This window comes from Synechococcus sp. MIT S9452 (genome assembly GCF_047304245.1).
Taxonomy (GTDB): Bacteria; Cyanobacteriota; Cyanobacteriia; order PCC-6307; family Cyanobiaceae; genus RCC307.
The window spans coordinates 1,257,206-1,368,347 of the sequence record NZ_CP138956.1 but is presented as its reverse complement, the minus strand read 5'-3'; the positions used below and the strand labels follow the sequence as shown (position 1 = coordinate 1,368,347).

The following is a 111,142-nucleotide window of genomic DNA, read 5'->3' as shown; positions in this document are numbered from 1 at the left end:
GGTTGGATCACCGGAGGTCACCAGTGATCTCTCTGAGAACGTCATCCTCACCAGCCTCGATGACCTCCACAACTGGGCGCGGCTCAGCAGCCTCTGGCCTCTGCTTTATGGCACGGCTTGCTGCTTCATTGAATTTGCGGCGCTGATCGGTTCCCGTTTTGATTTCGACCGTTTTGGCTTGGTTCCCAGGTCCAGTCCGCGGCAAGCGGATCTTTTGATCGTGGCTGGCACGGTCACCATGAAGATGGCCCCTGCTCTGGTCAGGCTGTATGAGCAGATGCCTGAACCCAAATACGTCATCGCCATGGGGGCCTGCACCATCACGGGCGGCATGTTCAGCGCCGATTCCACGACGGCCGTTCGTGGGGTCGACAAGCTCATCCCGGTTGATCTCTATTTGCCTGGCTGCCCGCCGCGTCCAGAGGCGATTTTTGACGCCGTGATCAAGTTGCGTAAAAAGGTTGGTGATGAGGCCATCGCCGAGCGGGGCAAGCTCCAGCAGACCCATCGCTACAGCACGGTTGAACACCGCATGACTGCCGTCGATCCGATTGTGGATGGCCGTTATCTGCGCGCCGAAACCCAACAAAAGGCATTGGCTGCAGCTGAAGCCGTCTCACCTCTGAATCTGGCTCCTGCAGAGCAACCCGAAACAACCCCCGCTAAATCATGAGCGAGACCCCCCCCTCAGCCAAGCAGGATCTACCGGAAGCACCCCAGGCTGGTCCTCTCTCCCAATGGCTCACGAGCCAAGGTTTTGATCACCAAGTTCTTGACAACGACCACCTGGGGATTGAGCGCCTGGGGGTTGAGCCCTTGGCATTGCCCCTGGTGGCTACAGCCTTGAAGTCCAAGGGTTTTGATTACCTGCAGGTTCAAGGCGGTTTTGACCAAGGCCCTGGAGAACCGCTGGTGAGCTTCTATCACCTGATTCAGGTGGGTGGCAGTGATGGCGCCTCGACGGCTGAAGTTCGCCTTGAGGTGAGTCTTGCCCGTGATGGAGATCTCACGGTTCCATCTCTCTACCCACTGTTTCGAGGGGCCGATTGGCAGGAGCGCGAAACCTTTGACCTCTTTGGAATTAACTACAGCGGTCATCCCCATCCCAAGCGGCTGCTGATGCCAGAAGACTGGGTTGGCTATCCGTTGAGGAAGGATTACGTCCAGCCTGATTTTTACGAGCTTCAGGACGCTTATTAACTAATCGTTCTGGCGTTTTGCCTTGGCTCGGTAGAAGCGCATCACGGCTAGGGCCAGGCTGCGCGAGTCATGGCGCAGGGTGCCTTTGAAATCGCGCCCTTGACTGCGTTGTTGAGGGCCTTGCATCGAGGCCAGCATCACCCGATACCCCTGCTCGTGTAGGCCATCGAGGTCACAGTCCACGGGTTCAGCACCTTTAGATCGGTAGTAATCCAATTCAGGTCCGGCGGGTAATGCGTCTTGGGCCAAGACCGAATCGAATAGCCGCTGCTGTATGCCAATGCTGGCCAGCTGCGATTCGATGGCGCGCAGGTGACCATTGACATCAAGGCCATCGGTTTCACCGGGCTGGGTCATCAAATTGCAGATGTACAGCCGTGGTGCATGGGAGCGGCCAATCGCTTCCACCAGTTCCGGCACTAGCAAGTTGGGCAGGAGCGATGTGTAAAGGCTGCCAGGGCCAAGCACGATCAGATCCGCGTTGGCAATTGCTTCTAAGGCTCTTGGCAGGGCGGCTGGCCGCGGCGGGGTGCAACCTAAGCGCACGATTGGACTTTGCGCTTCACCGATGTTCGATTCGCCTTCCAACCGCTCGCCGTTTTCTAATTCGGCCCAGAGACGCACATCAGCGCTGGTGGCTGGCACCACCTGGCCTTGGACCGCCAAAACTTTGCTGCTGGCGGTAATGGCTGTTTCTAGATTTCCGGTAATGGCCGTCAGGGCCGAGAGAAATAGGTTCCCGAAGCTGTGGCCTTCGAGTCCTCCTCCTGCGGTGAAGCGGTATTGAAACAGTCTTGTGAGTAAGGGCTCCTCTCTCGCAAGGGCTGCGAGGCAGTTGCGAATGTCGCCAGGTGGCTGCACACCCAGCTCCCGCCGCAACACACCACTGCTTCCGCCGTCATCAGCGACCGTGACGATGGCAGTGAGGTTGCCGCTGTAGCGCTTGAGGCCGCTTAGCAGCGTTGAAAGGCCGGTCCCGCCACCGATGGCAACGATGTTGGGTCCGCGATTCAACCGTCGTTGCGCCAGTAGGGCATCAACAAGAGCCGTGTCTTTTTGAGGGGCAAGTGCGCGTTGAATCGAGCCAAAACTCCGGCTTTGGCCCAGCAAGACCAAGCCAATCCCAACCAGCAAAACGAGCGGGCCGGTGAACTCTCGGCCAGCGCCTGCCAACACCCGAAGCAGGTCGTCAATCGTGGTGAGGGTCCAATAGATCGGCTTGAGATCAGCCCAAATGGCAGCTCCCAGAAGGGCTAAGACAAAGCCAAGGGCTGAGGTTAGAACCCAGCGTTTGACAACAAGACCTGGCTGCAACCACTGCACCGCTCTTCGGGAGCGATCAACGAGCTCACCGCGGCGGGATCCAGTTTGATCTCCAGCACGCTGACGCATGGCGCTGGCCGAGGCAGCATCAAAACGGCACTGTAAAGAGATGGACCAGGTCTGTCCCCCTGTCGTTCAAATGCGTGGCCTGAGTTTGCTGCGCGGCAATCGCCCGATCCTCGATGGGATTGATCTGCGTCTTGAAGCTGGTCAAAGCCTGGCGGTGGTGGGCCCATCGGGTGCGGGCAAAACCACCATCCTGCGCTTGCTGGCTGGGTTGGAAATGCCCAGTGCTGGTGAGCTGCATTTGTTTGGCCGCCGCCAGGACTACCTGCGCCTGGATCAAGAGTTGCCTCCTGATGTGCGTTTGGTTTCGCAAAACCCTGCGCTGTTGGGTTCGTTATCCGTGCTGCACAACGTTGGCTTTCTGCTGTATCGCAGCGGTCTGCTGAGTGAAGCTGAGATCAAAGAGCGGGTGGCCCGCTGTTTGGAAGCGGTTGGTTTGGCCGGTACAGAGGATTTGATGCCTGCAGAGCTTTCCGGCGGTATGCAGAAGCGGGTGAGCTTTGCCAGGGCGATGATCGATGATCCGGCTGGTTCAGCGAATCCTCTGTTGCTGTTCGACGAGCCCACGGCTGGACTTGATCCGGTGGCCTCAACTCGTATTGAGGATTTGATGGTGACGACGACACGCCTGAGTCGAGGCACGTCCGTTGTCGTGAGCCATGTCCTGAGCACGATTGAGCGTTCGGCCGAGCAGGTGGTGTTGCTGTATGACGGCAAATTGCGCTGGCAGGGGTCGGTGGAGGCTTTCCGCTGCTCGGATAATCCTTATGTCGTTCAGTTCAGAACGGCTAGCCTGACTGGACCGATGCAGCCCCAGGAGCTGTAACCAGCTGATGCGCCGCAGTGTTCGCGAGGCCACCATCGGGTTTTCTTTGCTGGCTGCGTTGGTCGGTGGATTAGGCCTTTGGTTTTGGCTCACAGGAGTTGTCTTCGGGCAGAAGACCTATTCGATTCGTTTGCGTTTCCAAGATGCTGCTGGCTTGGCGCCTCAAAGCGTCGTTACCTATCAAGGCGTTCCTGTTGGCTCAGTTCATTCGGTAACCCCTGAGGCGGGTTGGGTTGCGGTGGAAGCCAAGATCAACGACCGCAGCTTGAAGCTCTATCGCCCTATCACGGCTCAAATCCGTAGTGGTTCGCTCTTGGGCGGTGACCCTCAAGTTGCCTTAGACACCCAAGCCACGATCCCTGCCTCAGATACCTCCGGCGGACCCACCAGTAGCACCTGCAACCCAACGCGCATCGTTTGTGAAGGCGGATTGATCAAAGGAGAAGCTACCCCCAGCCTCACCACGGTCATGGGCCTGATGGAGAAGCTGCTGACTCAAGCCGAGCAAGACAAACTGATTAGCAAAGGGGCTACGACCTTCACTGCTTTAACGACTCTTGCAGAGAGTGCAGAAGGTCTTGTTGGTGAGCTCCAAGACGCTGTTGAAAATGCTGGTCCTGTCATTGACAACTTGAATTCAGCCACGGCTCACGCCAGCAATGTGTTGGGTGCTCTGGACAACCCCACGTCGCTCAATGAGTTGAAAAAAACAGTCAGCAACGCGGAGCAGCTCACACGCCGCATCGATGTGATTAGTGCTGATATCCAGCAGCTCACCTCAGACCCCAATGTCATCAACGGCTTCCGCAGCGTCAGCATTGGTTTGGGCAAGTTTTTTGATGAGCTCTATCCATCGATCAAGCCTGAAACCACTGAGGATTGATCATCGGTTCAGTGCTTCGAGGGCAATAGACGCAATTGCTTGGTCGCTGGCTTTCGGCAGCTGCACGTAGCGGCCAGCTGCTGCGGCAGCGAGTTCTTTGCCCATGCCGCTGCCGATGAACTTGCGTTCAGTGTCGATCACCAGCAACTGCAAGCCCAATTGCGCGTAGCGGCTGGCCACCTCCTTGAGCTCTTGTTTGAGATCAACAGGGGGCTCCCCTTCAATCTCGGGTTGGCCCAATGAGCGGCCGAGCGGCACATTGCCGCGGCCGTCGGTGATGGCGACCACCACCACTTGCGATAGCTCGCCGGTTTGCAGCGCGTTGTTCCCCACCCGCGCCGCCTGGGCCAGGCCATGGGCCAGGGGGCTGCCGCCGCCGCAGGCCATGGTTTCCAAACGCCGTTTGGCAGCTGTGATCGAACGCGTGGGAGGCAACAGCACTTCGGCTTGCTCGCCGCGGAAGGGAATCAAGGCCACTTCATCGCGGTTTTCATAGGCCTCAGTGAGCAGCCGCAGAACAGCTCCCTTGGCGCTCTGCATGCGGTTCAGCGCCATCGAGCCGCTGGCATCCACCAGGAAGATCACCAGGGCGCCTGCTTTGCGTTGCAACTGCTTCGCGCGCAGATCGCCGTCTTGAACAATCACCTTCCGGTGGGGTTCGCGCGCGCGGCGAGCCTTTTGGTAGGGAGCGGCTGCGCGGAGGGTGGCGTCGACGGCAATACGGCGAACGGGTCCGCGGGGAAGCACCGGCCGCACATACCGGCCGCGGTTTTCGCTCAACACAATGCCGCGCGAGCCGCTGCTGGCTGCACGGTTTTTGGCGCTTTGGAACTGCAGCAGCTCCGGATCGATTGCGGTGGCTTCCGCATCGAGCATGAACTCCTCCGGCACGCTCGGGGGCGTGTCGTCTTCCGGCTCATCAGGTTCGGGAGGATCGGGCTCTTCGTCTTCTTGGTTGTCCTCACTCTCTGGAGGGTCCGGTTGCTCTTCGTTGTCGCCCGGTGGCGGCGGTGGTGGTGGCGGCGGTTGTTGCTGATCATCTGGAGGAGGCATCAACTTGGCCCGTGGTGCGATCACCAGCCGCACCGCCAGTTGCAGGTCTTCGGCCTCCACTTGATCGCGGCCTTGCAAGGCGGCATGGGCTCGGGCCACGCGCAGCGCATAGAGCTCAGCGCGATGACCTTCCACGCCACCGCGCAGCGCCTCATTCACCAAGTAGGCGATTTGCTCACGGCTGATTTGCACATCGGGGAGCCATTGGCGCGCCAGCAGCAGCTGCGTGGCGAGGGCATCGGTTTCTTCTTGGAATTGGGCCCGGAACGCCTCAGCGTTTTCGCCGTAGGCAATCGCGGCTTCCGCAATGCTGACCCGCGAGGCACTATCGATGCTCTGATCAGCCGATAGGGCAATCGCGAAGCGATCCAGCAGATGATCGCGAACAGCGCCTTCTTCTGGGTTGTAGGTGGCAATCAGCAGCGGCCTGCAGGGGTGGGCCACGCTCAGTCCTTCGCGCTCCACCTGGTTGGTGCCCGAGCCCACGGCTGCCAACACCAGGTTCAAGGCATTGGCATCCAGCAGGTTGAGCTCATCGATGTAGAGCACCCCTCGGTGGGCTTCTGCCAGGAGCCCGGGTTGAAACACGGTTCGCCCTTCTGAGAGCGAGCGGGTGACATCGACTGCGCCCACCAGCCGGTCTTCGGTAACCCCCAGTGGAATCTGCACAAACGGTGCAGGGATCACCTTGCTGGGGTTGGTCCCATCCGGTTCTTCGTTCCAGCTGCCTTCAAGAATTTCAATCGCTGGCAGCAGGGCGTGCAGGCCCCGGGCCAGCACGGATTTGCCTGTGCCTCGTCCACCAGCAATCACCACACCTCCCAGGCCGGGGTCAATGGCCGCCAATAGAAGCGCCAGCTTCAGCGTTGGGTGGCCGGTGACGGCAGCGAGGGGAAAAACAGGAAGCATGGCGGCCAATATTGCAGCTCAAGCGGGTTCGATCGGGGCCAGGCGTGGATCCAGGATCTTGGATCCCATGCCGATGAACTTCACGGCGATGGAGATTTTCTCGCCGCTGCCAAAGGTGTGGGTTACCTCTCCTTCCCCAAAATTGGCGTGGATCACTTTCTCTCCCACACTCCAGCTGCGGGCGGCACTCACCCGCTTTTTGGGTTCAGCCTCAGGCCGGTCCACGCGCGTGAGCCGCTCGAGCCGCTGTTCCCTGCGCAGGGCGGCACCACCACTGCGGGGGATATCGCCTTGCACCAACGCTTCGGGCAGTTCAGCCAAAAAGATCGATGGCACTGCTGGTTCGCGCATGCCGCCCCAGAGACGCCGTTCGCTGGCATGGGAGAGGAACAAACGCTCCTTGGCCCTGGTGATGCCCACGTAGCAAAGCCGCCGCTCCTCCTCCAGTGAGGCGGGATCATCCAGGGAGCGGTAGCTGGGGAAGAGTCCTTGCTCCAATCCCACCAGGCACACCACGGGGAACTCCAGCCCTTTGCTGCTGTGCAGGGTCATCAAGGTGACGCGATCAGCCGCGGTGTCTTTGCTGTCGGCATCGCTGGCTAAGGCCGCAGAAGCCAGGAACCCCTCGAGGTCGCCCTCTTCGTTTTCTTCTTGGTACTGCAGGGCCGCATTCACCAACTCCTGCAGGTTGCGCCGGCGCTCTTCGGCTTCATCAGTGGCTTCAGTGATCAGTTCCCTGAGGTAGCCGCTCTTTTCGAGCACCTGCTGGATCAGTTCTGATGGCGGAGCGACTTGGGCCTGTTCCCTGAGGCCGTTGATGAGTTCGCAGAACTGCAGCAGGCCTTTGGCTGAGCGCCCGCCCAGAGAGCGCACAGCCTCGGCATCGCTCACCACATCCCAAAGCGGAATGGCCAGTTGGTTGGCGGCGTCGTTGAGCCGTTGGATGGTTGTCTTGCCGATGCCGCGCCGCGGCACATTGATCACCCGCAGCAGGCTGACGCTGTCAGCAGGGTTGATCAGCAGCCGCAGGTAGGCGAGTACATCTTTGATTTCGCGCCGGTCGTAGAAGCGCAGGCCCCCCACCACCACATAGGGAATCCGCCAGCGCACCAGGGATTCCTCGATGGCCCTGGATTGGGCATTGGTGCGATAGAGCACCGCCATGTCTCCCCAGCTCAGCTCCGGGTGGGCGGCATCGAGCATGCGCATCCGGTGCACCACGGCTTCGGCTTCAGCGATCTCGTCATCGCAGCGGGTGAGTGAGATCAGCTCACCTTCGCCGCGGGTGGGGCGCAACACCTTGTCGATCCGCTCGCTGTTGTTGGCGATCAGGGCGTTAGCGGCCTCAAGGATCGTGGCGGTGGAGCGGTAGTTCTCCTCCAGCTTCACCATCGTGCGTGTGGCGTCATCGGCGGCTTGATCGCCGAAGTCCTGCTGGAAGCCCATCAGGATCGTGAAATCAGCCGCGCGGAAGCTGTAGATGCTCTGGTCGGCATCACCGACCACAAAGACCGAGCGGCCGCTCCACTCGTTGTAGAGCTTGGGGTCTTGGCCGCCTGTCACCAGCAGCTTGATGAGGTCGTATTGGGTGCGGTTGGTGTCTTGGTATTCATCCACCAGCACGTGGCGGAAGCGCCGGTGCCAGTAGCTGCGGACCTGCTCGTTCTGCTGGAGCAGCTGCACCGGCAGCAGCAGCAGGTCATCGAAATCAAGGGCGTTGTTGGCGGCTAGGGCTTTGCGGTAGCGCCGGTAGACATCGGCGGTGAGCTTGCCCCGCTGGCCTTCGGAATTGGCTTCGAGTTGATCAGGCAGCCACCCCTGGTTTTTGGCGTTGCTGATCGCCCAGCGAATCTTTTTGGGTTCAACCCGTTTGGGGTCGAGTTGCAGCTCCTGGGTCACGATCTCTTTGACCAGGCTCTGGGCATCAGCCTCGTCGTAGATCGAGAACTGCTTGGTCCAGCAGAGGCCCTCGGGATCTTTGAACTTGTCGATGTCGAAGCGCAGCAAGCGCGAGAACAGGGCGTGGAAGGTGCCGATCCACAACTCCTTGATCACTTCGCGTTCAATGCGAGAGCGCAGTTGCCGCTGCTCCACCGCCGGCAGGGTGCCCCACGGCTGGCCGAATTGGCTCTGAGCCAGCTTTTGGGCCAACAGTAGTTGCAGCCGCTCTTTCATCTCCCGCGCGGCCTTGTTGGTGAAGGTCACCGCCAGGATCTGGGCCGGATCAGCCCCGTGCTCGCCAATCAGGTGAGCGATGCGGTGCGTGAGTGCGCGCGTCTTGCCGCTGCCGGCGCCAGCCACCACCAGCAGAGGTCCTTCGTGGTGATCCACCGCCCGGCGTTGGGCGTCATTGAGGCCGGCGAGGAAGCTCATGCAGCGAGACTATCGATCTCTCGCAGCTGCCAGTGATGCCGTTGTGCCGCAAAACCAGTGCGGTGGCGTTGGGCAGCAACCTGGGTGATTCGCTGGCGCTGCTCTCGGCCGCTGCCCAGGCCTTGCAGCAGTTGGCCATGCCAGGTTCGTTTCGCTGCTCACCGCTGTTTCGCACCGCTCCGGTGGGCGGGCCAGCCGATCAGCCCGACTTCATCAATGCTGTGGTGCTGCTGGATTGGCAGGACAGCCCTGAACAATTGCTGGAGCAGTTGCAGCAACTGGAGAGCGCCGCAGGACGGCAGCGCTTGATCGCCAATGGCCCTCGCTCCTTGGATCTCGATTTGCTCTGGTGCGGCCATGAGCAACGCAGCAGTGCCTTCCTCGAGCTGCCCCACCCCCGCTTGGCCCAGCGGCGTTTTGTGTTGCAGCCCCTGGCGGCGCTGGATCCAACCTTGGTGCCGCCAGGCCAGGCCCTCAGTGTGGCCGCCTTGTTGGCACAGGTTGAGCAACGGGGCGAGGAGCCGCCGCCAGAGCAGCTTCGATCCCCCCACAACTGGCCTGCTTAAGCCGGCAGACTGAACTCCGAATTTGGAGCCGCTGTGTCTCCTTTGCCTGCGCCAGAGCCCTCTGAGCTGCTCGACACCGTGGCCACCCTGGCGGTGCGAAAGCTGCGCATGGAGATCCAGCACCTGCGCTTACCCACCGGTGTGGAAGGTAACTACGGCTGCATACGCCACCCAGGGGCGTCGTTGGCTGTGCCGGTGTTGGCCGATGGACGCGTGGTGGTGTTGCGCCAATACCGCTTTGCCGTGCAGCGTCGCATCCTCGAATTTCCAGCGGGCACATTGGAGCCCAATGAACAGCCCCAGCCAGCGATGGAGCGGGAGCTGCAGGAAGAAGCTGGCTACAGCGCCAGCCAGTGGGATTCCCTGGGCTTGTTGCTGCCGTGCCCTGGGTATTCCGATGAGGTGATCCACCTGTTCTTGGCCCGTCAGCTCACACCCGTTCCAGCGCCGGTGGCTGGTGATGACGATGAAGATATTGAGGTGGTGCTGATGCAGCCCAAGGAGCTCGATGCGGCGCTTGCCAGTGGCGATGAAGCGCTTGATGGCAAATCGGTCACGGCTTGGTACCGGGCCAAACAGCTTCTGGGGTTGGGTTGATGGCCCCCTGGCTGTTCTGGCATCGCCGTGATCTCCGCCTGGCCGACAACCTCGGCCTTGCTGCGGTTAGCGCCATTACGCCTGAGGTGATTGGCGTTTTTGTGCTGGATCCAGTCGAGCTGGAGCACCCGACCATGGCGCCCGCGCGCCGGTGGTTTTTGCTCGAAAGCCTGCGCGAGCTGCAGCAGCGCTGGCAGCAGGCCGGCAGCCAACTGCTGCTGCTAGAGGGCAACGCGATTGAGCTGTTGCCCCGCTTGGCCCAGCAACTCCAAGCGGCTGGTGTGGCTTGGAACCGGGATGTGGAGCCCTTGGTGCGCCAGCGCGATCGAGAGCTGGCCACGGTGCTGAAAGCCATCGGTGTGCGCGTTGCCGCTGATTGGGATCAGTTGCTGGTGCCGCCGGAGCAGCTCAAGACCGGCGGTGGTGATCCCTACCGGGTGTATGGCCCCTATTGGCGCAGTTGGGAGAAGCAGCTCAAAGCCAAGCCTGTGCCGGCGCCATCTGGGCTGAAGGATTTGCCTCAGATGGATCTCAGCGGCTTGCCTGTGCTGGATCAGGTGCCTGTTGAGGCTTGGGAAGGGGCTGATCTGTGCCCATGCCGCCCTGGTGAATCAGCAGCACTTGAGCAGCTGGAGCAGTTTTCGGCCCGCGCCATGGAGCATTACGGCGAAGGTCGCAATTTGCCGGGAGATGAGGGCACTTCGACTCTCAGTGCTGCTCTGCGGGCCGGCAGCCTCAGCCCGCGCACCGCTTGGGCCGCCAGTTTGGAAGTGCTGTCGCATTGCCGCAGTGATGAGCAGCGTCAGTCGGTGACGGTGTGGCAGCAGGAATTGGCTTGGCGCGAGTTTTACCAGCAGGCTCTGTTCCATTTCCCGGAATTGGCTGATGGCCCTTACCGGCCCCAATGGCGCCAGTTCCCCTGGGAAGACGACCCCTTGCGGCTGAAGGCTTGGCAAGACGGGCTCACCGGTGTGCCGATCGTGGATGCCGCGATGCGGCAGTTGGTGCAAACCGGCTTCATGCACAACCGTTGCCGCATGATCGTGGCCTCATTCCTGGTTAAAGACTTGATTTGTGACTGGCGTCACGGAGAGGCCTTTTTTATGGCCCATGAAGTGGATGGCGATCTGGCGGCCAACAATGGTGGCTGGCAGTGGAGCGCCAGCAGTGGCATGGACCCCAAGCCGCTGCGGATTTTCAATCCCTTCACCCAGGCCAGCAAATTTGATCCAGATGCCAACTACATCCGCCGCTGGTTGCCGGAGCTGGCTCACATCAACACCAAAGATCTGATCACGGGCGATATCGGTGCACTGGAGCGACGCGGCTACCCCGAGCCGATCGTGAACCACAAGCAACAGCAGGCGCGTTTTAAGGCGTTGTATGCGGCACTGCCCCGTTAATTAGCCCTCGGGCAATGTGCAGCAGTTAAAGCCGTCTTTGCAGATCTTGCCGTTGGAGAGCGCCCAATTCACCAGGGCAACTCGATTGCGTGAACCGGTCTTGGTGAAGATGTTGCTGACGTGGTTATCCACCGTGCGTTTGCTGATCGACAGACGCAAAGCAATCTCTTGGTTGGTGAGCTCTGCGGCCACCAATTCAATGATCTCAAGCTCGCGCTCCGAGAGATGGATCTTGGCTTGGTAGCTTCCGCTGTTCCTCGGGCCCGGAAGCACCATCTCGCAGCCGCCCTTAATCCTTTCGCCAGTGTAGGCAGCCTGGGAAGATGAGCCCCATGCGGAACCTGTCAGCTTCATCCCTCGCAAAGGCTTTGGCCTCCGGCCAGCCGGTGATCACCGCTGAAATCACCCCTCCTGTGGGTGGAGATCCCAGTCATGCACTGGAGATGGCCGAGGGTCTGCGCGGCCAGGTCCAGGCCTTCAACGTCACCGATGGCAGCCGCGCCGTGATGGGTATGAGCAGCTTGGCGCTCTGCCGTTTGCTGCTGGAGCGCGGCCTTGAGCCGATTCTTCAGCTCGGCTGCCGGGACCGCAATCGCATTGCTTTGCAGGCTGATCTGCTGGGAGCCCATGCCTTGGGCATCCGTAACGTGCTGTGCCTCACTGGTGATCCGGTGAAAGCGGGCAACCAGCCCGAGGCCAGGGCCGTGTTTGATTTGGAGTCGGTGCGCTTGCTGCGTCAGGTGCAGCAGCTCAATGGTGGGATCGGCCCTGGCGGCAAGCCCTTGGCTGATGGGGCGCCGGCTTTGTTCCCTGGTGCGGCAGCTGACCCGCAATCGGCGAGTTGGAGCGGACTGAAAAGCCGCACGCGCCGTAAAGCCGAAGCGGGGGCTCGCTTTGTGCAGACGCAGATGGTGATGGATGCCGCCGCGCTGCAGCGCTTTTGCAGCGAGATCGCTGCTCCTTTGAATGTACCTGTTTTGGCTGGAGTGTTCCTGCTCAAATCAGCCAAGAACGCCGCCTTCATCAATCGCGTTGTGCCAGGTGCTCAGATTCCGCAGCAGCTGATTGATCGACTCGCTGCCGCTGAGAATCCCCGTTTGGAGGGCATCCGCATTGCTGCCGAGCAGGTGCAGACCTACAGCGCCATCGCTGCCGGCGTGCATCTGATGGCGGTGAAAGCCGAAGAGAGCTTGCCCCAGGTGCTGGAGCTAGCTGGCCTCCCCAAGGTTGTTGCCCAGGTCTGAACCCAAGAGCTCGGCCAAGGCTTTTTGCTCGGGTGATGGCTCCACCAGATCCAACCGGCGCGCATCGGTGATCAGCCAGTCGAGGGAGGCTTCCTGTACATCGAGGTGATCGCCGGTCTTGTCGACGCAATAGCGGCCAAACACCAACTTCTCTGCCAGCGTCACCCCCGCGCCGATGCGGGAGTAGTCAAAGATGATCGAGTTATCGATCGTTGCGCCTGCGCAGATGTGGCAGCTCGGGCCAATCATGGCCGGGCCAACGATGGTGGCTCCATCTTCGATTTTGGTCATCCCGCCCACGTAGACGGGGCCCTCCACGTTGATCTTGTCCCAGTTGGCGGCCACATTCAGGCCGGTGTAAATGCCTGGGCGCACTTGCTTGCCGGGAATCGAAACCTGGCGAATATCGCCCTGCAGCACTGATCGAATCGCGTGCCAGTAGTCAGGCACTTTGCCGATATCCACCCACTCGAAATCCATCGGGAGGGCATAGAAGGGAAGACCTTCATCCACCAGCTTGGGGAACAGTTGGGAGCCGATGTCGTAAGAGACACCGTCGGGGATGTGTTCAAAAATCTCCGGTTCAAACAGATAGATACCGGTGTTGATCTCATCGCTGAGCGCCTCTTCCACGCCCGGCTTTTCTTGGAAGGCTTTGACCCGGCCCTCGTCGTCGGTCACCACCACGCCATAGCTGCTGACCTTCTCTTTGGGCACCCGTTTGGTGATAATCGTTGCTAGCGCTCCGCTCTGGCGGTGCTTGCGAACGGCTTCGCTGAGGTTGAGGTCGATCAGTGCATCGCCGCAGAGCACGACGAAGGTGTCATCAAAGAACTTCTGGAAGTTCTGAATCTTCTTGAGTCCACCCGCTGATCCGAGGGCATCACCAATCAGCTCACCATCTTCAATGCGGCCTTCAAAGCTGTAGGCGATCTCAACACCAAAGCGCTGGCCGTCTCGGAAGTAGTTCTCAATCTCTTCAGCGAGGTGGGAAACATTCACCATCACCTCGGTGAAGCCGTGCTGGCGCAGCAGCTCCAGCAGAAACTCCATCACTGGCTTCTGCAGGATGGGAATCATTGGTTTGGGAATCGTGTGGGTGATCGGCTGCACCCGGGTTCCCTTACCTGCCGCCAGGATCATGGCCTTCATGGCGGTTCCCCACTCAACCGGGGCAGCGTATCAAGGGTTTTTTAAGCCGCTTTCAATTCGCTAGCCGGCAGAGGAGCTGACCCAGCTGGAACAAAGTGCAGTACGCCTTGGCGCTGCTGATCCTCATCGCTGGGCCGCACCCGCAATTGCAGGGGGCCAAATAGATCACGCTCGTCTTGCTGCAGATCCACGCGCCCCTGACTGCAGAGAAACAGAAGCGCCCAGAACACCCCAACCCGGTCTTGATCGAGATCCTCTGGAGCCACGGCGGCCCAGGCGGCCACCAAACCATCGAACTGCTGCCATTCCCAGCCCACATCCCAGCTGCTGAGGAATTGGCTCAGGGCTGCAGTGGTTTCAGGCAACTTCTCGCGGTGCGCCAGAGAGGCCACTTGGGCAATGGCTTCGCGGTCGCTGTAGCGCTTGCGCCGCTGCTTGGGTTGGCGGCCGCCCTCCTGCTCCAGCCGTTCGCCAATGTCTTCCAGTTGGCGGATCAATTCCCCCAAGGTGACGGGACGCTGCAGTGGCGGCGGGGCCACGGTGCGGCGTTGCAGCAATTTTTCCGGCCGGGAGGGCAGGGCGCGCAGGGCTGGCCAGTCGCCATCGTCTTCAGCGAGCTGCTCCAGCAGCAGGTCGACGTGATCGTCGTCGACTTCCGCGGCCTGGAAGGTGCTGGCTTCTAAGTGCTCTGCTTTGAGCGACACCAGCACAGAGGCCGCCAAAAAGGCCTCACTGCTTTCGGCCAGGTCTTGCTCGTAGCTGCCGCCAGCCGAGGCGATCAGGCGAGGCAGTTCCAGTTTTTGGCGCAATTGATCGAGAAAGCCGTCAACGACGGCGATCACATCCACATCCCAGGGTTCGATCTCGCCTCGCTCAGCGGCGTCTTGGAGCAGCCGAATGGCTAAGCGTGTCCCACTGTCCCCGGCCTGGATCACAAGCTTTGCGGGCATGCAGTGGGCTGAAGTTAACGGGGTTAACTAGCTTCAGCTACCCCTGAGCTGCTTTCGCCAGAAGCGGGCAGCAGGCTGAGTTGGGCATCCATGGCGGCGCGGTAACGCTCCACGTCTTGCTGCAGTTCTTGGATTTGCACCTGTTGGGCCTGGCTCTGTTCGCCCGCAGTGATGTTGCGGGTGACCCCAGTCCAAACGGCAAACACCCAGGCGGCGGTGGCGCCTACGCCACCCACAATCAGTAGCAGCACCGCCAGAGGCATGGTGGTGCTCATCCCAGGCAAAAAGCGCACGGTCGTGGCCGCGGTGTTCTCCAGGGTGAACATCACCATCGCCAGGCCGAACACGAAGATCAGCACAAAATTGATCTGGGGCATGGTTCTGACAAGAGCTGACCGAACGGGGCGGAGATTAAATCGATCCGCCCATGTTCAGCTCAACTTCGGAGCAGAACGCAATGGCAAGTAAGGAGCCGTCAGCGCCTTCATCGATGACTCATCCCGGGCCACCACCTGCTCGATCGTGGCCCGGTAGCTGTCGGTGACCAGCTTCGGGTAGAGGCCAATGCCAATGATCGGCACCAGCAGGCAGGAAATGATGTAGATCTCGCGGGGCTCGGCGTCCACCAAATTGGCGTCGGAGAGCTCGGGTTTCTCCTGGCCAAAGAAGATCTCCCTGAGCATCGAAAGTAGATAGATCGGCGTGAGGATCACACCGATCGCCGCGGCCCCATCAATCACGATGCGGAAGGCCAGGCTGTAGGCATCGTCGGTGGCAAAGCCTACGAACACCATCAGCTCCGAGACAAAGCCGCTCATGCCCGGCAGCGCCAGTGATGCCAGCGAGCAGGCGGTCCACATGGCAAACATCTTGCGCATGCGCTGGCCAACTCCCCCCATCTCATCGAGCTGCAGGGTGTGGGTGCGGTCGTAGGTGGCCCCCACCAGGAAAAACAAGCTGGCGCCGATCAAGCCGTGGCTGATCATCTGCAACATGGCGCCACTGGCGGCCAAGGGCGAGAAGCTGCCGATGCCGATCAGCACAAAGCCCATGTGGCTGATGGAGCTGTAGGCGATCTTGCGTTTGAGGTTGCGCTGCGCAAACGAGGTCAGCGCTGCATAAATAATGTTCACCACCCCAAGCACCACCAGCAGTGGCGCGAACTGCACGTGGGCGTCGGGGAACATCGACGCGTTGAAGCGGAACAAGGCGTAGCCGCCCATCTTCAGCAAGATCCCCGCCAGCAGCATGTGCACCGGCGCGGTGGCTTCCCCGTGGGCATCGGGGAGCCAGGTGTGCAGCGGCACGATCGGCAATTTCACCCCAAAGGCAATCAGCAAGCCCGCATAACAAAGGGCTTGGAAGCCAGCTCCGAGATGTTTGGCGGCTAGATCTGAGTACTCAAAGCTGACAGGCCCGCCGCCGCTGAAGGCCATGGCCAGGGCTACCAGCAGGATGAAAAGGGAGCTGCCAGCGGTGTAGAGGATGAATTTGGTGGCGGCGTATTGGCGTTTTTTGCCGCCCCAAATCGCTAATAAGAGGTAAACGGGGATCAGTTCGAGTTCCCAGGCCAGGAAGAACAGCAGCATGTCCTGGACTGCGAAGACAGCGATCTGGCCGCCGTCCATGGCCAGCAGAAGGAAATAAAACAGCCGCGGTTTAAAGGTCACCGGCCATGCCGCCAGGCAGGCCAACGTGGTGATGAAGCTGGTGAGCAGGATCAACGGCATCGAGAGCCCGTCGGCCCCCACCGACCAGCCCAAGCCCAGGTCCGGCACCCAGGGGATGACCTGACGCAATTGCAGCCCGGCGATATCTGGGTCGTAACCGTTGAGGTAGGCGCCAACCGTGATCAGAAAGGTGGTCAGCGAGACGCCAAGGGCGTACCAGCGGACACCTCTGCCGTTTCCAGGATCTGGAATCAGTGGGATGGCCAGGGAGGCGGCGATCGGCAGCAGGATGGCCGTCGTCAGCCAGGGAAAGGAATCCAGTTCCTTTGCGGCATCTGGTTGGAGTGTAGAAATTTCAGCCGTTGCTGCCAGCAGTGCGTTCCCTTCGACACACAGTTCAAGCGAAAGGAACGGCTTCCTTCTGATCGAGCCAAAGTCCGGCGCTGATCACAGCCACTGCCCCGACCAGGACCCCGCCTAGTCCGATCGTCAGCTGTAAGAGAGCCAAAACGGCGGTGGCGCCCGCGTACAGCCCAGCAACGTTTTGATGGGGCCAGCCGGCTTGATGCAGCCGCTGAAACAGATGCAGCCGGTGCGCTTGAAAGATTCGTTGACCAGCGGCTGCCCTGCGAAGCACGCAAAGGCAGGCATCGGCCAGCAGTGGAGTTGCAAGCAGGAGCATTGCTAGCGCTTGGGGCCAACTGGTCGCTTGAAGCACCATCCCAGCGAAGACGGCACCAACAAAGGTGCTGCCCACATCACCCATGAACACCTTGGCTGGAGCCCAGTTCCAGATCAGGAATCCCGCGAGCGCGCCCACCAGTGGCCAAAGACCACTGGCCCCATCAAGAGCCACTGCCGCCAGGCTGATGGCCATGCAGCCGGCAACGAGCCCATCCAGTCCATCGGTGAAATTCACAAAGTTGATGACTGCCGTCACCGCAATCACCACTAGCGGCCCACACAGCCAAGGCCACAGCGGTGTTGGCAGAGCTGTCGGCAGCAGCAGGGCGATGGCTGTGAGGATCTGGATGCCGTAACGCAGCAGTGCTGGCAGGTTGAGTCGATCATCCAGCAAGCCCACCACGGCTAATGGCGCACAAATCCAGGGGATCCACAGCGCCGGCGACGGCCCTCCAAGCAGCAAAAAGCTGTTGAACAGCAGTGTGACCAGCACAAAAGCGACACCCCCGCCACGGGGTGTTGGTTTGGTGTGAGCGCTGCGTTCATTGGGTTGATCCAGTAGCCGCTGTTGTAGTTGAGGGATCAAGGCCCGCAGCAGCAGCCAACTGGCCGCACACGCGGTTAGAGCAACCAAGAGAGACAGCGCTGGGTTGCTCATCGCTTAGGCATCGAGAGTGTCTGGCCCGTGCCCGTGGTAATCGACGACAGGGAACAAAGCAGCCGGTTGCTGCAGCAAGGAGCCCGCTGGTGTGAAACCAGCAAGGTCAGCGCCAATCCTCAAAATGGCTTCGTAGCGTTTGAGTGAAAACAGTGCGATTGGCGCGGCCAAGAAAAAGAAGAGCTGATTTGGAATTGTGAAAAGCCTGCACCGCCGCTTGACTGCCTCCCTGGAGCCGGATGATTGCAGTCTTTTCAGCAACGCGAAGTAGCTGAGCGTCTCATCGCCACCTACTTCCAGCAACTTCGGCGCAGCCAATGCGTTGGTTTGGATATCAGTTGCCATCTTCAGGGCGATTGCTGCGAGTTGGGCGGCATGAATAGGCTGTCTTTTGCCACTTTCTTTTGGGAAAAAAATAAATGGATACGTGGCTATGGCCTTCGACAAGCGGCTGATGTTGGAGTCTTGATAGGGGCCAACGTGGCCATAAATCATTGTTGGTCTGACGATGCTTGAGTGGATGGAATTTCGTTGGCACAGAGTTTGAATGCGCTCTTCTGATGACCTCAGCTTCTGGACGAGTTCTTTGTCGTAAGCATTGAATGCATAACGTTTGGTGCTCGCTGAGCTCGATGAGCAGGCGATCACTCCTTTGATTTTGTGGAGGACTTTGGGTCTCTTCTGCTCGAGATATTCAAGGCAGCCTGCGAGCAACCAGATTGGCCCGAAGCTGACCCAGATGCTGTCCTCTTCTGGCGAGTCAAGCTTGAAGGAGTCCGGGTTTCGGAAATCCCAAGGTGTCAGTTCAGGGTTCTTGCGTGAATAGGCTTTGATTGGTTGCAGGACTTTGCTGCAGGAGGCCTGCCTCCGAAAGGCTTCTCCTGTTGGTGTTGAAGCGCCAAAAAGGTGAATGATCGTCATCGTTTCCAAGCGCTAGCTAGTCGCCGGATGTAGCGGCTGATGAAAGGAATCCACCAGAGGCTTCCAAAGGTTTGTTGGTAGCTGGTTTTAACTTGATTGAATCGTGATTTTGTGTGTTGACCGCTCACTCCACCGTCAGACATGTGAATCAGTTCAAGATCGATGCATCGAATATTCAGTGCTTTTTGGTTGCTAAGGTGTAAGAAATAGTCAAGATCTGCAGCCAATGGATAGCGCTCGTCATAGTGATTCAATTTTCTCTGAACACATGGGCTAAAGAGTGTTCCTTGGTGAGGGGGTGTTTGCCCAAGAAAAAGTTTCCTTCTGAAGCTTGCTGCGTTGAGGTTAACGCAACACCTTTTCGCTGAAAAAGCTGTGCGACGCGATAGCTGCCCTTGGGCATTGGCATACCTGCCTTTGGCGATGACAAGGTCCGTCGATCTGGCTTGGCTTTGGGCCGGGATTGCTTCTGCCAGTCTCTGTAGGACTGTCGAGCTTGCAGCCCAGTCATCGGAGCCCCAGAACAGAATCCATTCCTCAGGCCTGGCCTCCTCGAAGCCTTGATTCATGGCTCCAAAGATTTTTTGGTGCTTCGGTTTCTGCTCACTCCATTCAAATCGAGTATCAGCTTGGCAGCAATTGCTCAGCCACTGGCGATGCTCTTTGGATGAGGGGCCATCAATAAAAAGGCAGCGCCAATCCTGAAATGTTTGAGATTGGAGTGATTGAGTGAATTTCGGTAAGAGTTTGTATGAATTGAGCGTTGGAACAACAACCAGAAATTTGATAGTCATCCTCTTGAAGTCTTTCTTGGTCGCAAGCCGAGGATGATGAATCCCTGCATCACCCCAAGGCGCCGAAGATCACTACCAGGCCGATTACCCCGCCAAACACGATCAGGGCATAGAACTGCGCTCGGCCGGTTTCGAAGTATTTGAGGCCTTCGCCGCTCCCCAAGGTCACCAGGCCCGTGAGGTTGACCACCCCGTCCACCACCTTGGAATCCACCTGCAGCACTTGACGCGCCAGCTTGCGGCTGCCCTGCACGAACAGCTTTTCGTTCAAGGCATCGAGGTACCACTTGTTGGCCAGAAAGGCGTTGATGGCTGGGAAACGTCCGGCCACGGCCGTGCCGAGATCCACCTTGCGCAAGGCGTAGGCCGCGGTGGCCAGGCCAATGCCGGCAATTGAAATCGCCACCGAAGCGCCAGCGAGGGGCAGGAATTCCTTCCAACTGAAGTGTTCGGCCAACTCCAGCGCTTCCGCTGGATTGAGCAAGCCGGCAAAACGGTTGTTCCAGGGGGTACCCAGCAGACCGATCAGAACTGAAGGCACCGCCAGAACCATCAAGGGCACCGTCATCGGCCAGGCCGATTCATGGGGGCTGCTGGCGTGGCCATGGACCGTTTCATCGCCTTTGCCGGCCGCGGCGAGCAGCTGCTGCTGCACAGCACTGTCGGTGCCCCGGAACTCGCCTTCAAAGGTGAGGAAGTAGAGCCGGAACATATAGAAGGCAGTCATTCCCGCGGTGAGGAAGCCCACAGCCCAGAGCAGCGGGAAGCTGCCAAAGGCTTGGCCCAAGATTTCGTCTTTGCTCCAAAAACCAGCCAGTGGCGGGATGCCGCTGATGGCCACACAACCAATGAAGAAGGTGCTGGCGGTGATGGGCATCTTTTTGCGCAGCCCGCCCATCAGGCGCATGTCTTGGGCCAACACCGGCTCATGGCCCACCACCTCTTCCATCGCGTGGATCACCGAGCCGGAATCGAGGAACAGCATCGCCTTGAAGAAGGCATGGGTTACCAGGTGGAACATGCCGGCCACAGGGGCTCCGCAGCCCATGGCCAGCATCATGTAGCCGAGCTGTGACACGGTGCTGTAGGCCAGCCCCTTCTTGAGGTCCATCTGCGTCAGGGCGATGGAGGCCCCCAGGAAGCAAGTGATCGTGCCCACCACGGCGATCACTGTGAGCACTTGCGGGAAGAGGTTGTAGAGGGGCTCCAGCCGCGCCACCAAAAAAACGCCCGCGGCCACCATCGTGGCGGCGTGGATCAGGGCTGAAATCGGTGTAGGGCCCTCCATGGCATCGGGCAGCCACACATGCAGCGGGAACTGGGCTGATTTGGCCATCGGGCCCATGAACACAAACAGGCAGAGGGCCACAGCGGCCCAGCCCGCTACTTGGCCATCGGCCATGGCGGTGCTGAGGCCTGTGGCCATGCCTTCGAAATCAAAGGTGCCGGTGGCCCAGAACAAACCGAGGATGCCCAGCAGCAAACCAAAGTCGCCAACGCGGTTCACAACAAAAGCTTTTTGGGCGGCGTGGGCGGCGCCATCGCGGTCGTACCAAAAGCCCACCAGCAGGTAGGAGCACATGCCCACCAGCTCCCAGAAGACGTAGATCTCCAGCAAGTTGGGGCTCACAATCAGCCCCAGCATCGAGCTGCTGAAGAGGGCCAGGTAGGTGAAAAAGCGCACATAGCCCTTGTCATGGGCCATGTAGCCGTGGGAATACACCATCACCAGCAAGGCGATGGTGGTGACCAGCGCCAGCATCACCGCCCCGAGCGGGTCGACGCAGAAACCCATCTGCAGGTTGAAGGTGCCGGCACTGGCCCAGGTAAACAGCTGCTCGTAGGGCGCGGCCCCATTGAGTTGCTCTAGCAGCACCCCATAACTCAGGGCTGCTGAGCCGCCCACGCAGCTAATCAAAAAAGCCGCAACGGGCGTTCGCAGCCGGTTCAGCGTGCGGTTGAAGCTGATCAGGCCCAAGCCCACCAGGGCTGCTCCCACCAGGGGGAGCAATGGGATCAGCCAGGCAACCTCGGCCGCTGAAGGCATGGAAAACACTTCGATTTCCGGAGTGTAGGCAGCGTTAAGCCATCAGCCCGTATGCGCCATCGAGCCAGTGAGCAAAACCTGTTCGAGCAAAGCTGGTGGCGGCCACCCCAATCCACTGGTGGGCCCACCAAAAAACGCCAACTGCAATGGCAATGCCCAGCTGGGCTGGCCGCAGAAATTCACGCCAGGGCAAGGGTTGGCGGCCATCGAGCACTGCCGCAAAAGGAATCAATGAGGTGTTGGCCTTGAGCTCGTCAAAGGCCTCGCCAAAACGGTTTTGCAATCTGCGGTCGCCGTTCCAGACCGCGAACAGGTGATGGCCGATCAGCCCCACGCAGGTCACCACCATGAAGCTGCTGCCGATCCAGAGCAGATGGGTGGCGCACCACAGGATTTGCCCCACCGCCTGGGGGTGACGGGTGACGCGAATGATGCCGGTGGCATACATCCGCACCTGGGGCTTCAGCACCGCTGGGATCTCCAGCAGGTTGTAGGTGGCCGGGTAGAGGAACAGAAAGCTGATGGCTGTTCCGCCCCACACCACCGGAATGATCCAGGGTTGATCCTGCAGGTTCCAAAGCCGCAGCCCGTCGTAGCGATGCTCCAGGAAGTAGGCGATCACCACTACGGCGGCGGGGATGCTCACGGCTGCGAAAAGCAATCTCCAGGCCCGCTCGCCAATTTTTTCGGCTCCCCAGGCTCGCAGTGAGGCTCCACCGCTGTGCAGCACGGCAAAGACGATCAGCAGGATCAGCATCACGACGCTGCTGTGGTGATTGATTTCGTGGTCCAAGAGTCAGGACTGGTGAATGGATCAGATGGGGGTTGGTGATGTCACCCGTCAAAGCGATGGCTTGGGCCTGCTGAGTCGCGGCAAACTCTGATATTTTCACAAAAATTCCTGTTTTTCATGAAGGCTGTGATTCTTGCCGGCGGCCTCGGCACTCGCCTGAGCGAAGAAACACATCTCAAACCTAAGCCAATGGTTGAAATTGGCGGTAAGCCTATTTTATGGCATATTTTAAAAATTTACAGTTCACATGGTATCAATGAATTTATAATATGTTGTGGCTATAAGGGTTATGTAATTAAAGAGTATTTTGCAAATTATTTTATGCACACTTGTGATGTGACTTTTCACCTGGATGAAGACAATCGAATGGAAGTCCATCATCGTAAAAACGAGCCTTGGAAAATCACGCTTGTCGATACTGGTGATCACTCAATGACTGGGGGACGCTTGGGTAGAGTTCGCAACTATTTGGGTGATCAACCTTTTTGTTTTACCTATGGCGATGGATTAGCAGATGTGAATGTTGGCGCATTGATATCGCATCATCAGCAAATGGGCAAACTTGTTACTTTGACGGCTGTACAGCCTCCCGGTCGGTATGGTGCTTTGCAACTGGCGGGTGGTGCTGTCAGAAATTTTCAAGAAAAGCCAGATGGAGACAATGCCTGGATAAATGGTGGCTTTTTTGTCTTGGAAGCTGAAGTTCTAGATTGGGTTGATGCTGATTCGACGAGTTGGGAGGCAGATGTTTTGCCTCAGCTTGCTGCAGCTGGTCAACTATCAGCTTTCCGACATGAAGGCTTTTGGCAGCCGATGGATACCTTGAGAGACAAAAATCGTCTTGAAGACCTTTGGGCTACTGGAGAAGCCCCCTGGAAGAGGTGGTGATGTTCAATTCTTCTTTTTGGAAAGGCCGTCGTATTCTTGTTTCTGGCCATACAGGCTTTAAGGGTAGTTGGCTAACCCTTTGGTTACTTTCTTTGGGCGCTGAGGTTTGGGGGGTATCACTTGATCCTGTAGGCGAGCCCAATCTTTTTAGATCGCTTGGGTTTGATTCTGAGATACCAAAAAACTTGCCTGGCACACTTCACAACCATATTTTAGATATTTGTGAACTATCTACACTGCAAGAGGTTGTTGAATTGGCTAATCCTGAGGTTGTTTTTCACTTAGCGGCTCAGCCTCTTGTAAGGGAGAGCTATAAACACCCACTTCACACATGGGCCGTTAATGTGCAAGGTTCTCTTCATGTGTTAGAAGCACTTCGCTTTGTAAAGCATCAATGTGCTGTGGTCATGATTACTACTGACAAGGTTTATGAGAATTTTGAGTGGGATTACGGTTATCGAGAATCAGATCGATTAGGGGGAAGAGACCCATACAGCGCCAGCAAAGCAGCAGCTGAACTTGCTATTGCTAGTTGGAGAGATAGTTTTTGTGGATCATCACAACACCAAACCCCTTATCTACGCATCGCTTCAGCTCGTTCAGGGAATGTTATTGGTGGTGGAGATTGGGCAGCGGATCGAATTGTCCCAGACGCGATGCGCGCTGTAGCTGCTGGCCAGCCTGTTTCAGTTAGGTCACCACAAGCAACACGACCATGGCAACACGTGTTGGAGCCATTAAGTGGATATCTAATCTTGGCTGAAAAGCTAATGGCTGACAATGAAAGTCATAGTGAAGCATTTAATTTTGGTCCATCAATTAGTGCGAATCGCTCAGTCCAGGAGCTTGTTGAAAAGTCGTTTCAATATTGGATTGGTACTTGGACTGATTGCTCCATCTCTTCCAACCCACATGAAGCTGGACGACTTCATCTGCAGATTGATAAGTCTTACCACCGGCTTGGCTGGAAACCTCATTGGCCTTTTGAAACCACCGTAGAACGAACCGTTAAATGGTACAAAAAAGTACATGAAGGATCTCGACCATTGGATTGCTGTTTGGATGACTTGAGAGCCTATGAAGAGGTTTTGAAAAGTGTCTGTTGAACTCCTTAGTACACCAATTGAAGGGTTGTGGCAGCTGCTATCGGGAACTTTCTCCGATAATAGGGGCTCATTTCTCAATGCATTTAGGCATCAAGAACCTGGGTTTCAGAAAGTTTGGGGCAAACGTTCAATAGTTCAGGTCAACTTGAGTTGTTCTGAACATGTAGGCACTGTCCGTGGTTTCCATCTCCAGGCTCCGCCATATGCTGAAGCCAAGCTTGTGCGATGTATTCGTGGTCGTGTTTGGGATGTTGCAGTGGATCTTCGTTGCAACTCTTCCACCTATGGCCAGTGGCATGCAGTTGAGCTTTCGTCTGTCGGTGGGAACGCGTTGATGATTCCTGAAGGATGTGCCCATGGCTTTCAGGTCTTAGAGTCTCGTAGTGAACTTCTCTATCTTCATTCAGGATGTTGGGCGCCCGAGGCTGAAACAGGTGTTTGTTGGAATGATCCAACTCTTGCTGTAAATTGGCCAAAACCTGTAACTGTTGTCAGTGATCGAGACAGTGCCCTCCCATTCTTAGAAGCTTTTTCATGACTCATTATTGTCGTCATTGTGGATCACCTCTTCACCATGAAGTGATTGATTTAGGCCATCAACCCCCAAGTAATGCATATTTAACGACAGAACAACTTGCTCTTCCCGAAATAAACTTTCCTTTAAAAGTATATTTGTGTTCATCGTGCTGGTTGATGCAGGTGCCAGCTCACGCAGCCGCGGACGAACTCTTTACTGCTGATTATGCTTATTTCTCAAGTACATCCAAAAGCTGGTGTGAACACGCTCAAGCATTTGCAAGCAAAGCTATTGATCGTTTGAAGCTTGATTCTGCCAGTTTTGTTGTTGAGCTGGCATCAAATGATGGTTATTTACTTCAGTATTTTCAGGAAAAGGCTATTCCCTGCCTAGGTATAGAGCCTACTAGCTCTACCGCGCAAGCATCGCGAAAAAAGGGCATCCAAACCATTGAAGAATTTTTTGGTACCGCTCTTGCAGACCAACTTTCAAAAGCTGACCTCGTTGTAGCTAATAATGTTTTGGCGCATGTTCCAGATATTAATGATTTCGTTCAAGGCATCTCAAGACTACTAAAGCCAGACGGTCAAGCTTCCATCGAGTTTCCTCATCTTCTTCGGCTTATCCAGGGAAATCAGTTCGATACCATTTATCATGAGCATTACAGTTATCTTAGCCTTCATATAGTTTCCAGGATCTGTAGAGAATTTTCTCTTCAAGTAATCGATGTGGAGGAGCTTTCAACTCACGGAGGAAGTCTTAGGGTTTGGATATCAAAAGCAGGATTTATTGATCCTTCTCCTAGCGTACAGGCTGTTTTACACGCAGAAAATAGTCTCGGGTTGCAGAGTTATGAAGCGTATTTAGGTTTTCAGGCCAAAGCTGAGGAGGCTAAACTAGGCCTACTTTCATTTTTGATTAAATCAAAGAGAAAATCAATTAATGTCTTGGGCTATGGTGCTGCTGCAAAAGGCAACACTCTTCTAAATTATTGCGGCGTGCAGCCCGATCTTCTGCCAATGGTGGCTGATCAAGCCAAAAGCAAGCAAGGTAAGTTTCTTCCAGGCAGTCACATACCCATCGTCAGTCCCGAGGAATTAAAGACTAATCAACCTGACAACATAGTCCTTTTCCCGTGGAATTTAATAAATGAAATTTCACAGCTTTATCCATCTATTCCACTTGTAACGGCCATCCCACATCTGACAATTCATAAGGCTTGATTAATGATCTCTCTTGCTTGCACTGTTGATCGCATTTGTTTGTATGCCTCTATGACTAATAGATCACTTTGGCATGTTAAGCTTCTCTGAGATCAGGCTTTTAGTATGGCATTAGATTTGGATTTTATTCGGGGCCTTGCGTCCTTTCTTGATGATAATCCCTGCCTTGACTATGATGCACGCGTACAAATTTTGTATCCATTATTAGATCAACTCTATAAGCCTGAAGAGCTTATGCGCGTAGAGTTAGATAGTGGTTTGATTCTAGACTATTTTTATAAATCAAATATTGCAAAAGAAATACTTCTTCGATCGCGTCTTAAACCTAGTCATGCTTGGGAGCCAATGACTACTGCTCTAGTTCAACTCGCCTTGGATTTTTGTCCGGGGAATGTTTTGATTGGCGGAGCGTATTTTGGTGATCACGCATTAGTTGCAGCGCATCAATTATTTAAACGTGAGCAACCATTTAAGGTAGTCTGTGTTGAGCCAAACTCCGAACAACGCAATCTATTAAACGCTAACGCAATTTTAAATAGTCTTCAAGAAAAAATTGTTCTAGAGGATGCTGTGTTGTGGTCTGAAGAAGGTCTTTGCTTTGAGTTAGACAACACTGATTCTCATGCATCAGTTCGGCAAAGCAACTCTTCGACTTATTTAAGTAAAACCATCGATACTATTGTTTCAAAAAATAAGCTTGAGTCTATTTCTCTCCTGATGTTAGATATTGAAGGCTCAGAAGAATGCGCATTGAAAGGCGCTTCGGAGCTTTTGTCGATGCCTGAGGATCACGCACCCATCGTTATTTTTGAGGTTCACCGCAAATATGTTGACTGGTCTAATGGCCTTTCAAATACCTCAATTGTTGAAAGCTTAGTTGGCCATGGCTACACCATTTACGCTTTAAGAGATTGTCAATCTAATTGGGAGCTTGACTTGGAAAAACCCGAATTAATTCCGCTCACAAATGTTGTTTTAGACGGCCCACCACATGGATTTAATGTGGTTGCATCTAAGAGCGATAAGTTTTTCAATCCGTCGAGATTTAATTTCGTCAATGATGTAAGCCCAAAATATTTGCGTCATCGCTCACCTTCGTTGCACATGCCCATTAGTCTCTAGCTTTACTGATTTTGACTACAAAAGTTATTCTTGGATCGACTGGATGGATTGGTTCCTCTCTTGCAAATTATTTAAGAGCTAAGGGGCAGTCACCCCTTCTTATTGACCGCAATAACATTGACGATTGGATAGAGAGTGAGGCAGCAGTTGATGAAGTTTTTTACTGCATTGGTTTAACTGCTGATTTCAGGAAATTCCCCTATGAGACGGTGGACGCCCACGTTAATCTTTTGATGCGAATTGTCCGAAATAAGAAACTAAAAAAATTACTTTATCTCTCTTCGACAAGAGTTTATCAAAAATCGAACTCTTCATCGGAAGAAGATATGCTAACTATGAATAGCAATGATCCTGGTGATTTGTATAATATCTCAAAGCTAATGGGCGAATCACTTGTGCTAAATGATTCGCGCAATGGTTTTAGAGTTGCTCGCATTAGTAATGTCGTTGGACCTTCCCAGCCGTCAGCAACTTTTATTGGCTCTTTGTTAAATGAATCATCGCTCAACTCAAAGGTAATTATCAGACAACATCAGGATTGTGCAAAGGATTATATTCATTTGTCAGAAGTAGCTCGTTATTTGGATTGCATCTCTCATTCAGGGAAATTTAGAATCTATAATGTTGCAAGTGGCTGTCAATCTTCTCACCTCCAAGTAGCGCAATGGTTGCGGCAAAAAGGTATTATCGTTGAGTTTGCTCGGAATCCGGGTAAGGCTATAATATTCCCACCAATTAACGTTGATCGAATCCGTGGTGAATTTGGACCTTCGTTCTCTCCGCTAACCTCTACAGCTTTCTAAGTCAATCTTTTACTCTTTTTCTTAAATGGGACTATCTTTCTCTTTTGACGGCGATGCTTCTATTATTCGTTGTAATGATGAAGAGTTAAGTTTATCTGACCCCAGAGCATTCCAGATTCTCAGTGACGCGTGGCTTCGGTCTGGATGGGATACAAAATACGTTTATGGGTTCAGCTGGCTAGGCAGGCCTATTATTCAACTTCCAGAGGATATGATCCGTATTCAGGAAGTCATTTATGACTTGCAACCTGATGTCATTATTGAAACCGGTGTGGCCCATGGTGGGTCATTAATATTTTACGCAAGCTTATGCACAGCAATCGGAAAGGGTAGAGTTGTAGGTATAGATATAGAAATACGCAACCATAATAGATTGGCAATTGAGGAACATCGTTTATCACCACTCATCAAACTTATAGAAGGCAGCTCAGTAGATGAGAACATATTCAGTCAGGTAAAATCTATGGTTTCAGCGTCCGATAAAGTATTGGTCTTGTTGGATAGTAATCACACAAAATCTCACGTACTAGCAGAGCTTAATCTCTACAGTCAACTTGTTACCTCTGGAAGTTATATTGTTGCTTGTGATGGCATTATGAAGCAAGTGACCGGTGCTCCACGCACCAATAAAGATTGGGAATGGGATAACCCTCTCTCTGCGATTGCAGATTTCCTCGAAACTAACCCAAGCTTCAAGTTAGAAGAACCTTTTAGGCCATTTAACGAGGGTTCCATAGCAGAACGTGTTACTTACTGGCCTAATGCATATCTTCGTAAGTCTTAGCTTGCTTAAAATATAATTGATTTCCTGGATTTTGGTCTTGTGTCGTGTTGAATTTAATTGTTTCTGAGATGTGACTACAAAATTATCTATTCTTATCCCAACCTGGAAAAGATATCCTGGCTTGTACAGGAATTTGCTTTATATTAATTATTTACTAACTTCTGGCAACTGGCGCCTGTTCTTCAGTCAAGTTGAATTCATCATTGCTGATGGTACTCCCGTTGGCTTTGATCCGGAAAAATGTTATCCGTTGCTTTTAGCTCTTATTGAAAAGCTTCAAGCAAGCATAAACCTTGTCTATTTGCATGCGCCTGAGCAGACTTACCTTGCGAGGATTGCTTTGTTGGCAAGTAAGTCGACGTCTCGTTATGTAATGGTTGTTGGTGATGATGACCTTATTGTGCCTAATTATTTGCTTGAGTGCGTTGATTTCTTGGATTCGAATATACGATTTAAGTGTGTTGCTGGTCGGCAAATTAATATTTTGGGGTTCTCTGGAAATTCCCTCAAGTTTGATGATTCTGACCGGTTTTTCTATGGCGCTTCAGTGACAGTGGATAATTGTATTGGGAGGTTCATTCAATATCAAACTTTAAATATGGTTGGATGCCCCTCTCTTTACTATGCAATTCAAGCAAGAGAGTTGCTGTCCAATTTTGCCAGGCTTTGTGGTGACAAAGAATCTGAACTTTTTTATGGAGGATTAGAGCTAATTCACCAAACTCTTACTTTAAAGGAAGGCTTTGTCAAGCTTTCAAATCTGCCAACTGTGCTCAGAGATTTCACCTACTTGAACTATTTCGTTGAGGAGGAGCGCGTCGCTCCGTCTTCCGATGCTTATCCTTATTATGGAATTGGTGCTGTCAGAATAGTTGCATCGCTTTTGAAGGACACCTCAGGATTTAATCAACATTGCAAGGACCCCTTCGGCTTGCTTGATTCTATTTTTAATGCTAGTGCTGAGATTTTGCCCTCTCAGCAACGTGTAAGAGGCAATCTCAATTCTCAATTAGTGCAGCAAAATCTACTTCAATTAATCCCTTTAGAAACATGTTCGCTTGCTTTTAGGGTGTGGCGTGAAACTTTGGTTTTGCGCTATGGGCCTAATAGTAAATCAACTCTTGGTTTTAAAGACAGCTTCATTTTGCGTTTTCTTGTCGATTTGCGTTCGAGGTTTTTGGCTTACTTAAAAGCAAGCTAAAAAGGATTAATATATAAGTTTTGACCCTTTTTTCTGGCTATTCGGATTTGCGCACCTTATGATTTAATCGCTCGCGGCTTTTGACCTAGCTCTTAGTGGCGGACCTTCCTTTCACCCTTGATCAGCTGCGCATCCTGCGGGCGATCGCCAGCGAGGGCAGCTTTAAGAAGGCCGCTGACAGCTTGTTCGTCACCCAGCCAGCGGTGAGCTTGCAGATCCAGAACCTGGAGAAGCAGCTGGATGTTTCCCTGTTTGATCGCGGTGGCCGCAAGGCGCAGCTCACCGAAGCCGGCCACCTGCTGCTCAGCTATTCCGAGCGGATCTTGAGCCAGTGTCAGGAGGCCTGCCGGGCCCTGGATGATCTGCACAACCTCAAAGGTGGCTCGCTGATCGTGGGTGCGAGCCAGACCACGGGCACCTATTTGATGCCGCGGATGATTGGCCTGTTCCGCCAGAAATACCCGGATGTGTCGGTGCAGCTGCAGGTGCACAGCACCCGCCGCACTGGCTGGAGCGTGGCCAATGGTCAGATCGATCTGGCGATCATTGGAGGTGAGCTCCCGCCGGAGTTGATGGAGCAGCTGCAGGTGGTGCCCTATGCCAGTGAAGAGTTGGCGTTGGTGCTGCCGGTGAAACATCCGATGGCGCGGCTGCAGGAACTCCAGAAAGACGACCTCTACCGGCTCTCCTTCATTTGCCTTGATGCGCAATCCACCACTCGCAAGGTGGTGGACCAGCTGCTCTCCCGCGGCGGCTTGGATGTGCAGCGTCTGCGCATTGAAATGGAGCTCAATTCCCTGGAAGCCATCAAAAATGCTGTGCAGAGCGGCCTGGGCGCAGCATTTTTGCCGGTGGTGTCGATCGAGCGGGAGTTGGCCAGCGGCACGTTGCACAGGGGCGTGATGGCTGATCTGAGCGTGCGCCGGCAATTGCGCCTGATCACCCACCCCGCCCGCTATTGCTCACGGGCATCAGCTGCCTTTCGCCGCGAAATCCTGCCGGTGTTCGCCAGCCCCGACAGCCCACTTAGGCGCCCTCAGCCTTCCGCTGAATCAGCTCAGGCTCCTGATGCGGCTTAAGGCTCAGAACTGATCTGCTTCTGGAGTGATGCCCACGGTGTCATCAGCAGCGCCAGCGATGCCGGGGTTCTGGAATTTGTTCTCACCGGCGTCGGTTTGATACACGCAGCGCACGATGGGCTTATCGCGAATTGAGCCGATGTAGGCAAAGGTGTTCATCCGCTGCTTGCAATCGCGCATCTGATCGGTGGTGACGGCACCGGCTTTTTGCAGCACGGCCCAGTTTTCCCGGCGGATGACGCAGCCCGGCTGGAGCTTGGGCTGGGTTACAAAGCTGGTGGAGGGGTTCATGGTCGTGTACATCTCCACGTCCATCACAAAGGCGCTAGCCCCCCACTGCTTGCAGAATTCCGGGTCAGGAACGGCCAGATCGAGCTGCTCACTGCTGGCGATGTTGCCCTGGGAGCCCGATGTATTGCTCGTGAGCGACGTGCCGATGCCGATGCCGATGATCAAAATGCCGGCCAGCACGGCGATTGTGGCGGTGTTGAAGGTGAGCCCGGCTCCGCCACCACCTTTGTTGCCGCTATTGCCACCGCGTTGCGGCGGCCGGCGCTCATAGCGATCGCGATCGTCATAGCGATCGTCGTCGTAGCGGGAGGGGGGACGGCGGGGGGCCATCAGAGGGTCTCAGGGGTGCGGGGCAGGCCCATGGAGTAATTCAGCACCCGCGCGCCGAGGTTGTAGCGCAGCTCACCGGTCTGAAGCAGCTGGCGGATAAAACCTTCCAGGTCGGTGCCGATGCGGCGCAGGTTGTAGTCGCTCAGCTCAGTTCCGGCCGCGGCATCAACGAGTTCAGCGAAACGCTGTTGCACCTTGGCCAGCACAGGCTGATCCCATTCGAACTCGTTATCAGGATCGAGATCGAGGGTCAGTTTGTCGTCGGAGGCCTTGAGCTCTCCGCTCTCTTCCACCGTGGCGGTGAAGATCCGCACGTGGCGGGTGGTGCACTTCAGCGGGGTATCAGACACCTCAACCAGTCAGCGGGCATGAGCTCAACTCTATGGTGAGCCATCAATGTGCGACGGGCGCGACGATGCGGGTGGCAATTGCTGGAGCTGGCCTTGCAGGGCTTTCCTGTGCCAAATACCTCAGTGATGCCGGCCACACGCCGGTGGTGGTGGAAGCCCGCGACGTGCTCGGCGGCAAGGTGGCGGCCTGGCAAGACGAAGACGGTGATTGGTATGAGACCGGCCTGCACATCTTTTTCGGGGCCTACCCGAACATGCTGCAGCTATTTAAAGAGCTGAACATCGAGGAGCGGCTGCAGTGGAAGAGCCACTCGATGATTTTCAACCAAAAGGAGGTTCCGGGCACCTACAGCCGTTTTGATTTTCCGGATCTGCCCGCCCCGATCAACGGTGTGGCAGCCATCTTGGGCAACAACGACATGCTCAGCTGGCCTGAAAAGATCAGCTTCGGCCTGGGCTTGGTGCCCGCCATGCTGCGCGGTCAGGGCTATGTGGAGGAGTGCGACAAATACTCCTGGACTGAGTGGCTCCAGCTCCACAACATCCCTGAGCGGGTTAATGACGAGGTGTTCCTTGCCATGAGCAAGGCGTTGAACTTCATCGACCCTGATGAGATCTCCAGCACCGTGGTGCTGACCGCCTTGAACCGTTTCCTGCAGGAAAAGAACGGCTCAAAGATGGCCTTCCTTGATGGCAACCCGCCTGAGCGCCTCTGCCAGCCAATGGTGGAGCACATCGAATCCAAAGGCGGTGAGGTGCATCTGGAATCCCCCCTGCGGGAGATCGAGCTCAATGCAGATGGCTCGGTGGCGGGCTTCCGCATTGGTGGTGTGGCTGGCAAAGAGCCCTACACGCTCACCGCTGATGCCTATGTGAGCGCGCTGCCAGTGGATCCCTTCAAGTTGCTGCTGCCTGAGCCCTGGAAGCAGATGCCCTTCTTCAGCAAGTTGGATGGCCTGCGTGGGGTGCCGGTGATCAACATCCACCTTTGGTTTGATCGCAAGCTCACCGACATCGATCACCTGCTGTTTAGCCGCTCGCCCCTGCTCAGCGTGTATGCCGACATGAGCAACACCTGCCGCGAATACGAAGACGCTGAGCGCTCGATGTTGGAGTTGGTGTTTGCCCCGGCCAAGGATTGGATCGGTCGGCCGGATGAAGAGATTGTGGCCGCCACCATAAAAGAGCTCGAGCGCCTCTTCCCGCAGCATTTCGGCTCTGAGAACCCAGCTGTGCTGCGCAAGAGCAAGGTGGTGAAGACTCCGCTTTCGGTCTACAAAACCGTTCCCAACTGCCAGCCCCTGCGGCCGACGCAGAAGACACCAGTGCCCAACTTCTTTATGGCCGGCGATTACACCCTGCAGCGCTATTTGGCTTCGATGGAAGGCGCGGTGCTCAGCGGTAAGCTCTGCGCCGAAGTTGTGGCGGCCTGAAGCATGGTCTTAAGCCCGCCTGCTCCTGCGCTTGGGATCCCTGATCTTGAGCAGGCCTATGAGGACTGCCGGGTTGAAACCGAGCGCTGGGCCAAGACGTTTTATCTAGGCACGTTGTTGATGCCGCCCGCCAAGCGCCGGGCGATATGGGCGATCTACGTGTGGTGCCGGCGCACCGATGAGCTCATGGATAGCCCCGAGGCCCAGGCCTTGCCGGTGGCTGAACTCAGCGCCCGGTTGGACCTGTGGGAGCAGCGCACCCGCGAGCTCTTTGCTGGTCAGGTGCGCGATGGCCTCGATCGGGTGATGGCCGATGTGATCGAGCACTACCCCCAGCCCCTGGAGGCCTACCTCGAGATGATCGAGGGCCAGCGCATGGATCTGGCTAAGCATCGCTATGCCGATTTTGCTGAGCTCAAGCAGTACTGCTTCCGCGTGGCGGGCACCGTTGGCCTGATGACCCAAGAGGTGATGGGCCTTGATCCGGCGTACACCACGGCCCCCTGGAGCGAACGCCCCGACACCAGCGAGGCCGCTGTGGCTTTGGGTATCGCTAACCAGCTCACCAACATCCTGCGGGATGTGGGCGAAGACCGCGGCCGCGGCCGCATCTATCTGCCCCAGGAAGACCTGCAGCGCTTTGGCTATTCCGAAGCCGAACTGATGGCCGGCACCCTTAATGACAACTGGCGTGCCTTGATGGCTTTCCAGCTGGAGCGGGCTCGCGAGTGGTTTGCGCGCTCTGAGGCTGGAGTGCGCTGGCTGGCGCCGGATGCCCGCTGGCCGGTGTGGACCTCGTTGCGGCTCTACCGCGGCATCCTCGATGCCATTGAGCGCCTCAACTACGACGTGTTCAACCACCGCGCCTATGTGCCGCGGGTGGGCAAGTTGATGGACCTGCCGCTGTCTTATCTGATCGCGCAGGCCCGTTAGGCGGCCAGCCAGCGCTGCAGCACGGGGTTCACCTGCTCAGGAGCTTCGTCGTGGGGGCAATGGCCCACGCCGGGCAGCTCATGCAGCTCCTGGATGCAGCTGTGGCTCTCGGCCCAGCGGCGCGCCTCAGCGATCGGTTCCCAGGGGTCAGCGGCGCCCCACAGCAAGCGCACGGGCAGTTCCAGTTGCGGCAGCAGTTCAGGGGCCATGTGGTCGCGGAACAGGTTCACAAAGCCGCGAAAACTCTCCACCGCGCCAGGCTGCTGTGCTGGCCGCAGCAGCAACTCAATCAGGTCTTGATCAACGTTGGCACCACTGGGGTAGGCCTGGGCGAGCACCTGCCGCACGAACAGCGGCCGGGCCACGGTGCGAAACAGAGGCTGCAGCAACCAGCGCTGCCGCACCAAGCGCTTGACCATCGGGCGGCTCCAGCGCTCCCAGATCGGCAGCAGCGCGGCGCGGCGGTCATCGAGGGCGCGCTGGGCGCAGTTCAGCAGGATCACTTGGGCTGGAGCCTGGCCGCGCTCACTGAGCAGCTGAGCAGCCCGCAGGGCCACGATTCCGCCAATCGAATTGCCCACCAGCTGCAGAGGTTTTTGGGGGTGCACCACCTGGCAGGCGAAATCCGCCACCTGCTGGGCCCAGAGGTCGAAGCAATAGCGCACCGAATCGGGTGCTTGGTGCTCATCGGCTAGCCGCGAGCGGGGCTTGTCGCTGCTGCCAAAGCCCAACAAATCCAGAGCCCAAACGGGTTGCTGCTCGGCGAGCGGGGTGATGTTGGCGCGCCAGTGGTCACTGCTGGCCCCAAAGCCATGCACCAACAGCACGGGGGCGCCTTGCCCTTCAGTTGGCTGTTGCCGGTAACCAACCGCAAAAATCCCCTCCTCCCCCTGCCAGGTCCAGTGCTGCAGGGGAGGGAGGGGCATGGAGAAAGGGCTTTAGACCGAGGCCTTCTGGTTGGCCAAGAGGTCTTTCAGTTTGGAGAGTTCGCCGGCCCAGCGTGGCTCGGGAGCTTCCTTGTCAGCGGGCTCGCTGTGCACCACCTTGTCAACGCTCTTGCGTGCCACAGCAGGACCGCCACCGGGGCCGCGGCGACGATCACCACCGCGGTCATTGCCGCGGGATTCACGGCGCTCAGACACCTCAACGCGCAGCTGGTTACCGCCGTACTCGCGGTTGTTGAACTGCTCGATCACCGCATCGGTGAGCTTGGGGTCATCGAGGTTGACGAAGCCAAAGCCGCGGCAGACGCCGGTGTCGCGATCGAGAACTGCTTTGAAACGCACACCTGCTCCGACAGCCGCAAACATCCCCTCCAACTCTTTTTGGTCGAAGTTCTGGGGCAGATTGCCGACGTAGAGACGAGTGCTCATCGGGGATTCAGGCGAAAGAAAGAGAGGCTGCGTTCGGTGTCCTTGAAAGGCAGGGTCACGTGATGGCCAGAGGAAAGTTAATCACGGCACAGACCCTTGGCCGTTTTTATGCAATGTGGGCGCCCAAAAGCGCGCTCCAGGATTAGCCGTTCCATCAGCTCTCCCAACTGCGGGCCGGGGGCTAAACCCAGCTCCCGTTGCAGGGTGCGGCCATCGATTGGGCTGCGCGGGTGAAACAGCGGATCAGACCGATCGCGCCAGCGTTGTAGCCAACCAGCGGTTGCGTTGGGTTGCAGCAGCACCAGAGCCGGGAGGTCGTTTTGTAGTTCCCGGCAGAGCTGCAGCATCGCGGTTTCCTCCAAGGGCTGGCTGATCTGCTCGACCCAGTGGCGCAGCACTGCGCAGCGTTGTTGCAGCTTGCGGCTGGCTTTGAGCTGGCCCAGGGCTTCTCCCTCAAAGCGCTGGGCCAAGCGCGCCAAGGGCAGCGCCTGCCTCAGCTCCTCAGCGCTGAGGCCAGCCACCTCCAGTGAGCCTTGCGCCCCAGCGGTGAGGGGCCGCTCCCACAGCTGCAGTAAGCCCAAGTCGCTGGCTTGCTGCAGCCCGGCATCACCGCCTGGGCAGCCGGCCAGTTTCTCCAGCTCGGCCAGCACCCGTTCAGCGGCCACCTGGGGCAGGGCAGCGCTGTGGCGGCTGATCAACGCAGCGGTGGTGCTTTCCAGGCTGAAATTCAGCTCGGCGGCCAGCCGCGGTCCGCGCAAGAGCCGCAGCGGATCAGCCAGCAGGTTGGCTTCGCTGAGGGCCCGAAGTTGGCGCTTGGCGAGATCATCGAGGCCGCCAGTGGGATCCAGTAGGGGCGCTTCAGCGATGAGCGGCAGCGCCAGGGCATTGATGCCGTAATCGCGCCGCTGCAGATCACTGATGAGATCCGGCCCCTCTTGGGCTGCGAGATCCAAGCTCCAGGGGCCCAGCACCAGCCGGGCCATGTCCCGCTCGCGATCGAGCACAACTGCGGTGCCTCGGTGCTTTTTGGCAAGCCGTTGGCAGAGCTTGATGGCCCCTTGGGGGATCACCATATCCAAATCCGGATAGGGCCCCAGCCGCTGCAAAAGCGCATCGCGAACCGCTCCGCCCACCAAGGCGCTGCCAGGAGGAAAACAGCCCGGTGCCAGCGGCCAGCGAGCAGGCCTGAGGGCTTCCCAGGCCTGCTCGGCAGCGTGCGTAGCGGAGAGGGCATGCATCACCTCATCCTGGCCGCGGCACAATTCCTATCAACGGCGGTCCTCCGCGGCGATGTGCATCTGTGTTGATTGCCAGTGGGTGGACCGGTGCAAGGCCTACCACCGCGTGGAAACCCAGCACGGTGAACCCCACCTCAACGCTGAACCCGATTTTGAGCCTGAGCAGCCCCGCATTCACGTGAGTTTGCGCCCCATTGAAAACAGTTGGGGCATCGAGTGGGATGTGCGCTCCTGCAGCAGCTTTGCCCTCGATCGCGGCCACTGGCAGCGTTTGCGCCCTGGGGCGCCGGTGCCCTCATGAGCTGCGCCCTTGCCCTGCACAGCTGCAGCCCAGCCCTTGGCTTGGCCTTGCTCGATGGCGGCCAGAGCCGCTCGATGGCCCATCCCCTGGGCCGGCAGTTGGCCAATGGCTTGCTGGAAGCGGTGGAGGAGCTGTTGCCGGCAGCCCGTTGGGCCCAGCTGCAGTGGTTGGCTGTGGCCACAGGCCCTGGAGGCTTCACGGGCACGCGGCTCACGGTGGTGTTGGCCCGCACCGTGGCCCAGCAGCTGGGATGTCCCCTGTGGGGCTGGGGCAGCTTTGAGCTGATTGCGCGGCGCAGGCAGCAGGAACTGCAGGGCTTGGAGGCCTGTTGGATCGGCCAGACCCTGCCGCGCCGTGGCGTGGTGGCCGGTCGCTACAGCTGGCAGAACCAGGGTGTGGTGGAGCTGGAGGCGCCGCGGCTCTACCGCCAGGGTTGGAGCGAACTGCCAGGGCCCAGCTGGGAAGCGGAGATGGATGCGGCGGCTGATGCATTGCAGCTGCTGCAGCTGGGCCAGGCGGCGGCTGAGGCCAAGCAGCCAGGTCCCTGGCAGCCCGTGCTGCCGATCTATCCCACCTCGCCGGTGCAGAGCTGATGCGGCGCTTGCTTCGCTGGAGCGTGGTGGTGCTGCTGCTCTGGGGTGGCTGGCGTTTGCTGCCGCGGCTGCTGGAGCCCTGGATGCCGCCACCGCAAATGATCCTGGTCTTGGGCGGTGATGTGGAGCGGGAAAAGCAGGCCGCTGCCCTGGCGCGTCAGAGCAACTTGCCGGTGCTGATCACCGGCGGCAGCAACCCGGAATATGCCCAGTGGGTGTTTGAAGGCCAGGGCGTTGATGCCCAGAAGCTGCAGCTCGATTACGCAGCCCGCGACACCCTCAGCAACTTCACCACCCTGGTGGACCGCCTGCGCCGCCGCGGTATTCGCCATGTCTTGCTGGTCACCAGCAGCGATCACATGGACCGGGCTTTGCTGGTGGGCCGTGTAGTGGCTGGCAGCCGCGGTATTCATCTCACCCCAGTGCCGGTGCCGTGCGGCGACGATTGCCGCCCGGAGCGGCGCAGCAAGGTTTGGGGTGATGGGGTGCGGGCCTTGGTGTGGGTGGTGAGTGGCCGCGACCTCAAAGAGGAGATGCAGGGCGCTCCAGCAGGGCGTTGATGGCCTGTTGGCACTGCGTTGTGGTGGCTTCCAGATCCGCGCGGCTGCGGCTGGCCGGCGCCGAGATCGGTTGACCCACGCGAATTTCCACTGCCACCGGCCGAGGCCACCGCTGCTTGGGACCAAAGGCTCTGTGGGTGTTCACCAGCGCCACAGGCAGCAACTGCGCTCCGCTGCGGGCTGAGAGCAGGGCGGCCCCCAGCTGGGGGTCTTCCACCCGGCCAGAGGCTTGGCGGGTGCCATCCAGGAACACACCGGTGGCCCAGCCTTCCTCCAGGCGGCGCAGGGCCGTGCGGATGGCTTCGCGATCACTGGCGCCGCGGCTCACCGGGTAAGCCCCCATGGCCGTGATCAATGGGCCAATCACAGGGATTTTGAACAGCTCAGCCTTGGCCATGAAGCTCACCGGCCGCGGCAGGGCATGGCCCAGCAGCGGTGGATCCAGGTGCGAGCCGTGGTTGGCCACCACCACCAATGGACCGCTCAGGGGCACCAGCTCCATGCCACGGCAGCGGCCGCGCAGGAACAGCCGAAAGATCGGCGTAACGAAGGCCCACTTCACCACCCGGTAGGTGGGGCTCGGCGGCGGCGAGGGAACCAGGGCGGAGCTGGCCATCTCAGGCCTGCCCCAGGCTGTCGATGCCATTGATTTGAGCCGGGGTGACGCCCTTGAGGCTGCGCTTGATCAAACCGCTGAGCACCGCCCCAGGACCCACCTCCACGGTGGTGCTGATGCCCTCTGCGGCCAGGGCTTGCATCGTTTCGCGCCAGCGCACGCCGGTGGTCATCTGGGCGCGCAGGCGTTGCTTGAGCTGGGCCCCTTCGGTGCAAGGGGTGGGATCGGTGTTGCTCAGTACCGGCACGCGGCTATCGGCAAAGCTGAGGCCATCGAGCTGCTCGGCAAAGGCGGCGGCAGGCTCAGCCATGAAAGGGGAGTGGAACGCGCCGGAGACAGCCAGGGGCACAGCGCGTTTGCAGGTCACGGTGGCCACCACGGCATCCACGCCGTCCTTACTGCCTGAGAGCACCACCTGGGCGTCGCTGTTGTCGTTGGCGATCACCACATCGGCGGTGTTGGCCACGGCGTCTTCCAGAGCGGCGCGGTCAAAACCCATCACCGCGCTCATGGCGCCCCCACCAGCGGCCGCCATCAGTTGGCTGCGGCGGATCACCAGCTCGATGCCGGTGCGGGCATCAAAAACGCCACCGGCATAGAGCGCCACCAGCTCCCCCAGGCTGTGGCCAGCCAGCAGTTCGGCCTGGCGCCCTTGCTCATGCAGCAGATCCACCAGGCAGCTCTCCACCACAAACAGGGCTGGCTGGGTGTTGCGCGTGTCGTTGAGATCGCTCAGCTCACCAGTGGCGTCTCCAGCGCAGATGGCGGCGAGATCGCGGCCTAACAGCTCAGAGGCCAGGGCAAAGCGCTCTTTGCCGAGCGGGTGCTCGGTGAGGCCCGCAGCCATGCCTGGCTTTTGTGAACCCTGCCCTGGAAACACCCATGCATTGCCCATTGCGCCTCTCGCTGCGGTGGGCAGGAGGCTACGCGTCAGCTGGTGGGACCATCCCAGCGCAGCAGGGCAGCACCCCAGCTCAATCCGGCACCAAAGCCACTGCTGGCGATCAGCTGGCCACTCTGGATGCGCCCATCACTGACGGCCTCATGCAGCATCAGCGGAATCGTGGCGGCTGAGGTGTTGCCGTAATTCGCCAGGTTGCTGAGCACCTTGTCTGGGGCGATGCCCAGCCGTTCAGCGGCGGCATCGAGGATGCGCTGGTTGGCCTGGTGCAGCAGTAGCCAATCGATGCTGGCGGCCTCGGTGTTGGTGTCGGCGAGCAGCTGTTTGAGGATCGCTGGCACTTCGCGCACCGCAAATTTGTAAACCTCTTGGCCATTCATGCCGATTGGCGCGTAGCCGCCGCGTTGGTGGCTCATGCCAGGCAGCAGTTCAGCGCGCTCGCTGGTTTGCGCCAGGGTCAGGCAGTCGCCGCGGGCGCCGTCGCTGTTGAGGCGAAAACCCAGCAAGCCGTCGTTCTCCGCAGGGCAGGCCTCGATGGCCACAGCACCAGCGCCATCACCAAACAAAACGCAGCTGCGCCGGTCATCCCAATCCACCCAGCGGCTGAGTTGATCCGCGCCGATGACCAACGCCCGCCTCATGGCGCCGGTGCGCAGGTACTGCGCTGCTGTCACCAGGGAAAATAGAAATCCGCTGCAGGCGGCGGTGAGATCAAAGGCCACAGCTGATCCAGCGCCGATCAGGGCCTGCACCTTGGGCGCTGAGCCAAATAGATCATCGGGGCTGGAGGTGGCCAGCAGGATCAGATCAACGCTGCTGGCCTCCCAGCCGGCGCGCTCGAGCGCTTGCTGGGAGGCGGCCGCCGCCAGGCTGGTGAGGCTTTCGCTCTCATCAGCAACGCGGCGCGCAGCAATTCCTGTGCGGGCGCGGATCCATTCATCGCTGGTTTCAACTCTGGCGCTGAGGTCGTCATTGCTGACGCGCAGGCGCGGCACAGAGGCCCCGCTGCTGCACAGGCGGATCCCCTTCATCCCACGCCCTCATCACTGAGGCGGTGCAGGTTATCGAGCGTGTTGTGGCTGGCTGCCGCGTGGGCCAAGCGCAGGGCACCCATCACCGAGCGGGCTTTGCTGCTGCCGTGACCAATAACGCAGAGGCCATCAACTCCCAGCAGCAGGGCGCCGCCGTGTTCCGCGTGATCCAGCCGTTTTTTGATGCGGCGCAGATTGCTGATCAAAAAGGCCGAGCCCACCTTGCCGCGCCGGCCGCGGGGCAGCTCGGCTTTGAGCACCTCCAGCAGCACGCTGCCCACCGATTCGAGGAACTTCAGCAGCACGTTGCCGGTGAAGCCATCGCAAACCACCACATCGAATTCGCCTGAGAGCACATCTCGGCCTTCGCAGTTGCCGGCGAAGTTCAGCCGCTTTTCCTCCACCAGCAATGGGTGGGTTTTAAGGGCGAGCTCATTGCCCTTGCATTCCTCTTCGCCGATGTTCAGCAGCCCCACGCGCGGTTGCTTCACCCCGAGCACGTCCCGCGCATAGATGTTTCCAAGTAGCGCGAACTGGTGCAGGTAGCTGGGTTTGCAGTCGGTGTTGGCGCCCACATCGAGCACCAGCACCTGCTGACCCACGTCTTTGGTCGGGAACAGGGCTCCAATTGCAGGCCGCTCGATCCCCTTGAGCCGCCCGAGCCGAAAGATCGCTGCAGCCATCACAGCTCCCGAGTTGCCGGCTGAGTAGACCGCCAGTGCCTCGCCAGCTTTGACCCGGTCCATGGCCAAATTGATGCTGGCCTGGCGTTTGCGGCGCACGCTGGTGGCCTCATCGTCCATGCCCACTGAAGGGCCGCTAGCAATCAGCTCCAAGTGGCCTTTGGCCACGGCTTGATCCACGGCCTCCTGCAGCTCCAGGGCCTTGATCGCAGCCTGCAGGGGCTTCTCTTCGGCGAAGAACATCACCTTGAGCGGTAGTTCTGCGATGGCGCCGAGGCAGCCCTCCAGGATCGGCCCGGGGGCGTAATCGCCGCCCATGCCATCCACGGCGATGGAAAGTCGTGGCCCTTTCACAGCACTGGCGCCGCCAGGGCGTGTTTGGCCCAGGCGCAGCGGGCCCAGGGCTGAATTGGCCGTGTTCACCAGCCGAATCACCGGGCCGGTGCGGCGATACCAAATCACCAGGCGCTTAATGGCACGGCGGGGCCGCGGCCGCCGGGTGCGACCCGGCAGGGATTGGGGCTCCGCCATGGAGGTCAGGCTCCTTCGCCAGTGGCGCCGTCAATGATTCGCTGAAAAAGGTAACCCGTGCCCCGAGCGGTGAGGATCAATTCGGGGTTGGCAGGATCGTCTTCGAGCTTGGAGCGCAGCCGCGAGATGTGCACATCCACCACCCGGGTGTCCACATGGCGCTCAGGGGTGTAGCCCCAAACGTCTTTAAGGATTTCGCCGCGGCTAAAGGGCTCCCCTGAGCGGCTTACCAGCAGCTCCAGCAGGCTGAATTCCATCCCGGTCAGGCGGATGCGTTCACCGGCCCGGTACACCTGGCGTTTGTTGGTGTCGATCTTTAGATCGCTCACCTGGATCACGCCGGAGTTCGGGATCGTGCCGCCGCCGTGCTCTTTCTCCACCCGGCGCAGCACGCAGCGAATGCGCGCTTCCAGTTCCTTGGGGCTGAAGGGCTTAACGACGTAGTCATCAGCGCCGAGCTCCAGGCCCGTGATGCGGTCAGCCACATCGCCGAGGGCGGTGAGCATCACGATCGGTACATCCGATTCCTTGCGCAGCTCTTGGCAGACGCCATAGCCATCGAGCTTGGGCATCATCACGTCGAGCACCACCAGATCGGTGGGCTCGCGGTGGAACGCTTCGAGGGCCTCTTCACCGTCGGCCGCAGTCACAACGTTGTAGCCAATCATCGAGAGCCTGGTCTCGAGGATCCGCCGGATGCTGGCCTCATCGTCCACCACAAGGATGGTCTCCTTGCCGTTGTGGGCTGGGGCAGCAACCGCCATGGTGTCGTGTGCGGACAATTAAGGGCCGGACCACTCAACCGAGACACGGTCGAGTTAATGCCCGAACAATCACCATTCTTCATAAACCCCGGTGCCCCGAACTGTCACCACCTACGTCTGTCAAAACTGCGGAGCCCAGAGCCGCCAGTTTTTTGGACGCTGTTCCTCCTGCGGTAGCTGGAACAGCCTGGTGGAGCAGAGCAGTGGCCCGCCGCCCGATGGTCGCCGCCGCCGCCAGAGCGCCCCTGCTGCTGAACCCACCCCGCGCCGTTCAGAGGCCATGGCCGCGGTGGGGGAGAGGGCCGTGCAGCGCCTTGGCACAGGGTTTGACGAGCTCGACCGGGTCTTGGGTGGGGGTTTGGTGCCGGGTTCGCTGGTGCTGGTGGGTGGTGACCCCGGCATCGGCAAAAGCACCCTGCTGCTGCAAACCGCCGCCGATCTGGCCCAGCGCCAAAGCGTTCTTTACGTGAGTGCGGAGGAATCAGCCCAACAGGTGAAGTTGCGCTGGCAGCGCTTGGCTGCCGCCGGTGGTGGCGGGGATGGGCCCCAGCTGCTGGCTGAAACCGATCTCGAGCAAGTGCTCCAGGAGCTGGAAGCTTTGCGGCCTGATGTGGCGGTGATCGACAGCATCCAGGCCCTGCATGACGCTGATTTGAGCAGTGCGCCGGGCTCGGTTGCTCAAGTGCGTGAATGCGCGGCATCGCTGCAGCGGCTGGCCAAAAAGCTTGATATCGCTCTGCTTTTGGTGGGCCACGTCACCAAAGAAGGGATGTTGGCGGGCCCCAAGGTGCTCGAGCACCTGGTGGATGCGGTGCTCACTTTTGAAGGCGATCGTTTCGCCAGCCACCGGCTGCTGCGGGCGGTGAAAAACCGCTTTGGCGCCACCCATGAGCTGGGGGTTTTTGAGATGCGCGATCGCGGCCTGCTGGAGGTGAGCAACCCCAGCGAGCTGTTTTTAGGCAGCCCAGAAGGATCGGTGGGCATGGCCACGATCGTGGCCTGTGAAGGCACGCGGCCGTTGGTGGTGGAGCTGCAGGCGCTGGTGAGCACCACCAGCTACGCCAGCCCCAGGCGGATGGCCACTGGCATCGGCACTAACCGCTTGCATCAAATCCTCGCCGTGCTCGAGAAGCACTTGGGTCTGCCCCTCTCGCGCTTCGACTGCTATCTGGCGGTGGCCGGTGGTTTGGAGGTGGAAGAACCGGCCGCGGATTTGGGTGTGGCCGCGGCGGTGGTGGCCAGCTTTCGCGATTTAGCCCTGCCGGCCGGCACGGTGCTGGTGGGTGAACTCGGTTTGGGCGGGCAATTGCGGCCCGTTGGGCAGCTAGAGCTGCGCCTGCAAGAAGCGGCGCGCCTGGGCTTTCGCCGCGCTGTGGTGCCCAAAGGCAGCGGGGTGAGCTGCCCTGAGTTGGTGATTCAAGAGGCCAGCGGCATTGCCGAAGCTTTGGTGGCAGCGCTGGGAGTCAATCCAGCTGATGACTAATCAGAGGTAGACGTCAGCTGAACCACGGCCGGTGGTCTTCAGCCAGTTCTGGGCCTCGATGTAGTTGTTCGGTGCCAGGCGGATGGCCTTGCTCCAATAGTCGGCGGCCAAATCAAAGCGGCGATCGGCTTCATCGCCCTCACCTTTTTCCTGGGCAATGCTGCCGAGATGGTGGTGAATTACCGCCATATTGTTGAGCACTTGCGGCATCTTGGCGTTGAGCTCGAGGGCCTGTTCGTATTGCTCCAAAGCCCTGTTGTGCTCGCCGTTGCTGGCGTAGACCAGCGCCATGTTGTAGAGGATGAACGCCCGGTCATTGGGGTCTTCCTCGAGCCGCAGCGCCTCTTGGTAGTTCTCCAGGGCTTCGGCGTATTCACCATCGCCTTGGGCGCTCATGCCATCGCGGTAATAGGCAAAGGCTTCCTTGGCTTTCTGGTTGGTGGGCAGCACCTTGAGGATCAGGTCCGCCATCACCGTGAAGCTCTTATCGATGAAGTTGTCGTTGCGTTGACTGCGAGGCAAGGCGCTCTGGCGAAGCGTCCCTAGCTTGGGGCATGGCTCCAGAAGCGCTACTTCTTGATATCGAAGGCATGAAGTGCGGCGGCTGCGTCAGCGCCGTGGAGAAGCGCCTGCGCGCCCAACCAGGGGTGCACCAGGCCAGTGTCAATTTGCTTAGCCGCTCGGCTTGGGTGGAACTCGAGCCCCCGGCAACGGCGGAAGCCTTGCTGGAAAGCCTGGCCGCCCTTGGATTTCCAGGCCATCTGCGCGACCCAGACGGTGAGCTGGAGCGTCTGCAGCAAGCCCGTCAGGCGCAGGGCTGGTGGAGCCGCTGGCGGCAGCTGGTGGTGGCGCTGGTGCTGCTGCTCATTAGCAGTGTCGGCCACCTCAGTAGTGGCGGTGTGCTGGCCGATATGCGCCTGCATGCCCTGGTGGCTACAGCCGCTTTGGCCGGTCCGGGCCGGCCGATCTTGGTGCGCGGTTGGAAAGGTTTGGCCCAGGGCGTTCCTGGCATGGACAGCCTGGTGGGTTTGGGCGTGGGCACGGCCTATCTGGCCAGCATGGTGGCGTTGATCTGGCCGTCGGTCGGCTGGTCGTGCTTTTTCAATGAGCCGGTGATGCTGCTCGGCTTTGTGCTGCTGGGCCGCTTTTTAGAAGCCCGCGCCCGCCGCCGCACGGGCGCGGCGCTCGAGGAGCTGGCGCAATTGCAGCCTGAAACCGCCCTGTTGCTGCTGGGGGATGGCTCCACCCGCAGCATCCGCGTGGGCGGGCTGCGGCCCGGCGATCACCTGCGGGTGCTGCCCGGTGATCGTTTGCCCGTTGATGCGGTGGTGATTGATGGCAGCTCATCGCTGGATGAATCGAGCCTCACCGGCGAACCGTTGCCCCGCAGCGTGGCCAGTGGTGATGAATTGGCTGCCGGCAGCCTCAATTTGCAGGCACCGCTGGATCTCAAGGTGCTGCGGCCGGGATCGGAATCAGCGCTCGCCCGGGTGATTGCCCTGGTGGAGCAAGCCCAAGCTCGCAAGGCACCGGTGCAGGCCATGGCGGATCGCTGGGCGGGCCGCTTCACCTGGATCGTGATGGCGTTGGCCCTGGCCACGTTCTTGTTTTGGTGGCTGCTGGGCAGTGAGCTCTTCCCCCAGGTGCTGGGTGGCATGGCCCATGGCCCCGGCCATCACCGCAGCCTGGGCAGCGGCGCGGAAACCCCCTTTGCCCTGGCCTTGCAGTTGGCTATTGCGGTGTTGGTGGTGGCTTGCCCCTGTGCCTTGGGGCTGGCCACCCCCACAGCCATCAGCGTGGCCACCGGCCGCGCCGCCCATTTGGGCCTGCTGTTTCGCGGCGGCGATGTGCTGGAGGTGGCTGCTTCGGTGCGCACGGTGCTGCTGGATAAAACCGGCACGCTCACCCGCGGCCGCCCCCTGCTGGAAGACCAGCTGGTGATTGCCGATGGCCTCGATGCTTCGGGCCTGTTGCAACTGGCGGCGTCGCTAGAGCAAACCACCCGCCACCCCTTGGCGTGGGCGCTCTTGCAGGCCGCTGAAGGCCAGGGCTTGAGCTTGCTGAATTGCAGCAGCAGCAGCACCCAGGCCGGTGATGGCGTTGAGGGGCAATTGGATTCGCAGCAGCAGCTCTGCCGTTTGGGGCGTTTGGCCTGGCTTGAGCACCACGGGGTTCATGTGCCGGCTCTGGCCAGCACATGGCAGCAGCAGCAGGAGCAGGCAGGGGCCACGGTGCTGGCTTTGGCTCACGGCCAGGAGCTGTTGGGGCTCTTGGCAGTGCGCGATGCCCTGCGCCCCGATGCGGCTGAGGCCCTGGCCCAGCTGCGCAGCGATGGTGTGGCCTTGGCCGTGCTCAGCGGTGATCGTGAGGGGCCCGTGCGGCAGCTCGGCCAGCAGCTTTCGTTGCAGCCCGATCAGTTGGCCTGGGGGCTGCGGCCTGAGCACAAACTGCAGCGGCTGCACCAGGCCCCGGGACCGGTAGCGATGGTGGGGGATGGCCTCAATGACGCTCCAGCGCTGGCAGCCGCTGATCTCGGCATTGCCGTGGGCACCGGCACCCAGATCGCCCAGGACAGCGCTGATTTGGTGGTGCTTGGGGAGCGGCTGATGGCGGTGCCACAAGCGCTGGCCTTGGCCCGCTCGGCCCAGGCCAAGATTCGCCAGAACCTCAGCTGGGCATTCGGTTACAACCTGCTGGTGTTGCCTTTGGCCGCTGGGGTGCTGCTGCCAGGCTTTGGCCTCTTGCTCACCCCTCCTTTGGCCGCTCTGTTGATGGCGCTGAGTTCGATCACGGTGGTGGCCAATGCACTGCTGCTGCGCGCTCCGGCATGAGGGGCCGCTTTCTGGTGCTGGAGGGCATTGATGGCTGCGGCAAAACCACGCAGCTCAAGGCCCTGGCGGATTGGTTGCCTATCAGCGGCCTAATGCCTGCTGGCGCGCAGCTGATCACCACCCGCGAGCCCGGCGGCACCGCTTTGGGCCAGGCCTTAAGGCAATTGCTGCTGCATCCGCCCGAAGAGCAGGCCCCGGCCACCCGCGCTGAGCTGCTGCTCTATGCGGCTGATCGTGCCCAGCACGTTCAAACTCGCTTGGAGCCAGCCCTGGCCGCGGGTGATTGGGTGCTCAGCGACCGGTATTGCGGCTCCACAGCGGCCTATCAGGGCTACGGCCGCGGCTTGGACCTGGATTTGATCACCCAGCTCGAGCAGTTGGCCACGGCAGGGCTGCAGCCGGATCTTTGCCTTTGGCTTGAGCTATCGCCTGAGCTGGCCGCCGAGCGCCGCTCCGGCCAGCAGCAAGACCGCATCGAAGCTGAAGGCTTGGCCTTTCTGGTCCGGGTGCATCAAGGTTTTGCGGAGCTGAGCCAGCGGCCGCCATGGCGGCGCGTAGATGCTTCGGCCGCCGCTGAGCAGGTGCATCAGCAGGTGCAGCAGTTGGTGCGTGAGGGTTTGGAGCTGGGCCTGTGAGTGAAGCGCTGTTTGCCGGCATCGAGGGGCAGCAGCAAGCCCTGGAGCTGCTCACCGCTGCGTTGAATCAGCAGCGCTTGGCTCCGGCCTATCTGTTTGCTGGCCCCGATGGCGTGGGGCGCTCGTTAACGGCGCGCCGGTTTCTAGAAGGCCTCTGCGCTGGTGGTGCCCAGGCTGATTTGGATCTGCGCCGGCGCCTAGAGCAGGGCAACCATCCCGATTTGATCTGGGTGGAGCCCACCTACATGGAAAAAGGTGAGCGCATTACCGCCACTGAGGCCAAAGAGCGGGGCCTGAGCAAGAAAACCTTGCCCCAGATTCGCCTGGAGCAGATCCGCGACCTCAGCCGTTTTTTGGCCCGCCCGCCGCTGGAAGCCCAACGGGCGATGGTGGTGGTGGAGCAGGCCGAATCCATGGCAGAGGCGGCAGCCAATGCCCTGCTGAAAACCCTGGAGGAGCCTGGACACGGAATGTTGGTGTTGATCACTGCAGCCCCGGAGCGCTTACTGACCACGATCTTGAGCCGCTGCCAGCGCATCCCTTTCAAGCCGTTGCCAGCTCAGATGATGCTGCAGTTGGTGGGCGGCGCTCAAGATGATCCGCCGGCGCTGGTGGATTTAGCCGCTGGTTCCCCTGGTGCTCTGTTGCAGTGGCGTGAGCGTTGGGCTGAACTCCCCCCTGAGCTGCTAGCTCAGCTGCAACAACTTCCCAGCCAGCCAATCGAAGCGCTGACGTTGGCGCGCGAGGTGTGTGAAGCCCTCGACATCGAGCAGCAACTGTGGCTACTGCAGTGGTGGCAACGGCACCTATGGCGCCAAAAAGCCCAAGAGCCCGTGCAGCGAAGGCTCACAAAGCTGCGCCGCCATTTGGTTGGCCATGTTCAACCGCGGTTGGCTTGGGAAGTCGCGTTGCTGGATCTGATCGCTTAAGCGATCTGTTCGAGGCTGCCTTGGCGCTCAGCGCGGAACTCTTTCATCACGCGGCTGGCGTCATCGAGGTTGGCACCGCTGGGAAGCTCCAGGCAGTAGCCAGCGCCATACACCGTCTTGATGAAGCGAGGTTTGCGGGGATCGGGCTCGAGCTTGGTGCGCAGGTGACGGATGTGCACCCGGATGGTCTCGATGTCGTCATCGGGCTCGTAGCCCCACACCTCTTTGAGGATCAAGGAAGGAGCCACGGTCTGGCCATGGCGCTGTAGCAGACAGTGCAGCAACTCGAATTCCAGGTGCGTCAGCCGCACGGGCTGGTCAAACCAGATGGCTTCGAAGCGCTCGGGCACCAGGGTGATGGGGCCAAAGCTGAGGATTTCGCTGTGCTTACTGGAGAGCGGTGCGCGGTCGCTGCGGCGAAGCAGTGCTTTCACCCGTGCCAGCAGCTCTTCCAGCTCAAAAGGCTTGGTCAGGTAATCATCGGCGCCGGAATTGAAGCCGGTCACTTTGTCTTTGGTTCCCGCTAATGCGGTGAGCATCAAGATTGGAATTTGCGCGGTGCGGTCATCGCGGCGCAGGCGCTGGCACAGGGTGAGGCCGTCCACCCGGGGCAGCATCAAATCCAGAACGATCAGATCAGGGGTGTATTGCAATGCCAGAGCTTGGCCTTTGATCCCGTCATCGGCCTTTTGAACATCAAAGCCAGAGTGCTCAAGATTGCCGGCAACGAGCTCGCGCATGTCCCGGTCGTCTTCGATCAGCAGGATGCAGGGCTTCATTGGACGTTCGCGGGAGGGCAGTTGGATCGCGGAATGTGCCCGAACGATCTTGCGGTTTTTCTGATTTCACTATAGAGAGATTCTTTTCTTCGTCTCCCTTCTGTGGAGGCGAAAGCGATGCTTTTGCATTAAAAAGCAGGAATTACGTTGGAACTTAAGAATCTCTATGGATTTGATCACTCAAAAGCTTGTTTCTTCGATGTCAACCATCCAAGAAAGAGGCCAGTTTGTGAATGAGAAAAACTCCCCGGGCGGGATTCGAACCTGCGACCAATCGATTAACAGTCGACCGCTCTACCGCTGAGCTACCGAGGAATGAGACCGCAAGAACTTACCTGCCAGCCGCGCTTCCGGGCAACCCCTGACGCTCCAATTGCCGCCTGAGCTCCGCTCCGCTCTGCCATTGGCCAGCAACGCCGCGTTCCAGCTGCAGGGCTCCATCGCAGTGCTCCAGCTCTTCGAGCCGGTGGGTGACCCACAAGGCCGTTAGCGGTGGGCTGAGCTGGCGGATCAGTTGCAGCACCGATTGCTGGCTATCGGGATCCAGCAGGGCGGTGGGCTCATCGAGCAGCAGCAATTGGGCGCCGCTTACGAGCGCTGAAGCAATCGCTAGCCGCTGCTTTTGGCCGCCGCTGAGGCTGTGGATCGGTCGATCCACCATGCCCTCTAGTCCCACCTGCTCAAGGGCTTGATCGATCACAGCTGCGCTCAGAGCGGTTCCTTCCGGCAGATGGAAGGCCAATTCGCTGCCGCAGCTGGGAAGAAGCAGTTGGTGGTCGGGGTTTTGGAACACCAGCGCCGGGCGCACGGAGCTGATGATTTGGCCGCTCTCGGCCTTTAGCAAGCCAGCGATGAGCCGCAGCAGTGTGCTTTTGCCGCTGCCGTTTCCGCCCACAAGCATCCACAGGCCAGGGCCAGGGATCGAAAAACTGCAGCGCTCCAGGGCGCTACTGCCATTGGGCCAGCGGTAACGCAGGCGCTCAATCGTCAGCGGCTTCACGCCTGAGGGAGCTTGGGGTCTGCACAGATTGCCACCGCAGGCTGAGCCAGCCCAGTCCGCAGGGAAGCATCAAGGTGGAAATGCGAATGATCAAGGTGGCCAGCAGGGCTTGATCGCTGCTGGCCCCATAGGCCATGGCAATGCCAATGGCCGTGGCTTCACTGGTGCCAAGACCAGCCGGAAGGAGCGACAGCACACCGCCCAAGGCCATGGCGGTGCGAATCACAGCAGCCTGCTGGAGGCTGATTGGCGCCTCCATCGCTTCAAACAGCCCGTGCATGACGCTGGCTTCGATCAGCCAAACCAGGCAGCCGCAGGCGGTCGCCACCAGTAATGGGGCTGGTCGCATCAGTTGGCGCACCTGCTGAAGCGATAACAGGGCCCCCTGGCTGAGGCGATGCAGGCGCCGTTGTTGCTGGATCCAGCGCCGTTGTGTCAGCCAAGCCTCTAATCGCCGCAAGGCCAGCGGGTGGGTCACCACAGCTGCGCCAGCCAGCAGTGAGCCCCCGCCAAGTGCGAGCAAGGGTGCCGAGGCCAGCCCAAGGCCCCAGCCGAGCACCAGCAGGGCGCTGGAGAGATCGCTCAACCGCTCATTGAGCGTGATGCCAATCCCCACCTGCGCTGGCATGCCATGACGTTGTTTCAGCCACAGGGCGCGCATCGCTTCGCCGCTGCGCCCCGGGGTGGCCATTAAGGCCAAGCCGCTGGTGAAGATTGAGGCGCTGCTTCGCCAGGGCAAAGGCTGCTTCAGCCACTGCAATGACCAGTGCCAGCGGGCAAATAGGGCCAGCTGGCCGATTAGCCCAATGCTGAGGGCAAGCAGCAGGAGCCCAGCCGGAAGCTGCAGCAGATCAGCCCATAGGCCACGGATGCCAAACACCAAGAGGAGGAAGCTGTACAGCGCCACCGCTGCGACAGCCGCCAAGAGCCAGCGGGGCTGCTGCATGGCCGAGTTTAAGGAATGAAGCGCAATTTGCGGGCGGCGTAGGCGCACATGCGAGCCAAGATCAGCCCCTCTTTGACGTGGGCGATATTGGAGCTGCCGTAGGTGCGCTCTTGGTAACGCACAGGCACTTCAACGATTTTGAGATTGAGCTTGCTGGCTCCAAAGAGCAGATCGAAATCGCCAAAGGGATCGAAATCACCGAAATAGGCGCGGCCCCGCTTGAGGTTTTCATAGTCCTTTTTCCAAATGGCTTTGGTGCCGCAGAGGGTGTCTTTGAGCCGCTGACGCAGCAGCCAGGAAAACAAGGCTGCAAAGGTGCGATTGGCGGCTGTATTGAGCGGCGGCATCGCGGCATCACTGCGCGGGTAAACCAACCGGCAACCATTGACAAACTCGCCCCGGCCAATGGCGAGGGCTTCAATGAAGCGGGGCAAATCCTCGGGTCTGACTGTTAAATCAGCATCCAAGATGATCAAGATGTCGCCGCTGGCTTCTTCAAAGCCAAGCCAAACGGCATCGGCCTTGCCTTTTCCCGTTTGTTGATAGCAGCGCAGTTGCATTGGTCCTGTGTATGTGCTGCAGACCCGTTGAATTTCATTCCAGGTGTCATCGCTGGAGTGCCCTTCAACAAAGATCACTTCCGTGCTGGATCCCAGCAGCGGCAGCCGGTTGATGGCCGCGGCGATGTTGCCCGCTTCATTCCTGGCCGGGATCACCACGCTGACGCTGGGTTGTTGTGGTTGTTGGCGGAGGGGTCGCGCCACCATCCAGTGGGTGAGCCCCAGTTGCTCAAGCAAGGGCAATTGGCTGCCCCAGCGGTTCATCAGCGGTGTTATCAGCGGGATCTGCCTTGGCAGCAGGCAGCGGTGACCGCTTTTCAAAACTTCCCAGCCGGATAGGTCGAGAAGATTCCTGACGTCGTTGGGCGTCAGCCAACTTTCCGGTGGTTGTTGTTGCCTAAGTCCAGCTTTTTCGGCAGCTTTTAGGGCTGGCTGCCAAAGCCAGTTATGAAAACTAATGACCAGTCTTGTGCGTTCATGGCAGAAGGCTTCAAGGCGTTGCAAAAGATCTTGAACATCAGGAAGTGTGTTCAGGACATTGGTCAGAACGATGACATCAAATGTCCCAGGATTATTAAGTGCCTCCTGGTTAACTTGACTGAGATCAACTTCGTGGATTTGTAGCTCTTGATGTCTCTCTTTTGCTGCTGCGGCCAGGGTTGGATTCATTTCGATGCCAACGCCGAGTTGGGGTCTCAAGCTGGCGAGTAAATCCCCATTGCCACAGCCGATTTGAAGGACCCGAGACGTGTCGGGAACCAGCAGGCGATGGATTCGGTGCAGGTCTTGGTAATAGGTGCGATTAAGGCGTGTGAACCTGTCGAGATTGCGTTCAACCAGGTTCGTCATGCCAAAGCCCTAACGGGCGGTGCCTTAAGGCTTCGCATCATCCCATGAACGGCAATGCAAAGATGAGCCTCATGGGGAGCTGAAGCGCTCACTTTGATCAGGAGTTACATCGTGGTGGCCTCGTTTTGCCGTAATCGGCCAAGGCTTGCGGCCTTGTTGTTGTTTGCCCTCTTCGTGGGTTTGTTGGTGCTCACGCGAGTTCCTTTTTTGAGCAATGTGCTTGTGGGTGAAGAGGGGATGCATGCGGCTTTCGTGTTGGCGAAAGGCAGTTATGCGCCGCTGAATGAGCAAGGGATCCCTCAGTTAATGCTGGGTTCCTTTGAGGGTGAGGCATTTCTTGGGGCCACACAGCATTCGATTGGCCCTTATGTGGTGTTGCGCTGGCTATCGACGGTTTGGCCCGTTGCTCTTGGTGATCCTTTGCCACTGAGTGATGCCTTAGCGGCGCGAAGTGTTCAAGCTCGGCTTCCTTTTTTCTTGCTCTATTTGCTAGGCGTGGCTGGCTTGTTGTGGCGTTGGGCGACTGTTTGTATTGAACGCCCCTCGTGGCGTTGGTGGGTGTTTGGAGGCCTGTTTTTCTATGGATTAACCACCCCATTGGCGGTGGGCGGCTCGATCCAGCCCCAAATCGATGCCAGCGTCGGTGTGGCCTTGGTGGGATTGGCTGCCTGGTTGCTAACGGCGACTTGGCCACCTGGCCTGCAGTTCTGGACCGCAGTGGCCGCTGGGGTTTTGGTGGGTTTTGGCAAGCAGGAGTGGACCCTGGCTTTCGCTGCGGCGTGGGTTGTTGTTTTGCTACTCAGCAAGCTTTGGCGTTGTGCCAACGGAAACATCCTGGGTGGTTTTGCACTGGGCTTGGGTGTTGGTACTGCCCTGACGTATGGCCTCTCGCCTACGGATTACCTGGCCAGTTTCAACCTGATGGATCACTTCCTCTCGAAGAGTTCTGATGTGAATCGGTTGGAGTTGTTGTTGCAGTGGCGCAGCTATCTCCTTCCAGTGCTGTTGATGTTGTTATTGATGACGATGGCTGGCATCGGCCGCATACCTGAATTGGTGCGTCAGTCACCTGGCGCCGTGATCACAGCTGGTGGGGCTTGGGCGATTGCTTTGGGTTTTGCTGCTGCGGGATGGCGTGGTGACGGATTTCCCCGTTATTACGCTCCAGCCTTGGTGGCATCGCTCTATGCGTTGCAGGTGTTTGTGCTGGGGTTGCCGGATTTGGGACGTCGGCGCAACACGGCTTTGATTGGATTGGCGGTGCTTGTTGTTGGGCTTGCCATCAACTTCGGAGTGATTGGAGATGGCCTTTCACGCAAAGAATCGATCACTAGCATTCCTGGCCTTCGTTTGAAGCCCATTAACCGCCGCTTTGAGCAGATCATTCAAGGGTCTGCCGTTGATGATCGATCCGTGTATGTCGATCACTCAGGCCTTTGGGTTTATGCGCCTGAGGTGGATTTCGTACATGAGGATCCCTCGGTCGCCGCAACCTATGAGTCGGTTTATCCGTCGTCGTCTGGTCGACTCGTGCGGCCTTAGTGAAGGATGTCAAAAATTCAGTCGCCGGTGCTGAAGCCCGGTCGCTTGCTGCCAGCACCCATGGCGCTCTTTTCATAGAGCTGCACCGAAACGATTTCACTGCTGCGCAGGCAGATCTGTTTCTCCTCTGATTTTTCGCAGCGAAGATCCATCAGTTGGGGGTGCCCTGACTCCATGGCTTGGCGAATTTCGCCGTACAAACTCTGAGCGGCTTCCAGGTCTTTGCGCTGCACGCTGATGGGCATCGGCGACAGCTTGAGGCTTAGTTCAACAACGAACATGGCATTGGAAGCGACCGGCTCACCATAAGGAGAAAAGGGGCTAAGTAGAAATACTCCTTCTGGCGAGCAAAAACCCCCAAACTCCTGGTGGGACCCCTACATTTCACTTGTAAAGCTTCGTAAAGCCAACGCTATGACGATCGCCGTTGGGCGCGCACCAGCTGGGAGGGGATGGTTTGACGTCCTCGATGACTGGCTGAAGCGCGACCGTTTCGTTTTTGTGGGCTGGTCCGGCCTGCTGCTGTTCCCTTGTGCCTACATGGCCCTGGGCGGCTGGCTCACCGGCACCACCTTTGTCACTTCCTGGTACACCCACGGAATTGCCAGCAGCTACCTCGAAGGCTGCAACTTCCTTACCGCTGCGGTTTCCACCCCAGCGGACTCCATGGGCCACAGCCTCTTGCTGCTGTGGGGCCCTGAAGCCCAAGGCGACTTCGTGCGTTGGTGCCAACTCGGCGGCCTCTGGGCCTTCGTGGCACTGCATGGGGCATTCGGCCTGATCGGCTTCATGCTGCGTCAGTTCGAAATTGCCCGCCTGGTGGGCATTCGTCCTTACAACGCCATTGCCTTCTCCGGCCCGATTGCGGTGTTCGTCAGTGTTTTCCTGATGTACCCCCTCGGCCAGAGCAGCTGGTTCTTTGCTCCTTCTTTCGGCGTGGCAGCGATCTTCCGCTTCCTGCTGTTCCTGCAGGGCTTCCACAACTGGACCCTGAATCCCTTCCACATGATGGGCGTGGCCGGCATCCTCGGCGGCGCACTGCTCTGCGCCATCCACGGCGCCACGGTGGAAAACACCCTGTTTGAAGACGGTGACGGCGCCAACACTTTCAAGGCGTTTGAGCCCACCCAAGAAGAGGAGACCTATTCAATGGTCACCGCCAACCGCTTCTGGAGTCAGATCTTTGGTATCGCCTTCTCCAACAAGCGCTGGCTGCACTTCTTCATGCTGTTCGTGCCTGTGATGGGCCTGTGGACCAGCTCCATCGGCATCATCGGCCTGGCACTGAACCTGCGCGCCTATGACTTCGTCAGCCAGGAACTCCGGGCTGCTGAAGACCCTGAGTTCGAGACCTTCTACACGAAGAACATTCTTCTGAACGAAGGCCTGCGCGCCTGGATGGCTCCGGCCGACCAACCCCACGAAAACTTCATCTTCCCCGAAGAGGTCCTGCCTCGCGGTAACGCTCTTTGATCAGAGTTGGTTGAGTGAATTGCTCAAGCGCTCCCTCGGGGGCGCTTTTTTTGTGCTTCACGTTCAGCACTGTTCGGCTGCTGGTACTTGATCAATTCAAAGCTGGGGGGCAATTAGGCAAGGTTCAACTGCACAGTCAGGGCAGTTGCTGCCGGAGTTTTTGATAAGCCTGGGCTGCTTCTGGATCGGGATCAGCGCCGCGCTGCAATACAACCACTCCATCGTTAATTACTTGCGGTGCGTAATCCCCCTCAAGGGCGTTGAGGCGCGTTTTGATCTTCTCCCAATTGCGGCGATGTTTGGCGACCCGCTTGGCATCACGGCTGTGATAGTCGAGATCAATCGCAATCCAATCAACAGAACGATCAAGCCCAGCGCGATCGGCGTAATCCACGTGATAGGGGAAGCGGATCAGCACTGGCCGTGCGGCCAAGTGGGGAATCAGGGGGGTGCTGGCGCTCACGCTGGCCCCCTCAGGAATCGTGTTGATGGCGGCCATGGCTGCTCGCCCGTGCTGCCACTGCACCGCGGGTGAGCGGTAGCTCCAGGGGCTAAGGCTGTCTGGGATCAGCAGCGAGAGGCTGTTGTTGGGATTGCTGCTGAGGCCTAGCAGCAGCGACAGCACAATGCAGCCGGCCCACACACCCCGCAGCCGGCGCTGTTCAAACAACGCCTGGTGGCGACTCCACCAGTAGAGCGCTCCGGCAAACAACCCGGGCACCACCAAATAGGTGTAGCGGATGCTCAAGCTGAGCGGGTCGTTGAAGCTGCTGGCCAGCAGCACCCCCATCAGGGGCAAAGCCATCAGCAGCCAGCTGTCGAGGGCGATGAATGGAATGAACAGCAGCGGTAAACCCATACCGGCGAAATACCGCAGGGTTTTCCCTGGTGGATCAATCAGTTCTTGCAGCAGCAGCAGCGGCTTTCGCAGCACTTGGCCCAAGACTTCAAGGCTGCTGGCTTGGCCCTGGCCGTCCACGAAGCTGCCGTAGTTCTCCATCATGAATCGCTTGCTGCTGTCTTCGCTGAACAGCGGCATGAACACGTTGGTGGCCAGCAAGACGTAGCCGCCGCCCCACAGCATCAACAGGGCCGCCAGCCACCGCCGCGATCGATCCCGCACCGCGAGCCAAATTCCAACGCCCACTAGCAACACACCGGTGTCTTCCCGAATCAGTGGAATGGCGATTGCGGCGATGGCAATCAACCAGCTGCGCCTCTGTTGCAGGCCCAGGAGTAAGGCAAAGACGGCGAATGGCAGTTGGCTGAAATCAGCAAAGTTGCCCAGCATTGGGCCAATGACTGCATTGGCGCCGTAAAAAGCCAGCGTCAGCATCGTGGCCAGCTGCCGGTTCACGAGCCCCTTGGCCAATTGATACAGCAGCAGACCGGCGCCAGTGATCAGCACCACCTGCAGCATCGGCAGCACCCACTTGCCAAAGGCTCCAATCAGCGGGAGCCACAGCAGCAAAATCGGCGTGAAGTGTTGTCCCAGGCGGTGGTAGCCCAGCCGTGGCAACTCCCCGGCGTGCACCACGTTGGTGGAGAGCTGAGACGACAACGTGCTCTCAAACGGGTGGCCGTGCAGGCCGTTCCAGAGGATTTGAAACAAGATCCCCTGATCCATGGAGCTGGTCAGGCTGCTCATGCGCCACCACTGCAGCGCCAGACCCAGTACGCCAAAGAGCAGGGCTGTCCCCCATACCGTTCGGTTCCACTGGTTGGCCATGGCTCTGCTGCAGCGGGCTGACCTTAAGGAAGCAGCCAATCTGGTTAGGCTTTGGAGGTTCAGTTGGCAGTGAGGTGGTGGAACTTCGGCATGCCGATGCTTCTGCCGAAAGCTTCACCGGTCAGCGTTATCTCACAGGAGGTGTCATGTCCCACAGTTGTTTCATTCAGGGTCTGCTGATCGCGGAGAAGGCCGCCTGATTTAGGTATCCGAGTCCTGATCAAAACGGTTCCGTGCCATAGCGGACCCGGCGAGAGCCCCCGGTTCACTGCGGTGAATCGGGGGCATCGTTTTGCAGCGGTAAGGGCACCAAATAATCAGGACCTGCACTGGCCTCTGGGCCCAACAGTTTCCGCAGCCTGGCTTTGGCCGGGTTGTCAGGGAAGGGGGCGTAGCTCTGAATCACCTCCCAACTCCCTGCGATGTGGGTGGCCCCTTCAGCTGCGCGCTGCTCAAGCCATGCGGAGTTGATGGCCCCCGGCCCTTTCAGCCAGCCCTTGCGATGGGCCAAATAGAGCAAGGTTGGATCGCCTCCAGTGACGCTGATGATCCGGGCTTCGGCAGGGGTTTGTTGCTGGATGCGTTGGGCAAGCTCCCAGGTGGGATTGCCTTTGGGCTGTTCTTTGGCCCAGTAATCGATGCTCAGCACGGTGATGGAGCAGGCGAGTAGCAGGGTCATGCCGCTGGCCAGCCATGGTTTGGCTTTGATCTTTGATCGTTGCCAAAGTTCCACCCAGCCCAGCCCCATCAGCGGGCAGGCAAATAAAAGCAGCGGCAGTTGGTAGTACTCGTGCACGCTGCTGGATTCCGGTGCTAGGGCGCCTGCGGCCAGCACCGCTGCCAGGCCGATCGGCAAGATCCGGGCATCGGGGTGGTGATTACGCTTGAGCAGGCCCATCACCAGCAGGGGCAAGCCCAGCACGGCCAAACCGCGCACGCTGGTGCGCAATAGAAGGTTGCCCCAATAGCTCAGCCCGATCAGCTCCGCCCAGCTGTAGCGATTGGCGCCTGCGCCCCAAAAGCCAAAGCTCAGGCCGGTTTGCAGAAAGAGTTGATGGGCATGCCAGTACCAAGCAGCTGTGAGCCCAACCACCACAGCAGCCACCAGCCACAGCTCCAGCCGCCGCCAAACTGCTGGCCCGTAGCGCCGCCAAGCCAGCCATAGCAGCGGTACTCCTAACCAAAATGCTGGCAGCACCTTGATCAACATCGCTCCTGTGAGCCCAACGGTGGCTAGGGCCAGATCGCGGTAGCGCCCGCTGTGGCGCCAAGCCAATCCACGCTCGAGGGCCAGTGCACTGCAGGCCAGCAGCAAACTTTCCGGTTGAATCGAGCGGCCGTAAAACACGCTCAGCGGCAGCACCGCAAATAGCAGCCCGCCCCACCAGCCAGCATCAGCTCCTAGCAAGTGCCGGCCCAAGCGCACGACCAGCCAAAGCGCCAGCAGGCTGAACACCAGGCTGAGCCCACGGGCGATCCATTCCTGCACGCCAAACCAGCCATAGAGCCAGGCCACGGCCTGCGAATAGAGCGGTGGATCGGTTTCAGCAAAGCCGCTGCTGGCCCCGCCCCAATCCACCTGGGGCAGCCAAAACGGCAAGCCGGCTTCAAAGGCATTGCGGGCGATGGCTGCGGTGTCGGCCTGGCGCCAGCTGTGTACCCCCAACACCGGGGCATGCAGATTCACCAGCCGCAGGGCGGCGCCGATCAGCAGCAGGGGCCAGACCGGACGGGTGCTGATTAGTCTCGGCCGCATGTGCGGGTCAATTTAAGGCTGTTGGCGCCCCAATCTCGCCGCTTGATGCTGCATGTGGGAACGGTCAAGACCGGCTCCACATCGCTGCAGGCCTACTTCGCTGAGCATCCGCAGGCCCTAGCCGAAGCCGGCTGGTGTTATTTGTCTGCTGCTGGGCGGCCCGATCGCCGCGATCTGGCGGCGGCTTGCATTGCCATCGAGGATCAACGCGATGAATTGCTGCGGGCGCTGCGCTTGGTGGAGCCCCAGCAGCGTTTGGCCTTTCGCCAGCAGGTGCAAGCCGAGCTTGAGGCTCAACTCAAGGCGGTGCCACCTGAGCTTGGCGTGATTCTCAGCTCAGAGCACTTCCACCTGAGTCTGCAAAGCCCAGAGGAGATCCAAACCTTGAAGCAGCTTTTGCTGGAGCTGGGCTTTGAGGTTCAACAGGTGGTGATCTATCTGCGCGAACCGCTCGCTCTGATCGAGTCGCTGTTCTCCACGATGGTGCGTTCAGGGGATCAACGGCCGTTGCCGGCTGATCCCGCTGACCCGTTTGTGCAGTTGATTTGTGATCACCCCGCCAGCCTGCAGCGCTGGCGCCAGGTGTTTGGCGCATCTGTTGTTACGGCCCGGGCGTTTCCGCCTCCAGTGGGCCAAAGCTTGAGCGCTGATTTCTTGCAGCTGTTGGGCTCAGCTCCTGCGGCGGGCTGGCCAGCTGAACCCAGGCGCCAGCGCAACCGCGGCCTCAATCCGCAAGCTCTTCAATTGTTGGCTTGGCTCAACCGCCATTGCCCCTGGCTCACCCCGCAAGCGCGCCGGCACTGGCAGCGGGGGCTAAGGAGATTTTTGGATGGGGCTCTCAGCCGCTGCTGCAGTGGTTCCTATCGCATGCCAGAACCGCAGCGCAGCCGTTATGCCGAGCGCTTTAGCGATGGCTATCAAGCCCTGCTGGAGCAAGAAGCGCCCTAGTAGGGCACGTTCCAGACAAACCTGGACGAGGCAGCGTATTTCCAGATGAAGTCCACCAGGATGCCGCTGGCCACAGCAATCACCGCGATGGGTCCTCCTTGCACGCTGGCGAACACCACTGTGGAGACCCCCACGTTGGCGGCCATGCCGAGGGATGACACCAGCAGAAACTTCAGCAGCCCAATGAACAGTGAGCGCCCCCGCAGCCGGCGGCTGCGAAACGTGAGTGAATTGTTGATCAGGTAGTTGGAGCAGGCGGCGGTGATCACGGCCACCACTTGCGTGGCGAAAAAGCTGGCCCCGAAGCTGCGCAGCAGGGCATAGAGCCCCACGTGCACCACCATGCCGCTAACGCCAACCAGGCCAAAACTCACGGCGCGGCGCGGCAACAGCCGGAAGGTGGCGGTGTGCACCAGCGATACCAGCCAGTCCCACACCACGGCGTTGTCGAGCTTGGAATCGCCGGCTTGGCGTGAGCGGAAATTGAGGGGGATTTCCTCAACCTTGAGTTGGCCTTTGCTCACTGCCAGCAGCTCATAGAGGAACTTGAAACCCGAGACATCAACGCCGCGAATGGCTTCACCGCAGCGATCAGGCCGTAGGGCAAAAAAGCCGCTCATGTAATCGGAGAGCTGAGCGTAAGCGGGAAGGCTGAAGCGGGCGAGTTGGTTGGCGCGCTCGGAGCCCCGTTGCCGCCCGGCTGAGAGCCCAGCAATGCTGGCGTCTGGGTGAAAGCGGCTGCCCATCACCAGATCAAGGTCGCTGGTGAGTAAGCGATCCACGGCCCGTTGCACGGCTTCCGGTTCGTGCTGGCCATCGGCGTCCATCACCACCGCCACTTCGCCGCAGGCAGCGAGCAACCCTTCGCGGATCGCGCTGGAGAGACCGCTGCGGCCCACTCGGCGGATGAGATGAATGCGCGGATCGTGGCGAGCGAGCTGACGCACCAATTCCGAGGTGCCGTCGGGGGAATCGTCGTCAACAACGATCAACTCCAATTGGTAGCGCTGGCCCAACAGCGTTCGGAGCTGCTCCACCATCGGCCCCAGGTTGTCGCGCTCGTTGAAGGTGGCCAGCACCACGCTGAGGCTCAGCAGCTGGGGGGAGACCGTCACGGGCGAGGGGCGCAGATCCAAAGCGACCAGCCATCTTCGCTGGAGGCCCGGTGATCGCAATGGTGATTTGCCACTTCCGGGATCGGAGCCTCTGCTGGGCTGAGTAGCTGCACGGGGCCTGGCGGAATTCCTAAGCGGGCTAAGGGAATGAGTTGGCGCTGGCCTTGCCAGCTGAGGCTGGGCCGCTCGCTATGGCCCCACAGCGCCAAGGGCAGATTGGGATCAGCTGTTTGGGCCAACGCAGCTGCGGCAGCCACTGGCGGCTTTTCGTTCAGTTCCCAGTGCCACAGCGGCCCGTTAAACAGCAGCAGCAGGCCGAGCCACCACAGCCCCACCATCGCAATGGCGGCTTGAGCTTTGAGCCTGCTGGCTGGCCGCAGGCCCCAGCCTCCAATCAGGAGAGCTACGCCTGCTGGCAGCAGCACAGTGCGGAATTCAGGCAGTACGAACCCTGCTGGCAGCAGCACGATCCCCAACACCAGCCATAAGAGAGGAACGGCGCGTGGCCTGCCGCTTTGCACCAGCGCAGCCAGGGCAGGCCCGCAGAGCAGGGCAAAGGGCAACCAAAGAATGTGGCTGTACCAAGGCAGTTGCGTGCGTAGCGGCAGCACAGCTACCGCCATCGCCAGTTGCAGGCCCAGGGTCCAGCGGCCACTGCTGAGATGGCGTTGCTTCCAGGCCAAGACAACGGCAAAGGGCCACAGTGCCAGCCATGGCCAGCCCCCTTCCAAAACCTCGAGTACTGGGACCCGCCAGCCAAGATCGCTGCCTTCTCCGGAACTCAGCAGCACGCGGCTGGCGCCATCGGCGCCCCAGAGCAGTAGGGCATCGCTACCTCTAATTACGTAATGCAACCCATGCCAACCAAGCCCAGGCAGCATCCCCAGGGCGAGGCCAACGAGCAGCAGCAACCATTGAGCGCGGCTGTGTTGCTGCTCCAGTGCGAGTAGCAGAAAGCCAATCCCCAGCACCGGGAGCAGCAAGGGTGCCTTGAGCAGCAGTAATCCACTGCAAGCCAAACCACTCAGCAACCCCGAGCCGAGCAACGGCCAGCCCCTGCAATGGCGGCTCACCAACAGTTGCCACCACAGCAACCCAGAAGCGCTCACCAAGGAACCATCGAGCATGGCCAGCCGGCCATGGCGCATCAATGGCAGCAAGGTGAGCGCAATGGCAGCAGCGGCGATGGCGGCTCCTTTTTGTTTGTGGTTCAGCTGGCGGCTGATCAGCCCAGCCAGCGGCACCACAGCGCTCGCCAAAAGGGCTGGAACCAAGCGCACAGCCCAGGGGGGAGGCAGATCTCCCGATGAGGCCCAGGGCAGCAAAGCCAGCCCTGCGGGTAAGTGCAGCCCTGGAGGCTTATTGAGATAAGGCTCTGCCCAATAGGTGGGAAGCAGCAGCTCGTGCCAACCCAGCTCTCCTTGGCTGAATTGCATCAGGGCTTGGCCTCGCTCATAGGCCACGCGGGCCACGATGCCCTCATCCCAATCACGGATGGGTAGATCAAGCCCTGGCAACAAAAGCAGCAGCAGTGCTGCAAGCCACAACCAAAACAGGAAGTCCAGTCGACGGATTGGCACGGCAGTTATTGGGCCAATTGTTTTCTGGTACACACCCATGTTGTTTTATTTAACAGCGGAATGAATATCAGGAAGGCGCATTGCGCCGTTTCTCTGTGTGTGAGGACCATGAACGCATTCCGCAAGCTGTTGCTTGCTCCTGTCGTGCTCGGTCTGGCTGCCCCTGTGGCTGCCCAGGCTCAAAGCTTCGACATGGGCAATGTCAACCGCTACACCCAACAACAAGACACCGATCGCATGCGTGCCCTCGAGGCACAAATGGGTCAGGTGACTTCTGTCAGCCAATTCTCTGACGTCTACCCCACCGACTGGGCCTATCAGGCTCTCGCCAACCTGGTTGAGACCTATGGCTGCGTCGCTGGCTATCCCGACGGCACCTTCAAGGGCAACATTGCACTCACCCGCTACGAAGCGGCTGCTCTGCTGAACGCTTGCCTCGATCGCGTGACTGAGATCACCGAAGAGCTCAAGCGCCTGATGAAGGAGTTCGAAAAGGAACTCGTCGTGCTGAAGGCCCGTGTTGACGGCCTCGAAGCTCAAACTGCTGAACTGGCTGCCACTCAGTTCTCCACCACCACCAAACTCAGTGGTGTTGCTTACTTCTGGCTCGGCGGCGCCACCTACAGCGGCGCTTCTCCTGCTAGCCCCCTGGCTCCCAGCGGAGACCCTGCGGCTGAAATCGCTGCCTACGGCACTGCCTTCCGCAACAACGGTTTGGCCCTGGCTCCCGGTGGTTCTCTGAACAACTTCAACACGTTCATCACCGGCACCACAAAGAACTACACCAAGCCTGAAGCCAAGGCCTTCACCAAGGCTGCAACTTGGTCTGGTGCTACTGGTGCAGGTGGCGGTGTGTTTGGTCAAGGAGTTGCTCCTGCCAATAACAACGTCTTCAACGGCGACGCGTTTGCTTCTTACGGCAACGCCAACCTGGCCAACATCACCTACGGCTCTCTGACCGCAGCTGGTGCTGTTGCCGACGCCACTCGCACTCTGAACGGTGTCGCTGGTGGTGCTGCTGTCAGCGCTTCCAACACAGCCGCTGTGGCTCCAGCGGGTGGTGGTGCAAACGTCACTGTTGACATCGCTGGTGGTGGCACTGGTCAGCTGACTGTTGCTGGTCTGCGTAGCACCGGTGAATCCCTGGGCGCTCCTGGCTTCAAGGCCGATATCGCCAACGGCACTGAGCTGACTCCTGCTCAGGTCAAAAAGTCCGCTACCACCGCTGGTCAAACCGATGCTGGTGTGACCATGTCCTCCTTCAAGTTGGACAGCGCTGACCTCGGCAATCTCATCCGTTTGGGTAATGCTGCTCGTCGCGTCAAGGGCGCCGACATGCTGCGCTACTCCAACAATGTTGTTGGTTTTATCAATGGTGCAGCAACTGGTGGTACTCCGGGCTACCAGATCGCTGGTGGTGGTGAGTTCATCAACGCCAACATCTACACCGATCCCTTCAACGCTTCGATCGCTGAGTACGGCACCCTGTCGAAAACTCAGGCCAACACCAAGTACGTGAAGAACGCAGCCCGCAAACTGCTGGCTGGTCTTTACGAGAACACCGTGGACGTGGGTGAAGCCGTCAGCTTCAACTACGACACCCGCCTCGACTTCAACACCAGCTTCACTGGTAAGGATTTGCTGCGTACCCGCTTCCGTTCGGGTAACTTCGGCTCCGGTAGCACCTTTGGTGGCAATCCTTTCCCTGCGACCGGTGCTGAGATCGCCTACGAAGAAGGTGAGCCCAAGCAGTTCAACGTCAACCGGATCTTCTATCAGTTCCCGGTTGGTGATGCCTGGACCCTGACCGCTGGTCCTGTGGTTCGTCAGGACGACATGTTGGCCGTGTGGCCCAGCCAATACCCGGCTGACACCATCATGGACTTCTTCACCTACGCGGGTGCTCCTGGTGCTTACAGCTTGAACCTGGGTGCTGGTGCTGGTGTTAGCTACGCCGGTGAAATCCTTGGCATGGACGGCTTCGCCGTTAGTGCCAACTACGTTGCCAGCAACGGCGCTTCCAACTTCGGTAACGAAGGTGGTATCGCTAACGAGGCTGCCGGTGGCACCGGTACTGTCCAAGTCGCCTACACCGGCGATGACTGGAACCTGACCGCTGCTTACGCCTACAACCAGAACCCTGTCTACGGCTACATCCCCGTTGGCACCCCTCTGGCAGGCGACCCCTTCGCTGGTCTGTCTAACTTCGACGTCAGCTCCTGGGCCATCAGCGGCTGGTACGCACCTGACTGGGGCCACTGGATGCCTTCCGTCAGCGCTGGTTGGGGTGTGAACTCCTACACCGCTCAGCAAAGCGCCTCCATCTGGGGTGTTGACGCTGTCAGCAGTGGCGATGGTGCAGAGAGTCAGTCCTGGTACGTCGGTCTGCAATGGCCCGATGTCTTCCTGCAAGGCAACTACCTGGGTACTGCTGTGGGTCAGCCGACCTTCATCAGCTCCAACGACGCTTTCCTCGAGAGCGACGAGTCCACCTTCGCTTGGGAGATCTGGTACAAGTTCCAGGTCACCGACAACATCGCTGTCACCCCTGCGTACTTCTTCATCGACAACCCCTCTGGCCTCGGCAGCAACCAAGTCCAAGGCGGTGTCCTGAAGACCACCTTCACCTTCTGATCGATTCGCATCAGCGAACCGTTTCAAAAGGACCACTTCTCACATCACTTTTCACACACAAATCGGGGCCCATTCGGGCCCCTTTTTTATGGGCTAATTTAGGACTTTTGAGACTCGTTAAGGGACGACAGACTATCTGTCCCTTTTGATACTTGCGGTTGTTTCATGCATCAACGCTTGTTGATACATTGATCGCGAGAGCACCGTGTCTGGACTTTTCCAGATGCTTTTGCTCTCAATCCATCCTCTTTTTTGGTGTGAGGACCCCATGAAACTGTTCCAGCAACTCATGCTGGCTCCTGCTGCTCTCGGCCTGGTTGCCCCTCTGGGCGCCATGGCTGGCGAGCTCAACTTTGGTGGCGTTTCTAAATACGTCTCCTCTGATGAGCAAGTCACCAGCATCAGCCAGTTCTCTGACGTTTACCCCACGGACTGGGCCTACCAGGCTCTGGCCAACCTGATCGAGCGCTACGGCTGCGTCGCTGGTTATCCCAACGGCACCTTCGCCGGTAACCGCGCCCTGTCTCGCTATGAAGCAGCCGCTCTGCTGAATGCATGCCTTGATCGAGTGACTGAGATCACCGATGAGGTGCGCCGCCTGATGAAGGCGTTTGAAAAAGAGCTGGCCATTGTGAAGGCTCGCGTTGACGGCCTCGAGGCTGCTGTTGGCGAACTGGAAGCCACCCAGTTCTCCACCACCACCAAACTGAAGGGCAAAGTCCGCTTCATCATGGGCTCCGCCTATCGCGGTGATGGCTTGGTCCGCTTTGGTCAGCTCAAGAACACCCTCAAAGCCGCTGCTCTTTACGGCCAGCGTGTTTACGACGGCTCTACTGGTGGTTTCCAGGACCGCACCGTTAACAAGATCAAGGACGGTAAGTCCAACGGCGAGGCCTACTACTACTACCTCGGTGGTGAGGACCCCAACAACCCCACAGCTAACAACCCCACCGGCGCTGGTGAGCGTGTTCCCCAGACAGCCGGTACTGGCAACACTGCGTTGTTTGCTCGTCAGGCAGCCTTCTCCTCCACTTGGACTGGCTACACCCCTGGCTTAGGCAACGGCAACAATGCCACTAATGGCATGGTTGACTTCAACGCCAACACCGGAGCCGGCGCTGCAGCTGCAGGCAACTCCCAGGGTGTTCGTGCCATGAGTGGCATCAATAGCGGGTTCACCTTGCCCCTGAATGGCATATACGCAACCCAGACCGGTGCACAGCGGGCTGCAGGCACCACCGAAGCTGCCGCCTTGCGTCGTGCTCGTGCGAGCATCTACACCAAGGACGGCTACCGGACCCCTGTCCAGCTGGATGTCAACGGTTTTGCAACCAATGGCACCCTTGGAAACGTTGACAACGACGCCAACGTTTTTGCAGGAACTCGTCTTCACTTCCTCAAGGCAAATACCAACACTTCAATCGGTGCTGGTCCTCTGACGGCCAGCGATCTTGAGCTGAAGGATAAGTACGGCAACAACAACAAGTTGCGCGTTCAAAACAGTGCTTCTGCCAGCTCCAACTATAAAGGCAAGTCCATCTTGCTGGACAGGGCTGACTACGGAACTCTGATCAACCTGGCTAACAAGGCCCGTCAGGTCAAGCAGTATCAGTACATCAACCAGGCTGACTTCGTTGCCAACAGCGTTCCTGGCGCTAATGGCACCGGCATTCCTACTGGCTTGGCTACTAAAGCTGCTGGTGTCCGCGACGACATCCAGATCAACTCGGCCATTACCCGCCACTACTTCATCACCAATACCGACACTGTTGCCAACGTTCAGCGGAATGCTTTCATCTCCGGTATGAACGGAAGCGGTCAGGATGGCGGTGTTGGTTTTGTGGTTGCACCCGGCGGCTTTGTTAATAACGCCACCGTGTATTCCAACCCGATCAACTACTTGATCGCAGAGTACGGCTCTTTGTCAGAGTCGCAGCGCAAGACCAATTACGTGAAGAAAGCTGCACAAGCCTTCGTGCGTAGTTTGGCTGCCGCACCTGCCAATAAAAATTTGGTGGCTGACAAGAACGCCTTCACCTTCGCTCACGATGCTCAGCTGAACTTCAATACCAGCTTCACTGGTAAGGACAAGCTGAACTTCCGCCTGCGTTCCAACACCATCTACAGCTTCGCGAAGCGAGTGAGCGCTCCCTTCGCTGACCTGGCCTTCGACGGCTCCCTTCCTGAGAACTGGAAAGGTAAGAAGACGGTTTTCGTCGACAAGCTGTATTACAAGTTCCCCGTTGGCGATTGGGGCAAGGTGTCCTTCGGTACTCGCGCTCCTCAGGATTCCTTCCTGCCTAGCCGCGGCACCATGTACACCAAGGATGCTCTGCTTGAGTTCTTCAACACCTCCGCAGGTGTGTTCCCCTCTTACACCGGTACCGGTGCTGGCGTGGGCATGAAGAAGTTCTTCGGCAACAAGCTGAAGATCGCTAACGGCAGCGTTGGCTTCGGTTTCGGCTACTTGGCCGCTGAAGGTGATGCCGCGAACCCCGCTTCCTACGACTACCTGCAGGAAGGTCTGTTTGGTCGCGACACCCGCTTCCGTCTGCCCGTCCAGCTCGCCTGGAAGAGCAAGGACAAGAAGTGGCTGTTCACTGCTAACTACGCCTACGAGCGTGGCAACAACTCCATGGGCAAGGTCGGCACCGAGCTGGCTAAGAACCCCTTCGGCTACGGCACTCTGATTGAGTCCAATCAGTACGGCTTCACCTTGGCCTACAAGTGGAGCAAGCAGTTCCAGATCACCGGAGCTTATGGCGGTGCTTCGATGAGCTCCCGCTACGACAGCAGCGTCCTCGGGATTGACATGGTCAATTCTGGTGACTCTGCTCAGACCAATAGCTGGATGGTCGGCCTGAACTTCAAGGATGTCTTCATCCAAGGCAACAAGGCTGGCTTCGCCATCGGTGGTGTGCCTACGGTTTCGAACAACGACTCCGGTTGGGGCACTGACGGCAGCATGCCGATCGCTCTGGAAACCTGGTATCAGTTCCAAGTCACCGACAACATCAGCGTCACGCCTGGTGTGTTCTGGGTCTCCGGTCAGAGCTACGACGACTCCAATGTGGGCAACTACGGCGGAAAAGCTGGCGACAAGAGCTCCGATGTTTGGGGTGGCATCGTCAAGACCGAGTTCAAGTTCTGATCTCAGGTCTCGATACCTTCTCACTCCTCACGTCTTCTCACACACACACATCGGCCCCTCCTTTGGAGGGGCTTTTTTATTGCCAAAAGTCGTTGTTTTGAGTGATTATTTGGTGCTCTTGACCTGCTTTTGTGTGTTTATGATCTTCAGGCTTGTTGGTTTGCCAGTTTGGAGTTAACCCAGCGAACGCAGTTGCTGCGGAGTGCCTTTTCTGCTGGAGATTGGCATGGAATTTTGGAGCAACTGAGCGATATCGATTTAGCTCAGGCAAATAATTCAGAATTCTGGTTTTTTCAAGCGCGTGCTTTTCAGGCGTTGCAGATTCCCGAACTTGGCCTGAAAGCTTGGGCTGAAGCGATTCGGCTAGATCCTTCGTCTTTGGATTTAAGGCTTTTTGCGGCTCAAGCTTGCGCCGAGGCAGAGGAGTGGCCATCAGCTCAGCATCTTTTGTCTGATTTGATGGCTCAACCGGGGCTTGCATCTAGGCCAGAGTGTCAGATTCTCTGGGCCCGTTGCTTGGTTCACACAGGCCAGCCCGAGCTGGCTGAGCAAATTTTGCTCCAGCAGCAAGCAGTGTCTGGAGTTGATCTCAAGGCCTTGGGGACTGCCCTGGTTGAGGTCAACCTCAAGCTTGGTCTTTTGGATCGTGCGCGACATTGTTTGTATCAGCTTCAAGATCTTGCCGGCCAGTGTGTGGAGGCGGTTGACCTTCGTCTTCAGTTGCTTTCGCAATCTGGTGAATCACTTGATCTAAAGCAACTTAATGCTCATCTTGAAGAGCTTGGTTGGCCCCGTTTGTTGTTGCTCAAGGCTGCCAGGCTTTATGAGCAGCGTTTACTCCTTGTTGAAGCACGAATGTGCTTTGATCAAGCGATTGGGCTGTATGGATTGTCTGGCCGCTTGGCAGCGTTCTGTTTTCGGTTTTGGGTGGATGGAGGCCATGGCGATGAGTTGAGCCATGGTTTAGAGGTTGCCTCTCATCCCTATCCACCGGTTTCTAAGCAATTGTTGCTCGCCGAGTGTTCGCTGAATGCTGGGGAGTTATCTCGCTGCGCTGAGCAGCTTGATAGACATGAAAAGATGTCGTCAGAGTTGCTGTTGTTACGAGCCAAGTTGGCTCGCCTGCAAGCTAATCACAGTCAGACTCTGCAGTATTTAAGGCAATGGGTTGAGTTCCAGTCTTCGAATGCCGAAGCGCGATTTGCCTTGGCTTTTGAACTTTTGGCCCAAGGGCAGTGGCAAGAAGCGTGGCCTTTATATGAATCTCGCTTTCAGGCCGCCGCTGCCAATTCCATTGTTCCAGTTGGGATCGCACCACGAAACTCCGAGATTCCTCCCCATTCCCGCAATGTGTTGGTCTTCGCTGAGCAGGGAATTGGCGATTCCGTGATGATGGCTTCGATGTTGGTTGATCTGCAGAAAGTTGCTGGCCATGTCTCTTTGATGGTGCAGCCTCGTCTGCAGTCACTGTTGCAGACTTCATTTCCAACTTTGAGGGTGATTACTGCCCTTGATGTTGATGCTTTTCAAGCCTTTGATTGTTGCTACGGCTTAGGCAGTTTGGGGCGTTTCTTTCGCTCTGTCCCCGATCAATGTCCAGGCAATCCTTATCTTCAGCCATCTGATATTGCTGCTAGGCGGGCCAGTGCTTGGCTGGAATCGCTGGCTGATTCAGAGCTGCCTCGTATTGGTATTGCTTGGCGTGGAGGCGGGCAGGTGGTGGGTGCCAATAGACGTTCTTTGCAGCTGAAGCAGTTGCAGTCCATTCTTTCGCATCAGCAGGCTGCCTTCGTTTGTTTGCAGTACGGCAGTACCGATGCTGAGCTTGCTGAATTTGCAAGTTCAACTGGTATCAAGATTCATGCTCTGGATGGAGTTGGTGATGACTTGGATTTAACGGCTGCGCTGACTCAACAGCTTGATTTGGTGATCACAGTGCAACAAACAGCCCTGCACCTTGCTGGGGCCGTTGGAACGCCTGCTTGGGTGCTGGTGCCGGTCGCCCCGGAATGGCGTTATGGCTATTCCGGTTGCGCCATGGCCTGGTACAGCTGCGTGCGCTTGTTTCGTCAGGCTGCGCTCAACGACTGGACTGATGCCATCGATCAGCTCTCTCATGCGTTCCAAGAGTTTCTGATGGCTCATGGTCGCCACAATGGAGAGAGCTCGTAATCGTTCGGCTGCAGGATGGCCATTGCCCCTGATATCACCGCTCTGGTGGGCTGCACCCCCTTGGTGCTGCTGAACCGCTTGCCGCAAGAGGCGGGTTGCTGCGCAGAGATTGCTGCGAAATTGGAGAGCTTTAATCCCACCGCGTCGGTGAAAGACCGCATCGGTGTGGCAATGATTCGTGAGGCGGAAGCGGCCGGGCGGATTGCGCCGGAGCGCACGGTGCTCGTTGAGCCCACTAGCGGCAACACAGGGATTGCCCTGGCGATGGTGGCTGCAGCTCGGGGCTACCGCTTGATCTTGATCATGCCCGACACGATGAGCACCGAGCGCCGCTCGATGCTGCGGGCCTATGGCGCTGAACTGGAGCTCACCCCGGGTTCAGAAGGGATGAAGGGCGCGATTTCTCGCGCGAGGGAACTCGCCGATGAGCTGCCCAATGCCTACCTGCTGCAGCAGTTCTCCAACAGCGCCAACCCAGCGATTCACGCGGCCACCACTGCAGAAGAGCTCTGGAACGACACCGAGGGCCGCATTGATGCCTTGGTCGCTGGTGTGGGTACTGGTGGAACCATCACCGGTTGCAGTGAGGTGCTCAAGCAACGCAAGCCCAGCTTTCAGGCTTTTGCTGTTGAGCCCACGGGTAGTCCCGTGTTGAGTGGAGGAACACCAGGTCCTCACCGCATCCAGGGCATTGGCGCTGGCTTTGTGCCTGATAACTATCAAGCCTCCCTCGTTGATGAGGTGCTGCAAGTCGATGATTCCGAGGCGATGGCGATGGGACGTCGCTTGGCCCGCGTGGAAGGCTTATTAAGTGGGGTAAGCAGTGGTGCGGCTATGGCGGCTGCCATCAAGCTCGGTCAACGCCCTGAGATGGCAGGCAAGTTGATTGTGGTGGTGCTGGCCAGCTTTGGCGAGCGTTACCTCAGCACGCCGATGTTCACGGAAATCGGCTTCTGATGACCCGCGACCCCTACCAGGTTTTGGGGGTATCGCCATCGGCTTCAGCCGCTGAGATCAAATCGGCGTACCGCTCCTTGGTGAAGCAGCATCACCCTGATGCGGCCGAAGGCATCAGTGATGATCCCGAGCGGATTTTGGAGATCAACGCGGCTTGGGAGTTGCTCGGCGATTCGGAGGCACGCCAGCGCTTCGATGCTGGCCGGAGCCAGCGGAGCGCGCGGGCCACAGCCCAAACCCGCGCCAGCTCGGGCAAACGCCGCCGCGGTGCTGCGGATGACGCCGAGCTCGAGCGCTGGCTCGAGCAGGTGTATCACCCGGTGGATCGTTTGCTGGGACAGGTGTTGGATCCTTTCCCGGCTCAATTGCGCGAGCTGTCGGCTGATCCCTATGACGACACGCTGATGGAGGCGTTCTGCGATTACATCGAGCGCAGCCAAAGCAAGTTGCAGACGGCTGAAACGCTCTACCGCTCGATGCCATGCCCCTCATCAGCTCAGGGCTTTGGCCTCAGCCTTTATCACTTCCTCAGTGGTGTTCAGGACGCCGTGATGGAGCTGGAGCGCTACACCGCGGGCTATGTCGATGACTACCTGCGCGACGGCCGAGAGATGATTCGCGAGGCTTGCCTACGGCGTCAGCGGATTCAAGCTCAGCTTCCGGCGTAAGCCTCCAGCTGATCCATCCTCAGCCAGATGTCGGGAACTGGTTGGCGGAAGCGCAGCTGGGCGTAGTCGCCTTTGACAGCCAGCACCTCACCGGGGCCTTCCAGCAGATAGGCCGGGGGCTCACCTGCGCTGGCCTTGGCTTCCACGCTGCTGAGGTAAGCCTCACGGTTGACGCGGATCAAGCTTCCTTTTTTGAGGGCATCGGCCATGGCTGAATCCCAGATTTGAAGCAGGCTAGAGGCACGCCTGTCATCCCAACGCGATGTCCACCCTTCTGGGCACCTATCTGTTGGTGATTGGCTTTTTGTTGATTACCTCGGTCTATCTGGACCGCGTTGGCAATCGCTTGCGGCTACCGGGTGTGTTGCTGGTGCTGCTGCTCGGCCTGCTGACTCACAACGAGGTGCACGTTGGTGGTCAAACGCCTCCTCTTCTCAGCCTGCCGCAGGCCTCTGACTTAGCCCAGGTGGCTGTGGGGGTTGTGCTGTTTCAGGCCGGCATCAGCACCAATTGGCAGCAGATGCGCAGCGTTGCGCGTCCAGGGCTGCGTTTGGCGCTGCTGGGCTCAACGCTCACGGCCCTGCTGTTGATGGTGGTGCTGCAGAAACTGCCATTTGAGTTCTTGTCGATCGGCCATGCCAGCTGGGCGATGACGTTGTTTGTTGGTGCCATGGTTTGCAGCACCGACGCCTCGGCGGTGATCACTGTGCTGCGGCCCCAGGCCGGCCAGTTCCCCCAACGGTTGCTGGATTTGCTGGAGTTTGAATCCAGCGTCAACGATCCCATTGCGGTTGTCCTGGCTTCGGTGGGGCTCACCATTGGCATCACGGCGACGCATTCCGCGGCGGTGATCAATCAAACCGCCCAACTGATGGGTGAAGGCCCGTTGATCGCCAACGCCGTTCTGCGGCAGCTGCTCATTGGTGCCTTGATTGGCTTCATGGTTGGTTCCTTGGTGGCCCGTTTGCTGGAGACGCAAACAGAGGTCATCGAGGCCGGTCATCGGGATCGCCGCGCGGTGCTGATCCTGGCGATGTTGTTAGTCGTGCTGGGAATCACCTCGCTGGGCGGGGGAAGCCCTTTATTGGCTGCCTACATCACGGGCCTTTTGATCGGTAATGGCGAGGACCATTCAGCCATTGAATTGCGGGCCTCGCTGGGTAGCTACGGCAAGTTGGCCGAGTTGGTCCTCTTCCTTTCGATGGGGTTGGTGGTGGATCCCTTGCAGGTGTTGGTGCTGCTGCCTTGGATTGTGTTGCTGGCGGTGTTGATGCTGCTGGTGCGCTTTGTGGTGGTGTTTCTTTTGCTGGGTAACAGCTTCACGACTGCCCAAAAACAGTTTGTTGGCTTTTGCGGTCTGCGTGGTGCGGTCCCGATTGCCTTAGCCATTCAGGCGGCAGCCCATCCACAGATTGGGCAGGTTTGGGGTCAGTCGATGCCTCCCATTGCCCTCGGCGTGGTGCTGCTGGGCCTGTTGGCTCAGGGTCTCAGCTTGATGCCATTGGCACGCCATTTGGGCTTGGTGGAACAGGGCTAGGGTCCCCAGCGCTATGGCTGTTGATTGATGCGTCTGCTGCTACTGGGTTGCACGGGATTGGTGGGCCGTGAGTTGGTGCCGCAGCTGCTCGCGGCAGGGCACACTCTCACCGTGGTGAGCCGGCAGCAGCGCCAAATGGCTGGGGTGACTTGCCTTCAGGCGGATCCTGCACGTCAAGAGAGTTGGGCGGCTGGCTCAGCCCTGCAGCAGGCGCTTGAGCAATCCGAAGGCGTGGTGAATTTGGCCGGCGAGCCGATTGCTGAAAAGCGCTGGACCCCTTCCCATCTCGAGGTTCTGCGTCGTAGCCGCATCGATACGACCAAGCATTTGGTGGCGGCGATCAACGCCAGCCCAACGCCGCCGCAGGTGCTGGTGAGTGCTTCGGCTGTGGGCTTCTACGGCACCAGCGAAACCGCCAGCTTCAGCGAAGACAGCCCAGCAGGAGCCGATGTACTCGGCAAGCTCTGCGCCCAGTGGGAAGCCTCTGCCCAAGAGGTCAACCCCAGCACTCGGCTGGTGATCACCCGCATTGGCATTGTCTTGGCGGCTGATGGCGGAGCGCTCGGCAAGATGCTGCCAATTTTCCGCGCTGGTTTTGGTGGGCCCATTGGCTCGGGCCAGCAGTGGATGAGTTGGATTGCTCGCACCGATCTTTGTGGCTTGATCGCCGCGGCGCTGACCGACTCCTCGTTGCAGGGCACCTACAACGCCACAGCGCCCAATCCGGTGTCGATGCGTGAGTTTTGCTCCGAGCTGGGCCGGGCTTTGCGGCGCCCGAGCTTGCTGCCAGTGCCTGGTGCCGTTTTGAAATTGCTCTTGGGTGATGGCGCGGAAGTGGTCCTTCAAGGTCAGCAGGTGTTGCCCCAAAAACTGCAGGCTCAGCAGTTTCCTTTTCAGGCGCCGCAGCTGGATCAGGCCCTAGCGCTCAGCTTGAAGGGTTAGTTCGGCGCTGCCACCAGCCCAGCACTCCGCTGATCACAGCGGCGGCCATCAGCAGCCCAATCGCTGGGGTGAACAGCGGCTCCCAGAGCTGCTGGAACACCGCAAGCGGCTGGTGGATGCCTCGCGCTTCACAGAGCACAGCCGCGAGAAACCAAAACGCTCCGGCGATCACCACAAACACATCGGCAACGAGCAGACGGTCCAACCAGCGTTTGAGGGGCTCCATCACGGTTGTTGCAGCCTCTCCAGGATCGCGCGCGCCATCCGTTTGGTGCCGCCGGCTTGGCCCAGTCGTTGATCTCCCTCTTGGCGTAATTGCTGCAGCGTTGCCTCCGGTAGCTGCAGCAACTGCTCCAGCAAATCAGCGCTGGCGATCAGGGTGTTCGGGTCATCCACATCGCCTTCGGCGCAATGCACTGCCGGGCCCAGCAGGCGCCGTTGGGCTTCGGCAAAGCCCACGGTGAATTGCGGGCCATGGCCGGCGAGTTGCAGCACTGGTTTGCCCAGGCCAACAGCCTGCTCGCTCGCCGTGCCCGCCATCGACACCACCACCTGAGCCGCTGGCAGCAGGGTGGTGAACTGCCCCCAGCAGCACTGCAGCACCAGCCCTTTGCGCTTGAGCCAGAGGCTGCGGCTGGTGCTGCTGCTCAAGCTCCAGCCCCGGCTGGCGGCCAAGGCTTCCACCGCTGCAGCGGGCAGTTCGCGCACCAACGCCGCCTGGAAATCCTGTTTGCGCAACCCAGCGGGCAGTTCTTCCAGCAACGCCAGCATGCGCTCGAGGTTTTGACGCGCTTCCGGCAGACGGCTGCCAGGCAGCAGCAGCACCCGCCCAGATCTCTCGCTGGCAACACCGGCCACCAGGCCATCCATAAACGGATTGCCGAGAAACTCCACCGGCCTGCGCAATTGCTCGCTCAGATCACTGGCGCTCAGGGCATCGCGGCTGAACACCGCGGCAAAGCGTTGGCTGGCCAGGCATGGCCCGCAGGGCCACGGCAGCCTGAGGCGGCCTTCGTAATGGCTGGAGTAGGCCACCAGATAGGTGATCACCGGCTTGCGGCTGAGCCAGGCCAGGATCACCGGGATCACGTCACCCACCACGACGATCCCATCGGCGTGGTGTGCTTCCTGCAGCAGCCGCCAACTGCGCTTGAGCAGATAGAGCACCTGACCCTGCAGGATTTCTTTCAAGCGGCCGGCCAAGCTGGCGTAGCCCAGCCCGCCGGTGCTGAAGCTTTGGGTACGGCCGGCAATTGGAATCTCTGCCTGCCGATAGGGCGCGCCATCGCCCACCAAGGGCACAGCTCGCACCGAAGCGCCCTGCTGCTGCAGCGCCTGGCCAAGACGGGCACCACTGAGGTCTTCCCCGTGGCCGTTGCTGAGCAGCAGCAGCTGCATCTCAGTCCGCTAGCCAGGCCTGCACTTTCAGCAGTGCCGGCCAACCGGGCCGCCGCTTGAGGCCATCAGCGATGGAAACCTCCAGCTCTTGGCCTAGCTCGGGGGAGAACACCATCACCCGCTTGACGATCTCAATGTGCTCGCGAACGCCTTTGGCTCCGGTTTCCAGCATCGCCAGGGCCAGATTCAGGCGTCCTTGCGGATCTTGCGCGTTGAGCTTCACCGCGGTTTTGGCTGAGCGCAGGGCTTCCTCGGGCTGCTCGGTCAGCAATTGCAGCCAAGCCAGGCAGGTCCAACCGGCGGCCTGACGCGGGTCGCGCCGGGTGATGGCCTCAAAGTCAGCGATCACATCGGCGGCTTCGGCGCCGTCTTGGTAGCGCTGCAGGGCTTGGCCGAATTGACTTTCGCTCAGGCTTGGCTGCTCTTCCGTCATGGGCGCAGGGATCAGACCAACAGATTCCCATGGCCGCGGTCATCAGACCGCAAACGAGCTGCCGCAGCCGCAGGTTTGGCTGGCGTTGGGGTTGGTGAAGTTGAAGCCGCCGCCAATCAGTTCGGTGCTGAAGTCCAGCTGCATTCCGTAGATATAGAGAAGGCTTTTGGGATCACACACCACCTCAAAGCTTGGTGCATCAGCGGGCTCATAGCTGTAGCGCTCGTCGTCGCCCTGGATCTCAGCAGCATCGATGAAGTCCATCGTGTAGCTCATGCCGCTGCAGCCGCCTGAGCGCACGCCCACCCGCAGCACACTGCCGCTGCCTTGCTGCTGCATCAGGTTGGCCAGCTGCTTCATGGCTGGCGCGGTGATCAAGATGCCTTTGCCGTCTTTGCCGGTGTGGGTGAGGGTTTCGGTGGCCATTCCGGCGCCAGCTAACTGTTTCCCAGTCTAAGAAGCCTCGGCCGGGCAGCTCGGATCCATAGAGTCAGGGGCCTTACGGGAGCAACAGCGGTGCGAGTCGCCATCGTCGGATCTGGATTGGCCGGTCTTTCGGCTGCAGTGGATCTGGTGGATGCCGGCCACAGCGTTGATCTCTACGAGGCCCGCCCGTTCATGGGCGGCAAGGTGGGCAGCTGGGTGGATGAGGGCGGCAACCACATCGAGATGGGGCTGCATGTCTTCTTCTTCAACTACACCAATCTCTTTGCGCTGATGCGCAAGGTGGGTGCTTTTGAGAATCTGCTGCCCAAAGATCACACCCATTTGTTTGTCAACGAAGGGGGTGATCTCAGGGAGCTGGATTTCCGCTTTGCCCTCGGCGCTCCGTTCAACGGCCTTAAGGCCTTTTTCACCACCCCGCAGCTCGATTGGATCGACAAGCTGCGCAATGCCCTGGCTCTAGGCACCAGCCCGATCGTGCGAGGCCTAGTGGATTACGAGGGGGCGATGCGCACCATTCGCGCCCTCGATCGCATCAGTTTTAGTGACTGGTTCCTGGGCCATGGCGGCAGCCCCGAGAGCATTCGCCGCATGTGGAATCCCATCGCCTATGCGCTGGGGTTTATTGATTGCGAGGCCATCTCGGCTCGCTGCATGCTCACCATCTTCATGATGTTTGCGGCCCGCACGGAGGCCTCCAAGCTCAACCTGCTCAAGGGCTCGCCCCACCGCTGGCTCACCGGCCCGATCCTCGACTACATCACCGCTCGCGGCGGCCAGCTGCACTTGCGCCACCGCGTCACCGCGGTGCACCACAAAGAGGTCAACGGCACCACAGGTGTCACTGGCTTGACCATGGGCACCCCCGATGGCGATGTGGAGGTGGAAGCCGATGCCTATCTCGCGGCTTGCGATGTGCCGGGAATTCAGCGCCTGCTGCCTGAGGAGTGGCGCCGCTTTGAGCAGTTCGACAACATCTTCAAACTCGAGGCCGTGCCGGTGGCCACCGTTCAGCTCCGCTACGACGGCTGGGTGACCGAACTGGGGGATCAACCCCAAGCTGCCGCTGCACGAGGCGATGTCAGCAAGCCAGCAGGGCTCAACAACCTGCTCTACACAGCCGATGCCGACTTCAGCTGTTTTGCCGATCTCGCCTTGGCCAGCCCCGAGGACTACCGCAAGGAAGGCCAGGGCTCACTGCTGCAGTGCGTGCTCACCCCGGGTGATCCCTGGATCCCACGCAAAACCGACGAGATCGTGGCCCACACCGATGCCCAGGTGCGCAAGCTCTTCCCCTCCAGCAGCGGCTTGAAGCTGGTGTGGAGCAATGTGGTCAAGCTGGCCCAGTCGCTCTACCGCGAAGCCCCCGGCATGGAGCCTTATCGGCCTGAGCAGAGCACTCCCGTGAGCAACTTCTTCTTGGCCGGTAGTTACACCAGGCAGGACTACATCGATTCGATGGAAGGGGCCACCATGAGCGGGCGTCTGGCCGCCAAGGCCATCCTCAACGGCGCGGGAGTCTGAGATGGGCCGCTGGCTTGAGCACAGTGTTGCGGTGGACATTGCCGCGCCCGTGGATCTGGTTTGGGCGGTGTGGAGTGATCTCGAATCCATGCCGCTGTGGATGCGCTGGATCGAGTCTGTCAAGACGCTCGATGACCCCGACCTCACCGAATGGACCCTGGCGGCCCAGGGATTTCGCTTCCAGTGGAAGGCCCGCATCACCCAGCGGGTGGAGGCCCAGCAATTGCATTGGCAGTCAGTGGGTGGCCTTCCCACCAAGGGGGCTGTGCGCTTCTATCCAGAAGCCGATGAGCGCACTGCGGTAAAGCTCACCGTCAGCTACGAGCTGCCCGGGGTGTTGGCGCCCTTGATGGACCCCAAGATTCTGGGTGGTTTGGTCAGCAAGGAGTTGCAGGCCAACCTCGATCGGTTTCAAGAACTGGTGGAAGAGCGGGCCCGCGCTCGATAGGGTTCGGCCACTTGCTGATGGGCTGCTGGCCTGCCGCGCTGCTGCCGCTGTTGTTGTTGCCGCTCAGGTGCTGTCGGCCTGTGGCGCGCAGTCGCCCCCGCAGGCCAGCACACCTCCTTCGGCTGAGGTCAAAACTGAGAACGCCGACTCGCTACCTGAGCCAACAGCTGATCCACAGCTGATTCCTCTCTACCGCCCAGCTGAGGTGTTGGGCTCCTTGCCGCGCGGTCGCCAAGACCCCTTTGCGCCGCCCCCGCAGGCTCTGGTGGCCGCCCAGGACGACGCTTCTGATTCAGGCGGAGACGGGGTACCTGAGCTGATGGGGGTTTCCTCTGTTGGTGGTGTGGCCCAGGCGTTTGTGAGCTACGACAGCCACAGCGGACCGGTGGCCCCTGGTGATGTGGGCGATCCTGATCGCCTGCCTTGGCTGCCTGCGGGCGTCAGCGTTGCGGCTGTTGATGTGCAGCGTGGCCGCTTACTACTGGAGCGCGATGGCCGCCCCTTAAGCCCGCTTCAGCTCTAGGCCAAGGCGCGGCTACAGGCATCCACCAGACCATCAAGGTCATGGGGATCAGCTTCAGCGTCGATACGCCCCAGCAGCTCGCGGCAAACGGCGCTGGTTTGCGGGCCAATTGAAATCACCGCCAGCTTGTCTGTGTATTGGCTCCAGCTGTCGCGGAACTGCTGCTCGAGTAGTTGCACCGTGTGGCGCACGGTTTTGCCGCTGCTGAAACAGATGGCATTCGCCATGCCGGCTTCCAGCGCAGCAACGGTGAGGGCCGGCAGATCCTTGGGGCAGCGCGATTCGTAGGCCGCCACTTCACTCACCCGCGCTCCGGCTTCGCCAAAGGCTTCAGCCAGCAGCGTGCGCCCGCCGCTTTGCACCCGCGGCAACAAGATCCGCTGACCCCAGACGCCCACTGGGAAATTCTCCAGCAGGCTGTCAGCCACGAAATCTGGTGGGATGAAGTCGGCCGTTGCTCCTAGATCGTCGAGTTGCTGAGCCGTTTTGCGCCCCACCGCAGCGATCTTTAGCGAGGCGGGCCGCCGGGCCAGGCTGCGGCCTTGGGCTTGCAAGCGCTCATCCACTGCGGTGACGCCATTAGCGCTGGAAACCACCAGCCAATGAAAGTCCTCCAATTCGCTGAGGGCATCATCCAAAGGGCCCCAACTATCGGGAGGACCAATCACCAGCGCTGGCAAATCCAGCACTTGGGCGCCGGCAGCTTCAAACAGCTTTCGCGCAGCGCCCAGCTGATGCTCCGCGCGGGTGAGCACCACGGTGTGGCCGCTCAGATCAGGCGGCATTCAGGTTCACCAGCTCGCCAGCGCTGCGGGCCAAGGCTTCAGCATCGTCCTTGCGGTTTTGTTGGACCAGCAATCCGATCGCCATCAAAAAGCTTTCGCGCGCGGCTTCAAAGTTGCCGCCGGCCAGCTGGGCAGCGCCCAGGTTTTGATGCAGCTCGGGGCTTTCGGGATCGAGCTGCAAACCGCTTTGGTAGGCCTCAATGGCTCCGCCGATGTCGCCGGCTTTGCGTTGGATCAGGCCGAGGTTGTACCAGCCCAACATCACCTCCGGCAGCTGCCTGGTCACAGCCGCTGTCACCTCGGTGGCTTCGGCCAGTTTGTTCAGCCGCAGCAGCAATGCGCCCAGGTTGAGCCGGGCTCCCACCAGCACCTGGGGGCTGAGGGGTTCTTCCAAGGCCAAGCGGTAGTAGCGCTCAGCTTCCTCAGGTTTGTTGCTGCTGTTGGCGATGCCCAGGTGCAGCAGCAGCTCATAGCGCTCGCGGTGTTGATCGCTCTGGCAGTGCTCCAGACCCATCTCCAGCAGAGCCAATCCGCGGGTCGTGTTGCCTTGATCCACCTCCAGGCCGCCAAGCTTGGCGCAGGCATAGGGATCGCCTGGCTTGCTGGCGAGCTCGGCCTCCATGGCCTCCCGCAAACGGTTCGCCTTGTTGCCAGCGATGAGTTCTTCGGGGCGATAGCCGGTGTGGAACAGGGCCGGTTCGGCGCAATCCACAACGCGCCATTGGGGTTCGCTTTTGAGCAGCTCCTCAACGGAGTCGTCGATCATCGAGTGATACGCCCGGCTCCACTGGATCGCTGGGTGCTTGCGGAACAGGCGGCTGACGCTGGAGTACGGCGATTGCACCGCGCCGTCCTCGTAGCGCAGCAGGTTGATCACCAGCACATCGGGCTGCGCCATCAGCGCTTGCAGGGCTGGCTTAACGGAATCCAGCAGCAGTTCATCGGCATCGAGCACCAGCACCCAGTCGCCGCTGACGAACTCCAGCGCTTTGTTGCGCGCAGGGGTGAAATCGCCGGGCCATTCGATCGCTTCGACTCGAGCGCCGGCGTCTTTGGCAATCGCAATGGTGTTGTCGGTTGATCCGGTGTCAACCACCACCAACTCATCGCAAAACCCTTTCACGCTCTCGAGGCAAGCACCAAGCTGCTGCTCCTCATCGCGCACGATCATCGAGAGGCTGAGCATGGCCGCTGGTTGCTAAATCGCCCCAGAGATTAAGCGGCATCTCTGGGAGTGCCTTAGTCGGTAAAACCGCCCTCATGGGCATGCCCCACCAGTCCCAGTTGGGCCAAGGCCATGGCTTGGGCGGCGGGCATTTGTCCGGGGCTATAAGCCGCTGGCAGATCCGCAGGCAGCAGGGCTTGGAGCTCGTGCCAGAGGTAAGGGCTGCCGTAAACCACCAGACCTGCCAGCCGCTGCTGACCGATCAGCTGTTGCACCAGCTCAGGCCAGTTCTCACGGCTCTTTTTGCCAGCGCGAAATGGATTGCCGCGCACGAACAGCTGCAGCAACACCTTCTCTGCGGGCAGTTCCCAGGGGGGGCTTTGATCATCGAGGCGCCATGGTCTCCAGCCAGCCGCCTGCGGCCGGATCAGGGCTGGGGCGTTGAGGGGCAGAGCTGGGCATTGCAGGCTGTTGTCGACACGGATCAGATTGACGCCGCCGCCACTCGGCAGAGGCTCGCCTTGATGCTCAAAGCTGGCGGCCAGCAGTTGCTGCTGCAGGTCGCGGTGTTGGCCTTGCAGCGCGGCTAGTTGCTTCAGGGCTTGTGCGGGCTCAACCGGGCTGGTTTGGCTTTGCGCCAGGGCTTGCTCTCGCCTCTGCAGGCTTTGCTCCAATCGCTCCAGCGGCCAGCGGCCGCTGGTGAATCCTGCTTCGAGGGCATCAAGGGCCGCTGCTGCATCGGCTGGCATCAAGATCAGATCGGCTCCAGCATCAAAGGCCAAGGCTGCAGCTTCTCCAGGGCCATAGCGATCAGCAATGGCCTCCATCACCAGGGCGTCAGTCACCACAAGCCCGTTAAAACCCAGCTCATGTCTGAGCAGATCGGTGAGCACCGCTTTGGAGAGGGTGGCGGGTCGCTCAGCATCGATGGCCGGCATCAACAGGTGAGCGGTCATCACGCTGGCGGCTCCAGCGGCAATGGCGGCTTCAAACGGCGGCAGCTCAACTTGCTTCAAGCGCTCGAGCTCGTGGGGGATCAGCGGCAGTTCCAGGTGGGAATCACTGGCCGTATCGCCATGGCCGGGAAAATGTTTGGCGCAGCCCAGCACCCCTTCCCGTTGCAGTCCCACGAGAAAACAGCAGCTCAAGGCGCTGGCAGCCTCAGCTGTGTCTCCCCAGGCGCGCACATTGATGACCGGATTGGCGGGATTGTTGTTGACATCGCAAACCGGCCCAAGCACCCAGTTCAACCCGAGGCTGCGGGCCTCAAGCGCGGTGCAGCGGCCATAGGCCGTGGCTAAAGCTTCGGCCTGGCTGGGGTCGCGATTCCACAGCTTCGCCAGGCTCAGCGGTGGCGGTAGCCAACTGGCGCCATCAAAGCGTTGGCCCACACCTTCTTCCACATCGGCGCAGAGCAGCAGTGGCCCTTGGGCCCAGTCCTGCAGTTGCCGGCAGCGCAGCGCCAGATCAGCGGCCGATCCGCCCAGCAAGATCACACCTCCAACACCTTCGGCTAGCCCGCGCTGCAGTGCGTCGTTGCTGAGTTCCCAGCGCGGGTAGCGGCGCTGCCCGTCGAGGGCGTAGCCACTGGCCCTGAGAACAAGAAGCTGAGCCAGCTGCCGGCGCAGGCTCACATCTCCTCGCTGCCTTCGGGCACCGGGCCCCGTTCTTGTCGTTCTTGCTCGAGCTTGCTCAGCAGCCCCAGCACTTCCACCCCTTGGGCCAGGCCCTTGTCGTGATGGAACACCAGCTCCGGGGTGCGGCGCATGTTCAGCCGCCGGCTCAGCTCACCGCGCAGGTAAGGGGCCGCCGAGCGCAGGCCCGCCATGGCCTGGTCTTGCTCGCTCTCGCTGCCAAAGATGCTCACCGACACCTTGCAGTGCTGCAGATCGCCTGCCACCACCACATTGGTGATGCTCACCATACCTTGATTCACGCGTTCATCCCGCACGCCACTAACGAGCAATTCGCTCATCTCCCGGCGAATCATCGAGGCCACGCGCTCTACCCGTCGCCCATGGGCCATTGCCTATGCCAGCGGCACTGGAGTCACCATGGCACGCAGCACGAGCGTGAGCGTGAGCAGCCCGCTGATCAGCGCGCCGATCAGCGCAACAGCGGTGACGGGATTGCGGGTGCGGGCCAGCAGGGGCTCGAATACCGAGCTGGCGACACCCAATCCAAAGGCGATCAAGTAACGCGGATAGCGCGTCACGTTGGCGAAAAACTCTCCCATCACCTCACAAAACCCATGGCTACTCTGCCGGCAAGCGCTGTTTCGCCCGCCTGCCATGGAGCTTTTTCAGTTCCGCCACTCTGCCTTTTGCGAAAAAGTGCACTTGCTGCTGGCGGCAAAAGGACTCAGCTACAGCGTCAACGATGTCACCCCCGGCGTGGGGCAGATCGAGCTGTTCCAGCTCACAGGCCAGCGCCAGGTGCCGGTGCTGCGCGATGGCGAACAGCTGATCGCCGATTCCAGTGCCATCGCGATGCATTTGGAGTCCAAGCACCCCGAGCCAGCGCTGCTGCCCAGTGATGCTGCCGAGCGGGCTCAAGTGCTGTTGCTGGAGGACTGGGCTGACACGGCCTTGGCCTCCTCGGCGCGTATGGCACTCCTTCAGGGTGCGGCGGAAGATCCCGTGCTGCGCGGCGCGCTGCTGCCCGATGCCACCCCATCGCTGGTGCGCAATTTGATCGGGGCTGTCCCGGGCGATCTGCTCGGTGGTGTGGGTCAGCTGCTGCCGATGGGGCGCGATTCGTTGATCTTTGCCTTGGAGCAGCTGCTCGCCGTGCTGGAGCAGCGCCCCTATCTGGTGGGTGAGCGCCCCACCGTGGCCGATGTGGCGGTGGCAGCTCAGCTGTATCTGTTGCGGTTCCCCTCTGTTGCCGGGCCTCAGTTGGCTTCACGCGGTGTGGCAGGAGTGGCTGATCAGCCCCGCTTTGAACCGCTATTCCAATGGCGCGATGAGCTTTACCGCACCTTGGGCCGCAGGCCGGATGGCTCGGAAGCCTCAGCTCCAGCCGAAGCCATGCCGGTGGGGTGAAGGCTGGTTGGCCGCGCTGATCACATCGATGAACGGCAGGGCCGTTTTAATTTCAGGCCGATGTTGATGGGCCGCCGATGAACCCCCTGGCCCCGGTCTTGCAGCAGGAAGCCAAGGCGCTGCTGAATACGGCTGATCAGCTGCAGCCCGATCAGGCTGAAGCCGCTTTGAATCTGCTGCAGCACTGCAGTGAGCAGGGCGCCAAGTTGGTGGTGACTGGTGTGGGCAAAAGCGGCATCGTTGCCCGCAAGATCGCTGCCACCTTCACCTCGATTGGCCTGATGGCCCTCTACCTCAATCCCCTCGATGCCCTGCATGGGGATCTCGGGGTTGTGGGGCCTGATGACGTGGTTTTGCTGCTCTCGAATAGTGGCGAGAGCAGTGAATTGCTGGCGTTGCTGCCCCATCTGCACCGCCGCGGCAGTGCCTGCATTGCCCTCACCGGGCGGCCTCAATCCAGCCTGGCCAAGGGGTCCCATGTGGTGCTGGATGGATCCGTGGATCGTGAGGTGTGCCCCCTCAACCTGGCGCCTACCGCCAGCACGGCCGTTGCCATGGCGATTGGTGATGCCTTGGCGGCGGTGTGGATGCAGCGGCAAGGGGTGACGCACGCAGACTTTGCGGTGAATCACCCGGCAGGAGCCCTGGGGCGGCAGCTCACCCTCAGCGTCGCTGATCTGATGGTGCCTATCGACCAGTGCCCGCCGTTGCTGCCGGATGCTGCATTGGCCGATGTGGTGGAACACCTCACCGGAACCTTGGCTGGTGCTGCCTGGGTGCAGCAGCCTGATCAGCCCAAGCGCTTGTTGGGCCTCATCACCGACGGCGACCTGCGCCGCGCGCTGCGAATCCACCCGCCGCAGGCCTGGGCGGCAATTCAGGCCGCCGATCTGATGACTACGGATCCCATCACGGCAGCACCTGATCAATTGGCCGTTGCCGCTTTGGAGCTGATGGAGCGCAATCGCCGCAAGGCGATTTCGGTGATGCCTGTTCAGGCCATTAGCGGTGAGTTGGTGGGGCTGCTGCGGCTGCACGATCTGGTGCAGGCCGGGCTGAGCCGCGCTTCAGGAACCACCACAGACATTCCGCAGGCGGCATGAGCATCCCGTTCACCTTGATCGCTGGGCCTTGCGTGCTCGAAAGCCCTGAGCTGGTTTTTGATATGGCCGCCGCACTCAAGGCCATGAGCGAGCGGCTCGGGATTCGTTTGCTGTTTAAAACCAGCTTTGACAAGGCCAACCGCAGTTCAGGCGGAAGTTTCCGCGGTCCCGGCATGGAGCAGGGCCTCGAGGTGCTGGCCCAACTCAAGCAAGAGCTGGGAGTTCAGCTGCTGACCGATATCCATGAGAGCCACCAGGCTGCCGTGGTGGCTCAGGTGGTGGATGTCTTGCAGATTCCTGCCTTCCTATGCCGCCAAACCGATCTGCTTTTGGCAGCAGCTGCCGCCGTTCAAAACCCAGAGGCAGCCGCCTCGGTGGTGAATGTCAAAAAGGGGCAATTCCTCGCCCCCTGGGACATGGCCCAGGTGGTGAGCAAGTTGCGTGAAGCCGGCCTGCAGAGCCCTGAGCAGCTCTGGCTGACGGAGCGCGGAACCAGCTTTGGCTACAACACCTTGGTGGTGGACATGCGCAGCCTGCCGCAGCTGCGCCAGCAGGGCTGCCCGGTGATTTTTGATGCCACCCATTCGGTGCAACAGCCCGGTGGCCGCGGCAGCAGCACGGGGGGGCAGCGCGAGTTTGTGGCTCCGTTGGCCCGCGCAGCCATGGCGGTGGGAGTTGATGGGCTGTTCATCGAGACCCACCCCGATCCGGATCAGGCCCTTAGCGATGGGCCCAACATGGTGCCGTTGCATCGCCTCGAACCTCTGCTGGAGCAGCTGTTGGCGATTCGCGCAGCCGCCGCAGCGCAGCCGGAGGCTGTGAGCAGCCTGTGAGCCGCCTCAGTCAGTCGCTACGCGGGCTTGAGTTGCTGGTGCTTGATGTGGATGGTGTCCTCACCGATGGCGGCTTGAGTTATGCCCCCGATGGCCAGGTGTGGCGCCGCTTTGATGTGCGCGATGGCTTGGGATTGAAGCTTTTGCAGCAGGCGGGGATCACCTTGGCGTTGATCAGTGGGGGCCGCAGCGGAGCCATTGAGCGCCGCGCCCAGGATTTAGGCATTGAGCACTGCTTCACCGAAGTTTGCGATAAGCAGGCGCAATTGGGCCAGCTCCAACAGCAGCTTCAGGTGTTGCCCGCCGCCACGGGCTTTATTGGCGATGATCTCAACGACTTGGTGGTGCGCTCCCAGGTGGGCGTGATGGCAGCGCCAGCTGATGCCTGCAAGGCGTTGCGCCGGCAGGCCGATTTGGTGTTGCGGCGCCGGGGCGGCCATGGGGCTGTTCGCGAGCTCGCCGAGCGGATTCTCAAGGCACGCGGTGAGTGGACCGCGCTCGCTGCCGGTGGCTGGCGTCAGCGCAACTGAGCCGCAATCTGGCGAGCCTCATCCAGTTGCTCAGCGGTGTCCACCGATAGCGAATCCGCCTCCACCGGGAAGCTACCAATGGCGATGTCTGCTTCCAGCAGTTTGAGTTGCTCCAGCTTTTCAATCGCTTCTAAGGGTGAGGCGGGCAGGTTGTTCCATTGGGCTAACACCTCGGCCCGGTAGCCATAGATCCCCACATGGCCCCAATAGGCGGCATGGGCATGCCATTGATCGGGGGAGACATCACGCACATGGGGCAGCGCGCTGCGCGAAAAGGTGAGGCAACGGCCGTCCTGGGCCAGCAGGCACTTCACCACCGCTGGGTTGTGAATCTTCTCGGGGGGTAGTCGATACACCGGAGTCAGCACGTCGGTGCGGGCTGTGCGGCAGCGCTCAGCCATAGCGTCAATGATCGTTGGGTCCACAAAGGGTTGATCCCCTTGCACATTCAGCACCCAGCAGCTGCTGGGATCGCTCGACCCACTCAGCTCCAAGAGTTCAGGCAAGGCGCAAGCGAGTCGTTCACTGCCGCTGCTGCAGCTCGCTGGTGTCATCAACACCGGCACTGGTCTCGCTAGGGGCCACTGGGTGGCCTGCTCACGGAGCTCGTCGCTATCGGTGCAGAGCACAACAGCTGCTGGTTGTTGGGCCTCCAGGCAGCGTTCCAGCACCCGCTGCAGCAAAGGCTTGCCGCCCACATCAGCCAGCAGTTTGCGCGGGAGTCGCTTCGATTCCAGCCGGGCTGGGATCGCCACCACCGTTGTGGATTGGCTCATTGCTCCCAAAGTGCCATGGCATCGCTGCGGGCCCCGAACCATTCGGCCGCGGCTGCTCCGCCCATGGCTCGCTGTTCGCGAAACCAAGGCCCCCCAAGGGTCCAATGCAGCAGGGCAGCCTCATCGCTCGCCTGCTCTTGCACACCAACCAGGTGATTCCAGCGATGGGGCAAGGCGCCGATGGCATGGTCGCCGTCAAGCCAATGGAAGCGATGCAGATCAAGGCCGCTCGCTGAGTTCACGTACTTAGGTGTTAGTGCCTGGCAGCGGCTGCAGTTCAGCAGCATCAACGAGCTCCAATTTTTTTTGGGGTAGGCGCTCTGGGCTTCCCCCAGGAATTTCTTGGTTTCTGTGGGTTGGTGATTGTGTTGCACGCACATCACGGCAAAGCGCTCATCGCGCAGCGCCCACAGTTCGCTGATGTCGGCGCGGCAGAGCATGTCGCAGTCCATGAAGATCGCCCAGCCCTGAAAGCCCATCAGCTTGGGCACCAAAAAGCGAGTGAAGGAGAAGGCCGTGCTCTGCTTCGGGTCGCGCTCACGCCAATAGAGCTTTTGCTGCTCCAGTTGCGGCGTGACCAAAGGCGTGATCGCCAGCGGCGTGCTGCTCGTGGCCACAAGCGAATCGATCAACACATTGGTGGCTGCCCGCTCGCGCGGGTCCATGCCAATGAAGATCGGGATGGGCTGCTGCATCACAACCGAATGGGAGGTCCTGATCTGATTGGGTCAACTTGCTGCAGATCCGCCGCTGCGCTGCCGGAGTTGTGCACTTCGTGGGGTAGCTAGGGCGTTGAGATGCGCTCCAACATCAAGCTGAGTTTCTGGCTGCTGCGTGCTGTGCCCGCTAGGCCGTCTTCCGGTGAGCCATAGCTGGCTTGCCATTGCTCACCACTGATCTGATCGGGTCCCAACAGCTCGTAGCTGCTCAGGGTTTCAATGCGGCTGATCCGGGGCGGTGCGCCCCCTTGCCGCAGCAACTGCAGGCTGAGTTCATCGGCCAGAAAGGCCTTGGGATTGGGTGTTTCACTGCGCCGGCCGCTGATGCGCGTGTCCAACACGCGGTCATCGCTGAGGCGGGCCAGCTGCCGATTGGGATTGCCGGGGTCGTCTTGCACTTCCAGCAACTCATCCCCCAGCACGGCCTGGCCGATGGCCATGGCATTGGCGGCGCGGCTGCCCACAACCGCCCCATCAGCTCGGCGCGCAAAGTGCACCTCAGCGCTGATGCCATCGCTGCTGCTCAGCTGCCAATCGCCTTCAAACCAGCTCGGATAGATCAGGTCATCCCCAGGGCTTGGCCGCGGCAATGGGGCCGGCAGTTGCCAGCTGGGCCATTGCTCCAGCCGCAGGCTCAATGGGCCGGCCGCAGCACTGATAGGCAGCAGCAGCGCCAAGATGAGGCCCAGCAGGCTGGTGGCCATGTCTGATCCCCTGATCCGCGAACTCGATCATTACGTGGTGCTGGATCCAGCTGCGGGCGAACAAATTCTCAGCGCTGCGGACACCCGTCATTGGTTGGCGGAGCAGTTGCAGCGGCTGAAGCAATTGCCGGCCGATATTGCGGCTGTGGAGGGCCTGCCGCAGCAGGTGGAATGGCTGCTCGATACCGCTTGTGCACTGGAAATTGAGCCGGGGCTCACGGTGCAGTGGTTTGCGGTGCGCCTGGAGCCTTGAGCAGTCCAGGCAGTTCCCTCAAAACTCGATCGCTGATGCCACTGGCGGCCTCTCCTTGGGCGCTCACGTGGAGATCGGCTTGCCCGTAGAGGGGCTGGCGTTGCTCAAGCAGTGCGTGCAGTCGGCCGGCTGGATCGTCTCCCGCTAGCAGCGGCCGGCCGCCGGGATCAGCCTGCAGCCGGCGCAACAGCTCCTCTTCGGCCACATCGAGCCAAATCACCACGCCCTGGCGCAATTCGCCCCAGTTCGCCGGCACGGTGACGATGCCGCCACCGGTGGCCACTACCAGCGAATGCCATTGGCTGAGTTGCTGCAGCACCTGGCGCTCGAGGCGGCGGAAGCCCTCTTCCCCGTCGCGGGCAAAGATCTCGGGGATGCTGCAACCGGCGGCTTGGCTGATCACCGCATCGGCATCGAGAAAGCGATAGTCCAGGGCCTTGGCCAGCAGCGGTCCCACCGTGCTCTTGCCACTGCCCATCATTCCCACCAGATACAGGTTCGTGCCCTGGAGCCGTTCACCGAGGGGCTGGGATGGATCCGTAGGATGCATGCGCTTTACAAGCTGTGACAATTTTGGCGCCACAGGTGATTGGGCATGCTGCCACGGCCCCCCACGGCCAGGGCAGGTCCTGCGTGATCACGCGCCGGGCCACCTTTAGTTCGAGCCATCTCTATTCCCTGCCGGAGCTGAGCGCCGCTGAAAATCAGCAGCGTTTTGGCCCCTGCAGCCAGGCGCCAGGCCACGGCCACAACTACGAGTTGATCGTGGCCATGGAAGGCGGGCTCGATGCCAACGGCATGGTGCTCAACCTGTCCGATGTGAAGCATGCAATCCGCTCCCAGGTGACCGAGCAGCTGGATTTCCGCTGCCTCAACACCACCTGGCCGGAGTTCGATGTGGAAGGCAGCCAGCAGGCCGCTTTGCCCACCACCGAGTGGTTGCTGCATGCCATCTGGCAGCGCCTATCAGCGCATCTGCCCTTGCGCAGCCTGCGCCTGTTTGAACAATCCACCCTCTGGGCCGATTACTTCGGCAATGACATGGAAGCCTTCCTCACAATCCGCGGACACTTTGCGGCGGCCCACCGCCTGGCCCGTGAGGAGCTGAGCCAGAGCGAAAACGAAACCATCTATGGCAAGTGCGCCCGGCCCCATGGCCACGGCCATAACTACCTGCTCGATGTAACCGTGCGCGGCCAGATCGATCCCCGCAGCGGCATGGTCTGTGACCTGGCTGCCCTGCAGAAGCTGCTCGATGACGAGGTGCTCGAGCCTTTTGATCACACCTTCCTCAACAAGGACGTGCCGTTCTTCTCCACCTGCGTTCCCACGGCTGAAAACATCGCCCTGCACATCGCTGATCGGCTCAAGGCGCCGATTGCCGATCTCGGTGCATCACTGCACAAGATCCGCCTGCAGGAGAGCCCCAACAACGCCGCTGAGATCTACGCCGAACCCGCCCAGGTGTGACGCTGCGCCTGGTTCTGGCGGTCAGCCTCGATGGCCGGTTGGCACCCCCGGCAGGTGGTGCGGCCCAATTGGGTGGCGCCGGTGATCGCCTTGTGCTTGAGGAGGCCCTGGCCTGGGCAGATGTCGCTGTGGTTGGGGCCGGCACCGTGCGGGCCCACGGCTGCAGCTGTTTGATTCATCGCCCTGAGTTGTTGCAGCAGCGAGAGTCCCGCGGACAGTCGCCGCAACCGCCCTTGTTGATTGCCAGCCGTCAGGCCACGCCGGTGGATTTTGATCACAGCTGGCGCCTTTGGAGCCAGCCCATGCAGCTCTGGTGGCTGAGCTCAGCGCCGCTGTTGCCGGCGCCGCCTGCGGGGTTTGCGCGCCAGTTTGCCCTGGACAGTTGGCAGGGCTTGCTTGATCAACTCAACAGCGAGGGGATTCAACGCGTGCTGTTGTTGGGTGGGGCCCAGCTGGCTGGGGCCTTGCTTGACGAGGATTTGGTGGATGAGCTGCAGCTCACCCTCTGCCCGCTCCTGCTGGGGGGCGAGCACAGCTGGCTGCCCGCTGCAGCGCGTCCCCAGGCTGATCGCTGGTTGCTGCAGGAGCAGCGCCCCTTAGGCGATGGGGAGCTGCTGCTGCGCTATCAACGCACGGGGAACTCCTGATCCCAAACCGGCTTGGCGCTCTGCATCAGCCGTTCGATGCAGGCTGATGCCACACCCAAGCTGGCCGGCCCCAGGCTGCCTTCCAGGGCTTCACGGGCCACTTGGGCCAAGCTGCCCTGGCGGCTGATCTCCTCCACCAGGCAAACGCTGGCGGGTTGTGAGATCTCTGAGCAGATGCTGCGCAGATTCAAGAAGCTGCCATCAGGGCCGCTAACGGCTTTTTCGCATTCCCGCGTCATCTGCAGCTCCAGCTGCGGCCGCAGCACCATCAACAGATCTTCAGTGGGCGTGCTGGTTTGAGCCAATAGCAGGAAGGGCAGCAGCATCGAGCCGTTGCAGGTGTGATCTCAGCCTGCAGCACTCCCCAGCCGTGCGGTGGCCTGATTAGGTTTTGCAGCAACTCCAGCCCCACTGTGAGCGAGCCCGATCACTCCGCTGAGGCCCTGGAGGCGCGCTGGCATCAGCAGCTCGCCGAGATCCCTGAGCAGTCTTGGGATGCCTTGGTGGCCTCTGCTGGGCTGCCGTTTTACCGCTGGGCTTGGCTGGAAGCCTTGGAGCGCTCCGGCAGCATTGTTCCCTCCCAGGGTTGGCAGGCTTGCCACCTCAGCCTGTGGCGCGAGCAACAGCTGATCGCGGTGGCGCCGCTCTATGTCAAAGGCCATAGCTACGGCGAATTCGTCTTTGATCAATCCTTCGCTCAACTCGCTGGGCAGTTAGGTCTGCGCTACTACCCCAAGCTGCTGGGCATGAGCCCATTGAGCCCGATCTTGGGCTACCGCTTCTTCATCGTCAGTAGCGAAGATGAGGGCGCTTGCACAGCGTTGATGCTGCGCTTGATCGATCGCTTTTGCGAGCGCAACCAGCTGTTGAGTTGCAACTTCCTCTATGTCGATCCGGCTTGGCGGCCCCACGCCGAAGCCGCTGGCTGCTCCGCCTGGCTCAATCAGCAGAGCCTGTGGAGTAATCCCGGTTACGGCAGCTTTGAGGACTACCTCGCCAGTTTTAACGCCAACCAACGCCGCAATATCCGCCGCGAACGCAAGGCCGTGCAGCAAGCGGGCCTGCAGGTGAGCGCCATTGCCGCAGAAGCGATCACGCCGGAGCTGCTGGCGCGCATGCATGGCTTTTATGAAGACCATTGCCGCCGCTGGGGCATGTGGGGCAGTAAGTACCTCACCGAGGAGTTTTTCTCACTGGCGGAGCAGCTGCGTCAGCACTTGGTGCTGTTCAGTGCCCATCGCCACGGGGAAGATCCCCATCAGCCCATCGCCATGAGCCTCTGCGTGAGGGAGGGCGATCACCTTTGGGGCCGGTATTGGGGTTCAACAGTGGAGATCGACAACCTCCATTTCGAGGTCTGCTATTACGCGCCAATTGAATGGGCCATCGCTCAGGGCATTCGCCATTACGACCCAGGTGCCGGCGGTAGCCACAAGCGCCGCCGCGGTTTTGTCGCCCGGCCCCACGCCAGCTTGCACCGCTGGTATGAGCCTCAATTCGCAGGCTTGATCAAGCGTTGGTTGCCGTTGGCCAATGCCCAGCAGTTGGAGGAGGTGGAAGCGGTTAACGCAGAGTTGCCATTCAGCGGTCGCCAGATCCCGCTGGCCCCAGAGCAGGGCACAATCGAGGGCTGAGCCACCACCTGTCATGGCACCGCTCTCGCCCCAGCAGCGCCGCGAGCTGGATGATGCCCACTCCAACCGCGCGATCGAGCTTGATCCCAGCGGCTATTTCCTGATCCGCATTGATGCTGCCGCTGGCGAGCTGGTGGTCCAGCACTTCGGCAATGGCATTAATGACCAGGGGCTTGCCACCGATCCAGACACTGGTGAGGTGCTCAGCTGCCGCGGTGGTGGCCCCCGTTCAGCCACCGCCGAATACCGCGGCCGCAGCGCCAAAGAGCTGGGCATGGCGCTAACCGAAAGCCCAGAACCTTCGCCGCTCAGTCGCTTGGATCACGCCTTGTACCTCGGCCGCGAGCTGCAAAAAGCGGAGCTCTGCCTGGAGCAGGGCCTCGACTACGTGCAGGACTGACTCAGGCGGGCTGCAGTTCGCGCTTGGCGGGGATCTCAGCGAGTTGCTCTTGGATTTCCTGGGTCACCACACCGCGGTACTCCTGGAAGTGCTCGTTGTGAGCCAACACCACAAGGAACTGCTCCAGCAATGCGGGGTTGTGGATGGCCATACCCACCATGTAGCGCCAGAAGCGGAAGCGAGTGCTGCGCTTGATCCCTTGGCGCCACACCACGATCGAGAGCGCGCGGAGGTCAGTCAAGGTGGGCAGCTTGGCAGCAGCCTTCCAACGAGGGGCACCCATCTTCAAGTAGTAGGAGTACACCCGGTCCATATAGGCATTGGGCTCATACAAGGCGCAGAACGCGTCGACGTATTCATTGGCGATCTCGCGGATCGGCCGGGTTGGCACGAAGTTGAGCAGGTTGGTTTGGTTCACGCCCTTGGCGGCGTCTTCGTTTTGGATGAGCCGGCCTTCTTTCTCTAAGCGTGCCCAAAGCGCTGTTTTGGGCAGGGCCTGAAGCATGCCCATCATTGCCGCAGGAATGCCGGTGCGGGTAACGAAATCAACGATGCGATCGCCGGCGCCACTCTTTTCGCCATCGAAGCCAATGATGAAGCCCGCCATCACGCGAATGCCATTGGCGGTGATGCGGTCAACCGCAGCATCCAGGGGATTGCGGGTGTTTTGCACCTTGCGGGCGGTTTCCAGACTCGCTTCATCTGGGGTTTCGATGCCAAGGAAGACGCTTTCAAAACGGCAATCAGCCATCATCCGCATCATTTCCTCGTCGTCGGCCAGATCGACAGAGGCCTCGGTGGCGAAGCTGAAGGGATAGCCGCGCTCCTCTTGCCACTTGCGAATTTCAGGCAACAGCAATTTGGCGTTGCGCTTGTTGCCGATGAAGTTGTCGTCGACCAGGAAGATCGAACGGCGCCAACCCAAGTCGTAGAGATATTGCAACTCGGCAACGAGTTGATCGGGAGTCTTGGTGCGCGGTTTGCGGCCGTAGAGAACGATGATGTCGCAGAACTCGCAGTTGAATGGGCAGCCGCGGGAGAACTGCACGCTCATTGAGTCGTAGGCCTCGAGCTGCAGCAGGTCAAAGCGAGGAATCGGTGTGGCCGTCACATCGGGTTTTTCGCCTTCCGAGGTGAAGCGTCCGCTGCGCTCGCCGCGCTCGATCGCTTCGATAAACATCGGCAGGGTGATTTCACCCTCATCGAGCACCTTGAAATCAGCTAGATCCAGCTCAGGTGCATCGGGGGTGGAGCTGGCGAAGGGGCCGCCAACGGCCACAGGCAAGCCACGCTCTTTGGCGTTGGCGATTTGCACGGCCATGTCGTCCTTTTGGACGATCATTCCGGAAATGATCACCAGCTCAGCCCAGTTCCACTCGGCTTCGGTGACCTCACGCACATTGCGGTCCACCAGCTTCATCTCCCACTGCTGGGGCAGCAGGGCAGCCACGGTGACCATGCCAAGGGGCGGCAGCAGCACCTTGCGGTTCACCAGCTCCAAGATCTTCTCGTAGCTCCAGAAGGTCTTGGGGAATTCGGGGTAGATGAACAGGGTGCGCATGCCCGGTGACGTTGCGGTGGCGCTTTCGCCTGAATGTGGCAAACCCTAATCGGTTTCGTCGTAGGAAACGCCACATCTGCTCTAATAGCCCCACTGACACAAGCGGCCATGGGCATCGCCCTCTATCTCACCTGGGTTGGCGGATTCCTGGTTACCGCCGTTGTGCTGACCCGTCTGCTGAAGGGCATCAAGCTGATCTGAGCTCAATCAGACGCCAGCGTCAGCCGGTCTTGACCGTGCCTGATCAACTCTTGGCCGGCAATCACCAGGCCGATCGCTCCCAACACCCCGCAGGTGGCGGCCAGGCCCCAGCGCATCGTTAACCCGGCAGCGAGCAGCCCACTGAGGCCGCCGCCGCCCAAAAACGCAATCTGCCCCAGTCCTGCCATGCGTCCGCGCAGCACTTGGGAGGTTCCCACTTGGGTGATCAAGTTGGTGCCTGAGAGCAGCACGGCTGTTCCCCAGCCGATCAAAAAGGCCATCGCCAGGGTCCAGGCGCGGGGCCCGTCGAATCCAAGGCCCAGCTGAGCAAGGGAGGTCAGCAGGGCACTGCTGCCGAGCAGGAAGGCGGGCCGTTGGCTGAGCCGAAAGCTGTTGCGTTGCAGCAGCACACCACCGGTGATGCTGCCGGCGGCCAACACACTGGTGAACAGGCCCAAATCCTGCGGGCCGGGCCCGATGAAATCCGCTGCCATCACAGGGGCCAAGCCCGGGTGGAAAAAGCCCACCAGGCAGAACAAGGCGGTGAAGCGCAGCACATGGCGTAAGTCGGCTCCGCAGCCGCGCCAGGCGGCCCAGAGGCTGGCGCTCTCGCCTTGCTGGCTGCGCTGCTCTTGCTCCCGCAAGGGCTGCAGCAGCCACACCACACTCACGATCGGCAGGATGTAAGTGCTGGCATCCAGTAGCAGCGCCAGGGATGGGCCCGTCAGGGCCACCAACAATCCGCCCACTGGCGGGCCCACCAATTTGCCCACGTTGAAGACCACCGAAAAGCTGGTCAGATAGCTGCCGAGTTCGCCGGGGTGTTGCACCAGCAAGGCGCAGTATTTGTTGCGGGCGGTGAGCTCATAGGCACTGGCAATCCCCACCAGGAGCGTGCTGAGCAGCAGCAGTGCAGCCTGCAGTGCCCCTGAAGTGAAGGGCATGGCCAGGGCTCCAACGAGCGCTCCGCCCAGCAGGCCGAATTGGGCCCAAACCAGCACCCGCTCGCAGCCATGGCGATCGGTGAGCACGCCGGCAGGCCCGCTCACCACCAGGGTGGGCAGGGCCAGAACGGCAAATTGCAGGGCCACGATCAAGGGGTTGTTGGTGCCGCTCATCAGCACCCAGCCCTTGGCCGTCAGGCCGGCAAAGGATCCCATCGTGCTGAGCCCGGAGGCCAGCAGGAACAGATTGCGTTGAGCAGGAAGGCTGAAGCGGGCTTGCCTCACGAATGCCGCACGGCATCAACCATCTCTTGGGCTCCCACCACTTCTCCTTCCAAGTCGTAGATGTCGGCTGCGGTGATCCGCACTGGGACCATGGTGCCAGCGCTGGCGGCAGCTCCGTGGCTGCCCGGGCGAATTCGCACTTCACCATCCACATCGGGGGCAAAGCGCAGGCAGCGGCCAATCAGCTCCCCGCTGCTGGGGTTTTCCTGCTCCACCAACACATCAACGATGCGGCCGACCCAGGCTCCATTGCGCTCGGCGCTGATGGCCTGCTGGGCTTCCATCAGCCGGCCGCGGCGGGCTTCGGCCACCTCGGCTGGCACGGCATTGGCAAGCTCGGCCGCTGGGGTGCCGTCTTCCGGCGAAAAGCAGAACACGCCCACATGGTCAAAGCGCTGCTCCTGCACGAACTGCAGCAGGTGCTCGAACTGCTCTTCGGTTTCACCCGGGTAGCCAACGATGAAGGTGGTGCGCAGCACTGCATCGGGCAGCTGCTCTCGGATGCGCTGCAGCAGCTCGCCATTCACCCCTTCTTGCCAGGGCCGATTCATGGCCCGCAGCACCTCCGGGTGGCTGTGCTGCAGCGGTAGATCCAGGTAGGGCAGCACATTGGGCACCTCCCGGTAGGCCGCCAGCACCTCAGGGGTTAGGCCCGTGGGGTAGGCGTAGTGCACCCGAATCCAAGGAATTTCCACCTCTCCTAGGGCTCGCAGCAGTTGAGCGAGCTGGGGTTTGCCGTAGAGGTCGAGCCCGTAGTTGGTGGTGATTTGGCTGATCAAGATCAGCTCCTTCACCCCCTGGGCCGCCAGTTGTTGGGCCTCCGCCACGATTGATTCGATCGGCCGCGAGCGCTGATCGCCACGCAGTTTGGGAATGATGCAGAAGGCGCAGCGGTAGTCGCAGCCTTCCGCCACCTTCAGATAGGCCACCGCCTCGGAGGTGGTGCGGTAGCGGGGCAGGTTTTCATCAGCCACAAACGTGGGCACCTGGCTCACCCGCTTCACCCGCTCGCCGGCCTCCACCTGCTCGAGCACTTCAACGATGTGTTGGTAATCGCCGGTTCCAACGATGGCGCGGGCTTCGGGTAGCGATTCCAGCAGCTCCTCTTGGAAATGCTGCGCCAGGCAGCCGGCAATCACGATCTGCTTGCCCTGCTCAGCCAGGTCCACCAGGGTGCGCACTGATTCAGCGCGGGCGTCCTGGATAAAGGAGCAGGTGTTGACCACCACAACTTGGGCATCGGCTTCATCAGCGCTGACCCCATAGCCCGCTTGCGCCAACAGGCCCAGCATGTGCTCGGTGTCAACGCGGTTTTTTTCGCAGCCCAGGTGGGCAAAGGCCACGGTGGGCCGGGCGGTGGTTGCTGTGGAAGCCATGGCAGCATCAGCCCAACAGTTCAACGTAAACCTTGGTGGCTGCTGCTCCCTGGTCATCGCTGTTTGCCCATGGCCGGCCGGCTCTGATCGGCGTCTTGCATCTGCCGCCATTGCCTGGCAGTCCGCGCTGGCAGGGTGATTTCGAGACAGTGCGTCGCTTTGCCCTAGCCGATGCAGCGGCCTACCTGGCGGGCGGCGCTGATGGCTTGGTGGTGGAGAACTTTGGCGATGTGCCCTTTTTTGCCTCAGCCGTGCCGCCCCACACCGTGGCGGCCATGGCCCGCATCGCGGCTGAGGTGGTGGAGGCTGCCGGCGGGCTGCCGGTGGGGATCAATGTGCTGCGCAACGACGCCCAGGCCGCCATGGGGATTGCAGCGGCCAGCGGCGCCTCATTTGTGCGGGTGAATGTGCTGAGCGGCGCCATGCTTACCGATCAGGGGCTGATTGAAGGGCAAGCGGCGGAGTTGCTGCGCTTGCGCCGGCAGCTGGAGGCTACGGAGGTTGGGATTTTTGCTGATGTGCTGGTCAAGCACGCTTACCCGCTGGCGCCCCAACCAATCGCCGAAGCCGTGGAGGATTGCTTGGGCCGAGCTGGCGCCGATGGCGTGATCGTTAGTGGTGTGGCCACCGGTGCTGCTCCCGATCCCGATGATCTGGCGGCGGCCCGCTCGGTTGCTGCTGGTGCCCCGGTTTTGATTGGCAGTGGCTGCCATGCGGGCAATGCCGCAAGCCTGGGGGCGGGCGCCGATGGCGTGATTGTGGCCAGCTCGCTCAAGCGCGATGGCCTGTTGGCCAATCCCGTGGATCCCCTGCGGGTGCAGGCCCTACGCCAAACCTTGCAGCGGTGCCAAACTTCCTGAGTAAGGAAATCAAGAGCGAGTGACAGCCTCACGCCAGCGCCCCGAGCCGCCCTTCCGCCGTTGGGTGCGGCCTGTGATGGGTGGTCTGGCCACCATCGGTGCCATTGATACCGCCTCAATCACCCTCGAGCGCTGGGGTGTGATTGGTGAGTTGGCCTGCCCTGGCGGGGCCGATGGTTGCGACAAGGTGCTCAACAGTGCCTGGGGAACGGTGCTGGGTCAGCCCCTGGCGCTGTTTGGTTTTCTGGCCTATTTGGCATTGGTGCTGCTCTCGTTGTTGCCACTGATTCCAGCGGTGCAGCAGTGGTTGATCGATCGCCAGGGCAGCAGCGGTGGTTTAACCGCTCGCCGTTTTGGCCGCGGCCCAGATCTGTTCTGGCACCTGGGCTACCTGCTGAGCCTGGGCATGAGCGTGTTCAGCGCCGCCTTGGTGGGCTTGATGCTGTTCAAGATTCAGGCCATCTGCGCCTTCTGCCTGCTTTCAGCTGGTTTGAGCTTGGCTTTATGGCTGCTGCATTTGCTCGGCCGTGAATGGGAAGACAGCGGTCAGGTGCTGTTCCGCAGTGTGATCTTGGTGGTGCTGGTGGGCTTGCTGAGCCTGGCTTGGGTGGCTTCGGCCGATCGCCCGGCGGTTCTGAGTGAAAAAGGCGCCCCGCCGGCGGTGACCAGCGTCAGCAATCCAGCCAAGTTGGCCCTCGCTGAGCACCTCAGCAGCATCGGTGCCCGCATGTATTCGGCCTACTGGTGCCCCCACTGCCATGAGCAGAAGGAGCTCTTTGGCCAAGACGCTGCCGCCAAGCTCGATGTGATCGAGTGCGCCACCGATGGCAAAAACTCCCAAGCGTCGCTGTGCCAAAGCAAGGCGATCGAAGGCTTCCCCAGCTGGGAGATCAAGGGCCAAATCGATTCCGGTGTGAAGTCGCTGCAGAAGCTGGCTGACCTCAGCGGTTACCAAGGCCCGCGGAACTTCTGATCGGCTGATCGCGCTGCTGCAGCGTGTGGTGCTGCCAGTAGGGCAGGGGCGCGGGGGCATCACAGCGGAAATGGCCGCCGCGGCTTTCTTGGCGGAAGTGGGCAGCATCCAGCAGCAGAACCGTGGTTTGCAGCCGCTGGCGGCACTCCCAGAGCCACCCCAGCTGCTGCTGCTGGCTAGAGCTCAAACTGCGGCTTTGGCCTGGCTCAAGCTGCAGGATCGGCGCTAGGGCCCGATCGAGCCTGAGCTGCTCATGCAGTTGCTCACAGTCCTGGAGGGCCTGTTGCAGTTGCCTGCCGCTGCGTTCCACCCCAGCGGCCTGCCAGCTCCATTGGCGCAGGGCTGTGATCGGTGCTCCGCAGGGCCCCTCTAAATCCTCTGGTGGTGTCCACTCCAGCGGGCGCCGTTGGCAGCGACTGCTTGCTGCAGCTGCATTGGGTTGCGGCTGCAGACGGCTGAGTTGGCTGGCCATCACCAGACATTCACTCAGCGAATTGCTGGCCAGGCGATTGGCTCCATGCACGCCACTGCTGGCCACTTCGCCCACGGCATAGAGCCCCGGCAGCGAGGTGGCGGCATCGAGATCGGTGGCAATCCCCCCCATCCAGTAGTGCGCCGCTGGTGCCACCGGAAGCGGCACTTGCATGGGGTCCAGCCCTAACTTGCGGCAGCGCCCCAGGATCGTGGGGAATTGTTTGGTCAGCTTGGCTTCGCCCACTGGACGCAGATCCAGCCACAGCTGCGCCAGTTGCTGCTGTTGCATGGCGCGCACCATGCTGCGGCTGAGTTGATCGCGGGGCAGCAGTTCACTGCCGCTGGCGAACAGCGGTGTGCCATCGGCTTGCACCAGGCGTGCCCCCTCGCCCCGCAGCGCTTCTGAAAGCAGGAAATGGGGAGCCCCGGGTTGCATCAAGGCGGTGGGGTGGAATTGCACGAATTCCATGTCGCGAAGGATCGCGCCGGCCTGCCAGGCCATGGCAACCCCATCGCCGTGGGCGCCACGCGGGTTGGTGGTGTTGGCAAACAAATGGCCGCTGCCGCCGGTGGCTAGCACCACAGCAGCGCTGCGCAGCCAGCCCAGCTCACCGTGCCTCAGCACTTGCACACCGCAGCAGCGACCCGCGTCCTGCAGCAACTGCATGGCAATGGCCCCGCGCCACCAGGTCACATTGGGGCGGCGTTCGATGCACTGCTCCAGCAACTCCACCAGCGCCAGGCCGGTTTGATCTTGGGCATGCAGCACCCGCCGGCGGCTATGGGCGGCTTCCAAGGTGGTGCTGAGGTTCTCGCCTTTCCGATCCAGGTTGAGGCCCAGGCTCAACAGGTTGGCAATGCACTCCGGTGCCTGCTTCACCAAGCAATCCACCGCTGCCGGCTCGCACAGCCCTGCCCCTGCCGCCAGGGTGTCGCTGCGGTGCAGCGCTGGTGAATCATCCGCTCCAATCGCTGCGGCTAAGCCGCCTTGGGCCCAGCGGCTGGCCGGCGGCGTGCTCATGTCGCGGCTGAGCAAAAGCACCCTGGAACTTGCGGGAAGCTCCAGGGCGCTCATCAGGCCGGCAACACCACTGCCGATGACCACGACGTCCCAAGGGACGTCAAACAATGATTCGGTGTCTTCTGACGAGGCGGAAGTCAGCGGTACTGGCCGTCGTTGATGCGGTCAAAGCCCTCGTTCAGGGCAATTTCCGGGTCGGTGACGGTGAAGTTCTCTTTGTACTTCTGGAACAGCTCTTTCTGGCGCTCGGTCAGATCAAGGTTGAGCACATCGTCGACCTCGTTGTAGGGGCCGCCCACCACGATCTTGCCGGCCAGAGTGGGATACATGCCGGGGTACTGCTGGAAGCGGCGCACTGAGGCGTTGTTGAGGTCAACCTTGCCGGCTGTTTCGGCGATCTTGTCGTCAACCTTGTTGCGAATTTCCGCAGCCTGCACGCTCAGCGGCTGAGTCAGCCAAACACCCAAAACCAGCAGGCTGCAGAGCAGCAGGGTGGATAGGCGACGAAAAAGCCTGGACATGCGGGGCCGATTAAGGGCTGAGCGGCCAGATTACAGAGGGTTGTGCTGAGCCGAGCCCCGCGGCCGCGCAGCATTTGCAGATCTTTAAACCAAGCCGCTGAGTTGCGGGCTTAAGAGCGCCAACGCCAGGAACAGGGCATCCACCGCCAAGGTGCTGAGTAAGGCAGCGGCCACCACTTGTCCGCCTTCGCTTTGGCGCCAGAGCCAGCGCCCCGCAGAAACCATGGCTGCGGCAAATCCACCCACCACCGCCAGGGGCAGTGGGTGCAGCACCTGCTCTGCCGCTGCTGAGAGCAACAGAGGCGCCTCGCCGGGGCTGGCTTGCAGCACTTGCGGCCAAAGCGGCATCAAGCCGCACAGAGCCGTGGCGGCATCGGTGCAAGCGGTGCCGATTAAGGCGCCTAAATAAAATTGCCCGGCCCGGCGCCAAGGCCCCTGCAATCCGGCGATGGCCAGGGGCAGGGCGAACGCTTCAACGGGTAAATGCCAGAGGGGATGCAATCGCAACCAACCCCAAAACACGGCTCCGGCTAACCAGCTGCCGGAAAAGCCAATCAGGAGGGCGCCGAGGTGGCCCCGAAGCCGCAACCCCAAAGCCACCAAAACAGCAGTGAACAGCGCACAGGCCACCGGTGAACTGCGCACCCAGGGAGCCTGCACAAACACCGGCAGCATGACCAGCGCTGCCGCCACGGCCGGCGCTGACAACTTCCAGTTCACACCAGCTGCATTGAGCTGCGGCGCCGGATTGAGGACGGGAGCAGCTCCGAACAACAGCTGTGTGAACAAACGCAATTAGCTTAAAGCGATTGCCCCCTGGTCAGAGGAAAAGCATCCGTCCATGGCGCTTAAGGTTCCGCCACTTGGCTTGAGCCTGCGTGGATGCTGCCGCTGAACTCACGCTGCTGGAGGCCTGCTGGCGCACGGTGGTGTTGGGCATCGTTCAGGGCCTGACGGAATTTCTGCCGATCAGCAGCACAGCACACCTCAAGGTGGTGCCGGTGCTGGCCGGCTGGGGGGACCCTGGTGTGACTGTCACCGCTGTGATTCAGCTGGGCAGCATCGCTGCGGTGATTGGTTACTTCCGCCGCGACCTGCTGCAGGTGTGCCGCGGGTTGGCCAGAGCCTTGCGCCAGGGTGACTGGGGCAGCCCTGATGCGCGCCTGGGGATTTCCATCGCCATTGGCACGCTGCCAATCCTTGTGGTGGGTCTAGCTATCAAGACGTTTTGGCCTGGCTACGAAACCTCGCCCCTGCGCAGCGTGGCCTCTATCGGCATTGTCTCGATCGTGATGGCCTTGCTGTTGGCCCTCGCCGAGCGTCTGGGGCAGCGCCGTAAGCAGCTGCCATCGGTTCAGGGCATTGATGGCGTGGTGGTCGGTCTGGCCCAGGCGCTGGCGATCATTCCTGGTGTCTCGCGCTCCGGCAGCACCCTGACGGCATCCCTGCTGTTTGGCTGGCAGCGCTCCGATGCCGCCCGCTTCTCCTTCTTATTGGGGATTCCAGCGATCACCTTGGCTGGACTGGTTGAGCTCAAGGGCGCCTTCGCTGAGGGTTCGGTCTACGGACCGCTGCCGATGCTGCTGGGAATCCTCTCGGCAGCGGTGGTGTCGTGGCTGGCGATTGCTTGGTTGCTGAGGTTTTTGCAAACCAACAGCACTTGGCCGTTTGTGATCTATCGCTTGGTGTTTGGGGTGGTTTTGCTGGCTCTGGTGCTGGCAAACCCCACACTGGGATAAGTCGCCTGAACCACGGTGTGGAACGAGCCCAGTGATGGGGTTCCTCTTCAGGCTGATCCCAGTGCCGCGACGCCGCAGCCTGCCGTAGTGGCCACGGTGGAGCCTGGATCGATCGGCGAAGAGCTGGGGTTTCAGCCTGGTGATCGATTGGTGGCGGTCAATGGCATTCGCCCGCGGGATCTGATTGACCTGCGCATGCTCTGTGGTGAGGAAGATCTCGCCTTGGAGGTGGAGGAGCCTGATGGCACCAGCCATCACATCGAGCTGGAAAAAGATGCCGACGATGGACTGGGTTTGGGCTTTACCGAGGCCCTCTTCGATGGCCTGAAGCAGTGCAACAACCACTGCCCGTTCTGCTTTATCGATCAGCAGCCCCCAGGACGGCGCTCGAGCCTGTATCTCAAAGACGACGACTACCGCCTCAGCTTTCTCTACGGCTCATACCTCACCCTCACCAACCTGTTGCCTGCTGATTGGCAGCGGATTGAACGCCAACGCCTTTCGCCGCTATTTGTCTCGGTCCATGCCACCGCCCCCGACTTGCGCAGCCGATTGCTGGTGAATGAGCGGGCTGGTCAGATTCTTGATCAAATCGCTTGGTTCCAAGACAAGCGCCTGCAAATCCATGCCCAGGTGGTGGTGTGTCCGGGCTTGAACGACGGCGATGCCCTGGTGCAAACCCTCCAAGACCTGGCTCGTTTTGGCGGTGGCGATTGGCCGGCGGTGTTGTCGGTGGCGGTGGTGCCGGTGGGGCTCACCCGTTTTCGCCCCGATGGTGATGGCCTGGTGCCGGTGACCCCAGCGATGGCCAGGCGCACCATTGAATTGGTCGAGCCCCTGCAGCAGCAATTTGCTGAGCGCTTTGGCAGCCGTTGGGCTTGGCTCTCAGATGAGTGGTATTTGATGGCGGGGTTGCCGTTGCCGCAGCGCGCCAGTTACGAGGATTTGCCCCAGCAGGAGAACGGCGTCGGCAGCATTCGTGCCTTTCTTGAGCAGCTCGATGACGCCACCCAAGAGCTGCCTGCTGCTTTGCTCAAACCGCGCAGCTTGAGTTGGGTGGTGGGAAGTTTGGTGGGGCCCAGCCTCCAACCTGTGGTGGAGCGCTTGCGGCAAGTGCAGGGGTTGGATCTACGCCTGCAGTCGCTGCCCAGTCCCTACTGGGGCTGTGAGCAGGTGGTCACCGGGCTGCTCACCGGGCAAGACCTGATTGATGGGCTGCAAGGCAAGGAGTTGGGTGATGTGTTGCTGCTGCCTGCTGTTTTGCTGCGCCAGGGTCAGCCGGTGTTTTTGGATGATTTGAGCTTGGAGACCGTCGAGCAGCGCTTGGGCGTTCCGCTGCAGGTGGTGGGGGGTGCGGCTGAAGTCGTGGCCTCTTGCCTGAGTCTTGAGACGCAAGAGGATTAAATTCCCCACAACGAATTCTGAAGGCTTGTGAAGGGACGACTGCGCAGCAGCCTGCTGGCCCTCGTTCTGATCGGGTCTCCTCTTGGTGCCTTGGCCGAAGGTCAAGCTCCTGGTTTGGATTGGTTGGGTAATCCTTTGCCGGCGTCCACCGATGTTCTCGATGAACTAGAGGACAGCGTTGATCCCATGGCCGGCCGGACACCACTGCCAAACGCAATCAAAGAGAAAGGACCCCGGCCCAAATCAGATCCAACGGTGTTGCCTCCGGCAGCCACGACCCTCTCGCCAGATCTCGATGAGCTCGCAGCCCCAGCTCCACTGGCGCTGCCCGATCAACCTGCCCAGGTGCGTCCTGAGGAGCTGCGGCCGCTCACACTGACTCAGGCAGTGGAATTGATGGAAGTCAATAGCCCCTTGCTTGAAGCGGTCAAAATTCAGGTGGAGGAGGCGCAAAGCAAGTTGAGAGCGGCGCTTTCTGCTTGGTATCCGCAGCTCACTTTCACCACCAGCCAGCTGAAGTTTCCTGGCCGCAGCTGGGGCACCAGCTATCAAAACTTCAACAAGCCCAAGAACTCGAAGAAGCAGGAAAAGAAGGCTGAAGACCAATCCCTAAAATTGGATCAATACGGTGAGTGGTGGGGTACGACGCAGACATACGGCGCCTCAGCCAACCTGAATTTTGATTGGAAGTTGCTTGATCCCAAGCGTGTCCCGGATATTGCTGCTGCCCGTGATGAATTTGAGAAAGCTAAAAACAACTATCTGATCACTTTGCGCGACCTGCGCCTGCAGACGGCTGAGATCTACTTCAATCTGCAAAAAGCTGATTCCAATGTTGAAGTTGGAAAGACTTCGGTTCAGGCTTCGAGCGTGAACTTGCGGGACACCCGCGCTCGGCTTCAGGCTGGTGTTGCCACCAAGCTTGATGTTTTGCAGGCTGAAACTCAGCTTGCCCGTGATCAGGACCTCTTGACTGGTTATCTGCGCGATCAGACTGTTCGACAGGCCAATCTGCGCAGATACACCAATCTTCCTGAGAATGTTGTGCCCTCAGCTTCTGATCGGAATGATGTGCGAGGGGTTTGGTTGCCAAGCTTGCAAGAAAGCATCATTGGCGCATTTGACTACAGAGAAGAACTTGCGAACATTATTCTCGACATCTCAATTGCAAACTCACGCGCCAACTCCTTCCTCGGTGATGTTCAACCTTTTGTGAGCATTGCTGGTGATGCCAGTTGGGCGAAGCAATTTGGTCAAACTGGCGTCCGCACTGACTTCGTCAACATGGGAATGGTTCGCGAGAACCTTGACCAATCCGTCTACATGGGCGTGACCTGGAAGATCTTTGATGGTGGCCGAGCGGCTGCCCTATCCAGAGAACAAAAACAAAAGGCCAAAGAGAATCAGTATCGCTTTGCTGAAGAACGCAACCGGTTGCGCGATTTGGTGGAAACCTATTTTGCCGATTTGCAAAAAAATGCTCGAAGCCTGATTGCGACTTCTCGCGAAGTGTTGTCTTCTCGGGAGGCTTACCGCTTGGCTGTGCTTCGTTACCAAGCAGGTGTTGATAGTCAGCGCAATGTGATTGATAACCAGCGGGACGTGACCACCGCGGAAACTGATTACAACAACCGGATTGCTGATTACAACATTGCCTTGGCCCAACTCAGGCGCGCCACGGGCCTTGATCAGATTGTGAGTTGCCCGGCCGTTGACCTGCCCGACTCGCCTCCGCCGGAAAGTGAGTTGATCAAAATTCCGGTGACTTCTCCCCCGATCAATACACCTTGTGATGTGCAGCGGGCTACGTTTGTGCCCACTGCTGACTGATCCGGTTGGGGTCATTGCGTTTTGCCGCCCTGGCGTTTCGCCTCGGTTTGTTTCAGGCCTGCCTCGGGGCCCTTTCGGTTCTCACGCTCGGCATCTTCAACCGGCTGCTGATTGATGAGTTTTCGGTCCCTGCAGCCCTAACCGCGCTCGCCCTGGGCGCCCAGCAACTGGTGGCGTTCACGCGGGTTTGGTTTGGCCAACGCTCCGATAACTGCCGGTGGCGCGGGTTGAGGCGCACCCCCTTTGTGCTTTGCGGTTCGCTGAGCTTCTGCGTGCTGTTTTGGATTGCTGGCCGCACGGTGTTGTGGCTGGCAGAGGCCTCTCAGGCCGGTGATGGCAGTGCCGTGCTGTTCCGCGGCCTGGTGTTGACCGTGGTGTTCCTCGGCTATGGCTTGGCCATCTCTGCCAGTTCCACGCCGTTTGCGGCATTGCTGGTGGACGTCACTAGCGAGCGGCAACGGCCCGCCCTGGTGTCAGTGGTGTGGTCGATGCTCACCGTTGGCATCGTCGCCGGCGCGATTTTGGCCAGCCGCTTTTTGGGCACTGCCTGCGCCAGCACCGATTTGGATTTGGTGATTGCTGGGGTAGAGCGGCTGATCGTGGTGGCGCCGCTGGTGATCTTTGGCTTGATTCTGCTGGCGGTGGTTGGCGTGGAGCGGCCCGTTGAGCCGCAGAGCAAGGAAGCCAAGCCTGCTGCTGATCGCCCTGCCGAACTGAGCTTTGCCCAAGCCTGGACCGTGCTGCGTGCATCGCCGCAGGTGGCCTATTTCTTTGGGGTGTTGTCGCTGTTCACCTTCTCTCTGTTTCTGCAGGAGGCGGTGCTGGAGCCCTATGGCGGCGCGATCTTTGGCATGGACGTCTGCGCCACCACACGCCTCAACGCGATCTGGGGCGTTGGCACCTTGGTGGGCATTGCAACCACGGGGTTTCTTTTAGTGCCGCGCTTGGGCCCGCAGCGCACCGCCTTGTTGGGTGGCGTTCTAGCTGGGGTGTTTGTGCTGCTGATGGTGGTCGCTGGAGCGGTGGTTTCTGAACCGCTCTTCCGTTTGGCTTTGTTGCTGTTTGGCTACGCCGCTGGGGTCAGCACCAACGCCAGCCTCACCTTGATGCTCGGTCTCACCTCACCCGCTTTGGCTGGCACCTTCATTGGGGTTTGGGGTCTGGCGCAGGCCTACGCCCGCGGGGTTGCCACGGTTACCGGTGGCGGATTGCTCAGCCTGTTTGGTGGTGTGTTTGGCGGGCAAGACACCTACGGGGCCTATGCCAGCGTGTTTGTGATTCAGGCGGTGGGATTGCTGTTGGCAGGTTTGTTGTTGCTGCGGGTCGACACGACCCTGTTCCAGCAGCGGGTGCAGCGCGCCTTGGGTGATCTGCTCGCCTTGGAGCTCGATTGATGGCGACCTATCCCAATGGAGCCCACTGGCCGGCCTTGCATGCGCTGGTCGACCGGGTTGCTGAGCGTCAGCGGGCTGACTTTGGTCAGATTGCCAGCACGGTGAAGCCCGATGGCAGCTTGGTTACCGACTGCGATCGCTGGAGTGATGCCACCATCGCCGCAGGCTTGGCGGAGATCCTTCCCGGCGACGGCCTGCTGAGCGAAGAAGGCTGCACCGATGCCCCAACCCAGCGCCATGGCTGGATTGTTGACCCCCTTGATGGCACCACCAATTTCTCGGTGGGCCTGCCGATTTGGGCGATTTCGATGGCGCGTCTACAGGACGGCCAGCCGCTCGAGGCGATCATCGATGTGCCCCCGCTCCGCGAGCGTTACGTGGCGGTGCGCGGGCAGGGCGTCTGGCGCAATGGTGAGCCGCTGCAGCCCCCTGGTGGACCTCGCCATCGCTGCAATTGCGCCAGCATCTGCACCCGCTCGCTGCCGGTGCTGCAGAAAGTGCCCGGGCGCTTCCCCGCTAAAACGCTAATGCTGGGGGTAGCCAGCCTCAACCTGCTGGGTGTGGGGCTAGGCACGATGCTGGCCGCCCTCGAGGCCACTCCCAAGATCTGGGATCTCGCAGCGGTGTGGCTGATCCTCGAGGAGCTTGGTTGCGTGATTCGCCCGCTGGCGGATCACCCCTTCCCGATGACGCCAGGAGCTCCCTTGGGTGAGGCCAGTTATCCCCTGATGGCCGCCTGCGATGAAGAGCACTACCAGCGGTTTTTGCCCTGGGGCCAAGCGCTGGTGAGCTAGCTGCTCACTCCCAGTTCTTGCCAGACCTGCTGCAGCAGTCCATCTAGGCCTTGGCCGGTCACCGCTGAGATCACTTGCACGGGCTGGCCCAACGTGTCGCTGAGCTGGGCGGGAAGCGCCTTGAGTTGTTCTTCATCAAGCAGTTCGGCTTTGCTCAGCACCAGCAGCCGTGGACGTTCCAGCAGCCCGTTGCCGTAGGCCTCCAGCTCGCCGAGCAGCACCTCGGCATCGGCGATGGGGTCGGGGCTGCTGCCATCCACCAGGTGGATCAACACCCGGGTGCGCTCGATGTGGCGCAGGAAATCGTGGCCGAGTCCGGCCCCTTGGGCGGCGCCAGCAATCAGGCCGGGTATATCGGCAAAGACCGTGCCATCGCCGCTGGGGCGGCGCACCACCCCCAGGTTGGGAACCAGGGTGGTGAAGGGATAGTCGGCGATCTTGGGCCGGGCAGCCGAGAGCACGCTGATCAAGGTGCTCTTGCCGGCATTGGGCAGCCCCACCAGCCCCACTTCCGCCAGCAGCTTGAGCTCCAGCTGCAGCTCGCGCTCTTCTCCGTCTTTGCCTTCGGTGAATTTCTCTGGGGCCCGGTTGCGGTTGCTGAGGTAGTGGGCATTGCCCAGGCCGCCTTTGCCGCCGGTTGCAATCACCAGCTGCTCACCGTTGTCGATGAGATCCCCCAGCAGCAGGTCGGCGCCCAGATCACGCACTTCGGTGCCGCAGGGCACGCGGATGAGCAGCGTGTTGGCGCTGGCTCCGGTGGAGCGGTTGGGTCCGCCGCGCCGCCCGTCGTCGGCTTGAAACAAGCGTTTGTATTTGAAATCCAGCAGGGTTTGCAGGTTGCTGTCGGCCTGCAACACCACATCACCACCGCGGCCGCCATCGCCGCCGGAGGGCCCGCCAGCGGGCACGTATTTCTCGCGCCGAAAGGCGCAAATGCCATCACCACCGCGGCCGGCCTTGACGGCAATCCTGGCCTGGTCGATGAACTGCACGGCTTGCGGGTCAATCCATCATTCTTCCCTGTCAGGCCAACCTCTATAAAGTCGGGCATCCGCTGAGCTCCCCGCGTGGCCGAGGTTGCCTTCCGCCAGTTGCGCAAGCAGTACCCGCCTCGGCGCGGCAGTGCTGCTGTGGAGGTGCTCAAAGGCATTGATCTTGAGGTGCGCGACGGCGAATTCCTCGTGCTGGTGGGCCCCTCGGGTTGTGGCAAGAGCACGCTGCTGCGCCTGCTGGCGGGTTTAGAAGCCCCCAGTCAGGGGCAGGTGGTGGTGGCGGGCCGTGATGTCTCAGCGCTGCCGCCATCACGCCGCGATGTGGCGATGGTGTTTCAGAGCTATGCGCTCTATCCCCACCTGAGCGTTGCTGACAACATCGCCTTTGGGTTGCGCCGCAGCGGTCACCGCCGCCTGCAGCAGCTGCTGCAGGATTGGGTGGCACGCACCACCGGTTGGCTGCGCTCACCGCGTGAGCAACGCATTGCCGATCGGGTTCAGCAGGTGGCTGAGATGTTGGATCTCGCCCATCTGCTGGATCGTCTGCCCAAGGAGTTGTCGGGCGGCCAGAAGCAACGAGTGGCTCTGGGCCGCGCGATTGCACGTCAGCCAGCGGTCTTTTTGATGGATGAGCCGCTCAGCAACTTGGATGCCAAGTTGCGCGGTGACACCCGCCGCCAGATCGTGCAGCTGCAGCGGCAGTTGGGGGTCACCACGCTGTATGTGACCCACGACCAAGTCGAAGCAATGACCATGGGCCATCGCATTGCGGTGCTCAATGCCGGCCGGTTGCAGCAACTCGGCACCCCCATTGAGCTCTATGAGCAACCGGCCAATTTGTTTGTGGCCCAGTTCATTGGTTCACCGCCGATGAATCTGTTGCCGGTGGAAGTGCTCTCGCCTGATCAGGTGCTGCTGGCCGGCAAGCGTGTGGCGGCAGATCCCTCTTTGGCAGGGCTAT

112 protein-coding genes, 1 tRNA gene and 1 pseudogene (2 of these 114 cut by a window edge) are annotated in these 111,142 nt (G+C 60.0%); 57 read left to right on the top strand and 57 right to left on the bottom strand.

What is annotated here, in order from left to right:
• A protein-coding gene (locus tag SIB46_RS07300) for an NADH dehydrogenase subunit K (RefSeq protein WP_413295514.1) crosses the window boundary here: on the top strand, window positions 1-673 show its 3' portion. 56 nt of this gene lie to the left of the window's left edge; only the last 673 of its 729 coding nucleotides appear in the window; its start codon lies off the left edge, out of view; its stop codon occupies window positions 671-673.
• Entirely contained in the window at window positions 670-1,200 is a 531-nt protein-coding gene (locus SIB46_RS07295) for an NAD(P)H-quinone oxidoreductase subunit J (RefSeq protein ID WP_413295513.1), read from the top strand. Before SIB46_RS07300 ends, SIB46_RS07295 begins: the two co-directional genes overlap by 4 nt.
• On the opposite strand, the gene SIB46_RS07290 is transcribed toward SIB46_RS07295, so the two are convergent.
• Entirely contained in the window at window positions 1,201-2,592 is a 1,392-nt protein-coding gene (locus SIB46_RS07290) for a gluconeogenesis factor YvcK family protein (RefSeq protein WP_413295512.1), read from the bottom strand. It abuts the gene before it with no gap.
• Between the two features lie 70 nt (window positions 2,593-2,662).
• On the opposite strand from SIB46_RS07290, the gene SIB46_RS07285 reads away from it, so the two are divergent.
• Window positions 2,663-3,415: an ABC transporter ATP-binding protein gene (locus SIB46_RS07285; RefSeq protein WP_413295511.1), complete on the top strand. Its 753-nt coding sequence runs from the start codon at window positions 2,663-2,665 to the stop codon at window positions 3,413-3,415.
• 7 nt (window positions 3,416-3,422) lie between these two features.
• Window positions 3,423-4,298 carry an MlaD family protein gene (locus SIB46_RS07280; protein WP_413295510.1) on the top strand — a complete coding sequence of 292 codons (876 nt, stop codon included), beginning with the start codon at window positions 3,423-3,425 and terminating at the stop codon, window positions 4,296-4,298.
• Here SIB46_RS07280 and bchD read toward each other — a convergent pair whose 3' ends face one another.
• Window positions 4,299-6,260, bottom strand: coding sequence for a magnesium chelatase ATPase subunit D (gene bchD / locus SIB46_RS07275; protein ID WP_413295508.1), 1,962 nt, complete (start codon window positions 6,258-6,260; stop codon window positions 4,299-4,301).
• Window positions 6,261-6,278: 18 nt separating this feature from the next.
• Window positions 6,279-8,633: a UvrD-helicase domain-containing protein gene (locus tag SIB46_RS07270; protein ID WP_413295507.1), complete on the bottom strand. Its 2,355-nt coding sequence runs from the start codon at window positions 8,631-8,633 to the stop codon at window positions 6,279-6,281.
• Between the two features lie 35 nt (window positions 8,634-8,668).
• Between SIB46_RS07270 and folK the strand changes: the two genes are divergently transcribed.
• The 3 genes from folK to SIB46_RS07255 are packed head-to-tail and all read left to right on the top strand — an operon-like array spanning window position 8,669 to window position 11,199.
• Entirely contained in the window at window positions 8,669-9,199 is a 531-nt protein-coding gene (folK, locus tag SIB46_RS07265; RefSeq protein ID WP_413295506.1) for a 2-amino-4-hydroxy-6-hydroxymethyldihydropteridine diphosphokinase, read from the top strand.
• 33 nt (window positions 9,200-9,232) lie between these two features.
• Entirely contained in the window at window positions 9,233-9,796 is a 564-nt protein-coding gene (locus tag SIB46_RS07260; protein ID WP_413295505.1) for an NUDIX hydrolase, read from the top strand.
• A complete protein-coding gene (locus SIB46_RS07255) occupies window positions 9,796-11,199 on the top strand; it encodes a cryptochrome/photolyase family protein (RefSeq protein WP_413295504.1) in 1,404 nt (467 codons plus the stop codon). Before SIB46_RS07260 ends, SIB46_RS07255 begins: the two co-directional genes overlap by 1 nt.
• Here SIB46_RS07255 and SIB46_RS07250 read toward each other — a convergent pair whose 3' ends face one another.
• Window positions 11,200-11,475, bottom strand: a complete 276-nt coding sequence (locus SIB46_RS07250) for a helix-turn-helix domain-containing protein (protein ID WP_413295503.1) — start codon at window positions 11,473-11,475, stop codon at window positions 11,200-11,202.
• Window positions 11,476-11,531: 56 nt separating this feature from the next.
• On the opposite strand from SIB46_RS07250, the gene SIB46_RS07245 reads away from it, so the two are divergent.
• Complete coding sequence (locus SIB46_RS07245) at window positions 11,532-12,443, top strand: methylenetetrahydrofolate reductase (protein ID WP_413295502.1); 912 nt, start codon at window positions 11,532-11,534, stop codon at window positions 12,441-12,443.
• Here SIB46_RS07245 and SIB46_RS07240 read toward each other — a convergent pair.
• The 9 genes from SIB46_RS07240 to SIB46_RS07200 all read right to left on the bottom strand — a co-directional run bounded on the left by SIB46_RS07240 (window position 12,408) and on the right by SIB46_RS07200 (window position 22,076).
• The gene (locus SIB46_RS07240) at window positions 12,408-13,595 is read right to left on the bottom strand and encodes a sugar phosphate nucleotidyltransferase (RefSeq protein WP_413295501.1); all 1,188 of its coding nucleotides are present in this window, start codon (window positions 13,593-13,595) and stop codon (window positions 12,408-12,410) included. The genes SIB46_RS07245 and SIB46_RS07240 overlap by 36 nt on opposite strands.
• A 41-nt stretch (window positions 13,596-13,636) precedes the next feature.
• Window positions 13,637-14,545, bottom strand: a complete 909-nt coding sequence (locus tag SIB46_RS07235) for a segregation/condensation protein A (protein WP_413295500.1) — start codon at window positions 14,543-14,545, stop codon at window positions 13,637-13,639.
• A gap of 23 nt (window positions 14,546-14,568) precedes the next feature.
• Window positions 14,569-14,922 (bottom strand): LapA family protein, encoded by a 354-nt coding sequence (locus SIB46_RS07230; RefSeq protein WP_413295499.1) that lies wholly within the window; start codon window positions 14,920-14,922, stop codon window positions 14,569-14,571.
• A 54-nt stretch (window positions 14,923-14,976) separates the two neighbouring features.
• Complete coding sequence (locus tag SIB46_RS07225) at window positions 14,977-16,536, bottom strand: NAD(P)H-quinone oxidoreductase subunit 4 (RefSeq protein WP_413297734.1); 1,560 nt, start codon at window positions 16,534-16,536, stop codon at window positions 14,977-14,979.
• A 76-nt stretch (window positions 16,537-16,612) separates the two neighbouring features.
• Window positions 16,613-17,557 carry an MraY family glycosyltransferase gene (locus SIB46_RS07220; protein WP_413295498.1) on the bottom strand — a complete coding sequence of 315 codons (945 nt, stop codon included), beginning with the start codon at window positions 17,555-17,557 and terminating at the stop codon, window positions 16,613-16,615.
• A gap of 3 nt (window positions 17,558-17,560) precedes the next feature.
• Window positions 17,561-18,478 carry a hypothetical protein gene (locus SIB46_RS07215; RefSeq protein ID WP_413295497.1) on the bottom strand — a complete coding sequence of 306 codons (918 nt, stop codon included), beginning with the start codon at window positions 18,476-18,478 and terminating at the stop codon, window positions 17,561-17,563.
• Window positions 18,475-19,272 (bottom strand): glycosyltransferase, encoded by a 798-nt coding sequence (locus SIB46_RS07210; protein ID WP_413295496.1) that lies wholly within the window; start codon window positions 19,270-19,272, stop codon window positions 18,475-18,477. Before SIB46_RS07210 ends, SIB46_RS07215 begins: the two co-directional genes overlap by 4 nt.
• Window positions 19,273-19,321: 49 nt before the next feature.
• On the bottom strand, window positions 19,322-21,319 hold the full coding sequence (locus tag SIB46_RS07205) for an NAD(P)H-quinone oxidoreductase subunit 5 (RefSeq protein ID WP_413295495.1): 1,998 nt from the start codon (window positions 21,317-21,319) through the stop codon (window positions 19,322-19,324).
• A 34-nt stretch (window positions 21,320-21,353) separates the two neighbouring features.
• On the bottom strand, window positions 21,354-22,076 hold the full coding sequence (locus tag SIB46_RS07200) for an NnrU family protein (protein WP_413295494.1): 723 nt from the start codon (window positions 22,074-22,076) through the stop codon (window positions 21,354-21,356).
• 153 nt (window positions 22,077-22,229) lie between these two features.
• On the opposite strand from SIB46_RS07200, the gene rfbF reads away from it, so the two are divergent.
• The 9 genes from rfbF to SIB46_RS07155 all read left to right on the top strand — a co-directional run bounded on the left by rfbF (window position 22,230) and on the right by SIB46_RS07155 (window position 30,835).
• Entirely contained in the window at window positions 22,230-23,000 is a 771-nt protein-coding gene (gene rfbF, locus SIB46_RS07195; RefSeq protein WP_413295493.1) for a glucose-1-phosphate cytidylyltransferase, read from the top strand.
• Window positions 23,000-24,106 carry a CDP-glucose 4,6-dehydratase gene (rfbG, locus tag SIB46_RS07190; RefSeq protein WP_413297733.1) on the top strand — a complete coding sequence of 369 codons (1,107 nt, stop codon included), beginning with the start codon at window positions 23,000-23,002 and terminating at the stop codon, window positions 24,104-24,106. Before rfbF ends, rfbG begins: the two co-directional genes overlap by 1 nt.
• Window positions 24,096-24,644: a dTDP-4-dehydrorhamnose 3,5-epimerase gene (gene rfbC / locus SIB46_RS07185; protein WP_413295492.1), complete on the top strand. Its 549-nt coding sequence runs from the start codon at window positions 24,096-24,098 to the stop codon at window positions 24,642-24,644. The genes rfbG and rfbC overlap by 11 nt, the downstream gene beginning before the upstream one ends.
• Complete coding sequence (locus tag SIB46_RS07180) at window positions 24,641-25,846, top strand: class I SAM-dependent methyltransferase (RefSeq protein ID WP_413295491.1); 1,206 nt, start codon at window positions 24,641-24,643, stop codon at window positions 25,844-25,846. Before rfbC ends, SIB46_RS07180 begins: the two co-directional genes overlap by 4 nt.
• A gap of 105 nt (window positions 25,847-25,951) precedes the next feature.
• The gene (locus SIB46_RS07175; protein ID WP_413295490.1) at window positions 25,952-26,968 is read left to right on the top strand and encodes an FkbM family methyltransferase; all 1,017 of its coding nucleotides are present in this window, start codon (window positions 25,952-25,954) and stop codon (window positions 26,966-26,968) included.
• 11 nt (window positions 26,969-26,979) lie between these two features.
• Window positions 26,980-27,771, top strand: a complete 792-nt coding sequence (locus tag SIB46_RS07170) for an NAD-dependent epimerase/dehydratase family protein (RefSeq protein WP_413295489.1) — start codon at window positions 26,980-26,982, stop codon at window positions 27,769-27,771.
• A gap of 25 nt (window positions 27,772-27,796) precedes the next feature.
• A complete protein-coding gene (locus tag SIB46_RS07165; RefSeq protein WP_413295488.1) occupies window positions 27,797-28,555 on the top strand; it encodes a cephalosporin hydroxylase family protein in 759 nt (252 codons plus the stop codon).
• Between the two features lie 70 nt (window positions 28,556-28,625).
• The gene (locus tag SIB46_RS07160; protein WP_413295487.1) at window positions 28,626-29,756 is read left to right on the top strand and encodes a hypothetical protein; all 1,131 of its coding nucleotides are present in this window, start codon (window positions 28,626-28,628) and stop codon (window positions 29,754-29,756) included.
• 95 nt (window positions 29,757-29,851) lie between these two features.
• On the top strand, window positions 29,852-30,835 hold the full coding sequence (locus tag SIB46_RS07155) for a LysR family transcriptional regulator (protein WP_413295486.1): 984 nt from the start codon (window positions 29,852-29,854) through the stop codon (window positions 30,833-30,835).
• Between the two features lie 3 nt (window positions 30,836-30,838).
• Here SIB46_RS07155 and SIB46_RS07150 read toward each other — a convergent pair whose 3' ends face one another.
• Window positions 30,839-31,456: a DUF3172 domain-containing protein gene (locus tag SIB46_RS07150; protein ID WP_413295485.1), complete on the bottom strand. Its 618-nt coding sequence runs from the start codon at window positions 31,454-31,456 to the stop codon at window positions 30,839-30,841.
• The gene (locus tag SIB46_RS07145) at window positions 31,456-31,806 is read right to left on the bottom strand and encodes an NAD(P)H-quinone oxidoreductase subunit M (protein WP_413295484.1); all 351 of its coding nucleotides are present in this window, start codon (window positions 31,804-31,806) and stop codon (window positions 31,456-31,458) included. Before SIB46_RS07145 ends, SIB46_RS07150 begins: the two co-directional genes overlap by 1 nt.
• A gap of 65 nt (window positions 31,807-31,871) precedes the next feature.
• Here SIB46_RS07145 and pds point away from each other — a divergent pair, with 65 nt between their 5' ends.
• Both pds and SIB46_RS07135 read left to right on the top strand, forming a co-directional pair.
• Window positions 31,872-33,239 (top strand): 15-cis-phytoene desaturase, encoded by a 1,368-nt coding sequence (gene pds, locus SIB46_RS07140; RefSeq protein ID WP_413295483.1) that lies wholly within the window; start codon window positions 31,872-31,874, stop codon window positions 33,237-33,239.
• A 3-nt stretch (window positions 33,240-33,242) separates the two neighbouring features.
• Window positions 33,243-34,172, top strand: a complete 930-nt coding sequence (locus SIB46_RS07135; RefSeq protein WP_413295482.1) for a phytoene synthase — start codon at window positions 33,243-33,245, stop codon at window positions 34,170-34,172.
• On the opposite strand, the gene SIB46_RS07130 is transcribed toward SIB46_RS07135, so the two are convergent.
• From SIB46_RS07130 to SIB46_RS07120, 3 genes are all read right to left on the bottom strand, one after another.
• Window positions 34,169-35,098 carry an alpha/beta fold hydrolase gene (locus tag SIB46_RS07130; RefSeq protein ID WP_413295481.1) on the bottom strand — a complete coding sequence of 310 codons (930 nt, stop codon included), beginning with the start codon at window positions 35,096-35,098 and terminating at the stop codon, window positions 34,169-34,171. The genes SIB46_RS07135 and SIB46_RS07130 overlap by 4 nt on opposite strands.
• Before the next feature lie 12 nt (window positions 35,099-35,110).
• Window positions 35,111-35,545, bottom strand: coding sequence for an RNA recognition motif domain-containing protein (locus tag SIB46_RS07125; protein WP_413295480.1), 435 nt, complete (start codon window positions 35,543-35,545; stop codon window positions 35,111-35,113).
• Between the two features lie 77 nt (window positions 35,546-35,622).
• The gene (locus SIB46_RS07120) at window positions 35,623-36,783 is read right to left on the bottom strand and encodes a CCA tRNA nucleotidyltransferase (protein WP_413295479.1); all 1,161 of its coding nucleotides are present in this window, start codon (window positions 36,781-36,783) and stop codon (window positions 35,623-35,625) included.
• 52 nt (window positions 36,784-36,835) lie between these two features.
• On the opposite strand from SIB46_RS07120, the gene SIB46_RS07115 reads away from it, so the two are divergent.
• Genes SIB46_RS07115 through SIB46_RS07105 form a run of 3 tightly spaced genes read left to right on the top strand, consistent with a single transcriptional unit; the run spans window position 36,836 to window position 38,237 of the window.
• Window positions 36,836-37,084: a Ycf34 family protein gene (locus SIB46_RS07115; RefSeq protein WP_413295478.1), complete on the top strand. Its 249-nt coding sequence runs from the start codon at window positions 36,836-36,838 to the stop codon at window positions 37,082-37,084.
• Window positions 37,081-37,677, top strand: coding sequence for a tRNA (adenosine(37)-N6)-threonylcarbamoyltransferase complex dimerization subunit type 1 TsaB (gene tsaB / locus SIB46_RS07110; protein ID WP_413295477.1), 597 nt, complete (start codon window positions 37,081-37,083; stop codon window positions 37,675-37,677). The genes SIB46_RS07115 and tsaB overlap by 4 nt, the downstream gene beginning before the upstream one ends.
• Window positions 37,677-38,237, top strand: a complete 561-nt coding sequence (locus SIB46_RS07105; RefSeq protein WP_011934663.1) for a YdcF family protein — start codon at window positions 37,677-37,679, stop codon at window positions 38,235-38,237. The genes tsaB and SIB46_RS07105 overlap by 1 nt, the downstream gene beginning before the upstream one ends.
• On the opposite strand, the gene SIB46_RS07100 is transcribed toward SIB46_RS07105, so the two are convergent.
• Genes SIB46_RS07100 through rpaB form a run of 5 tightly spaced genes read right to left on the bottom strand, consistent with a single transcriptional unit; the run spans window position 38,200 to window position 42,763 of the window.
• Window positions 38,200-38,853 (bottom strand): lysophospholipid acyltransferase family protein, encoded by a 654-nt coding sequence (locus SIB46_RS07100; RefSeq protein ID WP_413295476.1) that lies wholly within the window; start codon window positions 38,851-38,853, stop codon window positions 38,200-38,202. The two genes, SIB46_RS07105 and SIB46_RS07100, sit on opposite strands and share 38 nt — an antisense overlap.
• A gap of 1 nt (window position 38,854) precedes the next feature.
• Window positions 38,855-39,748: an ACP S-malonyltransferase gene (gene fabD / locus SIB46_RS07095; RefSeq protein WP_413295475.1), complete on the bottom strand. Its 894-nt coding sequence runs from the start codon at window positions 39,746-39,748 to the stop codon at window positions 38,855-38,857.
• Window positions 39,749-39,783: 35 nt separating this feature from the next.
• Window positions 39,784-40,785 (bottom strand): beta-ketoacyl-ACP synthase III, encoded by a 1,002-nt coding sequence (locus tag SIB46_RS07090; RefSeq protein ID WP_413295474.1) that lies wholly within the window; start codon window positions 40,783-40,785, stop codon window positions 39,784-39,786.
• Window positions 40,782-41,999: a phosphate acyltransferase PlsX gene (plsX, locus tag SIB46_RS07085; protein WP_413295473.1), complete on the bottom strand. Its 1,218-nt coding sequence runs from the start codon at window positions 41,997-41,999 to the stop codon at window positions 40,782-40,784. Before plsX ends, SIB46_RS07090 begins: the two co-directional genes overlap by 4 nt.
• A gap of 5 nt (window positions 42,000-42,004) precedes the next feature.
• Window positions 42,005-42,763 carry a response regulator transcription factor RpaB gene (gene rpaB, locus SIB46_RS07080; protein ID WP_413295472.1) on the bottom strand — a complete coding sequence of 253 codons (759 nt, stop codon included), beginning with the start codon at window positions 42,761-42,763 and terminating at the stop codon, window positions 42,005-42,007.
• A 91-nt stretch (window positions 42,764-42,854) separates the two neighbouring features.
• On the opposite strand from rpaB, the gene radA reads away from it, so the two are divergent.
• Window positions 42,855-44,246, top strand: a complete 1,392-nt coding sequence (gene radA / locus SIB46_RS07075; protein WP_413295471.1) for a DNA repair protein RadA — start codon at window positions 42,855-42,857, stop codon at window positions 44,244-44,246.
• Here the strand turns inward: radA and SIB46_RS07070 are convergent, their stop codons facing one another.
• Window positions 44,247-44,768, bottom strand: coding sequence for a photosystem I assembly protein Ycf3 (locus SIB46_RS07070; RefSeq protein WP_413295470.1), 522 nt, complete (start codon window positions 44,766-44,768; stop codon window positions 44,247-44,249).
• Window positions 44,769-44,800: 32 nt separating this feature from the next.
• On the opposite strand from SIB46_RS07070, the gene SIB46_RS07065 reads away from it, so the two are divergent.
• Genes SIB46_RS07065 through SIB46_RS07055 form a run of 3 tightly spaced genes read left to right on the top strand, consistent with a single transcriptional unit; the run spans window position 44,801 to window position 48,641 of the window.
• Window positions 44,801-47,077 (top strand): heavy metal translocating P-type ATPase, encoded by a 2,277-nt coding sequence (locus tag SIB46_RS07065; protein WP_413295469.1) that lies wholly within the window; start codon window positions 44,801-44,803, stop codon window positions 47,075-47,077.
• Window positions 47,074-47,712 (top strand): dTMP kinase, encoded by a 639-nt coding sequence (gene tmk, locus SIB46_RS07060; RefSeq protein ID WP_413295468.1) that lies wholly within the window; start codon window positions 47,074-47,076, stop codon window positions 47,710-47,712. The genes SIB46_RS07065 and tmk overlap by 4 nt, the downstream gene beginning before the upstream one ends.
• Window positions 47,709-48,641 (top strand): DNA polymerase III subunit delta', encoded by a 933-nt coding sequence (locus SIB46_RS07055; protein ID WP_413295467.1) that lies wholly within the window; start codon window positions 47,709-47,711, stop codon window positions 48,639-48,641. Before tmk ends, SIB46_RS07055 begins: the two co-directional genes overlap by 4 nt.
• Here SIB46_RS07055 and SIB46_RS07050 read toward each other — a convergent pair.
• The 6 genes and pseudogenes from SIB46_RS07050 to SIB46_RS07025 all read right to left on the bottom strand — a co-directional run.
• Window positions 48,638-49,420, bottom strand: a complete 783-nt coding sequence (locus tag SIB46_RS07050; protein WP_413295466.1) for a response regulator transcription factor — start codon at window positions 49,418-49,420, stop codon at window positions 48,638-48,640. The genes SIB46_RS07055 and SIB46_RS07050 overlap by 4 nt on opposite strands.
• A 243-nt stretch (window positions 49,421-49,663) precedes the next feature.
• Window positions 49,664-49,735 (bottom strand) — tRNA-Asn (locus SIB46_RS07045).
• Window positions 49,736-49,751: 16 nt separating this feature from the next.
• Window positions 49,752-50,420 carry an ABC transporter ATP-binding protein gene (locus tag SIB46_RS07040; RefSeq protein WP_413295465.1) on the bottom strand — a complete coding sequence of 223 codons (669 nt, stop codon included), beginning with the start codon at window positions 50,418-50,420 and terminating at the stop codon, window positions 49,752-49,754.
• Window positions 50,401-51,366: a lysylphosphatidylglycerol synthase transmembrane domain-containing protein gene (locus tag SIB46_RS07035; protein WP_413295464.1), complete on the bottom strand. Its 966-nt coding sequence runs from the start codon at window positions 51,364-51,366 to the stop codon at window positions 50,401-50,403. The genes SIB46_RS07040 and SIB46_RS07035 overlap by 20 nt, the downstream gene beginning before the upstream one ends.
• An 8-nt stretch (window positions 51,367-51,374) precedes the next feature.
• Complete coding sequence (locus tag SIB46_RS07030; protein ID WP_413297731.1) at window positions 51,375-52,190, bottom strand: glycosyltransferase family 2 protein; 816 nt, start codon at window positions 52,188-52,190, stop codon at window positions 51,375-51,377.
• Window positions 52,191-52,301: 111 nt separating this feature from the next.
• Window positions 52,302-52,775 (bottom strand): annotated as a pseudogene (locus SIB46_RS07025) (class I SAM-dependent methyltransferase); the annotation flags it as partial.
• 153 nt (window positions 52,776-52,928) lie between these two features.
• On the opposite strand from SIB46_RS07025, the gene SIB46_RS07020 reads away from it, so the two are divergent.
• Window positions 52,929-54,317, top strand: a complete 1,389-nt coding sequence (locus tag SIB46_RS07020; protein WP_413295463.1) for a hypothetical protein — start codon at window positions 52,929-52,931, stop codon at window positions 54,315-54,317.
• A gap of 17 nt (window positions 54,318-54,334) precedes the next feature.
• Here SIB46_RS07020 and SIB46_RS07015 read toward each other — a convergent pair whose 3' ends face one another.
• On the bottom strand, window positions 54,335-54,598 hold the full coding sequence (locus SIB46_RS07015; protein WP_413295462.1) for a hypothetical protein: 264 nt from the start codon (window positions 54,596-54,598) through the stop codon (window positions 54,335-54,337).
• Between the two features lie 133 nt (window positions 54,599-54,731).
• Here SIB46_RS07015 and psbD point away from each other — a divergent pair, with 133 nt between their 5' ends.
• Window positions 54,732-55,790 (top strand): photosystem II D2 protein (photosystem q(a) protein), encoded by a 1,059-nt coding sequence (psbD, locus tag SIB46_RS07010; RefSeq protein ID WP_011934677.1) that lies wholly within the window; start codon window positions 54,732-54,734, stop codon window positions 55,788-55,790.
• Window positions 55,791-55,926: 136 nt separating this feature from the next.
• On the opposite strand, the gene SIB46_RS07005 is transcribed toward psbD, so the two are convergent.
• Complete coding sequence (locus SIB46_RS07005; RefSeq protein WP_413295461.1) at window positions 55,927-57,519, bottom strand: DUF2079 domain-containing protein; 1,593 nt, start codon at window positions 57,517-57,519, stop codon at window positions 55,927-55,929.
• Window positions 57,520-57,784: 265 nt separating this feature from the next.
• Window positions 57,785-59,275, bottom strand: a complete 1,491-nt coding sequence (locus SIB46_RS07000; RefSeq protein ID WP_413295460.1) for an ArnT family glycosyltransferase — start codon at window positions 59,273-59,275, stop codon at window positions 57,785-57,787.
• Window positions 59,276-59,296: 21 nt separating this feature from the next.
• Between SIB46_RS07000 and SIB46_RS06995 the strand changes: the two genes are divergently transcribed.
• Window positions 59,297-60,223, top strand: coding sequence for a hypothetical protein (locus SIB46_RS06995; protein WP_413295459.1), 927 nt, complete (start codon window positions 59,297-59,299; stop codon window positions 60,221-60,223).
• Here SIB46_RS06995 and SIB46_RS06990 read toward each other — a convergent pair.
• Together SIB46_RS06990 and SIB46_RS06985 are read right to left on the bottom strand one after the other, a co-directional pair.
• Window positions 60,220-61,338, bottom strand: coding sequence for a glycosyltransferase (locus SIB46_RS06990; protein ID WP_413295457.1), 1,119 nt, complete (start codon window positions 61,336-61,338; stop codon window positions 60,220-60,222). The two genes, SIB46_RS06995 and SIB46_RS06990, sit on opposite strands and share 4 nt — an antisense overlap.
• Window positions 61,335-62,918 (bottom strand): phospholipid carrier-dependent glycosyltransferase, encoded by a 1,584-nt coding sequence (locus tag SIB46_RS06985; RefSeq protein WP_413295455.1) that lies wholly within the window; start codon window positions 62,916-62,918, stop codon window positions 61,335-61,337. Before SIB46_RS06985 ends, SIB46_RS06990 begins: the two co-directional genes overlap by 4 nt.
• A 108-nt stretch (window positions 62,919-63,026) precedes the next feature.
• Here SIB46_RS06985 and SIB46_RS06980 point away from each other — a divergent pair, with 108 nt between their 5' ends.
• The 5 genes from SIB46_RS06980 (at window position 63,027) to SIB46_RS06960 (ending at window position 72,500) form a co-directional block, all read left to right on the top strand.
• The gene (locus SIB46_RS06980; protein WP_413295453.1) at window positions 63,027-65,552 is read left to right on the top strand and encodes an iron uptake porin; all 2,526 of its coding nucleotides are present in this window, start codon (window positions 63,027-63,029) and stop codon (window positions 65,550-65,552) included.
• A 268-nt stretch (window positions 65,553-65,820) separates the two neighbouring features.
• Window positions 65,821-68,703, top strand: coding sequence for an iron uptake porin (locus tag SIB46_RS06975; protein WP_413295451.1), 2,883 nt, complete (start codon window positions 65,821-65,823; stop codon window positions 68,701-68,703).
• 192 nt (window positions 68,704-68,895) lie between these two features.
• A complete protein-coding gene (locus SIB46_RS06970; RefSeq protein WP_413295449.1) occupies window positions 68,896-70,875 on the top strand; it encodes a hypothetical protein in 1,980 nt (659 codons plus the stop codon).
• Window positions 70,876-70,890: 15 nt separating this feature from the next.
• Window positions 70,891-71,832 carry a cysteine synthase A gene (gene cysK / locus SIB46_RS06965; RefSeq protein ID WP_413295447.1) on the top strand — a complete coding sequence of 314 codons (942 nt, stop codon included), beginning with the start codon at window positions 70,891-70,893 and terminating at the stop codon, window positions 71,830-71,832.
• Window positions 71,832-72,500 carry a DnaJ domain-containing protein gene (locus SIB46_RS06960; RefSeq protein WP_413295445.1) on the top strand — a complete coding sequence of 223 codons (669 nt, stop codon included), beginning with the start codon at window positions 71,832-71,834 and terminating at the stop codon, window positions 72,498-72,500. The genes cysK and SIB46_RS06960 overlap by 1 nt, the downstream gene beginning before the upstream one ends.
• Here SIB46_RS06960 and SIB46_RS06955 read toward each other — a convergent pair.
• Window positions 72,485-72,709 carry an NAD(P)H-quinone oxidoreductase subunit O gene (locus SIB46_RS06955; protein ID WP_413295443.1) on the bottom strand — a complete coding sequence of 75 codons (225 nt, stop codon included), beginning with the start codon at window positions 72,707-72,709 and terminating at the stop codon, window positions 72,485-72,487. The genes SIB46_RS06960 and SIB46_RS06955 overlap by 16 nt on opposite strands.
• A 53-nt stretch (window positions 72,710-72,762) precedes the next feature.
• On the opposite strand from SIB46_RS06955, the gene SIB46_RS06950 reads away from it, so the two are divergent.
• Both SIB46_RS06950 and SIB46_RS06945 read left to right on the top strand, forming a co-directional pair.
• Complete coding sequence (locus SIB46_RS06950; protein WP_413295441.1) at window positions 72,763-74,037, top strand: cation:proton antiporter; 1,275 nt, start codon at window positions 72,763-72,765, stop codon at window positions 74,035-74,037.
• A gap of 27 nt (window positions 74,038-74,064) precedes the next feature.
• Window positions 74,065-74,979 carry a TIGR01777 family oxidoreductase gene (locus SIB46_RS06945; RefSeq protein ID WP_413295439.1) on the top strand — a complete coding sequence of 305 codons (915 nt, stop codon included), beginning with the start codon at window positions 74,065-74,067 and terminating at the stop codon, window positions 74,977-74,979.
• Here SIB46_RS06945 and SIB46_RS06940 read toward each other — a convergent pair.
• The 4 genes from SIB46_RS06940 to SIB46_RS06925 are packed head-to-tail and all read right to left on the bottom strand — an operon-like array spanning window position 74,963 to window position 77,236.
• Window positions 74,963-75,205, bottom strand: a complete 243-nt coding sequence (locus SIB46_RS06940) for a hypothetical protein (protein WP_413295437.1) — start codon at window positions 75,203-75,205, stop codon at window positions 74,963-74,965. The genes SIB46_RS06945 and SIB46_RS06940 overlap by 17 nt on opposite strands.
• Window positions 75,205-76,377: a lipid-A-disaccharide synthase-related protein gene (locus SIB46_RS06935; RefSeq protein ID WP_413295436.1), complete on the bottom strand. Its 1,173-nt coding sequence runs from the start codon at window positions 76,375-76,377 to the stop codon at window positions 75,205-75,207. The genes SIB46_RS06940 and SIB46_RS06935 overlap by 1 nt, the downstream gene beginning before the upstream one ends.
• 1 nt (window position 76,378) lies before the next feature.
• A complete protein-coding gene (locus SIB46_RS06930; RefSeq protein WP_413295434.1) occupies window positions 76,379-76,810 on the bottom strand; it encodes a hypothetical protein in 432 nt (143 codons plus the stop codon).
• 42 nt (window positions 76,811-76,852) lie between these two features.
• Window positions 76,853-77,236 carry a HesB/IscA family protein gene (locus SIB46_RS06925; RefSeq protein WP_413295432.1) on the bottom strand — a complete coding sequence of 128 codons (384 nt, stop codon included), beginning with the start codon at window positions 77,234-77,236 and terminating at the stop codon, window positions 76,853-76,855.
• A gap of 90 nt (window positions 77,237-77,326) precedes the next feature.
• On the opposite strand from SIB46_RS06925, the gene zds reads away from it, so the two are divergent.
• The 3 genes from zds (at window position 77,327) to SIB46_RS06910 (ending at window position 79,749) form a co-directional block, all read left to right on the top strand.
• On the top strand, window positions 77,327-78,778 hold the full coding sequence (gene zds / locus SIB46_RS06920) for a 9,9'-di-cis-zeta-carotene desaturase (RefSeq protein ID WP_413295430.1): 1,452 nt from the start codon (window positions 77,327-77,329) through the stop codon (window positions 78,776-78,778).
• Window position 78,779: 1 nt separating this feature from the next.
• Window positions 78,780-79,226, top strand: a complete 447-nt coding sequence (locus tag SIB46_RS06915; RefSeq protein ID WP_011934694.1) for an SRPBCC family protein — start codon at window positions 78,780-78,782, stop codon at window positions 79,224-79,226.
• Window positions 79,227-79,293: 67 nt separating this feature from the next.
• Window positions 79,294-79,749: a hypothetical protein gene (locus SIB46_RS06910; RefSeq protein WP_413295428.1), complete on the top strand. Its 456-nt coding sequence runs from the start codon at window positions 79,294-79,296 to the stop codon at window positions 79,747-79,749.
• Here the strand turns inward: SIB46_RS06910 and SIB46_RS06905 are convergent.
• The 5 genes from SIB46_RS06905 to SIB46_RS06885 are packed head-to-tail and all read right to left on the bottom strand — an operon-like array spanning window position 79,746 to window position 83,935.
• Window positions 79,746-80,534: a uroporphyrinogen-III synthase gene (locus tag SIB46_RS06905; RefSeq protein WP_413295426.1), complete on the bottom strand. Its 789-nt coding sequence runs from the start codon at window positions 80,532-80,534 to the stop codon at window positions 79,746-79,748. The genes SIB46_RS06910 and SIB46_RS06905 overlap by 4 nt on opposite strands.
• On the bottom strand, window positions 80,524-81,720 hold the full coding sequence (locus SIB46_RS06900; RefSeq protein ID WP_413295424.1) for a glycosyltransferase: 1,197 nt from the start codon (window positions 81,718-81,720) through the stop codon (window positions 80,524-80,526). The genes SIB46_RS06905 and SIB46_RS06900 overlap by 11 nt, the downstream gene beginning before the upstream one ends.
• Window positions 81,721-81,773: 53 nt before the next feature.
• The gene (locus SIB46_RS06895) at window positions 81,774-83,333 is read right to left on the bottom strand and encodes a glycoside hydrolase family 3 N-terminal domain-containing protein (RefSeq protein WP_413295422.1); all 1,560 of its coding nucleotides are present in this window, start codon (window positions 83,331-83,333) and stop codon (window positions 81,774-81,776) included.
• Entirely contained in the window at window positions 83,330-83,725 is a 396-nt protein-coding gene (gene rbfA, locus SIB46_RS06890) for a 30S ribosome-binding factor RbfA (RefSeq protein ID WP_413295420.1), read from the bottom strand. Before rbfA ends, SIB46_RS06895 begins: the two co-directional genes overlap by 4 nt.
• 3 nt (window positions 83,726-83,728) lie before the next feature.
• Complete coding sequence (locus tag SIB46_RS06885) at window positions 83,729-83,935, bottom strand: DUF751 family protein (RefSeq protein ID WP_043736450.1); 207 nt, start codon at window positions 83,933-83,935, stop codon at window positions 83,729-83,731.
• 55 nt (window positions 83,936-83,990) lie between these two features.
• Here SIB46_RS06885 and SIB46_RS06880 point away from each other — a divergent pair, with 55 nt between their 5' ends.
• The 4 genes from SIB46_RS06880 to SIB46_RS06865 all read left to right on the top strand — a co-directional run bounded on the left by SIB46_RS06880 (window position 83,991) and on the right by SIB46_RS06865 (window position 87,209).
• Entirely contained in the window at window positions 83,991-84,743 is a 753-nt protein-coding gene (locus SIB46_RS06880) for a glutathione S-transferase family protein (RefSeq protein WP_413295418.1), read from the top strand.
• Between the two features lie 77 nt (window positions 84,744-84,820).
• Window positions 84,821-85,846, top strand: a complete 1,026-nt coding sequence (locus SIB46_RS06875; protein WP_413295416.1) for a KpsF/GutQ family sugar-phosphate isomerase — start codon at window positions 84,821-84,823, stop codon at window positions 85,844-85,846.
• A complete protein-coding gene (gene kdsA / locus SIB46_RS06870; RefSeq protein ID WP_413295414.1) occupies window positions 85,843-86,679 on the top strand; it encodes a 3-deoxy-8-phosphooctulonate synthase in 837 nt (278 codons plus the stop codon). Before SIB46_RS06875 ends, kdsA begins: the two co-directional genes overlap by 4 nt.
• Window positions 86,676-87,209 (top strand): KdsC family phosphatase, encoded by a 534-nt coding sequence (locus SIB46_RS06865; protein WP_413295412.1) that lies wholly within the window; start codon window positions 86,676-86,678, stop codon window positions 87,207-87,209. Before kdsA ends, SIB46_RS06865 begins: the two co-directional genes overlap by 4 nt.
• On the opposite strand, the gene kdsB is transcribed toward SIB46_RS06865, so the two are convergent.
• From kdsB to SIB46_RS06850, 3 genes are all read right to left on the bottom strand, one after another.
• Entirely contained in the window at window positions 87,197-87,985 is a 789-nt protein-coding gene (kdsB, locus tag SIB46_RS06860; RefSeq protein WP_413295410.1) for a 3-deoxy-manno-octulosonate cytidylyltransferase, read from the bottom strand. The genes SIB46_RS06865 and kdsB overlap by 13 nt on opposite strands.
• Window positions 87,982-88,680: a glycosyltransferase gene (locus tag SIB46_RS06855; protein WP_413295408.1), complete on the bottom strand. Its 699-nt coding sequence runs from the start codon at window positions 88,678-88,680 to the stop codon at window positions 87,982-87,984. Before SIB46_RS06855 ends, kdsB begins: the two co-directional genes overlap by 4 nt.
• Before the next feature lie 89 nt (window positions 88,681-88,769).
• Entirely contained in the window at window positions 88,770-89,408 is a 639-nt protein-coding gene (locus tag SIB46_RS06850; protein ID WP_413295407.1) for a DUF6816 family protein, read from the bottom strand.
• On the opposite strand from SIB46_RS06850, the gene SIB46_RS06845 reads away from it, so the two are divergent.
• Window positions 89,407-89,661 carry a chlororespiratory reduction protein 7 gene (locus SIB46_RS06845; RefSeq protein ID WP_413295405.1) on the top strand — a complete coding sequence of 85 codons (255 nt, stop codon included), beginning with the start codon at window positions 89,407-89,409 and terminating at the stop codon, window positions 89,659-89,661. The genes SIB46_RS06850 and SIB46_RS06845 overlap by 2 nt on opposite strands.
• On the opposite strand, the gene SIB46_RS06840 is transcribed toward SIB46_RS06845, so the two are convergent.
• Window positions 89,624-90,211, bottom strand: coding sequence for a shikimate kinase (locus tag SIB46_RS06840; RefSeq protein WP_413295403.1), 588 nt, complete (start codon window positions 90,209-90,211; stop codon window positions 89,624-89,626). The two genes, SIB46_RS06845 and SIB46_RS06840, sit on opposite strands and share 38 nt — an antisense overlap.
• A 14-nt stretch (window positions 90,212-90,225) precedes the next feature.
• Between SIB46_RS06840 and SIB46_RS06835 the strand changes: the two genes are divergently transcribed.
• Complete coding sequence (locus SIB46_RS06835) at window positions 90,226-91,131, top strand: 6-pyruvoyl trahydropterin synthase family protein (RefSeq protein ID WP_413295401.1); 906 nt, start codon at window positions 90,226-90,228, stop codon at window positions 91,129-91,131.
• Window positions 91,128-91,778, top strand: a complete 651-nt coding sequence (locus SIB46_RS06830; RefSeq protein WP_413295399.1) for a RibD family protein — start codon at window positions 91,128-91,130, stop codon at window positions 91,776-91,778. Before SIB46_RS06835 ends, SIB46_RS06830 begins: the two co-directional genes overlap by 4 nt.
• On the opposite strand, the gene SIB46_RS06825 is transcribed toward SIB46_RS06830, so the two are convergent.
• Window positions 91,757-92,104: a hypothetical protein gene (locus SIB46_RS06825; protein WP_413295397.1), complete on the bottom strand. Its 348-nt coding sequence runs from the start codon at window positions 92,102-92,104 to the stop codon at window positions 91,757-91,759. The two genes, SIB46_RS06830 and SIB46_RS06825, sit on opposite strands and share 22 nt — an antisense overlap.
• 87 nt (window positions 92,105-92,191) lie before the next feature.
• On the opposite strand from SIB46_RS06825, the gene SIB46_RS06820 reads away from it, so the two are divergent.
• Both SIB46_RS06820 and SIB46_RS06815 read left to right on the top strand, forming a co-directional pair.
• Complete coding sequence (locus tag SIB46_RS06820) at window positions 92,192-93,412, top strand: GNAT family N-acetyltransferase (protein WP_413295395.1); 1,221 nt, start codon at window positions 92,192-92,194, stop codon at window positions 93,410-93,412.
• Window positions 93,413-93,425: 13 nt separating this feature from the next.
• Entirely contained in the window at window positions 93,426-93,812 is a 387-nt protein-coding gene (locus tag SIB46_RS06815) for a DUF4346 domain-containing protein (RefSeq protein ID WP_413295393.1), read from the top strand.
• Between the two features lies 1 nt (window position 93,813).
• Here the strand turns inward: SIB46_RS06815 and SIB46_RS06810 are convergent, their stop codons facing one another.
• A complete protein-coding gene (locus tag SIB46_RS06810; RefSeq protein ID WP_413295391.1) occupies window positions 93,814-95,373 on the bottom strand; it encodes a B12-binding domain-containing radical SAM protein in 1,560 nt (519 codons plus the stop codon).
• 108 nt (window positions 95,374-95,481) lie between these two features.
• On the opposite strand from SIB46_RS06810, the gene SIB46_RS06805 reads away from it, so the two are divergent.
• Window positions 95,482-95,574 (top strand): hypothetical protein, encoded by a 93-nt coding sequence (locus SIB46_RS06805; RefSeq protein WP_043736458.1) that lies wholly within the window; start codon window positions 95,482-95,484, stop codon window positions 95,572-95,574.
• Between the two features lie 2 nt (window positions 95,575-95,576).
• Here the strand turns inward: SIB46_RS06805 and SIB46_RS06800 are convergent, their stop codons facing one another.
• Window positions 95,577-96,803: an MFS transporter gene (locus SIB46_RS06800; protein ID WP_413295388.1), complete on the bottom strand. Its 1,227-nt coding sequence runs from the start codon at window positions 96,801-96,803 to the stop codon at window positions 95,577-95,579.
• Complete coding sequence (rimO, locus tag SIB46_RS06795) at window positions 96,800-98,179, bottom strand: 30S ribosomal protein S12 methylthiotransferase RimO (RefSeq protein ID WP_413295386.1); 1,380 nt, start codon at window positions 98,177-98,179, stop codon at window positions 96,800-96,802. The genes SIB46_RS06800 and rimO overlap by 4 nt, the downstream gene beginning before the upstream one ends.
• 35 nt (window positions 98,180-98,214) lie before the next feature.
• On the opposite strand from rimO, the gene SIB46_RS06790 reads away from it, so the two are divergent.
• Entirely contained in the window at window positions 98,215-99,039 is an 825-nt protein-coding gene (locus SIB46_RS06790) for a BtpA/SgcQ family protein (protein ID WP_413295384.1), read from the top strand.
• Window positions 99,040-99,058: 19 nt separating this feature from the next.
• On the top strand, window positions 99,059-100,012 hold the full coding sequence (locus SIB46_RS06785; protein WP_413295382.1) for a vitamin K epoxide reductase family protein: 954 nt from the start codon (window positions 99,059-99,061) through the stop codon (window positions 100,010-100,012).
• On the opposite strand, the gene nadB is transcribed toward SIB46_RS06785, so the two are convergent.
• From nadB to SIB46_RS06770, 3 genes are all read right to left on the bottom strand, one after another.
• Window positions 99,981-101,615 (bottom strand): L-aspartate oxidase, encoded by a 1,635-nt coding sequence (nadB, locus tag SIB46_RS06780; RefSeq protein ID WP_413295380.1) that lies wholly within the window; start codon window positions 101,613-101,615, stop codon window positions 99,981-99,983. The two genes, SIB46_RS06785 and nadB, sit on opposite strands and share 32 nt — an antisense overlap.
• A 29-nt stretch (window positions 101,616-101,644) precedes the next feature.
• Window positions 101,645-102,028 (bottom strand): photosystem II complex extrinsic protein PsbU, encoded by a 384-nt coding sequence (gene psbU, locus SIB46_RS06775; protein WP_413295378.1) that lies wholly within the window; start codon window positions 102,026-102,028, stop codon window positions 101,645-101,647.
• 84 nt (window positions 102,029-102,112) lie between these two features.
• Window positions 102,113-102,802, bottom strand: coding sequence for a DUF3120 domain-containing protein (locus SIB46_RS06770; protein ID WP_413295376.1), 690 nt, complete (start codon window positions 102,800-102,802; stop codon window positions 102,113-102,115).
• 104 nt (window positions 102,803-102,906) lie between these two features.
• Between SIB46_RS06770 and SIB46_RS06765 the strand changes: the two genes are divergently transcribed.
• The 5 genes from SIB46_RS06765 to SIB46_RS06745 all read left to right on the top strand — a co-directional run bounded on the left by SIB46_RS06765 (window position 102,907) and on the right by SIB46_RS06745 (window position 109,189).
• Complete coding sequence (locus SIB46_RS06765) at window positions 102,907-103,767, top strand: undecaprenyl-diphosphate phosphatase (protein WP_413295375.1); 861 nt, start codon at window positions 102,907-102,909, stop codon at window positions 103,765-103,767.
• 15 nt (window positions 103,768-103,782) lie between these two features.
• On the top strand, window positions 103,783-105,171 hold the full coding sequence (locus SIB46_RS06760) for a TIGR03279 family radical SAM protein (RefSeq protein ID WP_413295373.1): 1,389 nt from the start codon (window positions 103,783-103,785) through the stop codon (window positions 105,169-105,171).
• Between the two features lie 90 nt (window positions 105,172-105,261).
• The gene (locus SIB46_RS06755) at window positions 105,262-107,001 is read left to right on the top strand and encodes a TolC family protein (RefSeq protein ID WP_413295371.1); all 1,740 of its coding nucleotides are present in this window, start codon (window positions 105,262-105,264) and stop codon (window positions 106,999-107,001) included.
• A gap of 5 nt (window positions 107,002-107,006) precedes the next feature.
• The gene (locus SIB46_RS06750) at window positions 107,007-108,395 is read left to right on the top strand and encodes a BCD family MFS transporter (protein WP_413295369.1); all 1,389 of its coding nucleotides are present in this window, start codon (window positions 107,007-107,009) and stop codon (window positions 108,393-108,395) included.
• Window positions 108,395-109,189, top strand: a complete 795-nt coding sequence (locus tag SIB46_RS06745; protein WP_413295367.1) for an inositol monophosphatase family protein — start codon at window positions 108,395-108,397, stop codon at window positions 109,187-109,189. The genes SIB46_RS06750 and SIB46_RS06745 overlap by 1 nt, the downstream gene beginning before the upstream one ends.
• On the opposite strand, the gene cgtA is transcribed toward SIB46_RS06745, so the two are convergent.
• Entirely contained in the window at window positions 109,186-110,181 is a 996-nt protein-coding gene (gene cgtA, locus SIB46_RS06740) for an Obg family GTPase CgtA (protein ID WP_413295365.1), read from the bottom strand. The two genes, SIB46_RS06745 and cgtA, sit on opposite strands and share 4 nt — an antisense overlap.
• A 75-nt stretch (window positions 110,182-110,256) precedes the next feature.
• Here cgtA and SIB46_RS06735 point away from each other — a divergent pair, with 75 nt between their 5' ends.
• On the top strand, window positions 110,257-111,142 hold the 5' portion of the coding sequence (locus SIB46_RS06735; protein ID WP_413295363.1) for an ABC transporter ATP-binding protein. It continues 329 nt past the right edge of the window; 886 of the gene's 1,215 nt are visible here — the first part of the coding sequence; the start codon lies at window positions 110,257-110,259; the stop codon falls past the right edge of the window.

Coding starts and splice junctions, on each gene's coding strand:
- SIB46_RS07295 (WP_413295513.1), top strand. CDS start 670: ATGAGCGAGACCCCCCCCTCAGCCAAGCAGGATCTACCGGAAGCACCC.
- SIB46_RS07290 (WP_413295512.1), bottom strand. CDS start 2,592: ATGCGTCAGCGTGCTGGAGATCAAACTGGATCCCGCCGCGGTGAGCTC.
- SIB46_RS07285 (WP_413295511.1), top strand. CDS start 2,663: ATGCGTGGCCTGAGTTTGCTGCGCGGCAATCGCCCGATCCTCGATGGG.
- SIB46_RS07280 (WP_413295510.1), top strand. CDS start 3,423: ATGCGCCGCAGTGTTCGCGAGGCCACCATCGGGTTTTCTTTGCTGGCT.
- bchD (WP_413295508.1), bottom strand. CDS start 6,260: ATGCTTCCTGTTTTTCCCCTCGCTGCCGTCACCGGCCACCCAACGCTG.
- SIB46_RS07270 (WP_413295507.1), bottom strand. CDS start 8,633: ATGAGCTTCCTCGCCGGCCTCAATGACGCCCAACGCCGGGCGGTGGAT.
- folK (WP_413295506.1), top strand. CDS start 8,669: ATGCCGTTGTGCCGCAAAACCAGTGCGGTGGCGTTGGGCAGCAACCTG.
- SIB46_RS07255 (WP_413295504.1), top strand. CDS start 9,796: ATGGCCCCCTGGCTGTTCTGGCATCGCCGTGATCTCCGCCTGGCCGAC.
- SIB46_RS07250 (WP_413295503.1), bottom strand. CDS start 11,475: ATGGTGCTTCCGGGCCCGAGGAACAGCGGAAGCTACCAAGCCAAGATC.
- SIB46_RS07245 (WP_413295502.1), top strand. CDS start 11,532: ATGCGGAACCTGTCAGCTTCATCCCTCGCAAAGGCTTTGGCCTCCGGC.
- SIB46_RS07240 (WP_413295501.1), bottom strand. CDS start 13,595: ATGAAGGCCATGATCCTGGCGGCAGGTAAGGGAACCCGGGTGCAGCCG.
- SIB46_RS07235 (WP_413295500.1), bottom strand. CDS start 14,545: ATGCCCGCAAAGCTTGTGATCCAGGCCGGGGACAGTGGGACACGCTTA.
- SIB46_RS07230 (WP_413295499.1), bottom strand. CDS start 14,922: ATGCCCCAGATCAATTTTGTGCTGATCTTCGTGTTCGGCCTGGCGATG.
- SIB46_RS07220 (WP_413295498.1), bottom strand. CDS start 17,557: ATGAGCAACCCAGCGCTGTCTCTCTTGGTTGCTCTAACCGCGTGTGCG.
- SIB46_RS07215 (WP_413295497.1), bottom strand. CDS start 18,478: ATGACGATCATTCACCTTTTTGGCGCTTCAACACCAACAGGAGAAGCC.
- SIB46_RS07210 (WP_413295496.1), bottom strand. CDS start 19,272: ATGACTATCAAATTTCTGGTTGTTGTTCCAACGCTCAATTCATACAAA.
- SIB46_RS07205 (WP_413295495.1), bottom strand. CDS start 21,319: ATGCCTTCAGCGGCCGAGGTTGCCTGGCTGATCCCATTGCTCCCCCTG.
- SIB46_RS07200 (WP_413295494.1), bottom strand. CDS start 22,076: ATGCTGATCCTGCTGATCGTCTTTGCCGTGCTGCACAGCGGTGGAGCC.
- rfbF (WP_413295493.1), top strand. CDS start 22,230: ATGAAGGCTGTGATTCTTGCCGGCGGCCTCGGCACTCGCCTGAGCGAA.
- rfbG (WP_413297733.1), top strand. CDS start 23,000: ATGTTCAATTCTTCTTTTTGGAAAGGCCGTCGTATTCTTGTTTCTGGC.
- SIB46_RS07180 (WP_413295491.1), top strand. CDS start 24,641: ATGACTCATTATTGTCGTCATTGTGGATCACCTCTTCACCATGAAGTG.
- SIB46_RS07175 (WP_413295490.1), top strand. CDS start 25,952: ATGGCATTAGATTTGGATTTTATTCGGGGCCTTGCGTCCTTTCTTGAT.
- SIB46_RS07165 (WP_413295488.1), top strand. CDS start 27,797: ATGGGACTATCTTTCTCTTTTGACGGCGATGCTTCTATTATTCGTTGT.
- SIB46_RS07150 (WP_413295485.1), bottom strand. CDS start 31,456: ATGGCCCCCCGCCGTCCCCCCTCCCGCTACGACGACGATCGCTATGAC.
- pds (WP_413295483.1), top strand. CDS start 31,872: ATGCGGGTGGCAATTGCTGGAGCTGGCCTTGCAGGGCTTTCCTGTGCC.
- SIB46_RS07135 (WP_413295482.1), top strand. CDS start 33,243: ATGGTCTTAAGCCCGCCTGCTCCTGCGCTTGGGATCCCTGATCTTGAG.
- SIB46_RS07130 (WP_413295481.1), bottom strand. CDS start 35,098: ATGCCCCTCCCTCCCCTGCAGCACTGGACCTGGCAGGGGGAGGAGGGG.
- SIB46_RS07125 (WP_413295480.1), bottom strand. CDS start 35,545: ATGAGCACTCGTCTCTACGTCGGCAATCTGCCCCAGAACTTCGACCAA.
- SIB46_RS07120 (WP_413295479.1), bottom strand. CDS start 36,783: ATGCATGCCCTCTCCGCTACGCACGCTGCCGAGCAGGCCTGGGAAGCC.
- SIB46_RS07115 (WP_413295478.1), top strand. CDS start 36,836: ATGTGCATCTGTGTTGATTGCCAGTGGGTGGACCGGTGCAAGGCCTAC.
- tsaB (WP_413295477.1), top strand. CDS start 37,081: ATGAGCTGCGCCCTTGCCCTGCACAGCTGCAGCCCAGCCCTTGGCTTG.
- SIB46_RS07105 (WP_011934663.1), top strand. CDS start 37,677: ATGCGGCGCTTGCTTCGCTGGAGCGTGGTGGTGCTGCTGCTCTGGGGT.
- SIB46_RS07100 (WP_413295476.1), bottom strand. CDS start 38,853: ATGGCCAGCTCCGCCCTGGTTCCCTCGCCGCCGCCGAGCCCCACCTAC.
- fabD (WP_413295475.1), bottom strand. CDS start 39,748: ATGGGCAATGCATGGGTGTTTCCAGGGCAGGGTTCACAAAAGCCAGGC.
- SIB46_RS07090 (WP_413295474.1), bottom strand. CDS start 40,785: ATGAAGGGGATCCGCCTGTGCAGCAGCGGGGCCTCTGTGCCGCGCCTG.
- plsX (WP_413295473.1), bottom strand. CDS start 41,999: ATGGCGGAGCCCCAATCCCTGCCGGGTCGCACCCGGCGGCCGCGGCCC.
- rpaB (WP_413295472.1), bottom strand. CDS start 42,763: ATGGCGGTTGCTGCCCCAGCCCACAACGGCAAGGAGACCATCCTTGTG.
- SIB46_RS07065 (WP_413295469.1), top strand. CDS start 44,801: ATGGCTCCAGAAGCGCTACTTCTTGATATCGAAGGCATGAAGTGCGGC.
- tmk (WP_413295468.1), top strand. CDS start 47,074: ATGAGGGGCCGCTTTCTGGTGCTGGAGGGCATTGATGGCTGCGGCAAA.
- SIB46_RS07050 (WP_413295466.1), bottom strand. CDS start 49,420: ATGAAGCCCTGCATCCTGCTGATCGAAGACGACCGGGACATGCGCGAG.
- SIB46_RS07035 (WP_413295464.1), bottom strand. CDS start 51,366: ATGCAGCAGCCCCGCTGGCTCTTGGCGGCTGTCGCAGCGGTGGCGCTG.
- SIB46_RS07030 (WP_413297731.1), bottom strand. CDS start 52,190: ATGAACCGCTGGGGCAGCCAATTGCCCTTGCTTGAGCAACTGGGGCTC.
- SIB46_RS07015 (WP_413295462.1), bottom strand. CDS start 54,598: ATGTTCGTTGTTGAACTAAGCCTCAAGCTGTCGCCGATGCCCATCAGC.
- psbD (WP_011934677.1), top strand. CDS start 54,732: ATGACGATCGCCGTTGGGCGCGCACCAGCTGGGAGGGGATGGTTTGAC.
- SIB46_RS07005 (WP_413295461.1), bottom strand. CDS start 57,519: ATGGCCAACCAGTGGAACCGAACGGTATGGGGGACAGCCCTGCTCTTT.
- SIB46_RS07000 (WP_413295460.1), bottom strand. CDS start 59,275: ATGCGGCCGAGACTAATCAGCACCCGTCCGGTCTGGCCCCTGCTGCTG.
- SIB46_RS06980 (WP_413295453.1), top strand. CDS start 63,027: ATGAACGCATTCCGCAAGCTGTTGCTTGCTCCTGTCGTGCTCGGTCTG.
- SIB46_RS06975 (WP_413295451.1), top strand. CDS start 65,821: ATGAAACTGTTCCAGCAACTCATGCTGGCTCCTGCTGCTCTCGGCCTG.
- cysK (WP_413295447.1), top strand. CDS start 70,891: ATGGCCATTGCCCCTGATATCACCGCTCTGGTGGGCTGCACCCCCTTG.
- SIB46_RS06960 (WP_413295445.1), top strand. CDS start 71,832: ATGACCCGCGACCCCTACCAGGTTTTGGGGGTATCGCCATCGGCTTCA.
- SIB46_RS06955 (WP_413295443.1), bottom strand. CDS start 72,709: ATGGCCGATGCCCTCAAAAAAGGAAGCTTGATCCGCGTCAACCGTGAG.
- SIB46_RS06950 (WP_413295441.1), top strand. CDS start 72,763: ATGTCCACCCTTCTGGGCACCTATCTGTTGGTGATTGGCTTTTTGTTG.
- SIB46_RS06945 (WP_413295439.1), top strand. CDS start 74,065: ATGCGTCTGCTGCTACTGGGTTGCACGGGATTGGTGGGCCGTGAGTTG.
- SIB46_RS06940 (WP_413295437.1), bottom strand. CDS start 75,205: ATGGAGCCCCTCAAACGCTGGTTGGACCGTCTGCTCGTTGCCGATGTG.
- SIB46_RS06935 (WP_413295436.1), bottom strand. CDS start 76,377: ATGCAGCTGCTGCTGCTCAGCAACGGCCACGGGGAAGACCTCAGTGGT.
- SIB46_RS06930 (WP_413295434.1), bottom strand. CDS start 76,810: ATGACGGAAGAGCAGCCAAGCCTGAGCGAAAGTCAATTCGGCCAAGCC.
- SIB46_RS06925 (WP_413295432.1), bottom strand. CDS start 77,236: ATGGCCACCGAAACCCTCACCCACACCGGCAAAGACGGCAAAGGCATC.
- SIB46_RS06915 (WP_011934694.1), top strand. CDS start 78,780: ATGGGCCGCTGGCTTGAGCACAGTGTTGCGGTGGACATTGCCGCGCCC.
- SIB46_RS06905 (WP_413295426.1), bottom strand. CDS start 80,534: ATGCCGCCTGATCTGAGCGGCCACACCGTGGTGCTCACCCGCGCGGAG.
- SIB46_RS06900 (WP_413295424.1), bottom strand. CDS start 81,720: ATGCTCAGCCTCTCGATGATCGTGCGCGATGAGGAGCAGCAGCTTGGT.
- rbfA (WP_413295420.1), bottom strand. CDS start 83,725: ATGGCCCATGGGCGACGGGTAGAGCGCGTGGCCTCGATGATTCGCCGG.
- SIB46_RS06885 (WP_043736450.1), bottom strand. CDS start 83,935: ATGGGAGAGTTTTTCGCCAACGTGACGCGCTATCCGCGTTACTTGATC.
- SIB46_RS06880 (WP_413295418.1), top strand. CDS start 83,991: ATGGAGCTTTTTCAGTTCCGCCACTCTGCCTTTTGCGAAAAAGTGCAC.
- SIB46_RS06875 (WP_413295416.1), top strand. CDS start 84,821: ATGAACCCCCTGGCCCCGGTCTTGCAGCAGGAAGCCAAGGCGCTGCTG.
- kdsA (WP_413295414.1), top strand. CDS start 85,843: ATGAGCATCCCGTTCACCTTGATCGCTGGGCCTTGCGTGCTCGAAAGC.
- kdsB (WP_413295410.1), bottom strand. CDS start 87,985: ATGAGCCAATCCACAACGGTGGTGGCGATCCCAGCCCGGCTGGAATCG.
- SIB46_RS06855 (WP_413295408.1), bottom strand. CDS start 88,680: ATGCAGCAGCCCATCCCGATCTTCATTGGCATGGACCCGCGCGAGCGG.
- SIB46_RS06845 (WP_413295405.1), top strand. CDS start 89,407: ATGTCTGATCCCCTGATCCGCGAACTCGATCATTACGTGGTGCTGGAT.
- SIB46_RS06850 (WP_413295407.1), bottom strand. CDS start 89,408: ATGGCCACCAGCCTGCTGGGCCTCATCTTGGCGCTGCTGCTGCCTATC.
- SIB46_RS06840 (WP_413295403.1), bottom strand. CDS start 90,211: ATGCATCCTACGGATCCATCCCAGCCCCTCGGTGAACGGCTCCAGGGC.
- SIB46_RS06825 (WP_413295397.1), bottom strand. CDS start 92,104: ATGCTGCTGCCCTTCCTGCTATTGGCTCAAACCAGCACGCCCACTGAA.
- SIB46_RS06815 (WP_413295393.1), top strand. CDS start 93,426: ATGGCACCGCTCTCGCCCCAGCAGCGCCGCGAGCTGGATGATGCCCAC.
- SIB46_RS06810 (WP_413295391.1), bottom strand. CDS start 95,373: ATGCGCACCCTGTTCATCTACCCCGAATTCCCCAAGACCTTCTGGAGC.
- SIB46_RS06805 (WP_043736458.1), top strand. CDS start 95,482: ATGGGCATCGCCCTCTATCTCACCTGGGTTGGCGGATTCCTGGTTACC.
- rimO (WP_413295386.1), bottom strand. CDS start 98,179: ATGGCTTCCACAGCAACCACCGCCCGGCCCACCGTGGCCTTTGCCCAC.
- psbU (WP_413295378.1), bottom strand. CDS start 102,028: ATGTCCAGGCTTTTTCGTCGCCTATCCACCCTGCTGCTCTGCAGCCTG.
- SIB46_RS06745 (WP_413295367.1), top strand. CDS start 108,395: ATGGCGACCTATCCCAATGGAGCCCACTGGCCGGCCTTGCATGCGCTG.